This is a genomic window from Tsuneonella rigui (assembly GCF_003958625.1).
GTDB lineage: Bacteria > Pseudomonadota > Alphaproteobacteria > Sphingomonadales > Sphingomonadaceae > Tsuneonella > Tsuneonella rigui.
Genome location: NZ_RSEL01000028.1, coordinates 57,672 through 162,500, shown reverse-complemented (window position 1 = coordinate 162,500; position 104,829 = coordinate 57,672). Strand labels below are relative to the sequence as shown.

83 protein-coding genes, 3 tRNA genes, 2 rRNA genes and 1 riboswitch (2 of these 89 running past the window's edge) are annotated in these 104,829 nt (G+C 66.2%); of the genes, 46 read left to right on the top strand and 42 right to left on the bottom strand.

Annotated elements, in window-relative coordinates:
- The 3 genes from ELY12_RS12305 to ELY12_RS12295 all read left to right on the top strand — a co-directional run.
- Window positions 1-1,832, top strand: a 23S ribosomal RNA gene (locus ELY12_RS12305) (it extends 960 nt beyond the left edge of the window).
- A 110-nt stretch (window positions 1,833-1,942) separates the two neighbouring features.
- Window positions 1,943-2,057 (top strand): 5S ribosomal RNA (gene rrf, locus ELY12_RS12300).
- Between the two features lie 208 nt (window positions 2,058-2,265).
- Window positions 2,266-2,342 (top strand) — tRNA-Met (locus ELY12_RS12295).
- 304 nt (window positions 2,343-2,646) lie between these two features.
- Here the strand turns inward: ELY12_RS12295 and ELY12_RS12290 are convergent.
- On the bottom strand, window positions 2,647-2,832 hold the full coding sequence (locus ELY12_RS12290) for a DUF3606 domain-containing protein (RefSeq protein WP_126176999.1): 186 nt from the start codon (window positions 2,830-2,832) through the stop codon (window positions 2,647-2,649).
- Window positions 2,833-2,958: 126 nt separating this feature from the next.
- A complete protein-coding gene (locus ELY12_RS12285; RefSeq protein WP_164549501.1) occupies window positions 2,959-6,057 on the bottom strand; it encodes a TonB-dependent receptor domain-containing protein in 3,099 nt (1,032 codons plus the stop codon).
- 140 nt (window positions 6,058-6,197) lie between these two features.
- Between ELY12_RS12285 and ELY12_RS12280 the strand changes: the two genes are divergently transcribed.
- On the top strand, window positions 6,198-7,730 hold the full coding sequence (locus tag ELY12_RS12280; RefSeq protein WP_126176997.1) for an MFS transporter: 1,533 nt from the start codon (window positions 6,198-6,200) through the stop codon (window positions 7,728-7,730).
- Window positions 7,727-8,743 (top strand): serine hydrolase domain-containing protein, encoded by a 1,017-nt coding sequence (locus ELY12_RS12275; RefSeq protein ID WP_126176996.1) that lies wholly within the window; start codon window positions 7,727-7,729, stop codon window positions 8,741-8,743. Before ELY12_RS12280 ends, ELY12_RS12275 begins: the two co-directional genes overlap by 4 nt.
- On the opposite strand, the gene dacB is transcribed toward ELY12_RS12275, so the two are convergent.
- Complete coding sequence (dacB, locus tag ELY12_RS12270) at window positions 8,736-10,193, bottom strand: D-alanyl-D-alanine carboxypeptidase/D-alanyl-D-alanine endopeptidase (RefSeq protein WP_126176995.1); 1,458 nt, start codon at window positions 10,191-10,193, stop codon at window positions 8,736-8,738. The genes ELY12_RS12275 and dacB overlap by 8 nt on opposite strands.
- 135 nt (window positions 10,194-10,328) lie before the next feature.
- On the opposite strand from dacB, the gene ELY12_RS12265 reads away from it, so the two are divergent.
- Window positions 10,329-12,191 (top strand): amidohydrolase family protein, encoded by a 1,863-nt coding sequence (locus ELY12_RS12265; RefSeq protein ID WP_126176994.1) that lies wholly within the window; start codon window positions 10,329-10,331, stop codon window positions 12,189-12,191.
- Here ELY12_RS12265 and ELY12_RS12260 read toward each other — a convergent pair.
- The 4 genes from ELY12_RS12260 to ELY12_RS12245 all read right to left on the bottom strand — a co-directional run bounded on the left by ELY12_RS12260 (window position 12,185) and on the right by ELY12_RS12245 (window position 16,690).
- Window positions 12,185-13,690: an N-acyl-D-amino-acid deacylase family protein gene (locus ELY12_RS12260; protein WP_241229849.1), complete on the bottom strand. Its 1,506-nt coding sequence runs from the start codon at window positions 13,688-13,690 to the stop codon at window positions 12,185-12,187. The genes ELY12_RS12265 and ELY12_RS12260 overlap by 7 nt on opposite strands.
- 56 nt (window positions 13,691-13,746) lie before the next feature.
- On the bottom strand, window positions 13,747-14,730 hold the full coding sequence (dgcA, locus tag ELY12_RS12255; RefSeq protein ID WP_126176993.1) for an N-acetyl-D-Glu racemase DgcA: 984 nt from the start codon (window positions 14,728-14,730) through the stop codon (window positions 13,747-13,749).
- On the bottom strand, window positions 14,688-15,722 hold the full coding sequence (gene dgcN, locus ELY12_RS12250) for an N-acetyltransferase DgcN (protein WP_126176992.1): 1,035 nt from the start codon (window positions 15,720-15,722) through the stop codon (window positions 14,688-14,690). The genes dgcA and dgcN overlap by 43 nt, the downstream gene beginning before the upstream one ends.
- A 71-nt stretch (window positions 15,723-15,793) precedes the next feature.
- On the bottom strand, window positions 15,794-16,690 hold the full coding sequence (locus ELY12_RS12245) for a LysR family transcriptional regulator (protein WP_126176991.1): 897 nt from the start codon (window positions 16,688-16,690) through the stop codon (window positions 15,794-15,796).
- 59 nt (window positions 16,691-16,749) lie between these two features.
- Here ELY12_RS12245 and ELY12_RS12240 point away from each other — a divergent pair, with 59 nt between their 5' ends.
- Window positions 16,750-17,943 (top strand): serine hydrolase domain-containing protein, encoded by a 1,194-nt coding sequence (locus tag ELY12_RS12240; protein ID WP_241229848.1) that lies wholly within the window; start codon window positions 16,750-16,752, stop codon window positions 17,941-17,943.
- Here the strand turns inward: ELY12_RS12240 and ELY12_RS12235 are convergent.
- On the bottom strand, window positions 17,940-19,139 hold the full coding sequence (locus tag ELY12_RS12235) for a CaiB/BaiF CoA transferase family protein (RefSeq protein WP_126176990.1): 1,200 nt from the start codon (window positions 19,137-19,139) through the stop codon (window positions 17,940-17,942). The two genes, ELY12_RS12240 and ELY12_RS12235, sit on opposite strands and share 4 nt — an antisense overlap.
- On the bottom strand, window positions 19,136-19,936 hold the full coding sequence (locus tag ELY12_RS12230; RefSeq protein ID WP_126176989.1) for a crotonase/enoyl-CoA hydratase family protein: 801 nt from the start codon (window positions 19,934-19,936) through the stop codon (window positions 19,136-19,138). Before ELY12_RS12230 ends, ELY12_RS12235 begins: the two co-directional genes overlap by 4 nt.
- A gap of 91 nt (window positions 19,937-20,027) precedes the next feature.
- Between ELY12_RS12230 and ELY12_RS12225 the strand changes: the two genes are divergently transcribed.
- The 3 genes from ELY12_RS12225 to ELY12_RS12215 are packed head-to-tail and all read left to right on the top strand — an operon-like array spanning window position 20,028 to window position 22,751.
- Window positions 20,028-21,185 (top strand): acyl-CoA dehydrogenase family protein, encoded by a 1,158-nt coding sequence (locus tag ELY12_RS12225; RefSeq protein WP_241229847.1) that lies wholly within the window; start codon window positions 20,028-20,030, stop codon window positions 21,183-21,185.
- Window positions 21,182-21,913 (top strand): acyl-CoA dehydrogenase family protein, encoded by a 732-nt coding sequence (locus ELY12_RS12220; protein WP_126176988.1) that lies wholly within the window; start codon window positions 21,182-21,184, stop codon window positions 21,911-21,913. The genes ELY12_RS12225 and ELY12_RS12220 overlap by 4 nt, the downstream gene beginning before the upstream one ends.
- Window positions 21,914-21,947: 34 nt before the next feature.
- Window positions 21,948-22,751 (top strand): crotonase/enoyl-CoA hydratase family protein, encoded by an 804-nt coding sequence (locus ELY12_RS12215; protein ID WP_126176987.1) that lies wholly within the window; start codon window positions 21,948-21,950, stop codon window positions 22,749-22,751.
- 97 nt (window positions 22,752-22,848) lie between these two features.
- Here the strand turns inward: ELY12_RS12215 and ELY12_RS12210 are convergent, their stop codons facing one another.
- Window positions 22,849-23,625: an acyl-CoA thioesterase gene (locus tag ELY12_RS12210; RefSeq protein ID WP_126176986.1), complete on the bottom strand. Its 777-nt coding sequence runs from the start codon at window positions 23,623-23,625 to the stop codon at window positions 22,849-22,851.
- A gap of 114 nt (window positions 23,626-23,739) precedes the next feature.
- Between ELY12_RS12210 and ELY12_RS12205 the strand changes: the two genes are divergently transcribed.
- From ELY12_RS12205 to ELY12_RS12145, 13 genes are all read left to right on the top strand, one after another.
- A tRNA-Cys gene (locus ELY12_RS12205) sits at window positions 23,740-23,813 on the top strand.
- Between the two features lie 63 nt (window positions 23,814-23,876).
- Window positions 23,877-23,952, top strand: a tRNA-Thr gene (locus tag ELY12_RS12200).
- A 165-nt stretch (window positions 23,953-24,117) separates the two neighbouring features.
- The gene (locus ELY12_RS12195; protein WP_126176985.1) at window positions 24,118-25,374 is read left to right on the top strand and encodes a tyrosine-type recombinase/integrase; all 1,257 of its coding nucleotides are present in this window, start codon (window positions 24,118-24,120) and stop codon (window positions 25,372-25,374) included.
- Between the two features lie 194 nt (window positions 25,375-25,568).
- Window positions 25,569-26,804, top strand: a complete 1,236-nt coding sequence (locus tag ELY12_RS12190) for a hypothetical protein (RefSeq protein ID WP_126176984.1) — start codon at window positions 25,569-25,571, stop codon at window positions 26,802-26,804.
- 124 nt (window positions 26,805-26,928) lie between these two features.
- Entirely contained in the window at window positions 26,929-27,096 is a 168-nt protein-coding gene (locus ELY12_RS12185) for a helix-turn-helix domain-containing protein (protein WP_126176983.1), read from the top strand.
- A 5-nt stretch (window positions 27,097-27,101) separates the two neighbouring features.
- Window positions 27,102-27,581, top strand: coding sequence for a helix-turn-helix domain-containing protein (locus ELY12_RS12180; RefSeq protein WP_126176982.1), 480 nt, complete (start codon window positions 27,102-27,104; stop codon window positions 27,579-27,581).
- 2 nt (window positions 27,582-27,583) lie between these two features.
- Window positions 27,584-28,684: a tyrosine-type recombinase/integrase gene (locus ELY12_RS12175; RefSeq protein WP_126176981.1), complete on the top strand. Its 1,101-nt coding sequence runs from the start codon at window positions 27,584-27,586 to the stop codon at window positions 28,682-28,684.
- A 65-nt stretch (window positions 28,685-28,749) separates the two neighbouring features.
- Window positions 28,750-29,310, top strand: a complete 561-nt coding sequence (locus tag ELY12_RS12170) for a hypothetical protein (protein WP_126176980.1) — start codon at window positions 28,750-28,752, stop codon at window positions 29,308-29,310.
- A 48-nt stretch (window positions 29,311-29,358) separates the two neighbouring features.
- The gene (locus tag ELY12_RS12165) at window positions 29,359-30,258 is read left to right on the top strand and encodes a hypothetical protein (RefSeq protein ID WP_126176979.1); all 900 of its coding nucleotides are present in this window, start codon (window positions 29,359-29,361) and stop codon (window positions 30,256-30,258) included.
- A gap of 22 nt (window positions 30,259-30,280) precedes the next feature.
- The gene (locus ELY12_RS12160) at window positions 30,281-31,732 is read left to right on the top strand and encodes a class I SAM-dependent DNA methyltransferase (protein WP_126176978.1); all 1,452 of its coding nucleotides are present in this window, start codon (window positions 30,281-30,283) and stop codon (window positions 31,730-31,732) included.
- The gene (locus tag ELY12_RS12155) at window positions 31,729-32,883 is read left to right on the top strand and encodes a restriction endonuclease subunit S (protein WP_126176977.1); all 1,155 of its coding nucleotides are present in this window, start codon (window positions 31,729-31,731) and stop codon (window positions 32,881-32,883) included. The genes ELY12_RS12160 and ELY12_RS12155 overlap by 4 nt, the downstream gene beginning before the upstream one ends.
- Window positions 32,884-32,887: 4 nt before the next feature.
- On the top strand, window positions 32,888-35,221 hold the full coding sequence (gene hsdR / locus ELY12_RS12150) for an EcoAI/FtnUII family type I restriction enzme subunit R (RefSeq protein ID WP_126176976.1): 2,334 nt from the start codon (window positions 32,888-32,890) through the stop codon (window positions 35,219-35,221).
- Window positions 35,218-35,733: a hypothetical protein gene (locus tag ELY12_RS12145; protein ID WP_126176975.1), complete on the top strand. Its 516-nt coding sequence runs from the start codon at window positions 35,218-35,220 to the stop codon at window positions 35,731-35,733. The genes hsdR and ELY12_RS12145 overlap by 4 nt, the downstream gene beginning before the upstream one ends.
- A gap of 144 nt (window positions 35,734-35,877) precedes the next feature.
- On the opposite strand, the gene ELY12_RS12140 is transcribed toward ELY12_RS12145, so the two are convergent.
- The 10 genes from ELY12_RS12140 to ELY12_RS12095 form a co-directional block, all read right to left on the bottom strand.
- Window positions 35,878-36,276 (bottom strand): helix-turn-helix domain-containing protein, encoded by a 399-nt coding sequence (locus ELY12_RS12140; protein ID WP_126176974.1) that lies wholly within the window; start codon window positions 36,274-36,276, stop codon window positions 35,878-35,880.
- A 4-nt stretch (window positions 36,277-36,280) separates the two neighbouring features.
- A complete protein-coding gene (locus tag ELY12_RS12135; RefSeq protein WP_126176973.1) occupies window positions 36,281-36,973 on the bottom strand; it encodes a hypothetical protein in 693 nt (230 codons plus the stop codon).
- A 29-nt stretch (window positions 36,974-37,002) separates the two neighbouring features.
- Window positions 37,003-37,743, bottom strand: a complete 741-nt coding sequence (locus ELY12_RS12130) for a hypothetical protein (RefSeq protein WP_126176972.1) — start codon at window positions 37,741-37,743, stop codon at window positions 37,003-37,005.
- The gene (locus ELY12_RS12125) at window positions 37,740-38,168 is read right to left on the bottom strand and encodes a hypothetical protein (protein WP_126176971.1); all 429 of its coding nucleotides are present in this window, start codon (window positions 38,166-38,168) and stop codon (window positions 37,740-37,742) included. The genes ELY12_RS12130 and ELY12_RS12125 overlap by 4 nt, the downstream gene beginning before the upstream one ends.
- A gap of 117 nt (window positions 38,169-38,285) precedes the next feature.
- Window positions 38,286-39,440, bottom strand: coding sequence for a hypothetical protein (locus ELY12_RS12120; RefSeq protein WP_126176970.1), 1,155 nt, complete (start codon window positions 39,438-39,440; stop codon window positions 38,286-38,288).
- A gap of 67 nt (window positions 39,441-39,507) precedes the next feature.
- Complete coding sequence (locus ELY12_RS12115) at window positions 39,508-40,875, bottom strand: hypothetical protein (RefSeq protein ID WP_126176969.1); 1,368 nt, start codon at window positions 40,873-40,875, stop codon at window positions 39,508-39,510.
- 61 nt (window positions 40,876-40,936) lie between these two features.
- Window positions 40,937-43,345, bottom strand: a complete 2,409-nt coding sequence (locus tag ELY12_RS12110) for a beta strand repeat-containing protein (protein WP_126176968.1) — start codon at window positions 43,343-43,345, stop codon at window positions 40,937-40,939.
- A 460-nt stretch (window positions 43,346-43,805) separates the two neighbouring features.
- The gene (locus ELY12_RS12105) at window positions 43,806-44,771 is read right to left on the bottom strand and encodes a CsgG/HfaB family protein (RefSeq protein ID WP_241229846.1); all 966 of its coding nucleotides are present in this window, start codon (window positions 44,769-44,771) and stop codon (window positions 43,806-43,808) included.
- A gap of 46 nt (window positions 44,772-44,817) precedes the next feature.
- Window positions 44,818-45,255 (bottom strand): curli assembly protein CsgF, encoded by a 438-nt coding sequence (locus ELY12_RS12100; protein WP_126176966.1) that lies wholly within the window; start codon window positions 45,253-45,255, stop codon window positions 44,818-44,820.
- Between the two features lie 179 nt (window positions 45,256-45,434).
- The gene (locus tag ELY12_RS12095) at window positions 45,435-46,040 is read right to left on the bottom strand and encodes a helix-turn-helix transcriptional regulator (protein ID WP_126176965.1); all 606 of its coding nucleotides are present in this window, start codon (window positions 46,038-46,040) and stop codon (window positions 45,435-45,437) included.
- A gap of 307 nt (window positions 46,041-46,347) precedes the next feature.
- On the opposite strand from ELY12_RS12095, the gene ELY12_RS12090 reads away from it, so the two are divergent.
- The 10 genes from ELY12_RS12090 (at window position 46,348) to ELY12_RS12045 (ending at window position 58,080) form a co-directional block, all read left to right on the top strand.
- Window positions 46,348-47,340: an ArsR/SmtB family transcription factor gene (locus ELY12_RS12090; protein WP_126176964.1), complete on the top strand. Its 993-nt coding sequence runs from the start codon at window positions 46,348-46,350 to the stop codon at window positions 47,338-47,340.
- The gene (gene metF, locus ELY12_RS12085) at window positions 47,337-48,239 is read left to right on the top strand and encodes a methylenetetrahydrofolate reductase [NAD(P)H] (RefSeq protein ID WP_126176963.1); all 903 of its coding nucleotides are present in this window, start codon (window positions 47,337-47,339) and stop codon (window positions 48,237-48,239) included. The genes ELY12_RS12090 and metF overlap by 4 nt, the downstream gene beginning before the upstream one ends.
- On the top strand, window positions 48,236-49,282 hold the full coding sequence (locus tag ELY12_RS12080) for a homocysteine S-methyltransferase family protein (RefSeq protein WP_126176962.1): 1,047 nt from the start codon (window positions 48,236-48,238) through the stop codon (window positions 49,280-49,282). Before metF ends, ELY12_RS12080 begins: the two co-directional genes overlap by 4 nt.
- 85 nt (window positions 49,283-49,367) lie before the next feature.
- Window positions 49,368-51,989 carry a methionine synthase gene (gene metH / locus ELY12_RS12075; RefSeq protein ID WP_126176961.1) on the top strand — a complete coding sequence of 874 codons (2,622 nt, stop codon included), beginning with the start codon at window positions 49,368-49,370 and terminating at the stop codon, window positions 51,987-51,989.
- Between the two features lie 52 nt (window positions 51,990-52,041).
- A riboswitch (glycine riboswitch) is annotated at window positions 52,042-52,135 on the top strand.
- A gap of 156 nt (window positions 52,136-52,291) precedes the next feature.
- Window positions 52,292-53,440: a glycine cleavage system aminomethyltransferase GcvT gene (gcvT, locus tag ELY12_RS12070; protein WP_126176960.1), complete on the top strand. Its 1,149-nt coding sequence runs from the start codon at window positions 52,292-52,294 to the stop codon at window positions 53,438-53,440.
- The gene (gene gcvH, locus ELY12_RS12065) at window positions 53,437-53,808 is read left to right on the top strand and encodes a glycine cleavage system protein GcvH (protein WP_126176959.1); all 372 of its coding nucleotides are present in this window, start codon (window positions 53,437-53,439) and stop codon (window positions 53,806-53,808) included. Before gcvT ends, gcvH begins: the two co-directional genes overlap by 4 nt.
- Entirely contained in the window at window positions 53,805-54,626 is an 822-nt protein-coding gene (locus ELY12_RS12060) for a glycosyltransferase family 2 protein (RefSeq protein ID WP_126176958.1), read from the top strand. Before gcvH ends, ELY12_RS12060 begins: the two co-directional genes overlap by 4 nt.
- 4 nt (window positions 54,627-54,630) lie before the next feature.
- Window positions 54,631-55,992 carry an aminomethyl-transferring glycine dehydrogenase subunit GcvPA gene (gene gcvPA / locus ELY12_RS12055; protein ID WP_126176957.1) on the top strand — a complete coding sequence of 454 codons (1,362 nt, stop codon included), beginning with the start codon at window positions 54,631-54,633 and terminating at the stop codon, window positions 55,990-55,992.
- Entirely contained in the window at window positions 55,989-57,584 is a 1,596-nt protein-coding gene (gcvPB, locus tag ELY12_RS12050) for an aminomethyl-transferring glycine dehydrogenase subunit GcvPB (protein WP_126176956.1), read from the top strand. Before gcvPA ends, gcvPB begins: the two co-directional genes overlap by 4 nt.
- Window positions 57,585-57,594: 10 nt before the next feature.
- Window positions 57,595-58,080, top strand: coding sequence for an ABA4-like family protein (locus ELY12_RS12045; RefSeq protein WP_126176955.1), 486 nt, complete (start codon window positions 57,595-57,597; stop codon window positions 58,078-58,080).
- Window positions 58,081-58,176: 96 nt separating this feature from the next.
- Here the strand turns inward: ELY12_RS12045 and ELY12_RS12040 are convergent, their stop codons facing one another.
- On the bottom strand, window positions 58,177-59,085 hold the full coding sequence (locus ELY12_RS12040; RefSeq protein WP_241229844.1) for a DMT family transporter: 909 nt from the start codon (window positions 59,083-59,085) through the stop codon (window positions 58,177-58,179).
- 56 nt (window positions 59,086-59,141) lie between these two features.
- On the opposite strand from ELY12_RS12040, the gene ELY12_RS12035 reads away from it, so the two are divergent.
- Window positions 59,142-59,372 carry a hypothetical protein gene (locus ELY12_RS12035; RefSeq protein ID WP_126176954.1) on the top strand — a complete coding sequence of 77 codons (231 nt, stop codon included), beginning with the start codon at window positions 59,142-59,144 and terminating at the stop codon, window positions 59,370-59,372.
- On the opposite strand, the gene ELY12_RS14370 is transcribed toward ELY12_RS12035, so the two are convergent.
- Window positions 59,369-59,521, bottom strand: a complete 153-nt coding sequence (locus tag ELY12_RS14370) for a hypothetical protein (protein WP_164549500.1) — start codon at window positions 59,519-59,521, stop codon at window positions 59,369-59,371. The two genes, ELY12_RS12035 and ELY12_RS14370, sit on opposite strands and share 4 nt — an antisense overlap.
- Window positions 59,522-59,621: 100 nt before the next feature.
- Window positions 59,622-61,139, bottom strand: coding sequence for a TadA family conjugal transfer-associated ATPase (locus ELY12_RS12030; RefSeq protein WP_126176953.1), 1,518 nt, complete (start codon window positions 61,137-61,139; stop codon window positions 59,622-59,624).
- 217 nt (window positions 61,140-61,356) lie between these two features.
- Here ELY12_RS12030 and ELY12_RS12025 point away from each other — a divergent pair, with 217 nt between their 5' ends.
- A complete protein-coding gene (locus ELY12_RS12025) occupies window positions 61,357-62,358 on the top strand; it encodes a glycosyltransferase family 4 protein (protein ID WP_126176952.1) in 1,002 nt (333 codons plus the stop codon).
- Between the two features lie 10 nt (window positions 62,359-62,368).
- Here the strand turns inward: ELY12_RS12025 and ELY12_RS12020 are convergent, their stop codons facing one another.
- The 6 genes from ELY12_RS12020 to ELY12_RS11995 form a co-directional block, all read right to left on the bottom strand.
- Window positions 62,369-63,415 (bottom strand): hypothetical protein, encoded by a 1,047-nt coding sequence (locus ELY12_RS12020; protein ID WP_126176951.1) that lies wholly within the window; start codon window positions 63,413-63,415, stop codon window positions 62,369-62,371.
- Window positions 63,415-65,250, bottom strand: a complete 1,836-nt coding sequence (locus ELY12_RS12015; protein ID WP_126176950.1) for an ATP-binding cassette domain-containing protein — start codon at window positions 65,248-65,250, stop codon at window positions 63,415-63,417. Before ELY12_RS12015 ends, ELY12_RS12020 begins: the two co-directional genes overlap by 1 nt.
- 24 nt (window positions 65,251-65,274) lie before the next feature.
- Window positions 65,275-67,314, bottom strand: a complete 2,040-nt coding sequence (locus ELY12_RS12010; RefSeq protein WP_164549499.1) for an HAD family hydrolase — start codon at window positions 67,312-67,314, stop codon at window positions 65,275-65,277.
- Window positions 67,315-67,429: 115 nt separating this feature from the next.
- On the bottom strand, window positions 67,430-68,494 hold the full coding sequence (locus ELY12_RS12005) for a glycosyltransferase family 4 protein (RefSeq protein ID WP_126176948.1): 1,065 nt from the start codon (window positions 68,492-68,494) through the stop codon (window positions 67,430-67,432).
- 1 nt (window position 68,495) lies between these two features.
- The gene (locus ELY12_RS12000) at window positions 68,496-70,181 is read right to left on the bottom strand and encodes a hypothetical protein (protein WP_126176947.1); all 1,686 of its coding nucleotides are present in this window, start codon (window positions 70,179-70,181) and stop codon (window positions 68,496-68,498) included.
- A 2-nt stretch (window positions 70,182-70,183) separates the two neighbouring features.
- Entirely contained in the window at window positions 70,184-71,206 is a 1,023-nt protein-coding gene (locus ELY12_RS11995) for a glycosyltransferase family 2 protein (RefSeq protein WP_241229843.1), read from the bottom strand.
- A 168-nt stretch (window positions 71,207-71,374) separates the two neighbouring features.
- On the opposite strand from ELY12_RS11995, the gene ELY12_RS11990 reads away from it, so the two are divergent.
- The 4 genes from ELY12_RS11990 to ELY12_RS11975 all read left to right on the top strand — a co-directional run bounded on the left by ELY12_RS11990 (window position 71,375) and on the right by ELY12_RS11975 (window position 76,445).
- A complete protein-coding gene (locus tag ELY12_RS11990; RefSeq protein WP_126176945.1) occupies window positions 71,375-71,752 on the top strand; it encodes a ribbon-helix-helix protein, CopG family in 378 nt (125 codons plus the stop codon).
- Window positions 71,749-72,129 (top strand): PIN domain-containing protein, encoded by a 381-nt coding sequence (locus tag ELY12_RS11985; RefSeq protein ID WP_126176944.1) that lies wholly within the window; start codon window positions 71,749-71,751, stop codon window positions 72,127-72,129. Before ELY12_RS11990 ends, ELY12_RS11985 begins: the two co-directional genes overlap by 4 nt.
- A 17-nt stretch (window positions 72,130-72,146) precedes the next feature.
- Window positions 72,147-73,970, top strand: a complete 1,824-nt coding sequence (gene glmS, locus ELY12_RS11980; protein WP_126176943.1) for a glutamine--fructose-6-phosphate transaminase (isomerizing) — start codon at window positions 72,147-72,149, stop codon at window positions 73,968-73,970.
- Window positions 73,971-74,081: 111 nt separating this feature from the next.
- Window positions 74,082-76,445 (top strand): putative bifunctional diguanylate cyclase/phosphodiesterase, encoded by a 2,364-nt coding sequence (locus tag ELY12_RS11975; protein WP_241229842.1) that lies wholly within the window; start codon window positions 74,082-74,084, stop codon window positions 76,443-76,445.
- Here ELY12_RS11975 and purQ read toward each other — a convergent pair.
- Genes purQ through ELY12_RS11960 form a run of 3 tightly spaced genes read right to left on the bottom strand, consistent with a single transcriptional unit; the run spans window position 76,442 to window position 80,245 of the window.
- Entirely contained in the window at window positions 76,442-77,119 is a 678-nt protein-coding gene (purQ, locus tag ELY12_RS11970) for a phosphoribosylformylglycinamidine synthase subunit PurQ (RefSeq protein ID WP_126176942.1), read from the bottom strand. The two genes, ELY12_RS11975 and purQ, sit on opposite strands and share 4 nt — an antisense overlap.
- Window positions 77,119-77,358, bottom strand: a complete 240-nt coding sequence (gene purS / locus ELY12_RS11965; protein WP_126176941.1) for a phosphoribosylformylglycinamidine synthase subunit PurS — start codon at window positions 77,356-77,358, stop codon at window positions 77,119-77,121. The genes purQ and purS overlap by 1 nt, the downstream gene beginning before the upstream one ends.
- A gap of 55 nt (window positions 77,359-77,413) precedes the next feature.
- A complete protein-coding gene (locus ELY12_RS11960) occupies window positions 77,414-80,245 on the bottom strand; it encodes a M16 family metallopeptidase (protein ID WP_126176940.1) in 2,832 nt (943 codons plus the stop codon).
- 49 nt (window positions 80,246-80,294) lie between these two features.
- Here ELY12_RS11960 and ELY12_RS11955 point away from each other — a divergent pair, with 49 nt between their 5' ends.
- Window positions 80,295-81,173, top strand: a complete 879-nt coding sequence (locus ELY12_RS11955) for a diacylglycerol/lipid kinase family protein (protein ID WP_126176939.1) — start codon at window positions 80,295-80,297, stop codon at window positions 81,171-81,173.
- On the opposite strand, the gene ELY12_RS11950 is transcribed toward ELY12_RS11955, so the two are convergent.
- The 4 genes from ELY12_RS11950 to ELY12_RS11935 all read right to left on the bottom strand — a co-directional run bounded on the left by ELY12_RS11950 (window position 81,170) and on the right by ELY12_RS11935 (window position 86,729).
- Window positions 81,170-83,230, bottom strand: coding sequence for a DUF3857 domain-containing protein (locus ELY12_RS11950; RefSeq protein WP_126176938.1), 2,061 nt, complete (start codon window positions 83,228-83,230; stop codon window positions 81,170-81,172). The genes ELY12_RS11955 and ELY12_RS11950 overlap by 4 nt on opposite strands.
- Before the next feature lie 65 nt (window positions 83,231-83,295).
- Window positions 83,296-84,099, bottom strand: a complete 804-nt coding sequence (gene purC, locus ELY12_RS11945; RefSeq protein WP_126176937.1) for a phosphoribosylaminoimidazolesuccinocarboxamide synthase — start codon at window positions 84,097-84,099, stop codon at window positions 83,296-83,298.
- Window positions 84,100-84,216: 117 nt separating this feature from the next.
- A complete protein-coding gene (locus tag ELY12_RS11940; protein WP_126176936.1) occupies window positions 84,217-85,989 on the bottom strand; it encodes a DEAD/DEAH box helicase in 1,773 nt (590 codons plus the stop codon).
- Between the two features lie 62 nt (window positions 85,990-86,051).
- Window positions 86,052-86,729: a TetR/AcrR family transcriptional regulator gene (locus tag ELY12_RS11935; protein WP_241229841.1), complete on the bottom strand. Its 678-nt coding sequence runs from the start codon at window positions 86,727-86,729 to the stop codon at window positions 86,052-86,054.
- A gap of 169 nt (window positions 86,730-86,898) precedes the next feature.
- Here ELY12_RS11935 and ELY12_RS11930 point away from each other — a divergent pair, with 169 nt between their 5' ends.
- Both ELY12_RS11930 and ELY12_RS11925 read left to right on the top strand, forming a co-directional pair.
- Window positions 86,899-88,206, top strand: coding sequence for a spinster family MFS transporter (locus ELY12_RS11930; RefSeq protein WP_126176935.1), 1,308 nt, complete (start codon window positions 86,899-86,901; stop codon window positions 88,204-88,206).
- Window positions 88,203-89,831 carry a carboxylesterase/lipase family protein gene (locus ELY12_RS11925; RefSeq protein ID WP_338142065.1) on the top strand — a complete coding sequence of 543 codons (1,629 nt, stop codon included), beginning with the start codon at window positions 88,203-88,205 and terminating at the stop codon, window positions 89,829-89,831. The genes ELY12_RS11930 and ELY12_RS11925 overlap by 4 nt, the downstream gene beginning before the upstream one ends.
- A gap of 3 nt (window positions 89,832-89,834) precedes the next feature.
- Here the strand turns inward: ELY12_RS11925 and ELY12_RS11920 are convergent, their stop codons facing one another.
- From ELY12_RS11920 to ELY12_RS11900, 5 genes are all read right to left on the bottom strand, one after another.
- Window positions 89,835-91,400 carry an AMP-binding protein gene (locus tag ELY12_RS11920; protein WP_126176934.1) on the bottom strand — a complete coding sequence of 522 codons (1,566 nt, stop codon included), beginning with the start codon at window positions 91,398-91,400 and terminating at the stop codon, window positions 89,835-89,837.
- A gap of 79 nt (window positions 91,401-91,479) precedes the next feature.
- On the bottom strand, window positions 91,480-93,735 hold the full coding sequence (locus ELY12_RS11915; protein WP_126176933.1) for a TonB-dependent receptor: 2,256 nt from the start codon (window positions 93,733-93,735) through the stop codon (window positions 91,480-91,482).
- A 120-nt stretch (window positions 93,736-93,855) separates the two neighbouring features.
- Complete coding sequence (locus tag ELY12_RS11910) at window positions 93,856-94,425, bottom strand: FMN-binding negative transcriptional regulator (protein ID WP_126176932.1); 570 nt, start codon at window positions 94,423-94,425, stop codon at window positions 93,856-93,858.
- Complete coding sequence (locus tag ELY12_RS11905; protein WP_126176931.1) at window positions 94,422-95,384, bottom strand: alpha/beta hydrolase; 963 nt, start codon at window positions 95,382-95,384, stop codon at window positions 94,422-94,424. The genes ELY12_RS11910 and ELY12_RS11905 overlap by 4 nt, the downstream gene beginning before the upstream one ends.
- A complete protein-coding gene (locus tag ELY12_RS11900; RefSeq protein ID WP_164549498.1) occupies window positions 95,381-96,559 on the bottom strand; it encodes a PepSY-associated TM helix domain-containing protein in 1,179 nt (392 codons plus the stop codon). Before ELY12_RS11900 ends, ELY12_RS11905 begins: the two co-directional genes overlap by 4 nt.
- Before the next feature lie 272 nt (window positions 96,560-96,831).
- Here ELY12_RS11900 and ELY12_RS11895 point away from each other — a divergent pair, with 272 nt between their 5' ends.
- Both ELY12_RS11895 and ELY12_RS11890 read left to right on the top strand, forming a co-directional pair.
- Complete coding sequence (locus tag ELY12_RS11895) at window positions 96,832-99,021, top strand: TonB-dependent siderophore receptor (RefSeq protein ID WP_241229840.1); 2,190 nt, start codon at window positions 96,832-96,834, stop codon at window positions 99,019-99,021.
- 51 nt (window positions 99,022-99,072) lie between these two features.
- Window positions 99,073-102,306, top strand: a complete 3,234-nt coding sequence (locus ELY12_RS11890) for an amidohydrolase family protein (RefSeq protein WP_164549497.1) — start codon at window positions 99,073-99,075, stop codon at window positions 102,304-102,306.
- Here ELY12_RS11890 and ELY12_RS11885 read toward each other — a convergent pair.
- Entirely contained in the window at window positions 102,272-103,051 is a 780-nt protein-coding gene (locus tag ELY12_RS11885; RefSeq protein WP_126176928.1) for an AraC family transcriptional regulator, read from the bottom strand. The two genes, ELY12_RS11890 and ELY12_RS11885, sit on opposite strands and share 35 nt — an antisense overlap.
- A gap of 137 nt (window positions 103,052-103,188) precedes the next feature.
- Between ELY12_RS11885 and ELY12_RS11880 the strand changes: the two genes are divergently transcribed.
- Together ELY12_RS11880 and ELY12_RS11875 are read left to right on the top strand one after the other, a co-directional pair.
- A complete protein-coding gene (locus ELY12_RS11880; protein WP_126176927.1) occupies window positions 103,189-104,442 on the top strand; it encodes a D-arabinono-1,4-lactone oxidase in 1,254 nt (417 codons plus the stop codon).
- Window positions 104,442-104,829: the start of a DSD1 family PLP-dependent enzyme gene (locus ELY12_RS11875; protein ID WP_126176926.1), read on the top strand. The gene runs 755 nt beyond the window's last position; only the first 388 of its 1,143 coding nucleotides appear in the window; it begins with the start codon at window positions 104,442-104,444; its stop codon lies beyond the right edge, outside the window. The genes ELY12_RS11880 and ELY12_RS11875 overlap by 1 nt, the downstream gene beginning before the upstream one ends.

Genomic DNA, 104,829 nt, shown 5'->3' with positions numbered 1-104,829 from the left:
TATCCGGCAGACAGACGGCGGGTGCTAAGGTCCGTCGTCAAAAGGGAAACAGCCCTAACCTACAGCTAAGGTCCCCAAGTCATCACTAAGTGGGAAAGCATGTGGGATTTCCAAAACAACCAGGAGGTTGGCTTAGAAGCAGCCATCCTTTAAAGAAAGCGTAACAGCTCACTGGTCTAAATAAGAGATCCTGCGGCGAAGATGTATCGGGGCTAAAGTGATGCACCGAAGCTTAGGGTTCAGACTTCGGTCTGAGCGGTAGCGGAGCGTTCCGTAAGCGAGTGAAGCGGGAGGGTAACCGACCGTGGACGTATCGGAAGTGCGAATGCTGACATGAGTAGCGACAAAAAGGGTGAGATGCCCTTTCGCCGAAAGACCAAGGGTTCCTGCGCAACGCTAATCGGCGCAGGGTGAGCCGGCCCCTAAGACGAGCCCGAAGGGGGTAGTCGATGGGAACCACGTTAATATTCGTGGGCCTGGAGATGTGTGACGGATCATGGACGTTGTTCTTCCTTATTGGATTGGAAGGGCGGCCAAGTGGTTCCAGGAAATAGCCTCTCCGTATAGACCGTACCCGAAACCGACACAGGTGGTCAGGTAGAGTATACCAAGGCGCTTGAGAGAAGTATCCTGAAGGAACTCGGCAAATTGCCTCCGTACCTTCGGAAGAAGGAGGCCCTCTTTCTGCGCAAGCAGTTGGAGGGGGCACAGGCCAGGGGGTAGCGACTGTTTAGCAAAAACACAGGACTCTGCTAAGTCGGCTTCAAGACGACGTATAGGGTCTGACGCCTGCCCGGTGCTCGAAGGTTAAGAGGAGGAGTGCAAGCTCCGAATTGAAGCCCGAGTAAACGGCGGCCGTAACTATAACGGTCCTAAGGTAGCGAAATTCCTTGTCGGGTAAGTTCCGACCTGCACGAATGGCGTAACGACTTCCCCACTGTCTCCAGGATATGCTCAGCGAAATTGAATTCTCCGTGAAGATGCGGAGTACCCGCGGTTAGACGGAAAGACCCCGTGCACCTTTACTGCAGCTTCAGAGTGGCTGTGGGAAACAACTGTGTAGAATAGGTGGGAGGCTTTGAAGCTCCGGCGCCAGCTGGAGTGGAGCCAACCTGTGAAATACCACCCTGTTGTTTTCTACAGTCTAACCACGCACCGTTAGCCGGTGTTGGGACCCTCTGTGGCGGGTAGTTTGACTGGGGCGGTCGCCTCCTAAAGAGTAACGGAGGCGCGCGATGGTAGGCTCAGGACGGTTGGAAACCGTCTGCAAGAGTGCAATGGCATAAGCCTGCCTGACTGCGAGACTGACGAGTCGAGCAGAGACGAAAGTCGGTCATAGTGATCCGGTGGTCCCTCGTGGAAGGGCCATCGCTCAACGGATAAAAGGTACGCCGGGGATAACAGGCTGATGATTCCCAAGAGCTCATATCGACGGAATCGTTTGGCACCTCGATGTCGGCTCATCACATCCTGGGGCTGGAGCAGGTCCCAAGGGTTTGGCTGTTCGCCAATTAAAGTGGTACGTGAGCTGGGTTCAGAACGTCGCGAGACAGTTTGGTCCCTATCTGCCGTGGGCGTCGATTGTTGAGAGGAGTTGCCCCTAGTACGAGAGGACCGGGGTGAACATACCTCTGGTGTACCTGTCATTCCGCCAGGAGTGCAGCAGGGTAGCTATGTATGGACGGGATAACCGCTGAAAGCATCTAAGCGGGAAGCCTCCCTCAAGATAAGCAATCATCGAACCGTCGTAGACCACGACGTTGATAGGCCGGGTGTGGAAGTGCAGTAATGCATGGAGCTAACCGGTCCTAATAGTTCTGTTCGCGCTTGAGAATTCCACACCATCAACGACAGCCCTGCTGTCGATGATCGTGAGGATCTTCGAAGCCAGACGCTCATCAAACAACACGCATCGATTAAACCCCTTTCGCTGGCTCCATTGCTTGGTGGCCATAGCGTCCGTGACCCACCCGATCCCATCTCGAACTCGGCCGTGAAACCGGACAGCGCCGATGGTACTAACGCTCAAGCGTTGGAAGAGTAGGTCGTCGCCAGGCATTGCAGCCGGCGAGAGGCGGGAATAACCCATTCACAAGTCAAAGGGCTGACCCTCACGGGCAGCCCTTTTGGCGTCTCTAGCTTCGGCTGGTGATGCTCGCCGAACGAACCCGAAGGGTTCGCAAGGCCGAACGGCCGCCGCGCGGTAGCGCGAAAGCTTAGATCGCGGACGCGATCGCCGGCGCTTGAGGCAGAACAATTAGGTGCCGCGGGATGGAGCAGTCCGGTAGCTCGTCAGGCTCATAACCTGAAGGTCGTTGGTTCAAATCCAACTCCCGCAACCACCATGCAAAACGCCCGGTACTCGCAGAGTGCCGGGCGTTTGTGCGTTTGGGGCTCTGTTCTGGCGAATAGCTGAACTGTGCACGCCCCCGAGACGCCGCATGCGAGGCGACATTCGCCGCGATGCAGCTGCCTTTCGACGTACATCCTACGCCCGCCGCACCCCTGTCGCGAGGTTGCTCGGAGCAAAGCCTTCCAACCAGGCTCTGTTCGCCTTGCATGATCCGAGATGCGGGAGCTCTCGCAAGCTAGCCGTCAAGGGCGATGCGCGGCCGCAGTGCTCGCACGCGGTCGTAATCCCACTGATCAGGCGTTGAGGCGGCTGGCAGCCTCGTCCAGCTTCTCCCGGCTGTTGCCGTGCTCGTCGATCAGGCGTTGAGCCTGCTCGACGCTGATGCCGTGCTTGTCGGCGAAGTAGCGGACCTCGTACTCCTGATCGGCGGCCACCCGGCTGCGGTCCTGGCCGCCACGATTGTTAGTGTCGTCTGACATGGTTCGTCTCCTTCCTCCCGCATAACCATCGGGATTCGGAGAAGTTTCAGTGCATCGCGGGAAGCTGCCGACCGGGCAGCCGTCGCTGGCGGTGGAGGCCTCCGCAGAGACCTCCACCGCTCAGGATCAGAACTTCACTTCGGCCTGCACGGTGAACGAACGCCCGCGCGGATCGGCGATGCGCGGCTCCCACGAGCTGCCCGCACCGGTGTTGCCGTCGTAAGTGATGGCGAACGGCGGATCGGTGTCGAAGATGTTCTTCACGCCCAGGGTCAGCTTGTATGCCGGCGCGAGGCCCAGATAGCTGACCGAGAAGTTGAAGATGTTGTACGGCTTCACCCGCTCGTTGAAGTCCGGCCGCGTGACCGCGCCGCTCTTGATCCCCGGCAGCTTCTGGTTGGCGTAGCTGCCGCGGAAGATCTGCGTCAGCGTGGCCGACCACTCGTCGTTGGCGATCGAGATGAACGCGTTGTGCTTCCACTTCACGCCGAGGTCGCCGGCGAAGCTGAACACGCCGAGCTGATCGTCGAACGGCGCGTTGGGCACGACCTTCTCGCGCTTGCGCAGCAGCAGGGTCGCATCGGCGCCGAGGCTCAGGCTCGTCATACCGCCAAGGTCGAAGCCGCCGCGCGCGGAGAACTCGATGCCGCGGGTCTGGCGCGCGCCGGCGTTGGCCCAGCGATCGTCGAGCACCACGACTTCATCGGTGACCGGATCGCGGATGAAACGCTCGGGGAAGAACGACGCGTTGTCGATCAGCTGGCGCAGCGTCGGCGTGACGATCGTGTTGTCGACGTCGATGTTCCAGTAATCGGCCGAGAAGCTCCAGCGGGGAGCCGGCCGGAATACCACACCGATGTTGTACTGCTCGGCCGTTTCCGGGCCGAGTTGCAAGTTACCGCCGGTGGCGATGTCGGGCCGGATCTGCGCGCATGGCTGACCGGATCCAAACGCGCTGGTCGGCACACCGCCGGGGCACTTGACCGGATCGGCGAGGTCGCTGCCCGAATAGGGCGAAGTGGTGATGCCGTTGAAGATCTGGTTGAAGCTCGGCACGCGGAAGCTGGTGTTGTAGCTGGCGCGGAACATCAGCCAGTCGATCGGCTGGAACTTGACCGAAACCTTCGGATTGGTCGTGGTCCCGAAGCCCGTGTAATCGTCAATGCGGAAGGCACCGGTCACCTCGAGCGACGGCAGGATCGGCACCAGGACTTCGGCATAGGCTGCCTTGATGGTCCGCTTCTTGGGCGTCAGCGCGTTGACGTTATCGAACGCCGCATTGAAGATGTTCGGCGCGGTGGCCGCGGCCGCATCCGAGCCGTTGAACTCATAGGTCTCGCGGCGGTAATCGACGCCGAGCGCAACTTGCACATCGCCGCCGGGAACCGCGAACAGGGGGCCAGAGACCGAGCCGTCGAACTGGGTCACCTGATAGCGGCCGCCATACAGGGTCACGCCCTCCGCCGAAATCGCTTCGAGGCCGGCCAGCGCCGCATCGGTCTGGGTCAGGCTGAACGGATTGAGCAGGCCGCTGTTGATCAGGCCGACGAGGCCCGGGAACAGCACCGTGCTGCCGTTCTGCAACGTGACGTTGGCGCCCGGCGCGGCAGGTGCGGTCGGGTCGGGCGCGCCGTTCGCCAGCGTGCCGCGATAGAAGTAGCCGGTGCCGAGGACCGATGCGGTCTCGCTCTTCGCGTACGATGCGCCAACGCGGTAATCCCAGTTGTCGATCGGCAGCGGACCGTCGACCCCGCCCGCGACGCGGAACGTCTTCGAGTTGGTGACGTATTCGCGCCGCTCGCACGGGATACAGCGCCAGCGGAAACCGATCGGGGCGCCGTAGCGGGCGTCGAGCGCCGCGACTTGCGCCGGATTGCCGGCGAACGCGGCGCGGATCTGCTGGAACACCGAATTGTAGGTCGCGGCGGTCAGGCTGTTGAGCGGGTAGGCGATCGGCAGGTTGCTCGTGCCGGTCGACAGCTGGTTGTGCGAGAAGCTCTTCTTGGAATCCGCGTCGGACCCGGTAACCTCGACGAATGCCTCGCTCGCACCAAGGCGAACGACGCCGCGGCCATAATAGGTCAGCGTCTTGAGCGGCTGCTGCAGCGCGGCGGCGCGGCCGGTGTCCCAAGCGCACGCGTAGTAGTTGTTTGGCGAGCTCCACAACTCGTAGTCGTAGGCCATCCCGCCATCCATCGTTTCGCACCCGGCGCCGCCGGGCAGGTCGAGGATGTTGATGCCGCCCGCCGCCGCGTTGCCGCCGTTGGGGGCAGTGAGCGTGAGACCGTTGGTCAGCGTGCCGGTGATCGCCGGGTTGATCGTGTTGCGCGGCGTGCTGCCCGCGCCATTGGCGCCGATGTTGAACACGGTCGCGATCGGCGTGCCGCGGGTGTCGATCGAGAGCCCGCGGTTGGGCTGGTTGCCGTTGACGAAGTCGCGCGCCGAACCGGCCAGGCCTTCGTTCCACCGATAGGAGACCGCTCCCATGATGTTGAAGCCCTGGTCGTTCAGATCGCCGTACCCGACGATGCCCGACACATTGTAGATGTTGGCATCGCCGCGTTCGGTGAAGTCGGTGAAGCCCTGCAGGCCGATGCCCTGGTAATCCTTGCGGGTGATGAAGTTGATCACGCCGCCGACCGCATCGGTGCCGTAGATCGCGGAGGCGCCGTCCTTCAGCACTTCGATCCGGTCGATCGCCGCAAAGGGGATCTGGTTGACGTCGACCGACTGGCCCGAAAGCCCATGTGCGGCGACGCGGCGGCCGTTGAGCAGCACGAGGGTGGAGGCGCTGCCCTGGCCGCGCAGGTTGGCGGAGGAAAGGCCGTTGGTGCCGCGCTGGGCCCCGCTGGTAACGTCCGAATTGGCCGCCAGGTTGTCCGCGCCCGAGCCGTTGCTCGGCAGGTACATGATCAGCTGTTCGGGGCTCGAGATACCGTTGCGGGCGGTTTCTTCGTTGGTGATGATCGTCAGCGGCAGCGCGCTGCGGTTGGGATCCTGCTTGATGCGCGACCCAGTGACCAGGATCTCGCGGCCGGTGTTGCCGGCTTCCGCGTCGGTCACGTCGCTGGTGACGTCGGCGCCGGAATCGGGCGTCTGCGCGCCGGTCGGCGTTGCCGCGGGCTGGGTGGTGTCATCCTGCGCCGCCGCCGGAGCGGCGATGGCGAGCGCGGCGACCGCGCAGCCGGTGACGAGAATGGTCTTGCTGGAAACGATCGATCGCATTGGTGTCCCCCATGGAAGCGCCTGCTTCTTATGTGACTGTTTTACGAATGCGGGGGCTCCGCGAACATCATTATTTTCGTTGGGCGGCACATAACCGCTCGGCATTGGCAGCGATGCAACAGTGCGGTTAGGAATGCCTCATGAGCGATGCCCGCACCGCGCCCACGACGTCCGGACCCTGGCGGCTGCGCGCGCTCTACCTGATGCTCGGCTTTTCCGCCGGTCTGCCGTTCTACATGTTCAACGCGGTGCTGCTGCTGCGGCTGGCGAAGCACGGGGTGGACATCGTCACGGTCGGCTATTTCGCGTGGGTTGCGCTGCTGCCGACCTTCAAGTTCGCGTGGGCGCCGCTGCTCGACAAATACGATGTGCCGGGTTTCGGCGCCTTCTGGGGCAAGCGACGCGGGTGGATCATGCTGGCCCAGATCGGCATCTTCCTGGCGACGGTGGCGATGGCGCTCACCTCGTCGGACCGGAACCTCGAGATCACCGCGCTGTTCGCGGTGCTGCTGGCATTCTGGACAACCACGCTGGAGGTCGCGGCCGACGCATGGCGGATCGAGCTGGCCCCGACCGCCGAGGAGCAGGGCCCGCTCGTCGCCGCCAACCTGTGGGGCTATCGCAGCGCGATGGTCGCGGCCGGCAGCGGGGCGATCTACATCGCCGCCAAGAGCGACTGGACCACCGCCTACCTGGTGATCGCGGTCGCGGCGCTGATCCCGTTCCCATTGCTTGCCTGCATGGGGCGGGAGCAGGGCCACGACGGTTCGCGTGGTGCAGCGCTGGCGAAGGGACTGCTCGCGACTGCGGTCGTGCTGGCGGCGACCACGGCGATCACCGCGCTGGTCGGCTGGTTGCTGTTCGCGGCGATTGGTTCGGCTGGGCTCGATAACCCCGACATCGTCAAATACTGGGTGTTCGCGGTCGCCTTGCTGCCGTTCGTGGCGCTTGGCGCGGCGGTGCCGTGGATCAGGCGGCTGCCGCCGGACCATCGATTGCTCAATACGGCGGCGCTCGCACCGTACATCAATGTCGCGTGGCGGTTCGGGTTGGCGGTGATCCCGATCCTGCTGTTCGTCTCGATCTATCGGATGGGCGACGTGATGGCGCTCACGCTGTCGCATCCGCTGTTCAACGACCTCGGCTACAGCCTGGAAGCGATCGCGGTCGCGGACGGGGCGGTGGCCCTGATCTCCAGCATGGTCGGCGTCGCGCTGGGTGGCTGGCTCGCGGCAAAGGCGCCGATGGGCTGGGCGCTCGCGATCGGCGCGGTGATGTCGGCGTTCAGCAACTGGATTTTCGCCTGGCTCGCCTATCAGTCGCCGGGCGGTCCAGAGCTGTTCTCGCTGCTCGGGGTGTCGGTGACGTCGGGCGACTTCGACCTCTACCTGGCGATGGCGCTCGACCAGTTCGGGCACGGGTTCGAAGGCGCGGTGTTCGTGGTTTACCTCTCGCTACTGGTGAACCCTCGCTTCCCGGGCACGCAATATGCGCTGCTGTCAGGCCTGGCGTTCCTGATCCCGCGGCTGCTCGCCGGGCTTTCGGGCGTGTTCCAGCAGGCGATCGGCTACGACGGGTTCTTCATCATGGCAGGCACGATGAGCATCGCGGCGGTGGTGTTTCTGCCCTTCATCGTTGGCGCCAGACCTCGCCCGGACGGCGTGACGGCGTGATCGAGCGGGCCGCAGAAGAGGCCTTCGCGCCGGCGAAGGCGCTGGTGCAAGCGGGGCGCATTCCGGGTGCAACGCTCGGCCTGGTGACTGCGACGGGCGAGCGCGCGGTCGTGCTCGCCGGCGAGGCCGCGCTCGAGCCGGCGCGCGAGGCGCTCACCCGCGAGCACTGGTTCGACCTCGCCTCGCTGACCAAGGTGATCGCGACCACGCCGATGATCCTAGCGCTGGCGGATCAGCGGAGGCTCGATCTCGACCGCCCGCTGACCGACGCCATTCCCGATTTACGGCAGTATAACCCGCTCGGTGCCGCTGAGCGTAACCTCACCTTCCGCGATTGCCTGGCGCACCGCACCTTCCTGCCGGCGGTCGAGCCGATCTATACGTTTGGGGACGACCCGGCGCGGCTGCGCGCGTACGTCCTCCAGCGCGAGTGGCCGCAAGGGCCCGCGGTCTATTCGGACATCAACTTCATCCTCCTCGGCATCGCGATCGAGCGGCTGACCGGAGCGCCACTGAGCGATTGGCCGCTCGGCGCGGGACTCGCCTATTCGCCGCGTGGTCTCACGGTGGCGACCGAACGATGCATGTGGCGCGGGCGGATCATGCGGGGGGAGGTGCACGACGAGAACGCCTTCGCGCTCGGCGGCGCCGCGGGGCACGCAGGGCTGTTCGGTACAGTCGACGGCGTGCTCGATTTTGCCCGCGGGCTGCTCGACGGCACCGGCGCCTCGCCCGCTGCGCTGAGCGCCATGCGCGAACGGCAAGACGGCGACCGCACCTGCGGGTGGGAGCGGCGCTTTGCCGGCTGGCCGGGCGGTCAGGCGTGCTCGGACGAGACGATCGGCCACACCGGCTTCACCGGCACCGGGCTGTGGCTCGACTTCGAGCGCGGTCTCGCGTGGACCCTGCTGACCAATCGCGTGCATCCCACGCGGCACGGTGCGATGGACATCTACGACTTGCGCCCCTCGACCGGCGATGCCGTGATCGCCGCGTTCGACAGCCTCAGTTAGCGGCCGCCACCGCCAGCAAAGCGCGGTCCATGATCGCGGTCGCCTTCACATCCTCGGGCACGTCGTTGGCGTAGATCGCGAAGACCAGCGTCCTGCCGCTCGCCGCGGTCAGGTATCCGGCGAGTGCGTTGGTCGCATTGAGCGTGCCGGTCTTGGCGAAAATCTTGCCGGCGAGCGGCGTGCCCGCGAACCGCCGCCGAAGCGTGCCGTCGACGCCGCCGACCGGCAGCGTCTCGCGCCAGGCAGCGCCCCACGGCTGGCGCGCGATCCAGCGCAGCAGCGCGGTCATGCCGCGCGGGCTGACGCGATTGTAGCTCGACATGCCCGAACCGTCCGACAGGCTGACAGCGTGTGGCGGCACGCCCGCTTGGTCGAGCATCGCGCGCACCACCACTTGGCCGTCGGCGATAGACCCGGTGCCCGAGATCAATCCGAGCCGCCGCAGCAGCAGTTCCGCGTGGAGGTTCTGGCTGACCTTGTTGATCGTGTTCACGTCGGCCGCGAGGGCCTCGGGCTGCAGCGTCGCAAGCGCGGGCAGATCGGGCGGGTCCAGCCGCGCGTTGGGATCGCGCTTCTCCGGGTCGTCGATCGGGAGCAGCGGACGATGGCGTACCGATACCGTGCCGGTTACTTTCACCCCGCGCGCGCGCAGCATCTCGGCGAGGCGCCACGCGGCATAGTGCGCCGGATCGTCCACCGCTAGCGCCAGGACGCTCGGCTTGGCCGAGGCGCTGATCGTGCCGCTCAACACCAATGTCCGCCCATTGGGCGCGCGATCGAAGGCGAGGTCGTCCTTGTCGCCCTCAACGGTCAGCGCGTGGTTTTCGACCGAGTAGTAGGAGGGCAGGGCCACCGTTGGCGCCGCGCCGACCGCCGCTGGCGTGACCGTCGCGGCGATCTCGTTGTCATTCACCGTCAGCGCCGAGATGCCGGTGCCCGATGAAGTGGGGATGTTGTTCCAGCTCATCCCCGGGGTCCAGCGCTGGTCGGGGAACAGCGTGTCGTCGCCGATCACATCGTGGACGCTCCGCGTGCGCGCCGCGACGGCATCGGCCAGCGTGGCGAGGCAATCGGTCACGCAATCGGCCGCCGCCGACATCCGCGCGTCGCCGCGTCCTTCCAGGATTACATCGGGCGCCCTGCCGCGCTGGGCGGGGGCGAGCCGCACCCGCGCGCCGCCATTACCCGCCTCGGGAAAGGTCCCTTGCGCCGCCTGCCACATCGCTGCCGCCGTCGTGAACACCTTGGTGTTCGATGCGGGCATGAAGCGGCCGTCGGGATCGATCGCGACGATCTCGCGCCCCTCGGTGTCGCTCACCATCAGGCCCCAGCGCGTGCCGGGACCGGCCTCGGCAAGGATAGTTGCCGGATCGGACGAGGGCGTCTCCGCCCCAGCCGAAGGCCCGAACACAAGGGCGAAAGCGGCCGCGAGCGGCAGGAATAAGCGCATGCGTGTCAGCCTAATGCCGCGCTGGCCGCTGACAAGCATGACACATGCAAACGCTTGGTCCGGCCATAACCGCCAAGCATTTACGCCGGATCCTGGGGTTGCCCGCCGCCTCGCGCGCCGCCACAGTCGCGGGCGATGAGCTGGATTGTGCGTCGTCTCGCCGGGCTGCCGCTGGCCGCCGCGATGGCACTGCTCGCGGCGCCAGGGGCGGAGGCTCAAGAGATGGTCGTGATCGAAGGTGCGCGCGTGTTCGACGGCACCGGTTCGCCTGCCAAAGTCGCCGACGTGCTGGTCGACGGGGACCGGATAGTCGCGGTGGGCAAGCACCTGGATGCGCCGGCCGGTGCGGCGCGCGTCGATGGGCGCGGCAAGACGCTGATCCCCGGGCTGCACGATCTCCACACGCACACCAGATCTCCGGCGTACGACGCGCCCGAGGACCTCGGCAAGGCGTGGGCCGGCTACCTGCTGGCCGGCGTCACCACGATCAACGACTACTCGGTCTCGGGCGAGATGATCGCGCCGATCCGCGAGTTGGTCGCGAACCCCGGCGCCGGAGGGATGTGGGCGCCACACCTCAACCAGGCGATCCGCTTCGGGGTGCCGCGCGGTCACGGGACCGAGGCGGGGTGGGGCACCTTCTTCACCCTTCAGGCGCCGACCGCGCGCGCGGCGCACCAGCTGATGCCGGTGGCGCTGTCGTACGATCCCGACATGATCAAGGTGTTCGCCGACGGCTGGCGCTATGGCCGCGATCCCGATCTCATGAGCATGAACGAGCCGACGCTCGCCGCGATCGTCGCAGAGGCGCATGCCGCGGGCAAGCCGGTGGTGACTCATACGGTGACGCTCGAAGGCGCCAAAGTGGCGGCAGCCGCCGGGGTGGATTCGGTCGGCCACGGGGTCGGCGATGGACTGGTCGACGACGAGCTCATCGGCCTCATGCGCAAGAACCACACCGCGTACATCGCCACGCTGTCGGTGTTCGAGCCGCAGCAGGTGCGCGTGATGCCGCCCGCCGAAAAGGCCGCGCTCAACCCCGGCCAGCGCGCCGCGGAGGAGCGGATGGAGGCGGGGACGGACAAGACCGTCCTGCCGTACGACAGCCGCCGCTGGGGCATCATGCAGGACAATATCCGGCGGCTTAAGAAGGCGCGGATTCCGATCGGTATCGGCACCGATGCGGGGATCGAGGGCGTCTATCACGGCCCCGGCGCGATCCGCGAAATTTGGTGGCTGACCCAGCTCGGGTTCTCGCCCGCAGAGGCGCTGGTCGCAGCAACCCGCACCAGCGCCGAGATCATGCACCAACAGGCTGGCCACGGCACAATCGAAGCCGGCAAGCGCGCCGACCTCGTGCTGATCGACGGCCAGCCCGACAAGCGGATCGAAGACCTGTGGCAGGTCGAGCGCGTGTGGGTCGGCGGCAAGGAAGCGCCGCTCGCCGAGCTTCGCCAGCTGGTCGATTCCCCCGCGCCCAGCCCGATGCGCTCGGTCGCGATGGCGGGCCCGATCATGACCGGCGCGCGGACCGACGGGCGGACCGATCTCGATACCCTGCCGGTGTCCAGCACCGACCCAGGGATCGATCACTCGCATCTGATCGCGCTCGGCGGGCACGGGGGCGAGCCGACGTTTCTCGCGGCCCAGATGGGTGCCTCGCCCAAGCCTTTCGTTCAGTGGATCCTGCCGTTGACCAAGGGGCCGATCTTCGTCGCCGATGCCTCGAAGTTCACCGGCATCGAGCTCAAGGCGAAGGGGAAGGGCGCTTACCGCCTGGTCCTCGAGAGTTACGGGATCGACAACGGCGACTGGTTCGCCGCGCCGTTCGACGCCGGCGATGGCAGCCAGGCGATCCGTATACCTTTCGTGGCATTCCAGAGCCACAATGCGCACACCCAGCTCGATTTGACGCAACTGCGCGCACTACGCGTGCAACTGCTGGGCCAAACGGGCGGCACGGCGTCGCTCGAGTTGAGCGCGGTGCGCTTCTACTGACAGGAGCCGGCAGGCGGTGTGTGCGGCAGCTCGCGGCCGTTCGCGGTGCCCGTTAGTCGACCGTCCTCGACCGCGAGCCGGCCGTTGACCAGCACCCAGCGCACGCCCGTGGCGGTCAGGTCCGGCTGCTCATAGGTGGCGCGAGCGGCGTAGGTCGCGGGATCGAATACCACGACATCGGCGAATGCGCCGGGCCGCAGGTGCCCGCGATCCGTGAGGCCGAACCAATCCGCCGTCAGCGCCGAGCTGCGGTCGATGAATTCGCGCAACGTCAGCACCTTCCGCTCCTTCACATAGACTGCGTACTTGCGCGCGAAGCTGCCGTAGACCCGCGGGTGCGCGGTCGAGGCATCGCTGTCGGTCATCGTCCACGGCTGGCGCATGAAGGCGACGATATCGCTCTCCGCCATGTTGAAGCTGATGGTCGCCGCGTCGCCCTCACGGATCGCCGCGATCGCCGCCGCGACGGGATCGAGACCGAGTCCGCGCGCCACCGCATCGAGCCGCTGGTTCTTCCACCGCCCTTCGACGATCAGCAGGCTGCCCGCCCCGCCGCGCCGGCGCAGGTTTTCGCCGATTTCGCTCCGCAAACTCTCTGCGAGCGCCGGATCGTCGAACCGTCTCAGCATCGCCGCGCGCCCGCCGTCCTGCGCCCACAGAGGGATCAGCGAGGCGACGAGGCTCGTTCCGCTGGCCTCCCACGGGTACTGGCTGGCCGTCACATCGAGGCCCTCGCGGCGCGCCTGCTCAATCTTGGCGATGATCGCCGGAGCGAGCCCCTGCACATCCACGCCGAGCGCCTTGATGTGCGAGATGTGCGCCGGGATATGGCCGTCCCGCGCGATCGCGATCGCCTCGTCGACCGCCGCGGCGAGGCCGACCGTGTAGTTTGCCTCGTCGCGCAGATGCGTGTCGTAGCGCCCGCCCATCCCGCTTGCGACCTGCGCAAGGGCGACGACCTCATCGGTCTGCGAGAAGCTTTGGGGGGCGTAGAACAGGCCTGTCGACAGCCCGAGCGCGCCTTCGCACATCGCCTGGCGGACGAGCGCCTTCTCGCGTGCTAACTCCTCGGCAGTCGGCGTGCGCCGCGCGTTGCCGATCACTTCCGAACGGATGGTGCCGAAACCGGTGTAGCTGGCGAAATTGATCCCGACCGGCTTCGTGCGCGGGCTCGCCAGCAGTTCGCCGACCTTGATTCGGCCCCCGCCGTCGTTGCCGACGAAGGCAGTGGTCACACCCTGCATCAGGAACGGCTCGACCAGGCGGCGCTGCGCGTCGTCGTCGGTGAGCCAGTCCTCCATGTGCGAATGGGGATCGATGAAGCCCGGCGCGACGATCATCCCGCGCGCGTCGAGGATGCGCGCCGCGGCAACCTTCAGATGCGGCCCAACCGCGACGATGCGGTCGTCCTTGATCGCGACATCGCCCGTGATGGGCTCGGCCCCGCCCGGGTAGATCGTGCCGCCCTTGATGAGCAGATCGGCCTGCGGTGGGAGCAACGGCGTTGCGCACGAGGCCAGGAGCGTGGCAAGCAAGGGTGTCGCAAACCGCAGTCTCAACCCCAGAACCCTTTCGCCGGTGGATGCATGATCCCGCGCGCCTCTCTCACGCCGTCCGCGCGATCCTCCGCGAGCCAAAGCGGGCCGTCAAGGTCGGCCCAGTCCGCCATCCGCGCGATGTGCAGGGCAGGGGCGATCCCGAGCGAAGAGCAGACCATGCACCCGCTCATCAACCCGAGACCCCGCTCCCGTGCGGCCCGCGCCAGTTCGAGCGCCGCGGTCAGCCCGCCGGTCTTGTCGAGCTTGATATTGACCGCGCCATAGCGCGCCGCGACCGCACCCAACTCCGCCACGGTATGGAGCGACTCGTCGGCGCAGATCGGCACGGGGCTATCGTAGCAGGCGAGCCAGCCGTCATCCTCGGCCGGGCATGGTTGCTCCAGTACCACAACGCCACACTCCACCAGCACCGGCATCGCGCGGCGCACCAGCGCCTCGTCCCAGCTCTCGTTGGGATCGACAATCAGCGCTGCATCAGGCGCCGCGGCACGGACCGCGCGGATCGCCGCCTCGGGATCATTCGCGCCGACCTTGACCTTGATCAGCGGCGCATCGGCGATCGCGGCCGCTTCGCGCCCCATTGCTTCAGGCGTGTCGATGACCACGGTGAGGGCAGTCGCCACGGCACCGGGTTCGGGCGCGCCGATCAGCGTGGCCACCGAAGTGCCGGCGAGCTTCGCCTCCAAATCCCACAGCGCGCAATCGACCGCGTTGCGCGCCGCGCCGGGCTCCAGCAAAGTGAGCAGGTCGTGCCGCCCCGCACCGGCTTCGATCGCCGCGCGGATGCCTTCGATCTCTTTCAAGGTTCCTTCGACGCTTTCTCCGTAGCGCGGGTAGGGCACTCCCTCGCCGCGACCGGTCACGCCCTCGGCGGACACCTCGACCGTGACCACATCCGCCGAGGTCTTCACCCCGCGAGAGATGCGGAACGGGCGGCTTAGCGCGAAGCGATCGTGGCGGGCGCGGAGCGTTCGGGACACAGCAGGTTGTCGATGATCGCCTCGACCCCGAAGCGATGCGGGTCGGTGCACGGCAGGCCCAGCAGGTGCGCGGTCTTGGCGCACAGCGCGCGCGCCTCGTCCTCGGCGAAGCTCGAGGTGTTGAGGCAGGCCCCGGCCGCGCGCACACCGGGACTGGTCAGCCGCGCGACCTGGAGGTTGGCTGCGAGGCATTCGGCGAGGCCCGGCAGACGCCGCTCGGGCAGGCCGCGCATCTGCAAGCGAGCGGGATCGTGGCACAGCACCAGCGCCTCGGCCTGCGCGCCGTGGAGCAGGCCGGTCGAAACCCCGGCAAAGGAGGGATGGAACAGCGAGCCCTGACCCTCGATCACGTCCCAGCCTTCGTCCTCGCGGGCGGGCGTGAGGAGTTCGATCGCGCCGGAGATGAAATCGGCCACCACCGCATCGAGCGGCACGCCGCCCCCGGCGACGAGAATGCCCGTCTGCCCGGTCGCGCGGAAATCGGCCGCTTCACCGCGAGCGCGCAGGCCCTCGGTCAGCGCGAGCGCGGCGTACATCTTGCCGACCGAGCAGTCAGTGCCGACGGTGAGCACGCGCCGGCCTGCGCGCGGGCGGCCGGTGCCGACCGGAAGGTCGGCCGGCGGATCGCGCACGTCGATCAGCTGCAGGCCCAGCGCGGACGCCATCGCCACCAGCTCGGGCACGTCGCGCAATCGCTCGTGCAGGCCCGATACGACGTGCATGCCCGCCCGTAGCGCGTCGCTGGCGTCCTCGATCAGTTCGGGGTCCATCGTCCCGCCGGGATTGGCGATGCCGAGCACGAGCGTCTTTGCGCCCGCCGCCGCACCCTCGGTCATGCTCATCCGCGGCAGGTCCAGCGTCAGCGGGCAATCGTCGTGACGGAACTCGCCGACGCAATCCTGCCGCCGAAACTCGGCCAGCCCGCGCGAGGTCTTGATCCCCACGGGGTCGGTGGAGTGGCCGAGATAGAGCAGGAACGGGGCTTCGATCATTGCCCTTCGCTGGTAGCTCTGCGTCGCGACCGCACAGGCATACGGACCCGGCGGCGCGGCATAACCTGGCGCTATGCCGGGCGCGAGAGCGCGTCGATCGTGCGGGCGAGCGACTTCAGGAACGCAGTGCCGAGCGCGGTCGGGGGGCGGTCCTTGAGCGTCATCGCGTTGACGTCGAAAGTCAGGCGGGATTTCAGCGGCCGCATCGCCAGGCCGGGCCCGAGCGACGCGCGGGCGGTCAGGTTATCGACCACGGTCATGCCGACGCCCAGCCGCACCAGCGCGGTGGCGATGTGGAACGTTCGCGCCGAGACGACCTCGTTGAGCTCGACCCCCAGCCGCTGCACTTCGGCGCTGAACAACTGGCCGATGGGTCCGCTGCTTGCGAGGCTGATCAGCGGTCGTCCGCCGAGTTCCTCCAGCCCGATCCGCGGCGGGGCGCCCGGCATGTCCTCCTCGCGGTAGAGCACGACCAGTTCGCCCGCGCCGAGCCAATGCGCGTCGACCGGCGCGCCCTGTGGCACCACGTTGGCGACGGCGATGTCGGTCTCGCGCTCGTAGAGCTTGCGCAGCAGGTCGGCGTGGTGGACCGTTTGGAGGTCGAAGCGGGTGTCGGGGTGCTTGCGAAGGAATTGCGCCACTGTCGCCGGGATCGCGTCGAGGGCGATCGAGGGGAGGGCGGAGACCCGCAGCAGCGACCCCGCTCCGCGCTTCAGGTTGCGGGTCGCCTCGCGCAGGGCGAGGACGCGGTCCTGGATTTCGGAGACTTCGCCGAACAGGGTGTGCGCATCCTCCGTCGGGATCAGGCGGCCGGCGGTGCGGTGGAATAAGGGGAAACCTAGGAGAGATTCTGCGTGGCGCAGCACTTTCGACACCGAGGGCTGCGACACGTTGAGCATCCGCGCGGCGGCGCTGACCGAGCCGTTGACGTAGACCGCGTGGAAGACCTCGATGTGGCGCAGGTTCATGGCCGGCGACGATAGGCTCAAGCTTCATTGTTGCAAGGTTCGCCGCTAGGCTCGAGCGCATGACGATCAAGGCATGGCTGGCAGGGGCAATCCTGGCGATGAGCGCCGCACAACTCAGCGCACAAGAGGTTCAACCTCGCCAGGAGCCGGTTGGCTGGGCGCGGGTCGAGTTCGACAAGCACGGCGTCACCGATGCCAAGGCCGGAGGGGTCGCCGATCTCGCCACCGGCCGGCTGATGACGGTCGACGATCCGGCGCGGATCGCGTCGATCTCGAAACTGGTAGTGGCGATCGCGGTGATGCGTCTGGTGGAGCAGGGGAAGCTCGATCTGGATGCCGATGTCTCGCGGGTGCTGGGCCGGAAGCTGCGCAACCCGGCGTTTCCCGACACCCCGATCACGTTGCGGCTGCTGCTGTCGCACCGGTCGAGCCTGACCGACACCATCGACTACGTCCTGCCATTGGACGCCGACATGCTGGCGGTGCTCGACGATCCCAAGGCGTGGGATGCCGAGCATGCTCCGGGGACGTGGTTCCACTACACCAACTTCAATTTCCCGGTGGTCGCCTCGGTGATGGAGAAGGCGACCGGGGAGCGGTTCGACCTCCTGATGCAGCGGCTGGTGCTGAAGCCGCTGGCGATCGACGGGTGCTACAACTGGGCTTCGTGCTCGCCGGAGCGGGCGGCCCAGGCGGTGGTGCAGTATCGCGAGCGCAAGCCGACCAAGGATGAGCCGACGCAGATCGCGGCTTGTCCGGTGACCCCGGCCAGCGATGGGAGTTGCGATCTCGCCAAGCTCAAGCTCGGCACCAACGGGGCGGCGTTTTCGCCGCAGGGGGGCTTGCGGATTTCGGCGCGCGATCTGGCGAAGGTTGGGCAGCTGCTGCTCGGCAACGGCAAGCTCGGGAAGGCTCGGTTGCTCAAGGCCTCCTCGGTCAAGGCGATGCTGGCGCCGGAGTGGACCTTCGACGGATCAAACGGCGATCACCAGGCGGGTTTCATGTGCCGCTATGGCCTCGCCACGCATACGCTGGTGACCAGGCAGGACGGGTGCCGCGACGATCCGTTCGGCGACGGGATCGAGCGGGTCGGGCACTCGGGCGATGCCTATGGGCTCAAGGCCGGTCTATGGATCGACCGCAAGCACAAGACCGGGGTAGCCTACTTCGCGACCGACGTGCTCGATGCCGACAAGGGCAGCCACTCGGCCTTCACGCGGGTCGAGGAGAACCTCGCGAAGGGGCCGCTTTAGGCAACCGCGCCGCTGTCAATTAAGCGCTCGATCTCGTCGCCGAACAGCCCCAGAACACTGCTGAGCACGTCGCGGGTGTCTTCACCGGCGCGCGGAGGCGCGGTTCGGTAGGTCGCGGGGGTGGCTGAGAGCTTCCCAGGGAAGCCGACGAAGCGAACTTCGGTCCCGTCGCGGCGTTGCATCGTGCCGATTTGACCCCGCGATGCCACTTGCGGCGACGAAAGCGCCTCGGGAACGGTGTTGACCCGCCCGCTCGGTACACCTGCTTCGTTCAAAGCAGCTACCAGCTCGTCCGACTTCCACCGCGAGATCACTGGATCGAGCTCGGCGAGCAGGGCGACCTTGTTGGCGCTGCGCACGCTCATCGTCGCAAACCGCTCGTCCTGCGCCAAGGCATCCAGCCCCAGCACCTTCGCCAGCTTAACCCACTGGCGGTCGTTGGCGGTGGCGATCAGCATGTCGCCGTCGGCGCAGGCGAACACTTGGTAGGGGACGATGTTGGGGTGCTGGTTGCCGAGCCGGCGCGGCTCGTTGCCGCCGTTGAGCCAGTTGGCCGCCTGATTGCTCATCACCGCAAGCTGCGCGTCGAGCAGCGCTAGGTCGATCCGCTGGCCTTCACCGGTCGCATCGCGGTGGCGCAGCGCGGCGAGGATCGAGATCGCGGCGTAGAGCCCGGTTGTGAGATCGACCGTCGGCACGCCTACCTTCATCGGCGGCCCGTCCGCGGCGCCGGTCACGCTCATCAGCCCGCTCATGCCCTGGATCAGGAAATCATACCCGCCCCGGTCCTTGTCGGGGCCGGTCTGCCCGAACCCGGTGATCGAGCACCACACGAGGCTTGGCTTGGCGGCGCTCAGTGTCTCGTAGTTCAGTCCATACTTAGCCAACCCGCCGACGCGGAAGTTTTCGACCACCACGTCGGCGGTCATCGCCAGCTTGCGAATGATCTCGGCACCCTCGGGCGAGGCGATATCGACCGCGATCGAGCGCTTGTTGCGGTTGGCGCACGAGTAGTACGCCGAGTCCTGCGAATCCGGCAGGAACGGCGGGCCCCACGCGCGGGTGTCGTCGCCCGCGCCGGGCTGCTCGACCTTGATCACCTCCGCGCCGAGATCGCCCAGTACTTGCGTCGACCACGGCCCCGCGAGCACGCGCGACAGGTCGAGCACGCGGATGCCGTCCAAGGTTCCCTTCATCGGTCGCGGAACTCCGGCGCGCGCTTGTCGAGGAAGGCGTCGATCGCCTCCTTGTGATCCTCTGTGTGGTGCGACAGCGCCTGGTAGGCCGCCGCCATCTCGAGGTGCGTGGGGAGCTTCTGGTCCATCCCCTCGCGCATCATCCGCTTGGCGAGCCGCGTCGCGTGGCCCGGGCTGGACGCGATCGACCGCGCGATCTCCTGCGCGCGGGCCAAGAGCTCGTCGGCCGGCAGCACCTCGCTCACCAGGCCCCATTGCAGCGCGGTCTGCGCGTCGATCGCGTCGCCGGTCAGCGTCATCTGGCTCGCGCGGGGATAGCCGATCACCCGCGGCAGCAGCCACGCGCCGCCCCCGCCGGGAATGATGCCGAGCTTGACGTAGCTTTCCGCGACCACCGCGCTCTCCGCCATGATCCGCAGGTCGCACATCAGCGTGATGTCGAAGCCCAGACCGATCGCGTGGCCGTTGATCGCGGCGATCACCGGCACCTCCAGCTCCCACATCGCGCGGCCGATGCGCTGGACGGTGGTGCGGTAGTGGGTGCGCTGGTCGAACGGCGAGCCGGAGAACATCCCCGCGCTCTCCCGCATCGACTTGACGTTGCCGCCCGAGCAGAACGACTTGCCCGCGCCGGTCAGCACCATCGCGCGCACACTGCGATCGCGGGCAAGGCTTTCGGTCAGCTCGACGAACTCGGCGCTCTGCTCGGGATCGGTAATCGCGTTGCGGTCCTCGGGCCGGTCCATCGTCACGGTGATGACCGCGCCGTCGCGCTCGACTTTCAGGAAATCGCCCATGCCCGCTCCTTGGTTTGTGGGGCGGCTGTAAGGCGGGTGCAGCGGCGGGGCAATTCTTCCGTTGCCGTAAACGTCAGGCTCGCGCAGACAGGTGCGTGACGTGTTCGACAGCCTGACCCTGGCCGCCATCCCGCCGGAGGATGAAGCGCTTCGTCCGCAGGTGCGCGCGCTCGCGCAGGAGGCGGTCGCCTCGCTTCCGCTCGAACAGCGCGCCCGCACCTGGATGGGCCACGACGCCGCGTTCAGCCGCAAGCTGGGCGCGGCGGGACTGCTCGGTCTGACGCTCCCGACCGAGTACGGCGGCGGCGGGCGCGGACCGTTCGCGCGCTTCGTGGTGGTCGAGGAACTGCTCGCCGCCGGCGCCCCGGTCGGCGCGCACTGGATCGCCGACCGCCAGAGCGCGCCGCTGATCCTCAACTTCGGCACCGAGGCACAGCGGCAGTTCTACATTCCGCGCATCTGCCGGGGCGAGGCGTTGTTCTGCATCGGCATGAGCGAGCCCGGCGCCGGATCGGACCTCGCCGCGGTCCGCACCCGCGCCGAACGGTCGACAAGCGGCTGGCGGCTCAGCGGCCAGAAGATCTGGACCACCGGCGCGCAGCACGCCGACTACATGATCGCGCTGGTGCGCACCTCTGGCGGGCCGGAGGACCGGCACGCGGGGCTCAGCCAGGTGATTGTCGACCTCAAGCTGCCCGGCATCACCGTGCGCCCGATCGAGGACCTCGCGGGCGACGAGCACTTCAACGAAGTGTTCTTCGACGGCGTCGAACTGGCCGACGACGCGTTGATCGGTGCCGAGGGGCAGGGCTGGAGCCAGGTCACTGCCGAGCTCGCCTTCGAACGTAGCGGGCCTGAGCGGATCTATTCGAGCCTCGTGCTGCTCGACGGCTGGCTGGCGCACTTGCGCAAGGCGGGCCGCAACGACGATGCGACCGCGGCGCTGGTCGGCGGCTATGTCGCCCGGCTGGCGGCCCTGCGCGCGATGTCGCTCGCCTGCACCGCGCGGCTGGCGGCGGGCGAGAGCCCGGTGGTCGAGGCGAGCCTGGTCAAGGATCTCGGCACCAGCTTCGAACAGGAGCTTCCCATTGCGATCGCCGATGATCTCGCCAGCCACGACAATCCGGTCGATCCCGACCTCATGCGGGCTTTGACTTACATCACCCGCGTTACGCCGAGCTTCTCGCTGCGTGGCGGCACCCGCGAAATCCTGCGCGGGATCATCGCGCGGGGGCTGGGGCTGCGATGAGCGAGTTCCTCGAACCCTTCGAGCGGATGCTCACCGCGCTGTTCCCGCCGGATCGGGTGCGCGCGATCGACGGCGGCGGCGAATGGGAACACGAGCGCACCGAGATCGAGCAATCGGGCTTCCTCGATGCGATGGTGCCCGAAGCATCGGGCGGGGCGGGGCTGTCGCTCGCGGACACCTCTGACCTGTGGCGCGCCGTCGGCCGCAACGCCGCGCCGCTCGCCATCGGCGAGGCGATGATCGAGCGGGCCGACCTCGACGACACCGGCCGCGCCCTGCTGCTCGCCGCCGCTATCTCCGGCGCGGCCGACCGCGTGCTGGCCATGACCGTCGCCTACGCCGGCGAGCGCAGCCAGTTCGGCAAGCCGATCGGCCGCCAGCAGGCGCTCCAGCAGCAGCTCGCGGTGATGGCCGAGGATTGCGTCGCGATCCGGATGGCGGTCGAGCTCGCCGCGGCGAGCGACGTGCCCGATCCGCTGCGGGTGGGGGCAGCCAAGTCGGTCGCCTCGGCCGCCGCGCCGCGCGTCGCCAACACCGCCCACGCGGTCCACGGAGCGATCGGCATCAGCGCCGAGTACGACCTCCAGCTCTACACGCGGCGCCTGCACGAGTGGCGCGCTGCGCTTGGCTCGGAGACGCGCTGGAACCGCGATCTCGGGCACGCGCTGCTCGCCAGTCATGCGCCGGTGCTCGACTGGACGCGCTCGCGGCTGTTCGGGGAAGCTTGAGACGATTATTGATTGAACGGGTGAGGACAAGGCTATGAATTTGCGCACGAACGAGCGGGTGTCGATCGAGCTGGAGGACGACGGCGTCGCCCAGGTCCGCCTGATCCGCGCCGACAAGATGAACGCGCTCGACGCGGACATGTTCAACTACCTGATCGAGGCCGGCCAGGCGCTGCAGAACATGAAAGGCCTGCGCTGCGTGGTGCTGGCGGGCGAGGGGCGCGCGTTCTGCGCCGGGCTCGATCTCTCCAGCTTCGGCCGCAACCGGGGCGATGAGCCGCCGCTGACCGAGCGCACCTTCGGCAACGCCAATCGCGCGCAGCAGGTGGCGATGCAGTGGAGGAAGCTCCCCGTCCCGGTGATCGCCGCGGTCCACGGCGTGTGCTTCGGCGGCGGGCTGCAGATCGCCAGCGGGGCGGACGTTCGCGTGGTCGCGCCCGACACCCGCATGGCGGTGATGGAGATGCGCTGGGGCCTCGTCCCCGACATGGGCGGTATCGCGCTATGGCGCGGGCTGGTGCGCGACGACGTGCTGCGCGAGCTCACCTTCACCAACCGCGAGTTCACCGGGTTGGAGGCCCACGCGATCGGGCTTGCGACTTACGTGGAGGAAAACCCGCTCGACCGCGCGATCGCGATCGCCCGCACCATCGCCGATCGCAACCCCCACGCGATGCGCGGTGCCAAGCGGCTGATCAACGCGATGGCCGACAAGAACACCGCCGACCTGCTGATGGAGGAAAGCCTCGAGCAGCATCCGCTGCTGGGCTCCAAGAACCAGATGGAAGCGGTGATGGCCGGGATGCAGAAGCGCAAGGCGAACTACGAGGACGTGTAAGCCTCGTAGTCCCTACCAACATCCGTTCGTGTCGAGCGAAGTCGAGACACGTCCGCCAGGCCTCTCGACTACGCTCGAGGCGAACGGACGATGTGGTTCAGCCGAAAATAGCCGCCGCCTGCATCCCGGCCAGCACCTGCTCGCCATCGGCGTTCCACAGCCGCAGCCGCTCGCTCGAATAGCCGTGATCGGCGTGGTCGCTGGCCGCCTCGGCGAGGAACCAGCCGTCACGCGTCCGCGCCTCGGGGTCGAGCAGGTTGAAGCTCCAGTTGATGCTCGACAGCGGACCCTGCCGCTGCATCGCACGCATCGATCCGGGCGGCAGCGCGTCGCCCAGCACGATCGCCTGGATCACCGGATCGAGCCCCTCGCGGTCGGCGAGGCGGACCCAGCGGCGCACCAGCGGCGGGCCCTTGCCGCGCTCGTCCTGCGCGCGGCGGATTTCCATGTTCTGGGTGAAGAAGTTGGCCGGCCCCTTGCCGACGTCCTCGCACTCCTCCGGCGCGCCGGGCCAGGGGTGGGCCTTGCCGGCGGGGTGCAGCGCGTTGGGCTCGCGGCCCTCGCCGAACAGCATCAGTGCGGTCAATGCGAGCTTGCCATCGCTGGCGACATCGCTGCGCACCTGCGTGACATTGCGGCCCTGGCGGACCATCTCCACCTTGAATTCCAGGTTCGCGCCGACCGGAGCGACAAAGCCGACCTGCGCGGCGCGGAACGGCGGCAGGTCGGGCATCGCCTTCCGGATCGAGGCGAGCGCCAGCGCGGCCGAGGCGCCGCCGAACAGCGTGCGCCCCTGCATCCAGTTCTCCGCGCCCGGCAGGGTCACGGGGCGGGTGTCGGCAGGGACGGCGTCGATCAGGTTGGCAAAGCGCATGAGGCCGATTGCATAGCGAAACGAAACCGGTGCGCCAGTCCCGATTGCCTTGCGTTCCCCAAGCCGCTAGGGGCGCGCTTCCGCTGCGAGAGCAGAGGAACCGTTATGGGTTGGGGCCCGATGGCGGAGTGGTTACGCAGAGGACTGCAAATCCTTGCACGCCGGTTCGATTCCGGCTCGGGCCTCCACATTTTCGCGTGCTCTTCGCGCATTGCGGCCCGCCGCCGCCATCGCTAAGGGCCTGCGCGGGCGCCGCTTTAGCTCAGTTGGTAGAGCACATCATTCGTAATGATGGGGTCACAGGTTCGAGTCCTGTAAGCGGCACCACCACCTTGTTCGCCAAAGCCCGCGAACAGTTGCAAAAACCACGGAAATCTGCGAAAAATGTGACTGGCTTAGCTGCCAGCGACCGCGAATGTCCGTCTCTGACCGGGCGATTTTGGGGGCCATGGTGGGGGCCAGTCGGAATCACCGGAAAGGCGTGGCCCCCAAATGGCGCTCTCAAACACCGCACTGCGCAATGTGAAACCCAAGGAGAAGCCCTACAAGCTCGCCGACGAGAAGGGGTTGTTCCTGCTGGTGCAGCCATCCGGCGGCATGTTGTGGCGCTTGAAGTATCGGATCGACGGGCGCGACGAGACCGGTGCGCCCAAACGCGTCGAGAAGAAGCTAGCTCTCGGCACCTATCCCGAAGTCGGGCTGAAGGACGCTCGGGACCTGCGAGACGAGGCCCGCGCGCTGCTCGCGAAGGGGATTGACCCGGCGGATAAAAAGCGCCGCGACAAGCGGGCCGCCAAGATTGGCGCGGCGAACACCTTCAGCGCCGTTGCCAAAGCCTATATAGCCAAGAACCGGCGGGACGGCCTGGCCGACGCCACTGTTCGTAAGCGCGAGTGGTTTCTGAGCCTGGTCGAGAAAGCTTTAGGCAGACGGCCGGTGTCGGAAATCGAGCCGTTTTCAATCCTGGAGGCGGTGCGTCCCTATGAAGCCTCCAAAAACGACGAGAAAGCGCATCGGACGCTGCAATTCGTCGGACAGGTGTTCCGCTACGCCATCGCCAATCAGCTCGCCACGACCGATCCTACGCGCGATCTCCGCGGCGCCCTGGCCAGCCGCAAGCCGAAACACCTTGCAGCAATTCTGGAGCCAAAGCGGGTCGGCGAACTGCTGCGTGCCATCGACGGTTACGAGGGCCAGCCGATCACGCAGATTGCGATACAGCTTTCGCCTTATGTGTTCGTGCGCCCCGGCGAATTGCGGCGCGCTGAGTGGTGCGAAATCGATCTCGACGCGGCGGTGTGGCGCATCCCTGCGAGCAAGATGAAGGGGCGGCAGGAACACGCCGTGCCGCTCTCCCGGCAAGCAATCGAGCTATTGCGGCAGGCTGGCGAGTTGACCGGCGATGGCCGCTATGTGTTCCCGTCGATGCGGTCGCCTGCCAATCCCATGTCGGAAAACACGGTCAACGCAGGTTTGCGACGGCTGGGTTACAGCGGCGACGAAATGACCGCGCACGGATTCCGCGCGATGGCCAGCACACTGTTGAACGAATCCGGCAAATGGTCGCCCGACGCCATCGAGCGCGCGTTGGCGCACAAGGGAAAGGATCTTATCCGAGCCGCCTATCATCGCGGAGCGCATTGGGCGGAGCGGGTCGAAATGGGGCAATGGTGGGCCGATTATCTCGATCATTTGCGGGACGGTGCGAAAATCGTTCCCTTCCCCGCAAGGTTGGCTGCAGATCGATAAAGGTCATTCGCAAGCAGACGCGGGTGTTGTTGAGAGAACGAGCATTTTCCCCGGCGAATTTTGCTGAAAGTGCCTGGACCTCTTGCTGATCGTTCGTTCGCGTCCGAACTAAGGTGCGGGGATAGGCTGGCCAGCCGACAAACGCGCATCCCACGCGCTTCCCCGCTTATTTTGGGGGCCGCGAGGGAAGCGGGTTGGGCGAAGAAGCGAAACGACCAAATCCTATCGAGCAGGCAGCTCGCGCAGACCTGTTGGGTCGCGCGAAGGCGCAGCTTGAAAAGTTGTTCGAGCACTGGGTCCGAAATAGTGCAGTGGACCACCCGCCTCCGATAGTGCCACGAGACGAAAGCCTGCCCGGTCGAGATTGGCTTCCCGAACCCAATTGGATTAGCGGCTGGCTCGCGTTCGAGCTGCTGCGACTGCAATGCGAGCCATATGAGTGGGCACCGCCGCTCGCGAGAATTTGCCAAATCATCGCAGATCAGTGGGATCGCGACGAGACCGGACTGAACTATGCGATGGCCTCGTTGCCGCCTAGCCACGAACTTCTTGCGCGTCTTACGCCAGGTTCAACCCACTGGTTTCGCGCTGCGTATGACCTGCTGACGTTAAAGGGAGCGGACGGCATCGAAGGCTGGGAAACGTTTGTCAGCGACCTCTACGACTGGGTTGGTCCCTACGATTGCCTGCGCCTCCGGGCTGCTGATCTGGTCGACCACGCACTCGCCCATCATTGGAGCGTTCGCGAAATTTCCCTGCCAGAGGCCAAGCAAGAGCCGATCTGGTCGTTCCCTAAGGCTATGACGTGGATTGCCACTCGCGACTACATGGCCCTCGCCCGACTACCCCACTTCTGCCGCCCGGATGATGAGGATTCCGCTGCCGCAGCCGAAGGTGTCTGGCACTATGCCACGAGATTTCTCGGCTGGCTCCACGCGGAGATTTCATATCTCCATTGCAAATGCGGTGCCATCGATGAGTTTGGCTTTGAATCATACAAGCACTGCACTTGCACTTCCCTCGCGTGGGAAGAGCTCGTTTTACATCGTGGTGGCCTAGCTCCTGACATCCCGGAACTGGTGTTCAACCTGCAGGAAGGCTGGCTCTCTATGACCTGGCCCGATGGAGCGGACGAGATCAGGTTTATGCGGCGCGAGATTCTCGACAAATGGCCCGCTCCGATTGCCTCCCAAGCGAAGCAGGCGACCGTCGAGGTATCAACGGCGGCCGGTGAGCAAGCGTGCCGAGAATGGTTGATCAAAGAGTTTGCTGCCGATCCCGATAAGCGTCGGACCAAGAGAAGTTTCCGCGAGGCAGCGATAAAGGCATTTCCAGGCAGAGTTAGCGAGAGAGGCTTCAACCTTAGGGTGTGGCCAGAACTTGCCCGACAACATGCGCGGGATTCCGCCGGAGCTAAGCGAAAGTCGTAGGCGCGCGATAATCATAACGGCGTTTCGATTCGCCAGTTTTTCAGGTCCGCTATTCGGGCAATTCAGCATCCCTCATGCTCGCCCGTGTCCGCTGGCACCCGCCAGCCGAAACGGAGCGACGATCATGGAAAAGCTGGCTTACTCGATCAACGAAACCGCGCGGGCGCTGAGCCTGGGGCGCACGTCCGTCTATTCGATGATCGCAGACGGGCGGCTGGATGCGTTCAAGCTGGGGCGGCGCACGCTGATCCGCGCGGAGTCAATCAAGCGACTGGTGCGCGGCGAGGACTGAGGCCGGTGGCAGGCGGCCGGGCCAACCCCTACAAAGTCAAGCTGCACTTCAGCTACACTGCTGGCGAGCTGGCGACCTGTCTTGGCGTGCACAAAAACACCGTGCGCAATTGGCGACGAGAAGGCTTGGCCCCGGTCGATGAGGCGCGCCCTATCCTGTTTCAAGGCGCAATCGTGCGCGCATTCCTATTGAAGCGGAACGCCAGGCGTAAGCAGCCCTGCCCGCCCGGCACGCTTTATTGCCTGCGCTGCCGCCAGCCGAGCGAACCCGCGCGGGATATGGTCGAGTATTCTCCGATAAAGGCCGCCAGCGGCAATCTGCGGGCGACCTGTTCGCATTGCGGAGCCGTCATGCACCGTCGCATCCGCGAGGCCGACATCACCCGGTTGATGCCCGGCTGCACGGTCCAACACCGGCGTGGCCATTCAAGCCTAATAGAGAGGGCCGATCCGTCCCTGAAATGTGACTTGGAAAGGGCAAGCTGATCATGCCGAAACACAACGCCGCGAACGAGCGCATCAAGCGCGAGTATTTCGGCTTCCTGCGGGAAGCGAAGGGGCGCGACTCGGCGACCATCGACAGGGTGGCGATGGCGTTGGCGCGGTTCGAGGATTCGACTGTCCGCAAGGACTTCCGCAAGTTCCACCGTGAACAGGCCATCGCCTTCAAGCGGCGGCTGGGCGAGGCGCTGAACGCGGCAACGGGCGATCGGCTGAGCAAGGCCACCGTCGCCTCGATCCTGCGCGATCTGAAGGCCTTTTTCGAATGGTTGAGCCGCGAGCCAGGCTATCGCTCGAAACTCCATTTCTCCGATGCCGACTATTTCAGCCCCAGCGCGAAAGACGCCGCCATCGCCCGCGCGCCGCGCGAGAAGGCGGTGCCCACTGTCGAACAGGTCCAGCGCGTGCTTGAGACGATGCCAGCCGGAACCGTGCTGGAGCGCCGCGACCGGGCGCTGGTGGCCTTTGCGGCACTGACCGGGGCGCGGGTCAATGCGCTGGCCAGCTTCCGGCTGGGCCACGTCGATCCCGACGGCGGATTCGTCGAGCAGGATGCGCGCGTGGTCCGGACCAAGTTCGCCAAGACGTTCCGCACGTATTTCATGCCGGTGTGCGATGGCGCGGCGGAAATCGTGGCGGCGTGGTTCGAGGAGCTGCGCGACGGCCACTTGTGGGGCGATGCCGATCCGCTGTTTCCCGCGACCGCGATGGGACTGGGCGAGGATGGCGGTTTCGAGGCGCGAGGGCTGGCGCGCGAGGCGTGGAAATCGACCCAGCCGATCCGCGACATCTTCCAGCGCGGCTTCGCGGGGGCGGGCCTGCCCTATTTCAACCCGCACAGCTTGCGCGACATGCTGGTGCACCATGCCATGCGGCTCGACCTGACACCCGCGCAGATGAAAGCCTGGTCGCAGAACTTGGGCCATGAGGCGGTGCTGACTACCTTCACCAGTTACGGCAAGGTGCCGGTGCACCGGCAGGGCGAGCTGATCCGCGAGAGCAAGGCGGCGAAGGATGGTGGCAGGGCGCTTGACGACGCGGCGTTGATAGCGGCGCTCGCCGAGCGGCTGGACAAGACAGCTCGATAAGGCGACCATTCAGCACAGGCGGCGATCAAGGAGGCTTGGTCGCTGTCCGGTTCACAGGGGCCTGTTTGGACTACTACCTATCGCAAAACGGGTTGGAATGGCCGGGCGGCGCGCCGCTCCTCGGGCGCAAGTGGATTGCTTGGCGACGCAACCGGGCGATCGCGCGGTCGAGGCAGCGCCGCCGACTTCCGCCGTTTCCCGGCGAGCCGCGCGAGCGAGATTTCAGATTGCCCGCTGGTCGAATGCACTTTCACGAAGCGCATTGGCTTTGGTTTGAGGCGACATTCTCTCCTCGCGTAAAGCAAGTAGTCGAAGATGCGATCGAGAAGCTGCTGACCGATCTTCGCGCGGCGGGCAGGTTCGCGCCGGTGCCGTCTCGTTGGGACGAGTTCTACCGGCGAGTCGCGGCGGGCTATGACCGCGAGCAGGGTCCGCCGATGCCCCTGATCCTGTCGTCTCACTGGTCTTCGACCGCCGCTCAGAAGAACGACGTACTACGTGGCCAGTTATTATGGGCAAAGGCGCACGGTCGGCTGGGGGCGGCGTTATTTCACCTGCGCGGCCTAGTGAACGAGGATTGGCGTCCTTTGCCAATGGAGCGATGGCAGGAGTGCGGGGACCTTTAACCGTGGGCAGTATCGGATCAGGCCGAACGAGGATGGAGTAGCTTCCAATTGGCGCGCGAAATCTCAGAGTTTGACGGTGAGCATCTTTCGAGGCTCTTGCGCCGGAAAGAGGGCCAACGGATCGCCGACGCGCTCATTGGCTGCAGGTTCTATAGGATCGATCCCGAACGGACGTTTGCGATAGTCGCGTGTGACCCTGCTTCTGGGCTGCTTTCCATCGAGGAGGAGCATCGTCGAGAAGCGCGGGCCGCATTGTCTGCCGGATATGTCCTCTGCGAAGACGATCGGCTTCAGATTGCAGTTTCCAGTATCGAGACAGATCAAGATCGAGCAGAGCGGCAAGCCATCAATCGGGTAGTCGCAGCGGGCCTTCCGGCATCCGCCGAAGTTAAGGACCGGGAACTCGTTGATCGGGTCATCGGTCAAACCAATTCGGGCCAAATCCCAAACAGCCGTGACCGTAAGCTGGTGTCGGGGGTGTTCGAGAAATACGGGGCGCATCGACCGCTTCTGAAGCTGTTGCGGCAGTGGGGCGATCTTTGTGGTCCTGCGGATCTCCCCGGCGATCTCGTTATCCAGGTGACCAGCACCCTGCGGACGGTTGGCTACCTCAGGGAAGCGATCGCTCAAACCGATATTCTTCTGCGACGGGATCACGGCCTCAGCCCAGAGCAATCACAAATTCTGTTCAATCAGCGCGCGGCGCTTTGGCTCGACCTTTACGAACTGGGGAATGACTCGAAATTGCTGGCTAGAGCGCGTCGCGCGGCAGGACAGAGTTGGGCCATCGGCCCAAGCGACCATTGCAGCAACGTGTACGAGAAGATCAAAAGGCTGGAGACCGCCAGCGGCGACGAGGCCCGTCCCCTGCAGCAGGCCAAGAACAAGCAAATGATCGATAGAGAATGGGCCACTTGGAAACTTGGCCGCAACCCCTCGCGGCGCTAGGGGAGGGACTACAGGGGGAAGAATGTTCGAAAATGCTTTCAACAACATCGACCGGGCCATGCGCAACGACGAGGGCCTCGCGTCGGAACTGGATTATGCTGAGCAGACTAGTTGGCTGCTGTTCCTGAAATACCTCGACGACCTAGAGCAAGAGCGCCAGGACTCCGCCGAACTTGAGGGCAAAGACTACGCCCCTATCCTTGAGCCGGCCTACCGGTGGAGCATCTGGGCTGCACCCAAGGGCAAGGATGGGAAGATCGATCACGATAAGGCCGCGACCGGCCCGGACCTAATCGACTACGTCAACGGCACGCTTTTCCCCTATCTCAAGACCGTCAGCGCCAGCGCAACCGACGCCGATACGATGGAATACAAAGTCGGCGAAATCTTTTCGGAAATCGCAAACCGCTTCCGCTCCGGCTATTCGCTGCGCGATGTGATCGACATCATCGACACGCTCGATTTTGGCAGCACCAAAGCCAAGCACGAGCTGTCCGACCTTTACGAGACGCGCATCAAGCGGATGGGCAACGCCGGGCGTAACGGGGGCGAATACTACACGCCGCGCCCGCTGATCCGTGCGATGATCAAGGTCGTAAAGCCTGAGATCGGCGAAACCATCTATGACGGGGCGTGCGGATCGGCTGGCTTCTTGTGCGAGGCGTGGGAGTACCTTCGGCGCGACGATCTTTCATCCAGCCAGTGGGAGACACTGCAGCGCAAGACGTTCTACGGGCAGGAGAAGAAGTCGCTCGCCTACGTGCTGGGCGTGATGAACATGATCCTCCATGGGATCGAAGCTCCCAACATCCGGCACGCCAACACACTGTCCGAAAACGTGATGGACATCCAGCAGGCTGACCGTCACGACATCGTGCTGGCCAACCCGCCCTTCGGCGGGGGCGAGCGCAAGGAGGTGCAGCAAAACTTCCCGATCAAGTCGGGGGAGACCGCATACCTTTTCCTGCAGCACTTCATCCGCAAGCTGAAGGCGGGCGGGCGCGGGGCGGTGGTGATCAAGAACACCTTCCTCAGCAACACCGACAACGCCAGTGTGGAGCTGCGCAAGGAACTGCTGGCCAGCTGCAACCTCCACACCGTGCTCGATTGCCCCGGCGGCACGTTCCAGGGTGCAGGCGTGAAGACGGTGGTGCTGTTCTTCAAGAAAGGCGCGCCCACTCGGCAGGTCTGGTATTACCAACTCGATCCGGGCCGCTCGCTCGGCAAAACCAATGCGCTCAACGACGACGACCTCGCCGAGTTCGTCGCGCTCCAGTCGGACAAGGCGGACAGCGCCAAGAGCTGGACGGTGAGCGTCGACGAACTCGACAAGGCGACGTGGGATCTGTCCGTCCGCAATCCCACCGCGCCGGAGGAAGAACCCCTGCGCGCGCCCGAGCAGATCATGGCCGAAATGCTCGCACGGGACGAGGAGACGCGGCAGATCCTCGAAAAAATCCGGAGGATGCTGTGAGCGCAGCCGCGATCTTGGATGCACCCTCCGTGACGGCTTGGCCGCAGGCGAAGCTGGCCGACATTGCCGACATAGTGAACGGCGGCACGCCCAAGTCGAACGTGGCTGAGTTCTGGAATGGGGAGCATCAGTGGCTGACACCTGCTGACATGGGCAAAATGGTCAGCCGTGAGATCGCCCAGACCCCCCGGACCATCACCGCGATGGGCCTTGCCAAGTCATCCGCGCGGCTCGCGCCCCCAAGGTCCGTGATCCTGTCGACACGCGCTCCCATTGGCCACCTTGCCGTCAATGCCGTCCCGATGGCCTTCAACCAAGGGTGCCGCGCCCTCGTCCCCGGGCCGAAGCTAGATCACGTCTTCCTCTACTACTTCCTGCTGCATAGCCGAGAACTGCTCAATGAACTCGGCACAGGAACGACATTCAAGGAGCTCTCGGCCACAAGCCTCAAGACGGTTCAGATGCCGCTTCCCCCACTGGAGGAGCAGAAGCGGATTGTTTCGGTGCTGGATCAGGCCTTCGCCGCCCTCGACCGCGCTCGCGCCCTCGCTGAAGCCAATCTGGTGGATGCGGAAGAGTTGTTCGAATGTCAGCTAACACTGGAATTTGTTGATGCCGGTGATCCCAAAGAGAGATTCCCCTTCGGCCAGCTATGCACAGCGCTGACACCCAAGACGAAAATTCAGAGGAAGGAATATCTCGAAGCAGGCGCGTTTCCGATCGTATCACAGGAGGCGGATCTCGTTTCGGGCTACTGGAATGATCAATCAGCGTTGGTGAGGCTTACAAAGCCGGTCGTGGTCTTTGGCGATCATACTCGATGTCTGAAATACATCGATTTCGACTTCGTTGTCGGTGCCGATGGGACCAAGGTTCTGCTACCTAAGTCCGGGATTGATCCGCTGTATCTCTATTATGGGCTACGGAGCGTCCCTCTTGCCGAAAAGGGTTACGCTCGGCACTTCAAGTTTTTGAAAGAGGTGTCTTTGCCGAAGCTAGAACTTTCCGAGCAGGGACGAGTCTCTTTGGGCCTACGCTCCCTCGAAGAAGAAGTTACCAAGCTTACAGCAGCCTATTACGATAAGCTGGGCGAATTGACTGACCTCCGCCAATCCCTCCTCCAGAAGGCCTTTGCAGGGGAGCTGGCCTGATCCAATGCAGGAAACCGAAGCCGATACACGCGCCAATCGCATCGATCCGGTCCTCAGAAAGGCCGGATGGGGCGTCGTGGAAGGCTCGCAGGTTCATCGGGAGCATATCTGCCCGGGGCGGCTAGTTGGAGGAGGCGAGCGAAGCGGGGCGCTTTCCGCCGACTACGTGCTGACCTATCGCGGGCGCAAGCTCGCGGTCATCGAGGCCAAGCGAGCCGGATTGGGCCATACCGACGGCAGGGGACAGGCGTGGAATTATGCCACCATGCTGCGGACTCGCTTCGCCTACTCGACCAACGGGATCGGCTGGTACAGCATCGACATGAACACGGGGGACGAGGGCGATCTCGCTCTACCTTTCCCCTCACCTGACGACCTTTGGCAGCGCTGCTTCCCGACCGGCAATGTCTGGCGTGACCGCTTCGGCGCGGTTCCTTTTGAAACGGGCGGGGGCAAGTGGCAGCCGCGCTATTACCAGCACAACGCGATTACTGCGGTTCTGGAGGCCATTGCGCAGGACAGGCGACGCATTCTGCTGACTCTCGCCACCGGCACCGGGAAAACCTCGATCGCGTTCCAGATCGCATGGAAATTGTTTCAGTCCAGCTGGAATCTTACTCGCGAGCCGACACGCCGCCCGCGCATCCTGTTCCTGGCCGATCGCAACATCCTGGCCGACCAGGCTTACAATGCCTTCAGCGCCTTTCCGCCCGACGCGCTGTGTCGGATCAGCCCGGAGGAAATCCGAAAGCGCGGCAGGGTGCCAACCAACGCCAGCGTATTCTTCACAATCTTTCAGACGTTCATGACCGACGGAAAGAGCGCTGAAGGCGGATTCACCTTCGAGGGCTACGAGCCGAACTTCTTCGACTTCATCGTGATCGACGAGTGCCACCGGGGCGGGGCCAAAGATGAAAGCACCTGGCGAGGCATCCTCGAATATTTTGCGCCAGCGGTGCAACTGGGTCTTACCGCCACGCCGAAGCGCGACGTGAATGCGGACACCTACGGCTATTTCGGTGAGCCGGTTTACACCTACGCACTGAAAGAGGGGATCGGCGACGGTTTTCTCACGCCCTTCAAGGTGCGGCAGATGGCGAGCACGCTCGACAGCTACACATTCAGCGATGACGATGAGGTAATTAGCGGGGAGATCGATCCTGATCGGGAGTACACCGAGGCCGATTTCAACACCAAGCTGATCATTGACGAGCGCGAGAAGAGCCGGGTTCACGAGTTCATGGACCAGATCGACCAGCGCCAGAAAACGCTGGTCTTTTGCGCCACGCAGGACCACGCCGCGCGGGTCCGCAACTTCATCAACCAAGTGAGGGACAACCCCGATCCACACTACTGCGAACGGGTCACGGCCAACGACGGCAAGCTGGGCGAGCAGCATCTTCGGGAGTTCCAGGACAACGAGAAGACGTTGCCCACGATCCTGACGACCTCGCACAAGCTCTCGACTGGGGTCGACGCGCGGAACGTTCGCAACATTGTCCTGCTGCGCCCCATCAAGTCGATGATAGAGTTCAAGCAGATCATCGGGCGGGGGACGCGCACTTTCGAAGGGAAAGACTTCTTTACCGTCTACGATTTCGTGAAGGCCTACGAGCATTTCAACGATCCCGAGTGGGACGGGGAACCGTTGCCACCCGAGGAGCCGAAGCCACCCAAGCCACCCGGACCAGGGGGACCGCAACCGCCTGGTGGACCAGATGGGCCGGACGAACCCGAGGAGCCTGTCGCCAAGATTGTAGTCAAGCTCGCGGATGGGAAGGAGCGCCGGATTCGCTACGTTGCCGCAACGACCTATTGGTTCAACGGTCGGCAAATTACCGGGCAGGAGTTTATGGAACAACTGTTCGGCGACTTGGGCACACTGGTCCGCAGCGAGGATGAGCTGCGCGAGGTTTGGAGCGATCCCGGCACTCGCTCAGCCTTTTTCGCCAAGTTAAGTGAGCTGGGATATGATCGTCAGCGACTAGACGATATGGCCCGGCTCATCGACGCGCCTCAAAGCGATGTCTTCGACGTGCTCGCGTACATACGTTTTACTTTGGCACCGCTCACACGAACACAACGCGTCGAAGCAGCCGAAAGCGCAGGTTTGTCGGGCTACGAAGCCGAAATGCAAGACTTCCTCCGATACGTTCTGAGTGCGTACGAAGGTCAAGGGATCGAAGAGCTTGATCCTCGTCGTCTCAGCGACTTTCTTCGTATCCGCTTTGGTGGCACGAATGACGCCAAGCGCGCGCTAGGTTCTGTCGAGCAGATTCGCGATGCTTTCCTGGGCATTCAGCGCCATCTGTTTTTGGAAGCTCGAGTTGGCGAATGACAAAGCTCGATTACAGCAAGGTTCCGGAGTCTGATCCGGCTAGGATACAGCCTGAAAACATTCCGCCACAGATGTCCGACCGCGACATCGATTCATTCAAACGCCAACTGAAGCGGAAATACGGGCGTGCAAAAATCAAGCCCGGGCCGCGCCGGTCCTTTGCTGAGGTGGTATCTGGCGTCGGCCCGAAAAAGCTTGGCCAGATTGGCGAGCGTATCAAATTGATCCGCAAGTCCGGCAAAGCGGACGCGGACTCTTTCATCCAACAGACTGCCATTATGGCTATGCAGCACGCAGAAGCGACGGGTGACTGCGGCCATGCCGCGCGGCTGGTCGAAGCATTGCCTAACAGCATTCGGGCGAACCGTTTGGCAGAGTGGATTTCGCGCTTTTCGCCGATTGTCTTCGGTAAAGGCAAGAAGGGGGGTATCCGAGCCTCTATCCGCAAAGAGGGCTCGCCCGGGCCAACCAAGTTCAATTACGCTGGGGCGAGGGGTACAGTTTTCCGTTGATCGGAAGGTCAATCTCTTCAGGCATTTTCGATCTTTTCTCCTCGCGAGGGGGCCACTTTGGGGGCCATCGCAGATCGTCTCGCAAAAAACTCTTTGATAATCAAAATTATGGGGACTCATCGGGAGTCCTGTAAGCGCACCACTTCACACCCGGCCGAACGACACCCGAATCTCCACTTGGTCGGGCTGCACGCCGACGGCCGAGGCGATGCGGGTCTGGCAGTCGGCGATCAGGGCGGGGACGCCGCCGCTGGGGGTCGTTCCGCCGCTTACAAGGGTTTCTAGCGGCATGGCGAACAGCGCGCTGAGGCTCTCGAGCGATTCCAGGCGGGGGCGCGAGCGGTCCTTTTCCCAGCCCCATACCGATACCTTCGACACGCCGATCTTGCGGGCGACGAAATCGAGCGTCCACTGGTTCGAGGTGCGCGCGCGCGACAGCCGCTGGCCGAGCGTCTCTCCCGAAGAGACGGCGAACGACTCCATCATGTTCATGGGCTGCGATCCTGGTGTTTCGTCGGAATGGGTCAAAGGAATGCTCAGCATCGCCTCAATCCCCGGTGGATGGCGGCGGCAGGCCCAGGCCCTGGAGCAATTCGGCGTAGGCGCTCGGCTCGGGTTCGGGCGCCTGCTCGACGACCGGGTTTTCCGGCTCCTTGAGGTACACCGACGCCAGCTCCTGATTGCTCGCCAGTTCGGCGTCGGGCTGGGCTACGGTCGCCAGGCGCAGCCGTAGTGCGCTGGATGCCGTCATGGTCTCATCGCCTTGCCGCTGTTCGGCGAGCAGGCGCTGTTCGGCGCTGAGCTTCGGGGCTTCGGGCGCGCTGAACTCGGCCGACCGCAGCTCGAGGATGCGCAGGCACTCGGCATAGACCGCCTGCACCGACTGCGGGTCGCAGCGGTCGTGCCCGCCGATCCGGGTGACCGCGCCCGGCGGCCGGTCCTTGGGGTCGGCGATCGAGCCGGTCAGCGCGGTGCGCGACTGGCCGGTGCCGGCGAGCTGCGTGATCGTGCCGCCCGCTCCGGGCGCGGACAACTGTGCCGGCATCGCGCCGGTCGGCTCGGACAGCGGCGGGGCAGCGAGCGTGCGGTCGGCGTCCTGCTGCGGAGCCGGAAGGTTATCACCCTTGGTCAGTTGCTCGACCGGCAAGGGCTTCGCAGCGGCGGGCAGCGCGAAATCGTCGAGGCGCACCGGATCGGCCTGGTCCTGCCCCAACGCCGGCCCGGCGGCTGACACCGCCATGATCCCGCACCAGAGGAGCCGCCACCGCATCACTTGGTCTGCGTCACCAGCAGGGCCTGGCCCGCGGGCTGGGTGATCTGCAAATCCGACAGGCCGACGCCGGTCTGGGTCCAGGTCAACTGGTTGTTCCCGTTCTGCACGGCGGTCATGGTGCTGTCCGAGCCGTTCTGGGTCAACCGCGCCATGTTGTTCTCGCCGTTCTGGGTAAGCGACATGGTGTTGCGGTCGCCCATCTGCAGCGCCTCGACACCGGAGGTGGTCATGCCGCCGTTTTGCGTGACCGTCATCTGGTTGGCGACACCGTCCTGCGTGAGGTAGGCGACCTGCGCGCCGGCACCCGATTGCGTGAGGGCGGCGGTGTTGTCGCTACCCTCCTGCACGATCGTGCCGTAATGCGCGCCGGTTCCGCTCTGCGCCGCGCTCGCGACATTGCGGTCTCCGGTCTGCGCGATGCGCGCGTACTGCGTGTTGCGGGTCTGCGTGATAGTCGCCGCGTTGACGTTGCCGATCTGGTCGATGAACGCGCCGCGGCCGCTACCGCGCACGATGGTGAAGCGCGGCGGGTCGTAGTCGCGGACCACCTTTTCCTTGGCGTTGCCTTCGGGGCTGGGGTTGCCGTTGTTGCCGTTGCACGGGTTGCCGGTTCCCTGACCGCCGCCGGGCTCGCAAGGCTTGCCCGGGGTTTCCTTGTCGGTCTTGGCGTGCGCGGCGGGCGCCAGCATCAGCGCCGAGAGCGCGGCGACGCCGGCGGCTAGAATCGAACGCTTCATTGCCCGTCTCCCTTGGCGGGTCCTTGCCGGACGACCGCCCGGTTGCTTCCGCCCGACTGGACGATGGTGGCGCGGTTGCCGCTGCCTGACTGCTTGAGGCTGGCCGCGTTGCACGCGCCGTCCTGAATAACGTCGGCGCTGGCCGAGGCGCCGCTCTGGTCGATCGCCAGGCTGCCGCCGCTGCCGGACTGCACCGCGAGCGCGGAATGGTCCTTGCCGTGCTGGTCGAGGCGGACGGTGCCGTCGGGATCGGTCTGGACGATCAGGCGATCGTGCCCCGATCCGCTGGTGCTGACGGTAACCCCTGGATGCGCGTTCGCCATGGCCTTGTCTCCCGGGCAGGACGGCGATCCATTCGAACCAGCAGCGGGCACGGCGGCGAGGCCTGCCAGCAGTGCCGAGTACCTGAAGAACTGCCGATGCATCGTCGTTCCTGTCCTATATCATCGCGTTGAGCCAACCATCCCCCGGCTCGCGAGCGGTTCGCGAGCCGAGGCGATGGTCCGGCGGAGCGCGCTTGTCAGACGCTCCGCCGGCGTCGCTCAGGGGGTGCCCTGAGTGACGGTGGCGGTGTTGCCCGTGCCGCTCTGGGTGACGGTCGAGAGGTTGTCGTCGGAGTACTGGCTCACCGTCGCGGTGTTGCCGGTGCCCGACTGGTCGATGTCCGAAGTCGACCCCGTACCCTGCTGGATCACCGTCGCGGTCAGCCCGATGCCGACCTGATCGATCGTCGAAGTGACGTCGGTGCCCCCTTGAGTGACCGTGGCGTTGTTGTTGTGGTAGCTCCACCCGCCGCTCTGGTTGACCGTCGAGCTGGCGTGGTCGCTGGTCGCGGTCTGGGTGACGGTCGCCTTGTCGCCGAACTTCTGGTTGACGCCCGATGTGCCATACGCGCCGTTCTGGGTAACGTTGGCGTAGCTTTGCTCACCCTGCGCGACGCCCGAGGTGTTGAACGTGCCGCCCTGACTGACGATCGCGGTGCCGTTCGAGGTGCCGTTCTGGGCAACGCTCGAGATGTTATCCGAGCCGAGCTGTTCGACGTAGACCCCGTCGTTGTTGCCGAAGATGAACACGCCCGAACGGTTGCGGTCACCCGACTGGACCACGGTGGCCGAGGTGTTCGAACCGCCCTGGTCGATCGACGAGACGTTCAGCGCGCCGCTCTGCTGATTCAGAGCGGTGTGATTGCCCTGGTACTGCTTGATCGTCGAATCGTTGGTCGCGCCGGTCTGCTCGATCGTGGCCGAGGCCGCGCCGGTGATCCGCTGGCGGATCGCCGCGGTCGAGCCGGCCGCGCCGCTGCCCTGGCTGATCGTCGCCTTGACCGCACGGGTCGGCCCGCCGGCAACCGCGATCTGGTCGATGTTGGCCGTCGCTGCCGACCCTTGCGTCACGGTCGCTTCCGCGCCGCTGCTTGCATAGGGAGTGTTGGCGAGGCTGAAGCGGGTCTGCTCTTCGGCGTTCGGCGTGCCGCCCTGGTTGACGGTCGCCTTGGCGCCGCTGCCCGACTGGGTGACGGTGGCGAGGTTGTTGTCGCCGAGCTGGCTGACGGCCGACTTGGCCGACGAGCCCGTCTGGCTGACAGTCGCGCCGTTGACGTTACCGTTCTGATCGACGGTGGAGGTGTTCGACTGGGCCATTGCGGCGCTGGCGCTGAGCGCCAGGACCGAGGCCGAAAGGATTGCGAGTGTCTTCATGAGTTGATCCTTTGAAGCAGAGAACTGGGGGAGGCGGGCACTTCGCGTCCCGCCTCCTCACGTCGGCTTAGCTGCCCTGAGTGACGGTGGCCGTGTTGCCCGTGCCGCTCTGGTTGACCGTCGAGATCTGGCCGAGGCCGGTTTGGGTCACGCTGGCGGTATTGTCGGCACCCGATTGCACGATGTCCGACGTCAGATCGGTGCCGTTCTGGCTGACCAGCGCGGTGTTGTTCTGGCCGTCCTGCAAGATGTCGGACTGGGCGTTGCTGCTCAGAACATCCTGCGTAACGCGCGCGAAGTTGTTGACGGTGTCGCCCGCCAGGGCAGCGCCCGTCTGGGTCGTCGTCGCGCGCGAGTTGTTACCGTACTGGAAAATACCGGCCGTGTTTTCTGCACCAGGCTGATTGATCGTGGCCACGTTCCCGCCGCCGGTGCCGCTGATTTGCTCGATGTTCGCGGCGTAGGATGCCGGCAGCTGCTGCGGCGGCAGCGACTGTCCGTCCTGAGTGATCGTGGCGGTCTGGTTGGTGCCAATCTGGAAGGCTCGTGCCGAGCTGTTCGCATTCTGGGTGATCGTCACAGTATTCAGCGCGCCCCCATTGGGGCTCGAGTCTTGATACACGAGGGCGTTGGCGCCAGCGGCACCGCCATTTTGGGTCACGGTGGACTTGTTGGGACCATCCAGCTGGGTCACGTCAGCGCGGCTGCCCGCGTGCTGCGTAACGTCGGATTCGCTGTTTACGCCGGTCTGCCGCACGTTGGCATATGCAGCAGTGCCGTCCTGGATAATCGAGGAGTCAAGGTTGGTGCCCGACTGATCAACGATCGCCTGATTGTTAGCACCCGATTGCAACACGCTCGACTTGTTGTCGCTACCCTGTTGTGTGACGAATGCGTCGTGGTTCAGCCCGCTCTGCGAAATGTCGCTGTTGTTGTTGGAACCGGTCTGGAAAGCGTTAGCAAGCTGGCTGCTGCCACTCTGCCCGATCGACGAGGTGTTGTTCGAACCGATTTGGATCACGCCCGCGTTGGGCACAGGTCCAGGAGAAACGGAAACTTCATTGTTGTCTCCGGTCTGCGCGACGGTCGACGAGTTGCCCGCGCCGCCCTTTTGATCCACGCTCGCGCCGTTGTTGAAAACGCCGGTCTGGGTGATCTTCGAGTAACTGTCGCCATCCTGGTTGACGACGGCATGGTTGCTGTTGCCCGTCTGGGTGATTTCGGACTCGGCGCCATCGCCCTTCTGGTTGACGATCGAATTAGCGACGTAGGCATTCGACTGGTCGACGGTCGACTTCCCGTTGCTGCCGGTCTGACCGATCGTCGCGTGGTTGCCTTCGCCGCCTTGGGTGACGGTGGAAGTGTTGTCTTGGGCCATCGCCGGCGCGGCCAGAAACGCCAGTGCCGAGGCGGTGGTGAGAAGAAGCTTTTTCATGATTGAATACCTTTGAATGGGAAAGAAAGGCCGGCGCCCAGGGGAGCGCCGGCCGGCCGGATCAGTTCTGAGTAACCGTGGCGGTGTTGTTGCTGCCGCCCTGGTTGATCGTCGAGACGTTGTCGGTCGCGGTCTGCGTCACCAGTGCGGTATTGCTGTTGCCCGACTGGTTGATGGTCGACTCGTTATCCACGCCGCCCTGGATGAGCGTTGCGGAGTGCAGGTCGCCCGACTGGTTGATCGTCGAGCTGCCGTCGGTCCCGGTCTGGGTGACGCGCGCCAGGTTGTTCTCCGACAGCGGACCGGCGGGGCCGGCGGCGGGATCGGGGTTGCCCTGGTTGACGAACGACTCGTTGCTGGCGCCGATCTGGTCGATGAACGCCGCGTTGGTGGTGCCATAGGTCGGATCGACGTTGCCGCCGGTGTTGCCGTAGTCGCCACCCGCAGCAGTCAGGTTCTGGCGCACTTCCGACGAGTTGTCGGTCCCACCCTGCTGGACGTCGACGCTGTTGACCCGGCCGCCCTGGATGATGAGCGACGCGGCCCTCATGCTGCCGTCGAGCTGGCGGACACCGGCCGAGTTGTCGCTCGCGCCGACCGAGTTGTTCTCACCGATCTGCTGAACGATCGACTTGCCGAAGTCACCATCCTGGTCGACGTGCGCGGCGCCGCCGCGACGGGTCTGCAGGATGTCCGACTCGTTGTTGTTGCCGCGCTGGTCGAGCGTGGCGACCAAGGCGTCGCCGGACTGACGGACATACGAATCGTTGTTGTTGCCCTGCTGGTTCACGTCGGCAGTCGCCGAATACGCAAGACCACCGCCAGACTGGTCGACATCGGAGATGTTGTCGACACCGTTCTGGACCACCGTTGCAAACCGGTTCGTGCCTTGGGTGACCGTCGACAGGTTGCCGTCGCCCGTCTGGGTCACGCCCGCGCTCGAGCCGGCACCGCTCTGAGTGATGTTCGAAACCTGATCGTTGCCGTCTTGGTTGACGTTGGCGATGTCGCTCGCGCCCGACTGGGTGATGTTCGAGTCGTTCGAAGCGTAGCCGCCTACGGGGCCCGCAACCGCGTTGACCTGGCGAACTATCGCGCTCGCGCCGGCGGCACCGGCGTTCTGCGTGATGGCCGAACGGTTGTCACCGTCGCGCCCGAACACCTCGCCCTGCGTGACAAGGACGTTCGCGCCCGCCGCGTTCTGCGTTACGAAGCTGTGGTTGTAACCGCCGGTCTGGTTGACGATTGCATTGGCTGCGGCGTTCTGGTCGATTGCCGAGTAGTTCAGCAACCCGTTCTGGTCGACGGTTGCCGAAGCGAGCGCCGCGTTCTGGTTGATCACCGAATCGTTGTTGGGCGGGGACAGCGGATCGAGCGTGCCCGTCGGAGCAGCACCGGCCTGAGTGACCTTGGCGGTCGCACCGGCGTTCTGGTTGATGTCCGAACGATGCTCGCCGCCCGTCTGCGTGACAGTCGCCTTCGCGCCGCTGGCGAGCTGGTCGACGGTCGAAACCAGGTTCGAACCGTTCTGGCTCACGCCGACGGTGTTGTTCGTCGTGGCGGTGTACGAGCTGGTCCCGTTGGTCACGTCACCGGCGCTATTGCCGTTGCCGACCTGGTTGATGCCGGAGGTGTTGCCGTTGCCGGTCTGATTGACGCTAGCGTCGTTGCCGTTGCCGTTCTGGCTGATGGTCGAGCTGCTGGCGCCGTTCTGCACGACATACAGGGCGTTGCCGTCACCACCGAACTGATCGCTGGTCGATGAAGCGCCCGTGCCCTGCTGGCGGACGTAGGCGTCCTGATTGTTGCCAACCTGGCCGACGTCGATGGTGGCGCCATTCGCGCCGCTTTGGTCGGCGACCGCGCGGTTTTGGCTGCCGCTCTGGTTGATCAATACGGTCGAGTCATTCGTCAGCAGCTGCGAAACATTGGCGACGTTCTCGCTGCCCCCGTTTTGGTTGACCGTGGCTTCGATATTGCTGCCGCGCTGCGAAACGAACGCACCGTTCTCGGCGCCTGCCGCCGGAGTGGTCGACTGAGTAATGTAAGCACGCTGGCCGATGCCCGGGGCATAGGCCTGGTTTACCGACGCCCGGTTGTTGCCGGTCTGGTCGATCTTGACGTCGCCGTTGGCACCGTTTTGGCTCACCAGCGCATAGTTGCTCACCGCGCCTTCGTAGCTCGGCGGCGGCGCGTCGGTGGTCGGGACGCCAGCCATGTTGGCGCCGTTCTGCTTAACGGACGACTTATTGTTGGTCGCGGCGGCGTTACCTGTGCCCTGCTGGACGTCGGCCCAGTTGTCGGCTCCGGTCTGCTCGACGGTCGAAGTGCTGCTCGAGCTGTTCTGCGTCACATAGGCCTGCGAGTCCGTGGCATTCTGCGTCACCGTCGAGGTGTTGTCTTGCGCAAGCGCCGGGCCGGCGACGAACAGCGCAGCTGCCGATACCGACGTGAGGAAGATATTCTTCATGTCAAAGCTCCTGATGGATGGATTGGTCCGTGAACTGCGGCCCGGCACCCGGCGAAAAGGGTTCGCTGAATGCTGAAGCGTGGACCCTTTGCCGGGCCTCGATTTGTCGTTCGGGCGCGCGCAAGGCGGCCCGGTTCCGGACAGGAGCTTGAAAGTAACGGAAAACTAATTCCTGCCGTGGCAGGAACCCAAAGTCTGAAATGGGCTTGTTCCCGTAACATGGTTGTCAAACTCCAACCGGAGATTCATAACCATGCCTGTCATGCGCCTCGGCGCAGGGCTGACATGGTTGTACACGCAACTTCGTCAAACGGGGCGCGTCGGAGCTGCAACTCCGGCGCGCCTTTCTTCATCGACCCCTACGAAGCGGCTGCAACCACCCGTCGAGACCACCGGATCTTGGCGCTATCGGGCAGGTCCGGCCGCCTGCCCACGCCATCGCGCACCGCCTAAGCGGCGCTCAATTGCTCGCGCGACCTTCCGTCCGCCGACCGAGCGCCGTATCCTCGGCGTCGTTGGCGGCGGTGCGCTTGATCTTCTGCGGGGCCATCGGCGGCGCGTTGCGCAGCGCCTCGGCCATCTTGGCGGCGTCGATCCTGCCGTCGCGTTCCTCGCGGTAGGCGGACAGCAAGGGCGCGCCGGCCTCGGGATTGCTGAATTTCCACAAGTTGAGTTCGGCGCCTTCGAGGACCATCGAATAGACAGCCTTCTCGATCGCCTGTTGCAGCGCGACCTGGTCGGGCTCGTTGGTAGTGTAGCCGAGCTCTGCCTGGAGCAGGTCCTTGAACCCGACGAAGCGGAATGCGTTGGCGCCGATCGCCTGGCTGGCGATGGTCTTGGAGGCGGTGACCGTGGTCAGCACCTCGCCGGTGCGGACCGAGACCGCGCGCAAGTACACGGTGACCGTGTCCTGGCGGTATTCGGTATGGCCGCCGATGCCGAGGAACGCCGCGCCGGCGCCGCCGGTGACGGTGTTGGTGTCATAACCGACGATGCCGCCCTCAAGGATCACGCCGGCGAACAGCAGCGCGGGCAGGGCCTGCGGGTTGACGCCCTGCTCCCCGAGATAACGCTCGCGCATCTCGCGGATGATCTGGCGTTCGTTGAGCAGGTTCTTGAGGCTCTCGCGCTCGACGATGGTGAACCACTGGCGGTTGCCCGCGTCCTGCAGCGCCTTGACCAGGATGGAGGCGCCGCCCTGGCTGACCGCGCGCGACAGGGTCTGACCCGTCTCGCTCGGCTTGAACTGCCCGGTCTGGTCGGCGAAGCCATAGACCGCCACCGCCACCGGCCGGTCGGGCGCGGGGAGGGCGGCGAGCAATGTCTGCGTCTGCGTGCGATCGGGGATGAAGGCCTTCGAGCGGGTTTCCGGCCAGGCGGTGCGCCCGTCCTTGGTGACCGTCGCGCAGCCCGACAAGGCGGTCACGGCGAGTCCCGCGACAAGCAACTTGGACGTCGTCCGGCGAACCATCTCAGGGCGCCACGTCGATGAAGGTCGGGATGACGATGGTGGTCACTTCGCCGGTGTCGTCATCGGTGATCGTCAGGGTCACTTCGGTCAGGCTGCGGACGAAGTTAATCGTCTGGCCGCCGAAGCTGATCGTGCCGCTGTCCTGCGGGTTGTCGCCGAAGATCGCGTCGACGATTTGCGAGGACAGCGCCGACAGCAGCCGCGACTGGAGCTGGCGGGCGAAGATATCCGCCTGCGAGCTATTGGCGGTCGCCTTTGGGTCCTTGTAATCGTTCTGCGCGTTGGCGATGCCGAGCAGGTGCGCCGAGTTGAACGGATTGCCGCCGAAGCTCGGATCAATCGGCTGATAGGTGATATCCTGCGCCATCGCGGACGACGGCACGACAAAGCTGCAAACAAGCGCGCAGGCCGCGACGGCCCGCAAATTCCTACCGATCATGAAGACCCCCTCGGGACGAGCTCGGGCTCGCCATTACCGATCCCTTCAAAGGGCCGCGCCCTCCAAAAGTTAACGAACAGCTAACCATTCCAGTAGCGATTCGCATCCCCAACTTTGGGGAGGAAGTGCAATTAACTTAGGGGCTTAGGAAGGGTGTCTCGTATTGAGACGGACCGAGGCTAACGCGTGCAATAACCGCTGACGAGCCGGGCGAGGTGAACCGCCGAGCTGACGCCTGCCTTTGAATGTACTTGTTTTAAGTGGCTGCGAACGGTGCTGAGCGAAATGCTCAACGCGTCGGCGATCTCCTTCGGAGCGCGCAATCGGGCGAACTCGTCGAGCACGCGCGATTCGGTCGCGGTGAGCCCCAAGATTTTCGCCAGGCCGCTTTCCTGCACGGTGCGGCAGGGGATGGACAGGTTGACCACCGCGCAGACAAGATCCTCGCGGTCGCGCGGGCTCCAGGCCTGGATCATCGCCCAGTGCCGCCGGTCCGCGCTGCGCAGCAACAGCCGGTCGCACTCCGGCCCGACTCGTTCGATGAAGTGCGCGAGCGCTTCGTTGCCAGCGCTGCTCTCGGCCAGTAGCCGGCCTTTCGCGAGGCGAAGCGGGATCAGGTCGCCGAGCAATCTGGCGGCGTCGGGCCCGTGCCAGAGGACGGCGCAGTGCCGGTCGAGGACGAGCCGGGGCCGGGCATCGGCCGCGCCGTGAAATGAATGGACGTATTGGTCGTACGTCAATTGCTCCCCTTTATCGACGCCGGCGCTAACTGCTTCCTCGACCACAACGACCCCCCGTTCGCCTGTGTGGTTAACGGACGCTTGGCGATTCGCATTGGAAAAAAACGACTTCGCAGTGGGTGCCCTTGCGGTGACTCAATGATCACGATCTGCGGCGATAAATAAATAAAAATTAGTTTTGTTGAATGCTGCACATCGAGTGCCGTTGTTTAAAGAGTGAGTTCCGCGCTGGCTGAATACTCTCTGCCATAGGCGCGTGAGCCGCGCGGGCGGGAGGTTGCGCGACCGGCAACCGAGGCGGCCCAAGTCTGCGAGCTTGACTTTCGCATATAACAATATCTTTATATGCGGTATGGGCATCGAAACCACCATGCGAGCCTTGGGCGACATGACGCGGCTGCGCATCATGCGGCTGATCGCGACGATGGAGCTGGCGGTCGGCGAACTCGCCCATGCGCTCGGGCAGAGCCAGCCGCGGGTATCGCGGCACGTCGCGATCCTGTGCGACGCGGGCCTCGCCGAGCGGCGGCGCGAGGGGAGCTGGGTGTTCCTGCGCCAGGCGACCTCGGGCGGCGCCGAGGGCACGGCCCGCGCGGTGGTGCGGCTGCTCGCCGCGGCGGAGGACGAGGACGCGGGCTTCTCGCGCATTTGCGCCGAGGACTTGCGCCACCTCGCCGCCATCCGCGACGCGCGGGAAAAAAGCGCGGCCGATTACTTCGCGCGCCATGCCGGCGAATGGGACCGCTTGCGGGCGCTGCTCGCGCCGGCCGACGCGGTCGAGCGCGCACTGGTCACGGCGCTGGGAGAAGAACCGCTGGGCGAAGTGCTCGACATCGGTACCGGTACGGGCCGTATCGCGGAGTTGCTGGAACCGGCGGCGGAAAGGGTGGTGGGGCTCGACAAAAGTCCCGAGATGCTACGGTTGGCGCGCGCGCGGCTGCAAGGTCTCGCGGCCGGCCGGGTCGAATTGGTGCAGGGGGATTTCTCCGCGCTGCCGTTCGCGCCGGACAGTTTTGACACGGTCGTATTTCACCAGGTGCTGCACTACGCGACCGAGCCCGACTATGCGGTAGGAGAGGCGGCGCGTGTGTGCCGTGCGGGCGGCAGGATCGCGATTGTCGATCTCGCCGCGCACGCCCGTGAGGAACTGCGCCGGACGCATGCCCACGCGCGATTGGGCTTCGGAGATGAGCAGATGTCCGCGATGCTGACCCGGTTTGGGTTCGCCCCCGAGACGGGCGAAACGATCGAAGGCGGCGAGTTGGCGGTCAAAGTATGGACCGCACGCCGCTTGCCCGAGGTCGCGCGAATCGGCGGAAGCCCGCGCCGGGCGACAGCGCGATGAACGCCGCGATCGCGCATTCGGAGCCGTTGTACGCCTCGCTTCCGGGCGACATCGGTATTTCGTTCGAATTCTTCCCGCCCAAGACCGAGAAGATGGCCGAGACGCTGTGGGAGAGCGTCCGCACGCTGGAGCCGCTGCAGCCCGATTTCGTCTCGGTGACCTACGGCGCGGGCGGCTCGACCCGCGAGCGGACCCACGCGGCGGTCCAGCGGATCGTGGAGGAGACCAGCATCCCCGCCGCCGCGCACCTCACCTGCGTCGACGCGACCCGCGAGGAAGTCGACGCGGTCGCGCGCCAATATTGGGACAGCGGCATCCGCCACATCGTCGCGCTCCGTGGAGACTCGTCCGATCCGAGCGGCAAGTACCGCCCGCATCCCGGCGGGTACGAGAACGCGGCCGCGCTGATCGAGGGCCTGCTCAAGATCGCCCCTTTCGAGATCTCGACCGCCGCCTATCCTGAGAAGCACCCGGATTCGCACGATGAGGCGGCCGACCTCGACAACCTCAAGCGCAAGATCGACGCCGGCGCGACCCGCGCGATCACCCAGTTCTTCTTCGAGCCCGAGTGCTTCTTCCGCTTCCGCGACAAGGCCGCGGCGCACGGCATCGGCGCTGAGATCGTGCCGGGGATCATGCCGATCATGAGCTTCGCCAGCGTCCAGCGCATGAGCGGGCTGTGCGGCACCGCGATCCCAGCCTGGCTGGAGACTCTGTTCGAAGGCCTCGACGAGCGCCCCGCCGCGCGCCAGCTGGTCGCCGCGACCGTGGCCGCCGAGTTGTGCCGCCGGCTCTATGCCGGCGACGTGCGCAAGTTCCATTTTTACACCCTCAACCGCGCCGAGCTGTCCTACGCGATCTGCCACCTGCTCGGCCGCCGACCCGGAGACACCGCATGACCAAGCGCGAGGAGCTGCTCGCCGAAGCCGCGCGGCGCATCCTGATAAAGGACGGGCCCTACGGCACCGCGATCCAGGCGGCGAAGCTGTCGGAGGAAGACTATCGCCGGTCCACCGGGCTCGAGCGCGACCAGAAGGGCAACAACGACCTCGTCAACCTGACCCGGCCCGACGTCATCCGCTCGATCTGCGACCAATATATCGATGCCGGCGCGAGCCTGCTGGCGACCAACACCTTCAACGCCAACCGCATCAGCCAGGGCGACTACGCGGCGGAAGCCTTGGTGGCGGAGATGAACATCGCCGCCGCGCGGGTGATCCGCGAGGCGGTCGATGCCGCGACCGCGCGCGACGGGGTGAAGCGCTTCGTCGCCGGCGCGATGGGGCCGACCAACAAGACCCTGTCATTGAGCCCGCGGGTCGAGGACCCCGGCTACCGCGAGGTGACCTTCGACGAGGTCAAGGACGTCTACCGCGAACAAGCCGCCGCGCTGGTCGAGGGCGGCGTGGACTTCATCCTCGTTGAAACCGTGTTCGATACTTTGAACTGCAAAGCGGCGATCTCTGGCGTGCGCGAGTTGGCGCAGGACCTGGGCCGTGACATCCCATTGATGCTGTCGCTGACGCTGACCGACCTCAGTGGCCGCAACCTCTCCGGCCACACGGTCGAGGCGTTCTGGCACGCGGTGCGCCACGCCAAGCCGATCGCGGTGGGCCTCAATTGCAGCTTCGGCGCCGAGCAGCTCCGTCCGCACGTCCAGGTGCTGAGCGCGATCGCCGATACGCTGCTGATGGCCTATCCCAATGCGGGCCTGCCCAACGAACTCGGTGCCTACGACGAGGCACCGGAAACCACTGCGAGCCTCGTCAAGCGCTGGGCCGACAACGGGCAGGTGAATATTCTCGGCGGCTGTTGCGGCAACACGCCCGAGCACATCGCCGCGATGACGCGCGCGGTCGCGGGGATTGCGCCGCGTCAGGTGCCGCATCCGGCGGTCGCGACGCGTCTTGCCGGACTTGAGCCGTTCACGATGGCTGCCTGATCAACCTTTCCGTCGTCCCAGCGAAGGCTGGGACCTCGTTCGGCTGGGCGCCGCCATGCGGCACGCGATCCCAGCTTTCGCTGGGATGACCACTTTGAATAGCCTTACCTCCTCCCGTTTCGTCAATATCGGCGAGCGCACCAACGTCACCGGGTCGGCGGCGTTCAAGAAGCTGATCATGGCGGGCGACTACACCGCCGCGGTCGAGGTCGCGCGCCAGCAGGTCGAGAACGGCGCGCAGGTGATCGACGTCAACATGGACGAAGGCCTGCTCGACGCGGTCGAGGCGATGACCAACTTCCTCAAGCTGATCGCGGCGGAGCCCGACATCGCGCGGGTGCCGGTGATGATCGACAGCTCCAAATGGGAAGTGATCGAGGCCGGCCTCAAATGCGTGTCGGGCAAGCCGATCGTCAATTCGATCAGCATGAAGGAAGGCGAGGCGGCGTTCCTCGAGCACGCCCGCAAATGCATGGATTATGGCGCGGCGGCCGTGGTCATGGCGTTCGACGAGACCGGTCAGGCCGACACCAGAGAGCGTAAGGTCGCGATCTGCCAGCGCGCCTACGACGTTCTCACCGGCATCGGTTTTCCGCCCGAGGACATTATCTTCGACCCCAACGTGTTCGCGGTGGCGACCGGGATCGAGGAGCACGACCGCTACGCGCTCGACTTCATCGAGGCGGTGGCGGAGCTCAAGCAGCTATGCCCGCACGCGCATTACTCGGGCGGCCTGTCGAACCTTAGCTTCAGCTTTCGCGGCAACGAGACCGTGCGCCGGGCGATGCACTCGGTGTTTCTCTACCATGCGATCCCCGCCGGGCTGGACATGGCGATCGTCAACGCCGGCCAGCTCGATATCTACGACCAGATCGATCCGGTGCTGCGCGAAGCATGTGAGGACGTGATCCTCATGCGCCGGCCGGACGCGACCGAGCGGCTGATCGAGCTCGCAGAAAGCTACAAGGGCAAGTCCGCCGCCGACGAGAAGGCCGCGGAGGAATGGCGCGGCTGGCCGGTCGAGCGGCGGATCGAGCACGCGCTAGTCAAGGGCATCGACGCCTACGTGGTCGAGGACACCGAGGAGGCGCGGCAGAACTTCGAGCGCCCGATCGAGGTGATCGAAGGTCCGCTGATGGACGGCATGAACGTCGTCGGCGACCTGTTCGGCAGCGGCAAGATGTTCCTCCCGCAGGTGGTGAAGTCCGCCCGCGTGATGAAGAAGGCGGTCGCCCACCTCATCCCCTTCATCGAGGCGGAGAAAGAAGCCTCAGGCCTCGCCGACCAGTCGAAGGGCCGGATTGTGATGGCGACCGTCAAGGGCGACGTTCACGACATCGGCAAGAACATCGTCGGGGTGGTCCTGCAGTGCAACGGCTACGAGGTGATCGACCTCGGCGTGATGGTGCCGTGGGCGAAGATCCTCGAAACCGCCAACGACAATCAGGCCGACATGATCGGGTTGTCGGGACTCATCACCCCCTCGCTCGACGAGATGGTCACCGTGGCCGAGGAAATGGGCCGTGCGGGGATGACCATGCCGCTGCTGATCGGCGGCGCGACTACCAGCAAGGTCCATACTGCATTGCGGATAGATCCGGCCTACAACGGCCCCGTAATCCACGTGCTCGACGCCAGCCGCGCGGTGGGCGTGGCCAGCCGGCTGTTGTCGGACACCCAGCGCGACGGCTTCGTCGAAGACACCGCGGGCGAATACGCCAAGGTGCGCGAGGCCCGCGAGGGCAAGGCGCAGAGCGTGCTGCTCAGCCTCGAGGAGGCGCGGGCGAACTTCTACGACCCCAACTACAACGAGAAGCCCGCGCCGCCGCTGCAGCCGGGGGTGCACACTTTTGCCGACTGGCCGCTCGAAGACCTACGCGAGGTGATCGACTGGACGCCGTTCTTCCGCGCGTGGGAGCTGCACGGCACTTATCCCTCGATCCTCGACGACGAGGTGGTCGGCGACACTGCGCGTAGCCTCAAGGCCGATGCCGACGCGATGCTCGACAAGATCATCAGCGAAAAGTGGCTGACCGCGAAGGGCGTCGCGGGGCTGTGGCCCTGTGCGCGCCATGGCGACGACGTCATCGTCCACCTGGTCGAGGAGGAACGGCACGTGACCTTCCCCTTCCTGCGCCAGCAGGTGAAGAAGAGCCGCGACCGGGCCAACATGTGCCTCGCCGACTTCATCGATCCCTCGGGCGACTGGCTCGGCGGGTTCGCGGTCGGCATCCACGGGATCGAGCCGCACTCCGAGCGCTTCCGCGCCGACAAGGACGATTACTCCGACATCCTCTTGAAGGCGCTCGCCGACCGGCTGGCGGAGGCGTTCGCCGAAAGCCTGCACCGCCACGTCCGTACCGACCTCTGGGGCTATGCGCCGGGCGAGCAGCTCACCAACATCGCGCTGATCCGCGAGGAATACCGCGGCATCCGCCCCGCGCCGGGCTATCCTGCGTGCCCCGACCATAGCCTGAAGCCGGTGCTGTTCGACCTGCTCGATGCGGGAGAAACCGCCGGGCTGACGCTGACCGAGAGCTACGCGATGTACCCCACCGCGGCGGTCAGCGGGTTTTACTTCGGCCACCCCGAGAGCGAATACTTCGGCGTTGCCCGCATCGGCCGCGACCAGTTGGAGGACTACGCGCGGCGCCGAGGCGTGGATATCGCCACCGCCGAACGCTGGCTGCGGCCCAATCTCGATTGACCGGGGCGGCGGACTCGCGCAGGGCATAGCCGTCGTTCGGGTGCGAATCCCGGCGTCCGCCATGGGAGAGCGTCCTGCCGCAAGGCCGGGCCGCCGAAGGAGCAACCGCCCCGGAAACTCTCAGGCCAACGGACCGTGGCGGGCCATGCGACGCTCTGGAAAGCGCCTCGTCCCGTGGACGGGGCCACCGACGGTGTAAGCCCGGCGCTCGCCTGGCCAAACTCTCAGGTTTCCCGACAGAGGGGGTAGCGGTTTTCAAGATGGCCCACCGGCCATCGGCCGCGCTGTCGGGGTGAGTGCGCGTGAGCGAAGCCGAAGAGCCTATCGAGACCGAAACCCTCCCGCTCGATGCGTGGCACCGCGCGAAGGGCGCGCGAATGGTGCCCTTCGCCGGCTACGAGATGCCGATCCAGTATGAGGGCATCCTCGCCGAGCACGAATGGACCCGCACCCATGCTGGCCTGTTCGACGTCAGCCACATGGGCCAGCTCGAGATCTCGGGCGACAACGCGGTCGCGGCGATCGAGGCGGTCCTGCCGATCGATCTCTCGACCCTGAAGCCCGGTCGCCAGCGCTATTCGCTGCTGCTCGACGACAACGGCGGCGTGCTCGACGACCTGATGGTCACCAATGCGGCGCATCACTTCTACCTCGTGGTCAACGGCGCGACCAAGTGGGACGACATCGCCCACTTGCGCGAGCACCTGCCCGATGATGTCACGCTGACCCACCTCGCCGACGATGCGCTGCTCGCGCTGCAGGGCCCGGAGGCGGCGCAGGCGCTCGCGCGGCTCGACCTGCAGCCAATGAACGATGGCTGGCCGCGCACCGACGAGATGACCTTCATGGACGCCGCCCCGTTCGCCTGGAACGGCGTGCCACTCCGCGTCAGTCGGTCGGGTTACACCGGTGAGGACGGCTATGAGATCTCGGTCCCCGCCGATCACGCCGCCGCGCTCGCCGATGCGCTGTGCGCGCAGCCGGAGGTCAAGCCGATCGGCCTCGGCGCGCGGGATTCGTTGCGGCTCGAAGCAGGGTTGCCGCTCTATGGCCACGACATGTCGCCCGAAACCTCGCCGGTCGAGGCCGGGCTTACCTTCGGAATCAACAAGCGCCGCAGGGCCGAAGGCGGCTTTCCCGGTGCCGAACGCATCCAGCGCGAGCTGGCCGAGGGAACGTCCCGCAAATGGGTCGGCCTCGCGCTTGATGGCCGCATGGCCGCGCGAGAGGGTGCCGATCTCTTCGCCGGCAGCACCAAGGTCGGCACCGTCACCAGCGGCGGATTCTCACCGACCCTCGGTCACCCGATCGCGATGGCTTACGTCGACACCGCGCACGCCGCGCACGGCACCGAGCTGGAAATCGAAGTCCGCGGCAAGCGCCTGCCCGCGCGCGTCGTGCCGACCCCGTTCGTCCCCCACCGCTATCACCGCAAGGGAGCAAGCCAATGACCCGCTACTTCACCGAAGACCATGAATGGATCGAAGTCGACGGCTCGACCGCGACCGTCGGCATCACCGACTACGCGCAGAGCCAGTTGGGCGACATCGTGTTCGTCGAAGTGCCGGGCGAGGGCGCCTCGGTCACCAAGGGCGGCGAGGCCGCGGTAGTCGAAAGCGTCAAGGCGGCGAGCGACGTCTATTCGCCCGTCAGCGGCATCGTCACCGAGGGCAACCCCGCGCTCGAGGACGATCCCGCGCTGGTCAACTCCGCCCCCGAGGGCGACGGCTGGTTCTTCAAGCTGACCATCGCCGACACCGGCGAGCTCGACGGCCTGATGGACGAGAGCGCCTACAAGGACTTCGTCGCCGGGCTGTGACCCAGCCGAGCGCGCCTTCTCCCGCGGCGGGCGCGCTGGCGGGCAAGCGGCTGATGGTCGCGACCCCGATGTATGAGGGGATGTGCCACGCGCTGTACACGCGCGGGCTGGTAGAACTGGCGCTGAAGTGCCGCGAGGCGGGCGTCGCACTGTCGCTCAACCTGATCACCAACCAGGCGAGCATCGCGCACGCGCGGGCGTATATCGCGGGCGCGTTCCTGCAGTCGGACTGCGATCACCTGATGATGATCGACGCCGACATGGGCTTCGCCGCGGCCGACGTCATGACGCTGCTTTCGCTGCAGACCACCGGCAAGCACGAGGTCATTGGCGCGGCCGGCGCGCACAAGCGGATCGACTGGGAGCGGGTCGGCAACACCGCCCGCGCTGACGCAGCGCTGCCACTTGCCCGCGTGGCGAGCCCGGTGGCAGTGAACCTCGCGCCGGGCGAGGGTGAGCTTAGGCTCGATGCGCCCCAAGTGGTCGATGACCTCGGTAGCGCTTTCATGATGGTGTCGCGGGCGGCGCTGGAACAGTTGGGCGCGGCCCATCCCGAGCTCGCCTTCACCCCGTCGCCCGAGGCGCGCCGTGCGTTCGGCCTCGGCGAGCGCGTGGTTGCGCTGTTCGATACCGCGATCGACCAGACGGGCGCGTACCTGTCCGAAGACTACGCCTTTTGCCGCCGGGTGCGAGCCGCCGGCCTGCAAGTGTGGCTCGTCCCGTGGATCGAGCTCGCCCACGTCGGCAACATGGCCTTCACCGGCTCGATCCCTGAAATCGCGCGGCTCGCCGCCACCCTTTCCAACGCAGAGACCTGACCAGATGCGCTACCTGCCCCTGACCGACGCCGACCGCGGCGAGATGCTGAGCGTGATCGGCGCGTCCGATGTTGACGCCCTGTTCGCCGATGTCGCTGACGAGCACTACCTGAAGGCGCCGATCGGGGTGCTGCCGCTCCATGCCAGCGAGATGGCGGTCGAGCAGCATATGCGGCGGCTCTCCAAGAAGAACCTCGCGGCCGCCGACGCCGCGTTCTTTTGTGGTGCGGGGGCCTATCGCCATCACGTGCCGGCGACGGTCGATCACCTGATCCAGCGCGGCGAGTTCCTGACCGCCTACACGCCCTACCAGCCGGAAATCGCGCAGGGCACGCTGCAAATGCTGTTCGAGTTCCAGAGCCAGGTCGCGCGGCTCTATGGCTGCGCGGTGGCGAATGCCTCGATGTACGACGGCTCGACCGCGTGCTGGGAAGCGATCGCGATGGCGGGGCGGGTGACCAAGCGGCGTCGCGCGGTGGTCTCGGGCGGGCTGCACCCGCACTACGTGCAAACCGCTAAGACGATGGCCAAGTTCACCGGCGACGAGATTGCCGACGCGCTGCCGACCCTGCAGGCTGCGCCCGACAACGACGCGCTGATCGCGCGGATAGACGATCAAACGAGCTGCGTGGTGGTGCAGTATCCCGACATCCTCGGCCGCCTCCCCGATCTCGCGGCGATCGCCGAGGCGGCGCACGCCAAGGGCGCGCTGCTGATCGCGGTCAACACCGAACCGGTGGCGCTGGGGGCGATCAAATCGCCGGGCGAGCTCGGCGCGGACATCGTGGTGGGCGAGGGGCAGTCGCTCGGCGTCGGGCTGCAGTTTGGCGGGCCCTATCTCGGGCTGTTCGCGGTGCGCGATCCCAAGCACGTGCGGCAGATGCCGGGCCGGCTGTGCGGCGAGACCGTCGATGCCGAGGGCAAGCGCGGGTTCGTTCTTACCCTCTCGACCCGCGAGCAGCACATCCGCCGAGAGAAGGCGACCAGCAACATCTGCACCAACTCCGGGTTATGCGCGCTGGCGTTCACGATTCACCTGACGCTCTTGGGCGAGGCTGGCTTGCGAAAGCTGGCGGCGGAGAATCACCGCCTCGCCTGTCTCGCTGCGGACCGGCTGTCGAAGATACCGGGAGTGGAGGTGCTCAACGACAGCTTCTTCAACGAGGTCACCGTGATGCTGCCGACCGACGCGCGCCCGATCGTCCGCGAACTCGCGGACAAAAAGGTGCTGGCCGGCGTTTCGCTAGGCCGACTCTACCCCGGCGCTGATGCGCTCGCCCGAGGGTTGGTTGTCGCGGTGACCGAAACCGCCAGCGAGGAGGACATCGAAACCCTTGCCTCAGCTCTTGAGGAGGCCGTGCAATGAACGCCCCCAACCAGAGCGGCTGGCGGCCGACCATGACCCTCGACCGGCGCGATGGCGGCGGCACCGCCACCGGCAATCGCGCGCTGATGCTGGAAGAGCCGCTGATCTTCGAGATCGGCAACACGCACACCTGCGGCGTCGACCTGCCCGAACCGAGCACTCGCGCGAACCGCCTCGGCGGCATGGCGCGTGAGAGCGAGATCGGCCTGCCGGGACTGTCGGAGCCCGAGACGATCCGCCACTACACCCGCCTCAGCCGGCAGAACTACGCGATCGACCTCGGGCTCTTCCCGCTCGGCAGTTGCACGATGAAGCACAACCCGCGCCTCAACGAGAAGGTCGCGCGGATGCCGGGCTTCCTCGATGTGCACCCGCTGCAGCCGGTCGACACCGTCCGCGGCGCGCTCGAGGTAATCAACGAGCTGGCGGTCTGGCTGATCGAGCTTACCGGCATGCACGGCGTGGCGATGACGCCGAAAGCCGGCGCCCATGGCGAGTTGTGCGGCATCCTCTGCATCCGCGCCGCGCTCGAAGCCCGCGGCGATCCGCGCGAGGTGATCCTGGTGCCCGAAAGCGCGCACGGCACCAACCCGGCGACCGCCGCCTTCGCGGGCTACCGAGTGGAGAACATCCCCGCGACCGCCGAGGGGCGGGTTGATCTTGAAGCATTGAAGGCGCGGCTCGGGCCGGACGTGGCGGGGGTGATGATCACCAACCCCAACACCTGCGGCTTGTTCGAGCGCGACATGAAGGCGATCTCGGACGCGGTCCACGCCGCGGGCGGGCTGGTCTATTGCGACGGGGCGAACTTCAACGCGATCGTCGGGCGCGTGCGGCCGGGTGATCTCGGCATCGATGCGATGCACATCAACCTGCACAAAACCTTTTCCACGCCGCACGGCGGCGGAGGGCCGGGCTCGGGACCGGTGGTGCTGTCCGAGGCGCTCGCGCCTTATGCCCCACTGCCGTTCGTCACTCGGCGTGCCGACGGCACGGTGGAACTGATCGAAGAGGAAAACGCGGGCGCGGAGCATCCGCACACCTTCGGCCGCATGTGCGCGTTCCACGGGCAGATGGGGATGTTCACCCGCGCGCTCGCCTATATCCTCAGCCACGGGGCGGACGGGCTGCGGCAGGCGTCGGGCGACGCGGTGCTCAACGCCAATTACATCCTGCGGTCGTGCGAGGACCTGCTCGACGCGCCGTTCGGTGCGAGCGGCCCGTGCATGCACGAAGCGCTATTTTCGGACAAAGACTTCGCCGAAGGGCTCTCCACGCTCGATCTCGCCAAGGGGATGATCGACGAGGGCTTCCACCCGATGACGATGTATTTCCCGCTGGTGGTCCACGGCGCGATGCTGGTCGAACCGACCGAGACCGAGAGCAAGGCGGGCCTCGACCAATTGATCCTCGCGCTGCGCAGCCTGGCCGAACGGGCGCGCAGCGGAGACGAGAGCTTGAAGACCGCGCCGCACTTCGCACCTCGCCGCCGCCTCGACGAGACGCTCGCGGCGAGGAAGCCGGTGCTGGCGTGGGATGGTCCGCTCGCTCCCGCCGGCACGCCGACGCTGAGCGAGCAAGGCGGGAGCTGAAGCCGCGCCCATGTGGCAAGCGCTGTTCTCGTTCACCAATGGCGTGGCGCTGGTCGCGTGGGCGCTGCTGATCCTGGCCCCACGCCGGCCCGCGCCGCTCGCGATCGTGCTGTACCTCGGCGTCGGGCTGCTGTGCTTGGTTTATGCCGCGAGCTTCGTCGCGCTGTTCGCCGGCTGGGTCGACCCGGTTCGCGAAGCAGGGGTGCCGCCGCCGAACCTAGCCAATTATTCGGTAGCGGGGCTCAAGCCGTTCTTCCGCTCGGACGGCGGGCTCGTGGTCGGGTGGACGCACTACCTTGCATTGGACCTGTTCACCGGCCTGTGGATCGCGCGCGATGCCGACCACAAGGGCTTCGCGCGGCTGACGCAGGCGCCAATCCTGCTGCTGACCTTCCTTGCCGGGCCGGTCGGCCTGCTGCTCTACCTCATCGTGCGCGAGCGGCGCGCGCGAGGGCCGGGCGGGTGGACGCGCAAACGCAAAACGCCCGCCGGCTGAACCGACGGGCGCTGCGTGCGACCGCGAAGGGCTCTCGAGCGGCCCGTTGGCGAAAAACTGAACAGGATCATCAACGTAGCAGGCGTGATCGGGTTCCTACTCGCCCACCATCGCCCTCGCCTTCTGCAAGCTCAGGCGATGTTCGCGCCAAGCGATCAGCAGTCCCGCGCCCACGATCAGCGGCGCGCCTAGCCAGGTGGTGGCCGGCGGCAAGCGGTCGAACACCCACCACCCGAACAGCGTCGCCCAGATAAGCGAGGAATAATCCATCACGATCACGCTCGCGACTGCGCCGAAGCGCAGCGCCGCCGTCAGCAGGAACTGCCCAAGCAAGCCGAACATTGCGAGCCCGCCGAGGAGCGTCCACTGGTAGGCCGTGTGCCCGCTCATTACGAACGGCATCGCAGCCGCCAGCGGCACCACGCTGAAGGCGGCGAACCAGAACACGATCGTCAGCGGATGCTCGGTCTGCGCGAGGTCGCGGATCTGAATCGAGATCAGCGCGATCATGAATGCCGCGCCGAGTGCCACCGCGGCGCCGAACGGCGGGACGTGTCCGCCGGCGGGCTGCGCCATTACCAGCACTCCGGCGAACCCCAGCAGGACCGCGCCCCATCGCCACGGGCCGATCTTCTCCTTGAGCAGCAAGGCCGACAGCACCACCGCCCAGATCGCCGAGGTGAAGTTGAAGGTGGTCGCCACCGCCAGCGGCAGCAGCGTCACCGCGCCGAAGTTGAGGAACATCCCGGCGAGACCGGTCATCGCGCGCCCGGCGTGCGCCTTGAGGCGGGTGCTGCCGAGCGTCGCGAGCTCCCCGCGCGTGCCGAACCATAGCAACAGGATCGGCACCGTCGGCAGCTGCCGCCAGAACAGTGTCTCGGTCAGCGAGACGCCCGATTGGGTGACCAGCTTCACGAAAACCAGCATGATCGAGAGCACGAACGCCGCGCCCAATCGGATCAGCAACGCCATCTGCGGGCGATGGTATCGAATGGGCTCAGCCACGAGTGTGCTCCATACGAGGGCTGGCGAGCGGCGCAACGCATCCCATATTGCCGCGCGTGAAGCTGTCCGACGCCCTGCTGTTCGCGAACAACGCCCAGCTCGCGGCGGCGGCGGGTGTGCTGTGCCTCGTGCTAGCGGGCGTGGCGCGGATCGCCGAAGGACGCCGGATCAAACGCGCGCGCATCGACCGGGTGGGCTGGGTGCCGTGGACCGGGGTATTCCTGGTCCTGTCGGTGATCGGGCTTACGTTGCTCGGGCTCGGCGTGCCCGGCTTGCTGAAAGGCTAGGCGGCGCGACTGCGCGCGCGCATGCCATCGAACGAACGCAGCAAAAGCGCCTCGAAGTGGCGCCGGCGCGCGCTGCGGTAGCGGGCAGCCGCTTCCTCTCGCGCGCGGTCCGGGGCGTTGAAGGCAGTGAAGTTCGTCGGGGCGTTCATGGCCCGGCGCAGATACGCGCAACCGCGCCCGGCGCGTTGTAGAAAGCCGACGCCTAACGATTAAAAATGGCGTGCCGCCGTTGCCCGGAGGCTATGGCTGCTAGAGGCAGGCCTCAAGATACGCCTGGTCGAACCCGAACATGCGCGCCTTTTCAAGCGTGTAGGGACGCAACCCCGAAGAGCGGAACTCGCCGAGGATCTTGCCGTCCTCGCTCTCGTCGAGATACTCGAATTTGAACAGTTCCTGGGTGACGATCACGTCGCCTTCCATGCCGATCACCTCGGTCACGCCGGTGGTGCGGCGCGAACCGTCGCGCAGGCGCTTCACCTGCACGATCAGGTCGACCGATTCCGCGATCTGGCGGCTGATGGCTTCCTTGGGGATCTTGATGTCGCCCATCAGGATCATGTTCTCCATACGGCCGAGGCACTCGCGCGCGCTGTTGGCGTGGAGGGTGCACATCGAACCGTCGTGACCGGTGTTCATCGCCGCGAGAAGGTCGAACGCCTCCGCGCCGCGAATTTCGCCCAGGATGATCCGGTCCGGGCGCATACGCAGGGCGTTCTTGACGAGGTCGCCGATGGTGATCGCGCCCTGGCCTTCGAGGTTCGGCGGACGCGTTTCGAGCGGCAGCCAGTGCGGCTGCTGCAGGCGAAGCTCGGCCGCGTCCTCGATCGTCAGCACGCGTTCGCCCGGGTCGATCATCTTCGACAGGGCGTTGAGCATCGTCGTCTTGCCCGAGCCGGTACCGCCCGAGATGACGATGTTCATCCGGCACGCGCCGGCGATCTTCAGCGCGGTCGCCATCTTGTCGGACATCGACCCGAAGTCGCGCAGCATGTCGATGGTGATCGGCTTTTCGGAGAACTTACGAATCGAGATCGCGGTGCCGCGCAGCGACAGCGGCGGGACGATCACGTTGACGCGGCTGCCGTCCTTCAAGCGGGCGTCGGCGAGCGGCGTGGTCTGGTCGACGCGGCGGCCGACCTGATTTACGATCCGCTGGGCGATCTGGAACAGGTGTTGTTCGTCGCGGAAGCGGATCGGGGCAAGCTGCAGTTTGCCCTTCTTTTCGATGTAGGTCTGGTCGGGCCCGTTGACCATGATGTCGGACACGTCCGGGTCGTTGAGCAGCTCTTCGAGTGGACCGAAGCCGAGCAGCTCGTCGATCAGCACCTTCTCGAGCGCGAACTGCTCGCGGCGGTTGAGGGTGACCTTAAGCTCGGCGAGCACCTCGAGGATGATCGGGCGGAATTCTTCCGACAGCTCGTCCTTGGTCAGCGTCGCCGCCGCTTCGGGATCGACGCGCTCGAGCAGGCGCGGGAGCACCTGCTCCTTGATCTTGTGGACGCTCGCCTCGAACCCGCCGACCTGGCTGTTGGCGTCGTGGACCTGGTTCGCGCGATCCGCCAGGCGGGTCATCGCGTCGCCCTTGTTGGGGGCGGGTACGTCGAACGGATCGGCTTCGCCCGGCAGCGGCGGGAATTGTTCGCCGCCCGGAACCGGGGCGGCCGGCGCGCCCCCGGCGCCGCCCTTCATCGGGCGCGCGACACCGAACGACGGGCGCGCCCCCGGAGCCATCCCTCCGGGTCCGTTCCTACGTCCGAATGCACTCATCAGAGGTCCCCGCGCCTGCCGAATTCCAATTTCATCGCGTCTCCCGGCACGCGGCCAGATGCGATTTGCGGAAATGGTGAATATCGTCGAAAGCTTGAATAATCCTAAAGAGCGGTAACGCTGATCGGGCGGGGACGGAGACATCCGGTGAGGGTCGAACGGGTGACGAGCAGCAGCATCTGCACGGTGAACGCGCGCCGACCGGCGGAGGACGCGGGTGGCTGATCTTCATGTCTGGATGCCACTGGTTGAGACCGGCACAGGCGCGGAGGTTTATACCCGTGTGCTAGCGGACCGGCTGCGGGAGCGCGGGCACACCGTGACGCTCGATTCCGTACCGCAATTTTACCAGTATTGCCCGTGGCTGGCGCCTGTTGCGCCGCCCGAGGGCGGCAACGTCGTTCTCGCGAACAGCTGGAACGCCGCGGCATTCGCGGCCTCCGGCCTGCCGACCGTTTCGGTGTGCCATCTGGTAGTCCATGACGAGCGGTTGAGGCCGTTCAAAAGCTGGCCGCAGCGCATCTTCCACCGGCTGTTCGTGCTGCCGATGGAACGCGCGGCGGTTCGGCGTGCGGCCGCGAACGTGGCGGTCAGCCCGCTGGTGGCGCGTCAGATGCAGCGGATTCTCGGCGCCGACAACGTGGTGACGGTCAACAACGGGGTTGATACTGCGTACTTTTCGCCGGGTGAGCCGCCCGAGCGGCAGGCGGGTGATCCACTCAAGCTGCTGTTCGTCGGCAAGCCCAGCCTGCGCAAAGGCTACGACATCGTCGCCGCGATCATCGGGGCGTTGGGCGACAAGGTGGAATTCATTTCCGCCGGGCCGGAACCGCCACCCGGCTTGCCACGGCCGGAGGGGAATTATCCCGGCAAGCTAGACAAGGCGGCGTTGCGCGAGGCCTACCGCGCTGCCGACCTGCTGCTGTTCCCCTCGCGCATGGAGGGTCTTAGCCTCGCGGTCGCGGAGGCGATGGCGTGCGGCCTCCCGGTGCTGACCTGCGAGGGTTCTTCGATGGACGAGTTCATCCCCGCTGGCGGCGGGATCGTGAGACCGGCCGACGACATCGCGGGCTTCGTGTATGAGATCGAGTGCGTGATGCGCGATCCTGCGGCGCACTCCACGATGCGCGACCTGACCCGCGCCTTCGCGGTCGACCACCTGTCGGAACAGCGGTGGGTCGATGGCATGGAAGAAGTACTGATGAGCGCGCGGGCTTGATGAGCCTTCGTTACTGAGCGCCGGAGCGGAACAGTCGCGAGCGGCGAAACTTCTGCCACACGAACCCACGTAAGGTCGCCCAGGAGAAATTCGCGGTGAGCAAATCTCCAGCGGTGGCTTTCCAACCATGGGCCTCGCTAATCCAGCCCCCGATCGCCGACGACATCGCCGCGATCCCGGCCAAGTCGGGATGGCGGACGAACGCGCGCTTTGAATGGCGCGCCGCGAGCGCGTCGAGAAAGTCACCAAACCGCGGCTGCGGCGGCGGGGTCCAATAGGCGTGGTTACGGACGATCTCGTCCGCGATCTCGGTGCCGGTCAGTTTCCGGAGTGCGGGCCTGCCCGAGAAGTTATGCGCTTCGTTGAGCGCGTAGTTGTCGGCGGTAAGATAGCCATCGCCGCCGAAGCGGTCGTAGAGGAAGACCGGCAAGCGCGAGGCGAGCGCATAACGCACGGTTTTGCCGATCGTGACGACACAATCAGCCCATTCGAGGTCAGACGGCTCCAGCCGCTTGCACTCGCGGCCCTTGCCGATGAAACGCGTCTTCAATCCCCGAGCCCGCAGCAGTTGCTCGGCTTCCAGCAGTTCGGCCGGCTGCCGATTGCTGACGAACAGGACGTTCCGCAAGCTGCGCTCGGCTCGCTCGAAGTGGAACGGATTGGGCGCCGCGTTGGCGAATACCGTGTCGGCCCCGCGCGCCTCGGCGGTTTCGCGGCTGTTGCAGACGACCTCGTCGGCATAAGCGCCGAGGATCGAAGGCGGCACATTGTCCATCGGCTCGTAGGGCGAGAGCGAGGCCCAGGCGATTGCGGGGCGGCTGCTTCCTGGTGTCAGCTTGTCGAGCAGCGGAAAGACGGCGTGCTGCTGGGCCCAGACGAAATCGAACTCGGTGAGGTCGATCTCCGCCAGGGGCCGCCAGTCTGCCAGGCTCGACTTCGCCGGCTCGGCACACCAGAACGAGCTGGTGGTCGCCCCGAAATGCTCCGCGACCTCGAGCGCGACGACTTCCGAGCCGGTCCAATCCGCGAGAAAATCGTTGAGCACGAGCACCCGCATCAAGCCGCTCCCCGCACCTCATGGTCCCCTGCGGCGGCGAGCTTGGCGAACGCAGGGACGTTGCGCGTCAGCTCGGTGAAGCGGCCCGAGGCGACCAGCGAGCCCGCCTCGAAATAGTGGATCACGTCGCAGTCCTTGATCGTGCTCAGGCGGTGGGCGATGCTGATGATCGTGCGGTCGTCGCGCATCGCGTGGATCGCCTCGGTAATCGCGCGTTCGGTCAACGGATCGAGCGCGGAGGTCGCCTCGTCGAAGAAAATCACGCTCGGCCGATTGTAGAGTGCCCGCGCAATGCACAACCGCTGCCGCTGGCCGCCCGACAACCGGCCGCCCTCATCGAGCATTCGGCTATCGAGCTGTTCGGGCATCTTGCGCACCACGTCTGCGAGCGACGCCAGCTCGAGCGCGTGCCACACCCGCTCGTCATCGACATCTTGCGGTGCGTGCCCGAAAGCGACGTTCTCGCGCAGCGAACGCGAAGAAAGATAAGGCGATTGGCCGACGTAGCCGATGCTGCGGAACCAGCGGTCGCGTACTTGCGCCATCGGCAGGCCATCGACACTGACCAGCCCGCTGGTGGGTTCGAGCAAGCCCATCGCAATCAGCGCCAAAGTGGTCTTGCCGCTTCCCGAGGGGCCGCAGAAACCGACGAACGATCGGGCATCGACCGTGAGGCTCACCCCTTCGATCGCAGCGACTTCGGTCCCCGGATAACGATACGAGACCGCGTCCAAGGCAAGACTGCTCTCGAGGACCGGGCTGTCGTCGGACTGCGCAATGGCCGCCGCCGGCGCCAATGTCCGCGCATCCTGCTCGGCGAGATCGTACTCGCGCTCGAACAGTTGGCGGACGTGCTGGCCGTCGCGCACACGTTGCAGGTTTTCCGTCATGCGCGACAGGATCGAAGTGATGCGCAGCCCTACGAAGCCGAGCAGTGCCAGCGCGGGGAAGGCCGATTGAATGTTCTGCCCGCCGCTCGCGAAATAGGTCGCGGTCAGCACGATCGCCCCCGCGATCACCATCTCGTTCACGGCGCGCGGGAGCATCTCCATGCCGCGTACCCGCCGTTCGGAGAGCGAGAACACGCTGTTGGCCTTCGCATAGCGGTCGACCACCGTCCCGACGTTGTTCGTCAGACGCAGGTCGATCGCACCGCGGAAACCGTCGGTCTTGATGAAGTTGAGGCTGCGCAGCGCCTCCTCGCGGAGCACGGCGAGCGTCTGGGCCAGGTTCTTGGTTCCCTTGAGCAGGACCGCCTGGGTCACACCCAGCACGCCCACGATCAGCAGCAACAGCACCGGATCGACGAACGCCACCAGCAGCACCAGCATGACCACGACGAGCGCAAGATCGACCAGCACCATGACCGCCGAGGTCAGCACCGTCCGGAACAGGATCAGCGCGATATCAAGCGAGTGCTGGTAGTCCTGGATCGATCGGGTGAGGAAGCGCTCGAGCGGGCGATTGAGCAGCTGGCCGAAGAAGCGGGTCGCGACCCGCTCGTAAGTCTTGAGCACGAAGCGCAGGAGCAGGAACCGGGTCAGCACGTCGAGCGCGTTCTTGATGGCGAACACCGCCAGCAGAACCGCGCCGCCGTATACGGACTTGTCCCACAGGGTCGCGCTCTCGAGAGCCGGGACGAAGCGCACGAGCGCTCCCGAAATCTGGCTGTCGTGGCCGACTACCATGGTGATGTAGCTGAACAGAGCCAGGGCCGAGACGGCCTCGGCCAGGCTGCTGACGATCAGGAATGCCAGCAGCAGCACCAGGTGCGCGCGCCCGCGGGCCGATAGCTGGCGCCAGAGCAGCCGGAGAGAAGGAACGAAGTTGTCCATGAACCGAAAGGGCGCCCGTGGGCGCTAGATGACCTTGCGCAGAGTATCTTCCGCCAGGCGCACGAAACGCCAGCCCCACGGCGGAAGATGCCATTTGAGGTACCGGCGCAGATAGCTCAGGCGATAGGCGCGGGCGGTGGGGAATGCCTTGCGGTAGGGCGTGCCGTAGCTCCAGCTCGGCATCCACATCTCACCGATCGTGCGCCACACCCGGGTGCCCGCCAATGCATCGTGGGGGATCGGCGAGAGCGACTGGTATAGCGCCGCCGGCGGCTTCGCGCACAATTGCTGCCAGATTCGCCGGTTGTAGGCGCGCAGCTCGTCCGCCCGCAGCAGGGCGAACGATGAGCGGATGTCTTCGGCGAACCGGCGCACCCCTTGGCGCACGGTCTTGATATGCGCGTCGCGCACCCTCTCCGCCGCCGACTTATGGTAATGGACCGGCTCGATGCCGTCGGAGGTCTTGCTGAGGTAGGCCGCGCTCGGCGCCCAATCGGCGAACACCAGCTCGATGATCTCGACCGAGCGCATCGCGACCCTGGTCAAATCGTGCGGGCGTCCGCGGTTAAACAGGTACCCCTCGAAGTTCGGTGACGGATTGGCGTCGCCCCGCGAGCCGACGAAGAAACCGGGCATGTCGTGGCCCAGCAACTGGTTCAGGCGCGCGGGCGACGACAGCGCCCAGCCGACATCGACCCAGGCAAACTTGCGTCCGGCCTCGAGCATCGCGAGCTCGGGTGCAAGATATTCGATCAGCGCGGCGCGTTCGGTCTGCGCCTGCTCGGTGAGCTGCGGCTTCAGGTCGTCGAGGGCCTGCCGCAAGTCCATCACGGTATCGAGGTCGGTCATGCCCTCCGCGAGATGCTCTAGCCGCAGAACTGCGAGGATCTGGCGCTTGCTGAGCCGCTTTTGGCCCGCGAACAGGCTCCTGATCTTGTCCGCATCGCCGTCCGCGAAGGACGGGAACACCGCAAGCCGGCGCGATGCCGGGATTAAGCGGTACGTGATGCCTTCCGGCGCGAGGACATCGAGCACGTCGCCCACCACGCAGCCGTCGCGCGCGAGCAGCACGAGATGGTCGATGCCGAGCTCCTTGCAGCGCTGGAGGATGAACGCCGCGAAGCCGGCCACCAACGGACCGCCGAAGTCGTAGCCGAACGTCTCGATCGAGGAGGGCAGGCGCGACTGGTCCGCCAGCTTGCTCTGCGCAATCGTGCCCGCGACCAGGCTGGTCGAGAGGTTGTCGTGCCCGCCCATGACGGCCGCGAAGTGCTCGCTGTTGGCCATCAGGTAGGGCGTCGGATGGTTCGATTGCACCGCGACCGCACCCGCGGCCAGGGCGTTGGCGACATCCGAACCCGCGTGATCGCCGACGTGGAGCAGGTCCGAAGGTTCGATGCCTTCCGCGCGGCACACCACCGGGAAGAGATCGCCATTGTACTTGCCGCAGTTGGTCTCGCGGTGGTCGCACGAGGCGTAGACCCCGTCGACCTCGAAGCCCTTCGCGGCGAGCAAGGCCTCGACCTGGCTGGCGTTCAGATAAATGTCGGTGATCGCGATCACCCGGTGGCCGGCGGCGCGCAGCTTCGGGACCAGCGCGAGCATCGCCTCATTGGCGAAGATGAATTCGCTTTCGAGCTCCAGTTCCAGGCTCTTGGCGGCTTCCGGGTCCGGACACGCATCCGGCGCAAACGCGGCATAGATCTCGTCGAGGCTGACCTCCACCGAGTGCGCGCGGGTCGACCGCCGCGCGGCGGCTTCGGCAGCGAAGCGCGCGGCGGCGAAATCGGCCAGGCCCATCCGCTCGCCGATCAGGGCAAAGATATCGCGCGGGAGGACGACCTTGCGGTGCAGCAGCGTGTCGAACACGTCGAAGCTGATGACCTTCGCGGACCGCGCGAGCGCCAGGTATTCGTCTTCCGGGATGGTCAGGAGCGAAGTGGGCGTGACCCGCGCGACTGCCCCGCCCGCGCGGTGGTCGAGCAACTGCGCGGCACCTCCGCCGTGGGCGTTCAGCGTGACCGGGCTGACGGCCTCGGCGGCCAGCCGTGACATCTTTTGCATGGCGCTTGGCATCCCCGTCCCCCGCGACTCTACCGGCGCGCCGCGCGGGCGTCGATGACCAATTGGCGCCGGACAGCGCGTAAGATCGGGATAAGTCTCGCTGCCCGCCTCATCGTCACGCCGCCGCCGCGTAGTGTTCGGCAGTGTCGCGCGCGACGCGCGGCCAAGCGTAAAGCGCACTCGCCAGCCGCGCGGCACGGTGCACGAACGCAGCGCGGCGCTCGGCCGGCCACGCAAAGACCGTTTCGATAGCTTCGGCCCAAGCCTCGGCGTCGCCGGGCGGGAGGAGAATGCCGGTCTCGCCGTCCTTTACCGCGTCGACCAAGCCTCCGGTACGCGCGGCGAGCACCACCCCTCCGGCCGACGCTGCTTCGCAGGCGACGAGGCCGAACCCTTCGAATTCGCCGTTCGGCAGTTCGATGTTGGGGACGATCACGCAGGTCGCGCGGGCATAGGCTTGCTCCAGCCGATCCCGATCCAGCGGCCCGAGAAACTCGACCCGCGGGTGTTCGCTGACCCACGCTTCGCGTCCGTCCGGGGTGGTCCCTGCGATCTGCAACGTGAAATTATGGGGCAGGCGGGGCAGCACTTCGCGCACGAACCAGCCGCAGCCTTTCTGCTCGATCAGCCGGCCGGCGAACAGGATCGTGCCGCCGGGTGCTTCCGGCGCAGCGTCGCCGGCGCGCAGGTCCGTGCCGAGCGGAATGACCCCGGCGACTTGCCAGCCCGTTTCCGCCGCGGCCTCGGCGGTTGCCGCCGAGTTGGCGAGCACGCGAGCGCGGGGAAGCAGGCGGGCGCCCAGCCGCAGGTAGCCGCGATAAAGAGTCCCGCGCATGCCGCCGCGCCGATGATAGGACACGTCGGTTCCGTGCGCCGAGAGGATCAGGCGCCGACCGCGGCTGGCAAGAACACCGAGCGGCCACAGCGCCATGTCACCGAGATGGATGACGTCGGGCTTGGGCATGGCGGACGCGAAGCGTTGGATGACGGTAAGCGGAAAGGCGAGCAGCTTGGCTATCGCGGGGGGGCGTCCATCGGCTCGGCCAGGCAGCGCGACGACCTCGACCGGGCCGATCCGCGCAAGCTCCTCGGCCAGCCGCACCGACCAGGTTTCCATCCCGCCCACGGCCGGCGGCCACTTGCGGGTGATGAACATGACGCGGATCGATTGCGCGCTCATGTCAGTAGTCGGAATACAGCGGCTGCGCCGGGAACGCGGCCGCTGGGCGGGGAAGGTGGTTGCCCCAGCGCAGGGTGGAGGCTTGCACGCGCGGTCCCCCAATCCGGTGCGCGCCGCGCTCGAGGTCAAGGGTGTCGCCGACGCGATACGCCCGGCCGTCGATGGTCAGCGGAGCATCCTCAGCGGTGTAGGTCCCGGGGACGTGGACTTCGATTGTCGTGCCGTCGGGGCCGGCGGGAATGCGCTTTCCGGCCACCATGAGATAACCCCAATGCGGGATGTAGCTTTCGCGCAGCCGCTGTTCGTCGGCGGGGAGCAGCCGCTCGCTATCGGTCTTGCCGGAGAATGCGGCATTGAGCGCGTGGCCGTTGGCGAGGACCATCGGCACCGTTTCGCTGTCCATGATCGCGGAAAACTGCGGGGACCCTGCGTTGCGGTAAGCCTCTAGGCCCCATCCCGAGACGAGGTAGCGCGTTCCGCGGGGGAAGGCGCCCGGGAAGTTGTCCTCGCTGAAATGCCAGACGGGTTGCGGGAAGACCGTCGCGATGCCCTGCTCGACCGTGCGCTGGCGCGCGAGGACCGCACGGTCTTCGACGATCGAGAGCAGCACGGCGCTGAGCACGAATAGCCCCGCAAGCGCGGCCGCTCCGTAGCGGCGCACGGCGCGCTCCATCGCCGGTGCCGCCGCGATCAGCACCGGCGGCAGGATGAAAGCGTAGAAATAGGGAAAGGCATTGCGGTAGATGACCACCGATACCAGCGGCAGCAGCAAGCAGCCAAGGGCGAGCCTCGTGAAGCGGGGGTAGCTCGATCGCATAATCGCGATCGGCGCGAACGCCAGGATAGCGGCGAGCACTGGGGCCAGCGCGATCTGCTTGAGCAGATAGAACCCGCGCGGAAACAAGCCGGCGGCGAACATCCGGTCCGCCGAGGCTTGCGCGGTCGTCGTCACGACTGAACGCGCTGCGGGTGCGGTTACGCCGGCAGAATCTGGCTGCGACCAGGAAATGGCGGCGAAGAACAGCGCGGGCGTTACCGCCGCGATCGTGATCGCCGCGCGCACCAGCGCCGGGCGGTCATCCGCGTCTTGCCAGCGAATTAGCAAGGCCGCGCCCATGACCGGCGCGTAGAACACGACCTTGATGGTGGCGATCGTCGCCACCGCGAGGAGGCTGGCGATCGCCAGCGCCCAAGGAATGGCGATCCGGCGGGTCAGCGCGATCCACACCGCCGCCATCATCAGCGACGCGGCAAGGGTGTCTGCCCGAAGCGAGAGCGACTGGGTGAAGGCGTAACCACCGGAGATGAGCGCCAGCCCGCACAACCAGGCGGCCTCTCGTGACGCGAAGCGGCGCGCTAGGTCGATCACAATCGCCAGCGTCGCCAGCTCGAACGGCAGCATCAGCACGCGAATGGCGAGAATGTGATCAATGACCGTCCCAGGCAGATCGGCGATCCACCAGAACAGCCACACATGGGGCGATTGCGTAGGGTTAGTCGGGAGGCCGCGCCGGTATTCGTGGATCTGGCTGAAGTGGAAGAATTCGTCCCAATTGACGCTCTTGGTTAGAGCGAGCTGGACTTGCAGCAGCACCGTCAGCGCGAGCGCCCCGAGAATCAGCGTGCGCGCGGGAATGGCGAGTTTCGGTCCTGCACGCAGAACGGAGGCGTCCGCCAGGCTGGCCACGGTCAGCCGCGCTTCGCCAGCCGGGCGACGGGAGCGGTCGGGGCCTGATCGGTCGCGGTTGCGGTCGGAAGGTGCGGCTGTTGCAGCCCTTCTTCTATCTGACGCAGCCGCTTCAGCGCCGTCTCGAGCAGCTTGCGGTTGGCGGCGATGGACTCTGCGAGAATGCCCATCATGGCCGCGATCGCCCCCAGGATCAGCAAGGCGCCGCCCAGGATCAGCGACTGGACGTGGCCCTGGCCGCCGCCGTTGAGCCAGAACCAGGTGAACCGCAGGAACGGGATCATGCCGAGCAGTGCCAGCACCATGCCGGCGGCTCCGAACACTCGCAGCGGATTGTAGGTGGCATAGACGCGCGCAATGGTCACCAGGGTGCGGCTGATGAACTGCGGAATCGACTTGAACAGGCGGCTGGACCGAACCGCGCCGTTGGTGCGGACAGGGACGCTGGCGATCTTCATCCGCTTCCGGCCCGCCTGGATCAGCATGTCGGTGGTGTAGGAAAATTCGGTGGTGATGGTCAGCGACTGCGCGGCCTCGCGGCTGATTGCGCGGAACCCGCTGACCGCGTCGGTGATGTCAGTGCGCGAGAGCGTGCGCACGACATAACTGCCTAGGCGCTGGAGCCGCCGTTTCACCGGCCCGAAGTGCGCATTCTTGGCGACCCCGCGATCGCCGATGACGATATCCGCGCGCCCTTCGACGACGGGGCGGACGAGCTCCGCGATATCCGCGCCGACGTATTGCCCGTCGGCGTCGGTGTTGACGATGATGTCGGCGCCCTCGCGCAAGGCGCGGTCGATACCGTTCTGGAAGGCGGCGGCGAGGCCGCGGTTGCCGCGATGGCTGACGATGTGATGGACGCCCCACAGCCGGGCGACTTCGGCGGTGCCGTCGCGCGAGCCGTCGTCGATCACGAGGATTTCGATCGTGTCGATGCCGTCGATCTTGCGCGGCAGCGCGAGCAGCGTCTCCGGCAGAAATTCCGCTTCGTTGAAACACGGAATTTGAATGATCAGCTTGGTCACGAAACCCCCCGGTCGCTCGACGCGTGTCGATCGCGGCGGGTATCGCGGGGAAGCGCTTAAGAAAGCGTAAACCACGTTTGGTTGGAAACCGGTCATGGGGCTGAGCGGAGTGGAAGACGAGCACTATGCGGGTTGACATGATATCATGATATGATATCGCGATATCAAATGACGCGCATTCTCGCTGATCTGCCTGATGAGGACATCAAATGGCTCGATGCTCGCGCGGCTGAGCAAGGAAAATCGCGCGCGTCGGTGCTGCGTGAGGCGGTCAGAGCCTACAAAGCCGAAGCGGCGTCCGATAGTGGGCTCGACTGGCTGGACGAGGGCTTCGGCCTGTGGGCGCGCGCCGGTCTGGTGATCGATCCTCACGACTACGAACGCCGGCGTAGAGCCGAATGGACGCGGCCGTGGGACGATGATTACGAGGAGGTTCGCGCGGAATCGCCCGACTTGTTCGATGAGGAAGATGACCGGCAGCGGCAGATCTACCTCGATATGCTCAAGGGCAAGTACCCGCAGCCCAAGGCCCCGCCACGATCATGAGCGGATTTGCATTCGACGCCAATATCGTGATCGACGCTCTCTCGGGGTTCCTGCCAGCGCGAGCGGAAATTCAACGCGCCGTTTCAGGGGGTGGGCGTGCCTGGATCAGTCGGATGGCGTGGCTGGAAGTTCTCTCCAAAGGTGACGCCGTCATCGTAAAGGGCGCGCTCGCCTTCATGAGCCATTTCGGCATCGACGAGATGGACGAGGAGATCGCCCTGCGCGCTGCCGCGCTCCGCCGGGAGAGGCCCCGCTTGAAGTCGCCGGACGCGGTCATCCTCGCCTCTGCGCAGACCCGCGGCCGGGTGCTCGTGACCCGCAATACCAAGGATTTCCCCGCCGAGATGCCCGGCGTTCGCGTTCCCTATATCCTCTAGAGAAAGTCTAAAAGTTCATGTGCGGAATCATCGGCATCGCCGGCAAGGAAGCAGTCGCGGACCGGCTGGTCGATGGCCTCAAGCGGATGGAATACCGCGGCTACGACAGCGCGGGCGTGTGCACCGTGCATGATGGCCAGCTCGTCCGTCGGCGTGCCGAGGGCAAGCTTGCCAACCTGGTGAAGGAACTGGCCGCGCACCCTGCGCCTGGCGAGATCGGCATCGCGCACACCCGCTGGGCGACCCACGGCGCGCCGACCGCCAACAACGCGCATCCGCACGCGACCGAACACGTAGCGCTAGTCCACAACGGCATTATCGAGAACTTCAAGCCGCTGCGCGACGAGCTGATCGCCGACGGCCGCCGGCTGGAGAGCGAGACCGACAGCGAGGTTGTCGCCCACCTTGTCAGCCGCGAAGTCGAGCGCGGCGCTTCCCCCGAGGAGGCGGTCAAGGCGGTCCTTCCGAGGCTGCGCGGCGCGTTTGCGCTGGCGATCGCCTTCAAGGCCTATCCCGACCTGCTGATCGGCGCGCGGCTCGGCTCGCCGCTGGTGCTCGGATACGGCGAGGGCGAGACGTACCTCGGTTCCGACGCGCTCGCACTGGCGCCGCTGACCCAGCGCATCGCCTACCTCGAGGAAGGCGACTGGACCGTGATCACCCGCGACGGCGCGCAGGTCTACGACGCCGACAACAACCCCGTCACGCGCGAGATCACCACCTCCGGCGCCTCAGCCGCGGCGGTCGAGAAGGGCAACTACCGCCACTTCATGCAGAAGGAGATCTACGAGCAACCGATCGTCGTCGCGCAGACGCTGCGCAGCTACATCCGCCAGGTCGATAGCACCGTGGCGCTGCCGCAGATCGACTTCGACCTGTCGACCATCCGCCGCGTGACCATCGTCGCCTGCGGCACCTCGTTCTACGCCGGGATGGTCGCCAAGTACTGGTTCGAGACCTTTGCCCGCGTGCCGGTGGACATCGATTACGCGAGCGAGTTCCGCTACCGCGAGCCGGTGCTCGAGGACGGCGGCCTGTCGCTGTTCATATCGCAGAGCGGCGAGACCGCCGATACCCTCGCCGCGCTGCGCTATTGCAAGCAGGCCGGCCAGACGATCGCGGTGGTGGTCAACGTGCCGACCAGTTCGATGGCGCGTGAGGCGGACCTGCTGCTGCCGACTCACGCCGGGCCGGAGATCGGGGTCGCCAGCACCAAGGCGTTCACCTGCCAGCTGGCGGTGCTTGCCGCGCTCGCCGCGCACCTCGCGGTCAAGAAGGGCCGGATGGACCGAAGCGAGGAGCAGGAGGTCGTGCGGCACCTGCTGGAAGCGCCGGCCGCGCTCAACGCCGCGCTCGATCACGACGACGACATTGCCGCGATGGCCCACCTGATCGCGCCGGCGCGCGACGTGCTCTACCTCGGCCGCGGACCGGATTATCCGCTGGCGCTCGAAGGCGCGCTGAAGCTCAAGGAGATCAGCTACATCCACGCCGAGGGCTACGCCTCGGGCGAGATGAAGCACGGGCCGATCGCGCTGATCGACGAGGCGGTGCCGGTGATCGTCCTCGCGCCGAGCGGGCCGCTGTTCGAGAAGACCGTCTCCAACATGCAGGAAGTGCGCGCGCGCGGCGGGAAGATTGTGCTGATCTCCGACGAGGTGGGGCTGGCGGAGGCGGGCGAGGGGTGCCTCGCGACCATCGCCATGCCCAAGGTCCACCCGCTGATCGCGCCGCTGGTCTATGCCGTCCCAGTGCAGCTTCTCGCCTATCACGTCGCCTGCGTGAAGGGGACCGATGTCGATCAGCCGCGCAATCTCGCGAAATCGGTCACGGTCGAATAGATCACCGCAAGAGGATTCGTGGTTAACGCGAGCTTGCGCCGAGGGTTGGTAACTTCCCTTTCATTCCCGCGATTTACCGGCCCCTAACCTTTGCCCCCGTAAAGGCGACGGGTGAGCGATCGCAAGACTCCCGCACCCGATGTCCAGGCGGACATCCCGCTGCTTGCCATCCTGGGTCTGAAGGACCCGGAGGGTGCGGATTGGAGCCGCTTGCGTGGGCTGCAATATGCGCAGTTGCTCAGCACTGTGCGGCAGCGGATGGCGGTCCATGCAGTCTGCGCGTTGCTGGCCCTGGTTGTCTACGCCGGCAAGGCGCCGCTCTGGCTGATGGTCGCGTTCGCGGCCGCGTTGGTTAGTTCGGTCGTGCTGAACACCCGGTCCAATCAGGGAGTGGCGCTGGGCGATCGGCCGCGGATCTCGCGCGAGGAAATCCTGCGCAAGGCCCGCGCGACGGCTGCGGTTGCGGCGGCCTGGTGCGTCGGCATTCTCGGCTTTGCCGGGTTCGGCGGAGATGCGGAGCGGGCCGGCATGGGTCTCCTGGTCGCGGTGCTGCTGGTGGGATCATCGATGGCGCTCGGCGCCGCGCCGCTCGCGACCCTCATCATGGGCGGGCTCACCGGGCTGGCGGCGATCGGCAGCTTCCTGTGGTTCGGCCAATATGCGCTCGCGGTCGCGATCATGATGATGCTGGCCGGAGTCGCCAAGGGGGCGTTTTCGGTCGCCCGGATGCAGCTGACCGCCTGCCTCGCCGAAGCGGGGGTGGCCGAGCAGAGCGAGGTCGTCTCGCTGCTCTTGCGTGAGTTCGAGGAAAACCAGGCCGATTGGCTGTGGCAGATCGATACCAATCGGATGATCCGCGGGGCGTCCCCGCGGTTCGCGTTCGCGCTTGGCCGGCCGGTGGAGGAAGTCGAGGGCAAGCCCTTCGTCGAGTTGATCTCGGGCGAGGCGTGGGAGACGGGTCAGTTTCCGGCGTCGCTGCATGACCTTGCTGAGCGCCTGAAGCGCCGTGAGAGCTTTTCCAACCTGCTGGTCAAGGTGGCGATCGGCCGCGAGCATCGCTGGTGGGAGCTCTCGGGGACCCCGATGCTGGACGATAACGGAGCCTACCTCGGCATCCGCGGGGTCGGCTCGGACGTCACCGAGCAGCGCGAATCGAGCGAGAAGATCGCCTACCTCGCGCGCTACGACACGCTCACCGGGCTGCCCAACCGCCTGATGCTGACGGAAGCGCTGGGAGACGCGCTGCGGTATGCCGAACAATGGCGCACCCGCTGTGCGTTCCTGATGATCGACCTCGACCGCTTCAAGGCGGTCAACGATTCATTGGGACACCTCGTCGGCGACAAGCTGCTCGCACAGGTCTCGGCGCGCCTCAAGGCGCTGATGGGCGAGAACGAGCTGTGCGGCCGTTTGGGCGGCGACGAGTTTGCGATCGTCATTCGCGACGCGTCCGAACGCGGCTGCATCGAACGCGTTGCCAAAAACGTCATCAACCGGCTGTCGCAGCCTTACGAGGTCGATCACCACACGCTCTACGTCGGCGCCTCGGTCGGGTCGGCGATCGGTCCGCGCGACGGCAAGACGGTCGAGGAGCTGATGCGCAACGCCGACCTCGCGCTCTACCGCGCGAAGGACGATGGCGGCAACGAGCACCGCAACTACGAGCCGTTGCTCCACGCCAATGCCGAGGAGCGCCGTCAGCTCGAATTCGCGCTGCGCCAGGCGCTGGAAAAGCGCGAGCTCGAGCTCAATTTCCAGCCGGTGGTCGACGCCAATACGGAAAGCGTGGTCAGCTTCGAGGCGCTGGTGCGGTGGAACAGCGCCGACCACGGCCCGGTGAGCCCGGGCAAGTTCGTGCCGATCGCCGAGGACACGCGACTGATCGTGCCGATCGGCACCTGGGTGATGGAGCAGGCCTGCCGCGAGGCGACCCGCTGGCCGGAGCACGTCCGCATCGCGGTCAACGTCAGCCCCGAACAGCTGTTCGAACCGGACTTCGCGACCACCGTCGTCCGGGCGCTGACCGCCAGCGGTCTCGAAGCGCGCCGGCTCGAGCTGGAAGTGACCGAGAGCATCTTCCTGCGCGACGCCAGCATCGCGCGCGCCAGCCTCGAACAGGTCATGGCGCTGGGTTGCACGGTGGCGCTGGACGATTTCGGCACCGGCTATTCCTCGCTCGGCTACCTCAGGAAAATCCGCTTCTCGACCATTAAGGTCGATCGCAGCTTCGTCACCGGCGCGGGGCAGGGCAGCAAGGAAAGCCTCGCGATCATTCGCGCCGTGGTGGCGATGGCCGACAGCCTCGAGATGTCGACCACCGCCGAGGGTGTCGAAAGCGCCGAGGAAGCGGAAATGATCCGCAAATTGGGCTGCACCAAGATCCAGGGGTATTACTTCGGCCGCCCGATGCGCGCCGAGGATGCGCTCCAGCTGTTCCGGCGCCGGCTCGACGTGCCCGAGCGGCTGCGCGCCTAAGCGGCGACCAGTCCCCGCACCGCGCTTTCGAACAGCGCGCGCCCGTCGCTGCCGCCCAGCTCCGGCTCGATCGCCCGCTCCGGGTGCGGCATCATGCCGAGCACCGTGCCGGCCGCGTTGAGGATGCCCGCGATCCGCCGCTGCGAACCATTGCATTCGTCGGCATAGCGGAACGCCACCCGGCCCTCGCCTTCCAGCCGGTCCAGCGTGGCATCGTCGGCGAAGTAGTTGCCGTCGTGATGCGCGACCGGCAGCGTGATCGTTTCGCCCGCCTCGTAGCCGCCGGTGAACAGCGACTGGCTGTTCTCTACCGTCAGCGGCGCGGCGCGGCAGGTAAAGGTGAGCTGTGCATTGCGCATCAGCGCGCCGGGCAGCAGCTCAGCCTCGGTCAGCACCTGGAAGCCGTTGCACACGCCCAGCACTGGCACGCCCCGGCCGGCCGCGGCGACGACCGCGCGCATCACCGGGCTGCGGCTGGCGATCGCGCCGCAGCGCAAGTAATCGCCGTACGAGAACCCGCCCGGCACCGCGATGAAATCGAGCCGGTCGGGCAATTCGCTGTCACCGTGCCACACCCGTAGCGCGGGCGTGCCCGATACCTTCTCCAGCGCCATCGCCATGTCGCGGTCGCAGTTCGATCCGGGGAAGGTGATGACCGCCGCGCGAAAGGCCATCACGCGTGCTCCGGCTTCTCGATGCGGTAGTTTTCGATCACCATGTTGGCGAGCAGCGTGCGGCACATCTGGTCGAGCGCCTCGTCGCTGGTGCCGTCGGCGACGTCGAGCTCGACGGTGCGGCCGATGCGGACATCCTCGATCCCATCGAAGCCAAGTCCTTCGAGCGCGTGGTGTACCGCACGCCCCTGAGGATCGAGCACCCCGGGCTTCAGGCTGACGTGGACGCGGACTTTCATGGATACGGCCCTTTGGCTGGCGGGGACGCGCGCAGCCTATGGCGGAGGGGCGGCGTCACGACAAGGGTTGGCTAGCGCTTTCCCCCGCTGGCCGTACGAACACCTCGACCGCAGCGTCAGGGGCTAGGTAACGCGCGGCGGTGGCCTGCAGGTCGGCGGGGGTGATGCCTTCGATAGTTGTCTTCGCGGTCAGGAAGCGGTCGATCCGGTACGACTTGGTCTGCGCGCGCGCGGCCAGCTGCAGCCAACCGCCGTTGTTCTTCAGAGCGTTATCGTACGATTCCAGCAGCGGCCGCCGGGCTCTCGCCAGCGTGTCCGGATCGACCGGCTCGTTCGCCAGCCGCTGCATGACCGCCCGGATAGCGGTGCGAGTCGCGGCGACATCGGCGGTATCGACCGAAGCGCTAAGCGAGAATGTGCCGTAGCCGCGCCACACGGTCGAGGGCGCACTGCGGGCGCCGGGCGAATACGCCTTGCCGAGCTTCTCGCGGATCTCCTCAGTCAGCTCGATCTGGATTACGCGCTCAAGCAGCTCGAGCCGCTGCACGGTTGCGGCATCGGTATCGTCGGTGGTCGGCCACGTGTACTGCAGCAGCGCCTGATCGGCTTCCCCGGTATGCACCACCGTGCGCGGACTGCGGTCGGCGGTGAACGGACGATCGCGCCGGTCCTCGCGCGGGAGAAAGTCGGGCTCGCGAGCGGGCAGGGCGCCGAGCGTCTTCGCCACCAGCGCGATGGCCGCGTTCTCATCGAAGTCGCCGACCAGTGCCAACTCGATTGCGCCGTGCGCCAGCCGGTCGGAGATCGTCTCGCGCAGCTTGGCGAACGATAGCTTCTGGTAGTCGGCCGGTCTCTGGACGGTGAAGCGCGGATCGTTGTCCGACAGGATACCCCCAATCGCCGCGTTCAGCGCGCCGCCGGGGGTGGCGTCCTTGCGCAAAAACCAGTTGGCGATCTCGCGCCGGTAGGTGACTTCGCCTTCGCGCCGGTAGCCCGGGTCGGTGAGCGCAGCAGCGAGCAGATCGAGTTGGAGCTCCAGGTCGGCGGTAGTCGTCGAACCTGCGCTGGCAAAGGTATCTCCGCCCGAGGCGAGGTTGATGGAGGCGGTCCGCCCGGCCAGCAGGGTGACAAGCTCGTCTTGCGAATGCTTGCCCAGGCCCCCCGCCGGCAGGCTTCCCGTCATCGCGGTCGCGAGCGGTTTCTTGCGCGTGGCAAGCAGATCGCCGCCGTCGAGATTGAGCACGAACCGCACGCGGTCCGCTTCGAGCGCGGTACGCTTGAGGTTGAGGCGCACGCCGTTGGCGAAGCGGACTTCGCGGATGCCGGTGCGCGGCTCGACCGTATCTGCGACCACCGTGCCTGGCGTGCCGAAATCGGTGTAGGCGAAGGATCCGGCGGCCACCGTATAGGGCGCGGCGATCGTTTCAGCCATATCGGCGTCCCAGGCCGCGCGCAGCGCTGCATCGCCGCCGGCGGGCGCCACCCGGCCCTGGAACCGGATCAGCGGATCGTTGAGCGGCGCGGCGTCGTCCTTCATCGCCGCCAGCACCGCCTCGGGTGTGATGGAGGGTGCGAACTCCTCGAACCGCGCCAAGGCGCTTTCCGGGGTGGCCGGGACCAGGTCGTTGTTCAGCAGCTGCTCGATCGCGCCGACCAGCGCGGCATTGCTGCGGGTCGAAGCGGCACGTGCGGCGTTCTCCTGCGATTGGCGCGTCCGCGCGACCTGCTCTGCGATCTCTGCATCGGAGAAGCCGTATTCGAGTGCTCGCCGCCATTCGCGCACCGCCGCGTCGAGTCCCTGGCGCCATTTGCCATCGAGCGCATCAACGATGAAGTTGGTCGTCCGGCCGACCTTGAACACGTCGCCGGTGCCGAATCCCGCACCGCGATAGGGCGCATCGGCCTGCCGCGCGAGCGTGGCCAGCCGCCGGTTGACCGCGGCATAGCCGATCGATCGCAGCAGGTTGGTGCGGCGCTGCGCGATCGTGTCGGGCTCCTCGGTCCACGGCGACAGCGCGGTGACGGTCACTCGCTCGGACAAGGCCGGGTCGAGATAGATGTCGGTTTGGCCGCGCCGAGCGAGGTCCACTGGCCCGGCATTCGGCTCTGGCGGGGCGGGCGGGCCTGACCAATCGCCGAAACGCGCGGCGATCGCCTTTTGGGTCGCGGCCACATCGATATCTCCGACCACGATCAGCACCGCGTTAGCGGGCACATAGGCACGGCGGTACAAACCGCCGATGCGGTTCGCACCGGCCGCCTTCAGCGTGGCATCGGTTCCTATCGGCAACCGCTCGGGATAGCGGGCGCCGGGCGCGATGAACGCCCACTCATCCTCGGTTTCCTTGAGGGCGTAGGTGGTCCGGTCGCGCTTTTCTGCCAACACTACCCCGCGCTCGCGATCGATCGCCTCGGGGGAGAGCGTAAGCTCGCTGGCGGTCTCGCGCATCAGCATCAGCGCGGTCTCGACCAGCTTCGGGTCGGCGCGCGGCAGGTCGAGCTTGTAGGTGGTCGCCTCGAACCCGGTCGAGGCGTTGGTATCGGCGCCGAATGCGAGCCCCTCGCGCTCGAGCAGCTTGATCATCTCGCCTTCGGGCACGTGGGTCGAGCCATTGAACGCCATGTGCTCGAGGAAATGCGCGAGGCCGCGCTCGTCGTCGGTCTCCTCCAGCGACCCCGAACCGATCCGCAGCCGCACCAGCACGGTGCCTTCGGGCGTGTGGTTCTCGCGCAAGACGTAGCGCATGCCGTTGGGCAGCCGGCCGAAGGTGAACGCGGGATCGACCGGGACGTCGCTCTGTTCGAATGCCCACGCGGGCGGGGCGTCTTCGGCATATGCGGGAACGGCGAGAAGGACGGCGAAACCCGCCAGCAGCGAACGCTTCATGTGCACCTCCTTGCCGGTCCCGGCTGAACCGGGCAACAACCGGACCCGCATGAAGCTCGATCTGGTCTACAATCCGGCGGCGGGCAGCTTCCGCCCGGCGCGGCTGGCGGCGCTGGTGCGCGCGTTCGACGCCCATGGGGCAGAGGTCACCGCGCTGCCGACCACCCGCGACGGCGTGCAGCTGTCTGGCACGGCAGACCTCGTCTGCGTCCACGGCGGCGACGGCACCTTGCGCGACACGGTGCAGGCGCTGGGTGAGCGCGCAGGCGAAGTGCCGCTGTGCATCGCGCCTGCCGGAACCATCAACCTGGTCGCGCGCGAACTCGGCTACGCACGCGATCCGGCGAAGCTCGCGGCGCAGGTCTGCGCGGCGTGGGAACGGGGAAAAGAGAGCTGGGTGCGCGCGCCGCTCTATCGGCTGGGCGAGATGCCGGTGGTCGCCTGCTTGTCGATCGGTCCTGACAGCCACGCGGTGGCGCGGGTGTCGGGCGCGCTCAAGCGGCGGATCGGCCGGTTCGCCTACGTCGTGGCGATGCTGCAGGTGCTGCGCGAATGGCCGCGTGAGACGATGACGGTTTCCGGCGAGCTCAGCGACGGCAACGCGTTCGAATGCGAAGCGGCGGCGGTGATCGTAAGTCATTCGGCGCTGTTCGGCGGGCCGTTCCAGCTCGCACCAAGCGCTTCATTGACAGCCGATGCGGTCGAATTGATCGTCCTCGAACGCCCCTCGCGCCTCCGCGTCGCCGCGTTCACCGCCGCCGCGATCGCCCGCCGGCCGCTCGACCGCCTCGGTCTCGCGACCTTCCGCAGCGTCCGCCGCGTCACCTTCGACCGCTGCGTCAGCCCGGTCCAGGTCGACGGCGACCACCTGCCCGATTGCGCCTACGCCATTGGGCCAAGCGGGATGAGCCTGACCTACGTGGTCTAGCGCAAGTCCTTCGGCAGGCAGGCTTCGGACGAATGGAGCCAGTCGCCTTCATAGGTCGCAGCAACCTTGGGCAGGCCGGGGGGAAGCGTCATCGTCTGGTCCGGGTCATACATGGCCCAGGCCATCGAGTTGTCGAACCGCGCCAGCCGTGCGTTGTCGCGCTCGGCGAGCGCCGGATCGATCTCGGGCCGCTCGGTGCGAGAGCCGCGCACCAGCCGCAAGCTCCCGTCGCGCCGGTCGAACGCGCGGTAATAGACGTGCCCGTACATCGACGTGTCGAACATGCTGTTGAAGCGCCAATTCTCCGGGTTCGTGTTCTTCGGCAGGCGCAGCGTGGTGACATAGCAGGTGAACGAAGGAGAGTCATAGAACGGCGCCGTCTGATCCTGGTCGGCGGCGCGCTGGTGCCGCCCGGGGGGACTGAACCCGCCGCCCGGCAAGGCGAGCGAGCGTTCGGCACCGTCTACGTCCCAGTCGACCGGCCCGATGCCGGCGATTTCCAGTACGCTGGCCCGCTCGTCGCGGTCGAAGCGGTAAGTGACCGAGTCGATCGAATCCCAGCTACTATCGCCGGTCAGGTTGTTGCGAAACGCCTGCAGCAACTGGTCGGCGGTGAGCGCGGAGAACTGGGCATATTGCACCAGCGCATCCGGACCGCGCTTGATCGAGGTGGTCACGATGCGGGCCGGCGCGTCGATCCCGTCGCGCGCGTCGATCTCGTAGAGATTGAGCTCTTCGGGCTTTTTTGCCGGGACCCATGCGATCTTTTCGAGCGCGCTGCCTCTCGCCGTCAGCGGCAGTACCCAGCGATAGGGGAAATCGGGCGCGAGGCTCGCGGTGGCGACGACCGGCAGGGTGCCATCGAGCCAATATTTCTTGCCGCCAATGGTCGCGCGGACGAGCACGTGATTGAATAGCCCCGGATTGGGCAGGCGGGCATCGAACCCGTCGTCCGCGCCGCTGTTTTGGACCAGCACGGGTTCGGCCGCGATGCCCAGCTCGCCCAGCAATGCGAGTAGGAGCGCGGTCTTGGCCTTGCAGTCGCCGTAGCGCCGCTGCCAGGTCTGGTCCGCGCTCGCGGGAAGGAAGTTGCCCCCGTCGAGCCCGATGTAGATATAGCGCACCTGCTGCTGGACCAACGCCAGCGCCTCCTGCGCCCGCGCGAGCGGATCGGTCTGCTGGGCGGCGATCCTCGCGGCTTCCTGCTTCAACGGGGAATCAGGCGCGAGCTTGGCGGCATCGGTGAACAGTCCCACGAACCGCTGCGAGACGGCATTCCAGCCGACGAAGTCGCTGTACTCGATGAGCCGCTGCCAATTGTAACGTGGCGGGGCATCCTTCGGCGGGACCAACGCGGCCGGGTTGTCGGCGCTGATCTCTATGGCGTGCGCGCTGCGGACGACCTCCGCACCGAAATCGTTCGTCGCGTTGATACGCGGTTCTTCGCCTTCCTCCCAACTCACCCCGAGGTGGTAGCGGCCGGGCAGCGTGGTGCCGGGCAGCAGCAGTATGCCTGCGTTCTGGTTCTTCAGCGTCGGATCGCTCGAGGGCAGCGTGTAAGCCACCTCGAGCTCGTCGCCCACGCGCAAGTCGGGCACCTTTAGCACCGCGGTCAGCGTGCCGCTGAGCATCGCCTGCTCGAGCTGGTCTTCGCGCCGCAATACCTCGAACGCGGTCTTGGCGAGCACATCGATCGTCTCCGATCCGCGGTGGACCTTGACCGCGTGGATCGTCGGCGTCCCGCTCGCCGGATTCCACGCGATGGCGAGGTTGCCGAGCTGCAAGGCCTGCGTGTGCAGCAGCTTCACGCGCTGCCCCACGTACGTGGACTGTCCATGCGCATCGAGATGGAGGACAGTGTCCTGCAGGCGGACGAACGCCAGGCCGCTCGCGTCGGGCGGCACCGGCAGCGGCTCGGACGGGGTCACCCACGCGGGCGGCGGACCCTTAGCCACTTGCTGCTGGGTCTGCGCGGAGCTCGGGTTATCCTGCGCGGCCGCCGGTAGAGCGACCGCGGCACCCGCTGCGGCGAGCAGTATCGTCTTGAAATGTCTCATTGCGCCCCCTTGCGGACCATCATGCCGCGAAGGTTCCGAAGCGCAAGGGTTTTGCGGGCCGGGCCCTACTTCTTCGGCTTACCCGACCGCAGGCGCCCCCGGTGGGCGGACATGTCGAACACCTCGCCGGGCGTGCCGTTGTCTTCCTGCAGCAGACCGAGGCGGCGGGCGACTTCCTGGTAGGCCTGTTCTTCCCCGCCGAGATCGCGGCGGAAGCGGTCCTTGTCGAGCTTTTCGCCGGTGGCGATGTCCCACAGGCGGCAGCCGTCGGGGCTGATCTCGTCGGCCAGGATGGTGCGCGCGAAGTCGCCGTCCCAGATGCGGCCGAACTCCAGCTTGAAGTCGATCAGGCGGATGCCGATCGCGGCGAACATGCCGCACATGAAGTCGTTGATGCGGATCGCCATCGACGAGATGTCCTGCATCTCCTCGTGGCTCGCCCAGTTGAAGCAGGCGATCTCTTCTTCGGAAATGAACGGGTCGCCGAGTGCATCGTCCTTGTAGCAGTATTCGATCAAGGTGTGCGGCAGCGGCTCGCCTTCCTCGATGCCGAGGCGCTTGGTCAGCGAGCCGGCGGCGACGTTGCGAACGATCACCTCGATCGGGATGATCTCGACCTGGCGCACCAGCTGTTCGCGCATGTTGAGGCGGCGGATGAAGTGGGTCGGGATGCCGATGTGCGCGAGCCGCGTGAACACGTGCTCGCTGATGCGGTTGTTGATCACGCCCTTGCCGTTGATCGTGCCCTTCTTCTGGGCGTTGAAGGCGGTCGCATCGTCCTTGAAGTACTGGATCAGCGTGCCCGGCTCGGGGCCTTCATAAAGGATCTTGGCCTTGCCTTCGTAAACCTGGCGGCGGCGGGATGACATGGGTGCGCTTCCTTCTCGGGCAGCGTGGAAAATGCGGCGCCCCGGCGCGCGGGTCGGCTGTGACGCGCTGGCCGGGGCTAGTGCGCGCGCCATAGGCAAAACGGCGCGCGAAAGCAATCAGCGCGCCTTGGGGCCCTTGCGGTGCGGCTTCTTCGGCCAGGGCATTTTAGGACCGGCTTCATTGCGCGGGCCACGCGGCTTGCTGTCATTGGGCGCGCCCTTGCCTTTGGGACCGCGCTCTGGGCGAGCAGTGGTCGGTCGCCGGTTCCGGGCAGCCTCGCGCGGCGTGTCGGGAGCTGGCTCGATCGTCACGTCGCCGCCGTCCTCGCTGCTCGCCGTCCGGGTGAGCGCGGAGGCGAACTTGTCGGCGATCGTGCGGGGAACCTGGAAATAGGTCTCATTGGGACCGATGCGGATCGCGCCGATCTCATTGCGCGTGATGTGGCCGCGGCGGCAGAGCAGCGGCAGGATCCAGCGCGGGTCCGCATTTTGCCGGCGGCCGACGTCCATCCGGAACCAGACGATATCCTCGAATCCGGGCCGGTGGCGGTCCTGCTTTTGCGCTGCGCGAGCTTCGGGCGTGTTGGCGGTCAGCTCCTCGGGCTGAGGCATTGCGGCGCGGTGCGCGCGGACGAGTGCGGCGGCGACGTCCTCGGGGCTGCGCTCTTGCAGCAGCTTGGCGGCGATCGCCTGATCCTCCTCGTCGGTTTCGACCGGTGCGAGCAAGGCTTCGAGCAGGCGCGCACGGTCGTTGCGGCGGATATCGTCGGCGGTCGGCGGATCGATCCATTGCGCCTCGATCCGCGCACCGCGGAGCATCGATTCCACCCGGCGGCGGCGCGGGTAGGGGACGATCAGGACCGCGGTGCCCTTCTTGCCCGCGCGTCCGGTGCGACCGGAACGGTGCTGCAACGTCTCTGCATCGCGGGGGATTTCGACATGCACCACCAGGCTGAGCGTCGGCAGGTCGATTCCGCGCGCAGCCACATCGGTCGCGACGCACACCCGCGCACGACGGTCGCGCAGCGCCTGGAGCGCTTGGTTTCGCTCGGACTGCGAGTGTTCGCCCGATAGCGCGACGACGGCGAACCCACGCTCCTGCAAAGTTGCGTGGAGCCGGCGGACGTTTTCGCGCGTGGCGCAGAACAGCATCGCGGTCTCTGCTTCGTGGAAGCGAAGCAGGTTGACCACCGCATGCTCGATCTCGGCGGGGCTGACGGTCATCGCCCGGTAGGCGATGTCGCCGTGTCCGCGATCGTCCCCGATCGTCGAGATGCGCAGCGCGTCGCGCTGATACTGACGCGCGAGGAGGGCGATCGCCGGGGGCATCGTGGCCGAAAACAGCAGCGTCCGACGCTCCTGCGGCGTCGCATCGAGGATTTCCTCGAGGTCCTCGCGGAAGCCCATGTCGAGCATCTCGTCCGCCTCGTCGAGCACCACGGTGCGCAAGCCTGTGAGATCGAGCGCGCCGCGCTCGAGATGGTCGCGCAGCCGGCCCGGCGTGCCCACGACGATCTGCGGCCCTTCGCGCAGGCCGCGGCGCTCCTTCGACGGATCCATCCCGCCGACACAGGTGGCGACGCGGGCACCGGCCTGGCCATAGAGCCAGACGAGTTCGCGGCTGACTTGCAGCGCCAACTCACGGGTCGGCGCCACGATCAGGGCGAGCGGTTGGCCGGCAATCTCAAGCGAGCCATCCTGGCGCAGCAGCTCGGTCGCCATCGCCATCCCGAAGGCGACGGTCTTGCCCGAGCCGGTCTGCGCCGAGACGATGAGATCGCGGCCATTCGCTTCCGGCGCGAGCACCGCCGCCTGAACGGGGGTGGGCTCCGCGTAGCCGCGCGCGGCGAGGGCTTGGGCGAGAATCGGCGGGAGGTTGGGAAACGGCATCGGCGCTAGATAGGCGTTATCGGCGTCAGCGCACCGTGCGCGTTGAAATATATCTCAGGCGGTCACGCTTCGCCGCAGATCGAGTGGAACCCGGCGGCCATGAACTTTGCGAGCCGCTGCTTGACCGCGCCGAAATCGTCCGACCGACAGATTCCGCCCGAGAGCTTGTCGATGCGGCCGGTGCGCGCGAGGCTCAGCATCAGCGCGCCGGTGACGAAGTGATAGCCCCAGAAGATGTCTTCTTCGGCGCAGTGCGGCAGCGCTTTTTTGAGCAGCCCGATCAGGCGTAGCACGACGGGATCGAAATGCTGGTCCATCAGGTCCGCACCCCACGCCGGAGTGTTGGACACCTGCGCGCCGAGCTTGGCGTAGTTGCGCCAGCCTTCGCCGCCGTGGGTATAGGTATCGAGGTCGGTGTCGAGGAACGCGTGCAATGCGCCCTCGACGGTCGGCTTGCCGCCGCAGGACGCTTCGTATTCGTCGAGCGCCTTCATCCGCCGCTCGCTGGTCACCACCGCGCGGCGCGCGAACACCGCGTCGAACAGCGCCTTCTTGTCGTCGAAGTAGTAGTTGAGCAGCGTGTGATGGACGCCAACCTGCTTGGCGACGTCTTTCAGCGTTACTCCGTGAAGCCCGTGCTGCGAGAACAGCTCTTCGGCTGCATCGTAGATTTGCTCCATCGTTTCGGCGCGCTGTTCGGCCTTGCGCGACTTGCGGACGGGTTTCTTGGCTTCGCTCACGCGCCTTGCATCACCGGTGCAGAGCAGAGCGTCAACCCGTCACAGGCCAGTGAGCAAATTTAATTCACACGCGAGTGAGCGTTGCGTTGACAGCGCGAAGACCGCTCGGCAGGATGCGCGCGCCCTGGGAGAGGGTGGGCTCGCGGCCCTCATGCGCGAGGGAGAGAGCATGGAACTTCAGTCCACCGCCGGGCCGATCGACGCCGCTGCACCTGCACACAAGGGCGTCCGCGGGCGGCCGGGCGTGGTCCTGGCGATGCTGACGTTCGTGTACGTCATCAACTTCCTCGACCGGCAGCTCTTGAGCATCCTCGCCAAGCCGATCCAGGACACGCTGCACGTCACCGACGGCCAGCTTGGCAAGATCGGCGGGCTCTACTTCGCGATGTTCTACTGCTTCATCGCCATCCCGGTGGCGTGGCTGGCGGACCGGACTAATCGCGTCGCGGTGCTGAGCGTCGCCTGCGGCATCTGGAGCGCGGCGACGATGGCGTGCGGGATGGCGCAGACTTATCCGCAACTCGTCATCGCCCGCATGACGGTGGGCTTCGGCGAAGCGGGCGGGGTGCCGCCCTCCTATGCGCTGATCACCGATACTTTCGCGCCCGGCCGGCGCGGGTTCGCGTTCGGCATCTACAATCTCGGCCCGCCGATCGGCGCTGCGCTGGGCATCGCGCTCGGCGCCTCGATCGCCGCGGCGTTCGACTGGCGGCACGCCTTCATCGCGATCGGCGCGATCGGCGTCGTGGCGGCGGTCGCCTTGCCGCTGCTGATCGCGGAGCCGGCGCGCGGCGGAACCGACGGGCACGCGCACCCGGTGTCGGAGAAAGCCCCGTTCTGGGCTACCGTGCGCGCCTTCTTCGGCAATCCGACGCTGACCCTGACGGCCTTCGGCACCGGTGCTACCCAGTTCGTCACCTATGGCCTCGGCAACTTCGCGGTGCTGTTCCTCATGCGCGAGAAGGGCATGACGCTCGAGGAAGTGGCCCTCTGGTACGCCCTCGTCGTCATCGTCGGGATGGGCGGCGGCATGCTGGTGTCGGGCCGGATCATCGACAAGATGACAGCCGAGTCGCGCCGCTACTTCGCCTCGCTTCCGGCAGGCTCGCTGGCGATCTCGATGCCGTTCTACATCGCGTTCCTGTGGGCGCCCGAATGGCCGCTGGCGCTGGTGCTGCTGACGATCGTCAACTTCTTCAACTACTTCTACCTCTCGTGCGCGGTCACGCTGACGCAGGAGGAATCGGCGCCGAACCAGCGGGTGCTTGCCGGGGCGCTGCTGCTGCTGGTGGCGAACTTCATCGGCCTCGGCCTCGGGCCTACCTGGGTCGGCGCGGCGAGCGACTGGCTCGCGGCGCGGGGGCATGCCAATTCGCTGCAACTGGCGCTGTATACGCTGACTCCGTTTTACCTCATCGCGATCGCGCACTTCCTCGTGCTGGCGCGGCGCCTGCGCCACCTGGAGGCAAACTCGTGAAATCCGCAATTATTGCCGCTCTCGCGCTGACCGTCGCGATGCCTGCGTTTGCCAAGGGGCCGGCGGTCGACGCCCCCGCGGGCGCCGTGCGCGGGTACAAGGACGGTCCGGTAAGCGTGTTCAAGGGCATTCCCTACGCGCAGCCGCCCATCGGCGATCTGCGCTGGAAGCCGCCGCTCGCCCTCCCGCGCTGGGCCGGCACCAAGCTCGCCACCGACTTCGGACCGGCGTGCGTCCAGAACCAGCGCGGCCCCGCCAACATCTATTCGGGCGCCGAGAAGCTTCCCGTGAGCGAGGACTGCCTGACCCTCAATGTTTGGCGGCCGGCCAAGGCGAAGAAGGCGCCGGTTCTCGTTTGGATCCACGGCGGCGCGCTGACCGCGGGTTCGAGCCGCGAGCCGCTTTATGATGGTCGCCCCCTGGCCGAGCGCGGCGTCGTGGTGGTGTCGATTAACTACCGCCTCGGCGTGCTCGGCTGGATGGCGCATCCGGAGCTGAGCGCGGAAAGCGCTGTGGGCGTCTCGGGCAATTACGGCCTGCTCGATCAGGTCGCAGCGCTGCAGTGGATCAAGGCCAACATCGGTGCGTTCGGCGGCGATCCGGATAATGTGACGATCGCGGGCGAGTCCGCCGGTGGGCTGAGCGTGATGTACCTGATGGCCTCGCCCGCCGCGCGCGGCCTGTTCGACAAGGCGATCGCGCAAAGCGCGTACATGATCTCGACCCCTGAGTTGACCAAAGGCGCGTTCGGAGCACCGTCTGCGGAGGCGGTTGGACAGTTCGTCGCCAAGGGTGTGGAAGCGCCGGACCTCGCGGCGTTGCGCAAGCTCGACGCGCAGGAGCTGACCGAGAAAGCCGCCAAGCTTGGCTTCGCGCCCTTCGGCACGGTCGATGGCAAGATCCTGCCGCGCCAATTGGTCGATACGTTCGACAAGGGCGAGCAGGCGCCGGTGCCGATCCTCGCCGGGTTCAACCAGGGCGAAATCCGCACCTTGACGATCCTCGCGCCCAAGGCGCCGGAATCGGCAGAGGAATACGAAAAGCAGATCCGCGAGAAGTACGGCGATCTCGCCGATGCCTTCCTCAAGCTCTATCCGGCTGCGGATTATCGCGAGAGCATCCTCGCGGCGACGCGCGACGCGCTCTACGGCTGGACCGCCGAGCGGCTGGTGCGGTCGCAAACTGCGGCCGGGCAGGCAGCATACCTCTATCTGTTCGATCACGGCTATCCGGCGATGGACGACGCCGGCCTGCACGCCTTCCATGCGAGCGAGCTGCCATACGTCTTCGGCACGCCGGAACGCGTCGGCCCGCTGTGGCCCCGCGTCCCCGACACGGTTCAAGAGCGCGGCATGTCCGACGCGATGCTCGGCTACTGGACCAGCTTCGCCAAGAGCGGCGCGCCGGTAGCCGCGAAGGCGCCCGAGTGGCACCCCTATGCGCACGGCGGATCGTTCATGTGGTTCGGCGACGTCCCGACGCTCAGCGCAGGGCTGATGCCGGGCATGTTCGCGCTCAACGAGGACGTGATGTGCCGCAAGCGCGCCACGGGGCAGGTGGGCTGGAACTGGAATGTCGGCCTTGCCTCGCCGGTACTACCGCGCCCGACCTCGGCCTGTAACTGACCGTCAGGCGGGCTCGGCCACCAGCGTCCCATCCGCGTAGTCCGCGCGCAGGCGGACCTTGTCGATCTTGCCGGTCGCCGCGAGCGGCATGGCGGCGACTTCGGCCACTTCGCGCGGAATCCACCAGTCGGCGACCTTGCCGCGCAGAAGGTCGAGCAGCGCGCTGCGGTCGCCGGCTTCGTCGCGCTCGATCACCAGCAGCGGACGTTCGCCCCACTTGGGATCGGGGCGGGCGATCACCGCGACGTGGCGGACCGAAGGATGCGCGCCGACAATGGTCTCGATCTCGGCCGGGTTGATCCACTCGCCGCCCGACTTGATCAAGTCCTTGGCGCGGCCGCGGATGGTGAGGTTGCCAGCGCCATCGATCGTCGCGAGATCGCCGGTGTCGAAGTAGCCCTCGGCGTCAAGCACGTCCTCGTCCGAATTGAAGTAGCGCGCGACGACGCTCGCACCCTTGACCTTGAGATGACCGAGACTGTCGCGCTGGTCGGGCAGCGTGACCCCCGCAGCATCGGTCAGCTTGAGATCGACGCCAAGGGGTGCGCGGCCGGCCGCACCAGGGACCGCCGGTTCGCCCGCGGGCGAGATGGTCCCGATCGGCGACAGCTCGGTCATGCCCCAACTGGTCTGCACCCGCGCTCCCAGCCGCGTCTCGAGGCGCTCGATCAGCGCCTCGGGACAGCTTGAGCCGCCGATCAGCACGCGTTCGAGCGAGGGCAGGTCGCCCCCTTCCTGGTCGAGGTGGTCGGCGAGCCCGAGCCAGACGGTCTGTACGCCGACCGCGACCGTCACGCCTTCGTCGCGGATCAGCTTGGCGAGGCTCGCGCCGTCAAGAGTGCGCCCGGGCAGCACCAGCTTGGTGCCAGCCGCGGGCGCGGCGAACGGAAGCCCCCAACCGTTCGCGTGAAACATCGGCACCGCCAGCAGCAGACAGTCGCGTGCGGTCAGCGCGGCGGAGTCCGCCTGCAGCGCGCGCAGCGTGTGCAGGTAATTGGAGCGGTGGGTGTAGAGCACGCCCTTGGGCGACCCGGTGGTGCCGGAGGTGTAGCACAGGCCCGCCGGCGTGTTCTCGTCGAACCGGCCCCAGTCGACCGGAGTGCCATGCTCTGCAAGCAGCGCTTCGACATCGAGGGTGTCACCGCCGCCCGGTCCGTCGAGCGCGATGACGTGTTCGACACCAGGGCACTGTTCGAGCACCTGCCGAGCCAGCGGCAACAGGTCAGCAGAAACCGCCAGGATGCGATCGTCCGCTTCGTTGATCATGACCGCCAGCTGCGCGGCGGTCAGGCGCGGGTTGAGCGTGTGGCAGACGCCGCCCATGCCCATCACGCCGTAGTAGGTCTCCAGGTGGTGGCGGGTGTTCCACGCTAGCGTGCCGAGCCGGTCGCCTTCCTTGAACCCGAGCGCCACCAGCGCACCCGACAGGCGGTTGGCCCGCGCGTAAAGCTCGGCGTAGGTGAAACGAGCTTGGGCCGCGCCATCCTCCGCCCACACCACCTCGCGCGCGCCGAACCACTTGCCGGCGTGGGCGAGGAACTTGTCGACCGTGAGGGCGAAGGTCTGCATCGGTTGCCGCCTGGATCGAGGGCGTCGTCCACCGCCCGTCCCCGCGAAGGGACGGCCGGTGTTCGACAGGATGGGCAGATCAGAAGGCCTTGGTGACCTTGACGCCGTACTGGCGCGGGGCGCCCGCGAAGTAGAGCCCGCTGTTGAGCGCCGCCGGGTAGTGGCGGTTGGTCAGGTTGGTCGCGTAGCCGGTCACCGTCAGCCCATCGCCCGTGTTGAATTCGAGCTGGGCGTTGAGGATGTTGCGTTCCGGAATACGGTCGCCGCGCTGGACGTTCTCGAACAGGGTCGCCCACTGCTTGCCGATGTGGCCGTAGTTGAGGCGCGGGGTCAGCGTCGCCTTGTCGCTCAGCGGAATGGCGTAGGCGATGCCCGCGTTGAAGGTTACCCGCGGGGCATAGGTTTGGTCGCGGCCCTCGAGGTTGATGCACAGCGGGGTGGCGGGGCCGGTGTTGATATCGCACGGCGACAGCGAGAGGGTTCCGCGCGCATCGAGAGCGTAGAACTTGCCGATGCTGCTGTGCGTCAGGTTGAGGCCGAGATCGATGCTGAGGCCGCCGAAGCGCGCTTCGGCCTCGGCTTCCATGCCATAGATCTTGGTCGTGCCGGGCACGTTAACCTCGGTGCCGAACACCGGGAAGCCCGGGTTGGCGATGATCACCTGGAAGTCGTGATACTGGTTGTAGAACCCGGTCAGTGTGGTGCGCAGGTGTCGGTCGGCGAACTCGCCCTTCCAGCCCAGCTCGTACGAAGTAACTGTTTCAGGGCCGAACGAAATAGGTGCCGGAAGACCGACCGGCACGTTCAGGCCGCCCGGTTTGAAGCCGGTTGCAACGAAGGCGTACAGGTACTGCGTCGGGCTTGCTTCGAACCCCAGCGAGACCTTGTACGAGAAGTTGTCCGACTTGGTCGTGCTCTCGGCATCGATCGGCACGCCGAACTGCAAGATATCGACGTGGTTGGTGCTGCGGCTGGCGGTGTAGCGGCCGCCGGCTTCGAGCTTCAGCTGCGGAGTAATCGCGAAGCCGAGCTGACCGAACACCGCGAGCGAACGGTTGGGGTTGGTGCCCTGCAGACGGTACTCGCTGACCGGACCGGGCGCCGACGAGTTGTCGCTGACGAACTGGAACGGCGGCAGGAAGTTGTACTTGTTCCACAGGCCGAACGCGCCGAGCAGGTAGGTTACCCGCGCGGTGTCGGGCGAGATCAGCGACAGTTCCTGGCTGATCTGGCGTTCGCTGACGTTGTCGAAGAACGTGCGGTCGGCGGTCGCGGGGGTGGTCGCCGCGGTGCCGTCGAGGTCGGCGCGGTACTTGGTATTGCCACGCGAGTAGCTGCTGACCGAACGGATCTGCATCCCGTTGTCGAACTCATAGTTGATGCGCAGGATCTCGCGCCACAGCTTGTCGCGCGCTTCCTGCGGGGAGTTCATCTGGATGTCGAACAGGTCGTGGTAGGTCGGATTGGGAGTGCTGCTCCCGATCGGGAAGTTCTTGTAGAAGTCGCGGAACGGCGTCGCCGGATAGGCGCCGAAGTCGAGATAAACGAGGTCGGTCTTGGACAGGACCGACAGCTGCGGCGTGGGCTTCCACAGCAGGCTCAGGCGCCCGGCGATGTGGCGCTGGTCGCCGTTGTTGCCGGTATAGGGCGCGCCGCCGGGGCCGGTGATGTCGAAGAAGCCGTCGCGGCGCATGCCGTAGAGAGCTACGCGCGCGGCGAAGGTGCCGCCGGCCGGAATGTTGACGGCACCCTGAGCGCCGAATTCGCTGAAGTTGCCGACGTTGCCGCTGATGTAGCCGGTCACGCCGCCACCGATGATCGGATCGTTGCTGTTGACGAACACCGCGCCGCCGGTCGCGTTCTGGCCGACGATCGTGCCCTGCGGACCGCGTAGGACCTGGATGTTGGCGACGTCGTAGTACGGTTCCGCGGTGAAGTAACCGGGGAAGGTCGGCGCGCCGTCACGATAGGTGATGACGCCGGTCGCGGTCTGGGTGTTGTGTTCACCCTTGCCGATGCCGCGGACGTTGAAGTCGATACCCTGTCCGAAGTTGTTGACCACCACGCTGGGGGTGGCGAACTGCAGCGTGTCGACGTTGGTCACGCCCTTTTCAGCGAGCTGCGTGCCGCTGATGACCGAGCCCGACAGCGGGGTGGTCTGCAGGTTTTCGGTGCGACGGCGGGCGGTGACGATGATGTCGCCTTCGGCGGCGACCGGGTCTTCCGCCTGGGCCGTCGAGGCGCCCGGGTCCGCCGGCGGAGCCTGCGCGATGGCGACATCGCTCCACATGAAAGCCAGTGCCGAAATGCCGATCAGGCCAATGCGCGATTTCATCGAGAATCCCTCCATCCCTGTCGCGCCTCTGGTCAGGCGCCTGACGCAAACATGCCTCAAATCGGAGTGGGGAACAACACTTATTCACTACCGAGTGAGCGAAAGTGTGCGAAGAGTGAATTAGCCTATTCCGCCCATCCACTTACCGACCTCGGTGTCGGCGAGCGCATCGGCAATGCGGGAGCGAACCTCGGGCCATTCATCCTGCCCGAGCTTGAAGCGCGGCGACACGTGTTCGATCGTCGCGCGGAAGCCGACTATGCGAGCGGCGAGCGTGTCGTAACGATGCTCGATCGCGCCGATGTTCCAGCCATTGGGACCTTCCATCAGAGCGACGACGGCCTCGACGGCGTCGCGGGTCAGGCCGGGGTCGAGCGAGACGGCGCCGGTCAACTTGGCCGAGACGAAATTCCAAGTGGGCGCCCAGTCGTCGATTCCGGCGTGGGCCGGCGAGACATAACCGTTCGCACCCAGGAACAGGAAGCTGGCTCGCGGATCGCCGCGCAGCGCCTCGGTGGCGGGTGCGCGGAGGGGCAGGTGCCCGAGGAGGGACTTGTGGCCGGGCTCGAGCACGACCGGCATCAGGATGGCTGCCGCTGGATCGCCGTGCGGCACGATCCAGCACAGCGGCATTTGCGCAATCAGCCGGGCGACATTGTCCTGACCGACCGCGGTAAAGTCCGCGCTCACGCGGTGAGGGTCCGCCGCAACCAAGCGGACGCGTCGTTCAGTGCGCGGTCGGCGAGCGAAGATATGCTGACCGCCTCCAGGAAGCTGTGCGTCGCACCGCGATAGACCTCCGATGTCACCTCGACGCCTGCGTCCTGGAGTAAGCGCGCCATTTCGCGGTTCTCGTCCGCCAGGATGTCGCATTCGGCGATGCACAGGAACGCAGGCGGCAATCCCTCAAGCTTGGCGTGAAGCGGGCGGGCGAGCGGGTCGATCGAGCGGTCCTCACCGCGGTAGTTGCGCCAGAACCAGTCCATCTCGTCGGGCGTGAGCATGTACTCCTCGCCGCCGTAGCGGGCGTGGCTCTCGCGTGGAGTTTCATCGAATGCGCCGTAGTTGAGCAGCATACCCTGGACGAGCGGCTCATCGCTATCGCGCGCGCGGACCATGCTCGCGAGCGAAAGGTTGGCGCCCGCGCTGTCGCCGCCGATCGCGACGCTGGCGGTATCGAGCCCGCAACTCGCACCGTCCGCGCGCAACCAGGCGAGCACCTCGGCGATTTCCTCCAGCGCGCGGGGAAAGCGCGCTTCGGGCGAGAGGCTGTAGTCGATGCCCACCACCGCGCAGCAAGCACGGTGAGCGTATTCGCGCATCAGCCGGTCGTGGGTGTCGAGGCTGAAGGTCGTCCACCCGCCGCCGTGAATGTAGATCAGCACCGGCAGCGGTGTGTCGAGCGTCGGACGGTGGATGCGCACGCGCACGCCGCTTGGGCCGACGCGCCGTTCCTCGGTCGCGGCCATCGCCGGGCCGCCCGCGCGCCACGGCGATCGCACCTCTTCGGCGACCGCGCGACGTTGAGGCAGGTCGAGCTCCGCTCCCGCGAAGTGCCGCGCATAATCTGCCTGCAGCCGCTCGGCGAAGCGGCGGATTTCGGGATCGATGTCGTCGGCCGGCATGACCGCGCCGCCGGAAATGGTCATGTCGAAACCTTTCGTTGCTTGCTGCGTCGCGCCGCGACCCGCGAGGCGCGCTTCTTCCACCAGACGTAGAGCCCGGTGATCGACTGGCCGAAGGTCACCACGCCCAGCACGAACACCAGCAAGACGGTGACCCAGCCGAAGATCTCACCGCTGTGCAGCGGGTAGACCACCCGGATCGCCCTCAATCCGGCGCTGTCTGTGTAGGGATCGACTTCGTGACGATAGGCACCCGTGTTGCCGTCAAAGTAGTAATCGACTGGGCCGAGATTCCGGTAATCGAGCACCCCATCTGCCGAGAACTTCACCCCGTAGAAGTTCCAGTCGGGCAAGTAGAGCATTGTTGCCGGCCGCCAGTCGAGGCCGACCGATTGGGCATGCCGCTCCGCAACTCCGAGCGCATCGGCGAACGAAAGCTTCGCGGTCGCGCCATCAGGATACGGCGCGTCCTGCTCGAACAGGTCATGCTCGAGCGGCGAGAGCGCGGTCACCGCGGGCGAGTAGGCTTCTCCGAAGAAGTTGAGCGCCGCCGATGTGAGCGCCAGCAGCAGCAGGAAGGGCAACAGCCACAAACCGCTTGCCCGATGCAGGTCGAGCAGCAGGCGCGGCAGTGCGCTCGACCGGCGGAACTGCCAGATGCGCCACCACTTGCTCCAGAACGGCCCGCGCTCCGGGAAGGTGAGGTAGAGCCCGGCAAGGCTGGACACAAACCACAGGAGGGCGACCACACCCAGGAACCAACGCCCCCAAGTGCCCGCCAGCAGGTCGAAGTGCAGCTCGGCGACCTTGGCGACAAATGTGCGGCGGCCGAGGCCTGCATCAGGACTGCGCTCGCCGATGACCGAGCCGTCCGCCGGATCGATGAACACCTCGCTCGCAGGCGGCGCGCTTGCGCCCGGCTTGGCCGCGACCGAAAGCTGGATCGAGCGGTTCGGGCCTGGGTTAAGCGGGAAACTGACGACCTGAACCTGCGGATGCGCCCGCGAGTATGCTTCAACCGCGGCGATCGTCTGGGAAGGCGACGCCGAACTGACGCTAGCCGCGAACAAATCCTGATTCAGCGCGCGGTCGATCGGGCCCCTGAACACGAGCGTGCAGCCGGTGAGCGCCGCGACCGCCAGGAAAACGAGCGTCACCAGTCCGCTGTAGCGATGGATCAGCAGCAGTAATGCACGCATCGGCCTCGCCATCCTTCCCCTAAAGGCATGTCACCTTACCCTCGCGGACAGTTCGCGCCACCGCCGCCCGGGCCGGAGGATATCGCGAAAGGGACATCGATCTCACTTGCAATCAATTCGCAATAGCACCTATGACCGGTGCAGCCCATTTTGACCACCGAAACCGCATCGATGGCCATTTAGGAATAGTAGTCGGCCCGTCTTCGCCGATGCGGGGCGACGATGTGATGTAGCTTGTTCGCGGTTGCGAGCAGCAGAAGAGGGGGCGCTCCATGCGCAAGATTTCCAGGTTCACCGCCACCACCGCCGTCACGGCGATCTCGGCCGTCATGTTCGTCGCGGCCATGCCCGCGCAGGCACAGGACGAACCGGCACCCGCCGACACCAGCGGCGATCAGCTCGAGACGGTCGCCACGACTGACGAAAGCGGCGAGCGCGTGATCGTGGTCACCGCTAAGGCCTACGTGCCGCAAGGGGCGTCGACCGCGACCAAGAGCGACATCCCGCTGGTCGAGACGCCGCAATCGGTCAGCGTGGTCAGCCGCGACCAGATCGACCTGCTCAACTTCGTCGATGCCCAGCAGGCGGTCCGCTACGTCGCGGGCGCGACGGGCGAAAACTACGGCCCCGACCTGCGCTTCGATTTCATCCAGGTGCGGGGCTTTCCGCCCAAGCAGTTCATCGACGGGTTGGCGACGCCGGTGACGACGACGATCTTCTCTAACGGCGTCGATCTCTATGCGTTCGAGAGCCTCGACATCCTCAAGGGGCCGGCGTCTGTGCTCTACGGCAGCGCCCCTCCGGGAGGCATCTACAACCAGACCAGCCGCCGACCTTCGACCGAGTTCGGCGGCGAGGTTTCGCTCAAGTACGGCGAGGACGATTTCAAGCAACTCGGCATGACCGCGACCGGCGCGGCGACCGATTGGCTAGACCTGCGCGCGACTGTGATGGTCCGCGACCGCGATGCGGAGCGGGACTTTGTCCACGCCCAGCGCATCTATGCGGCGCCCGCCGCGACCGTCCACATCGGTCCCGACACGCGCCTGACCGCGCTCGCCTACTACCAGTATGACGACGTGAAGGGCGACACCAACGGCTTCCTGCCGGTGCAGGGCACTCTGCTGCCCAACCCCAACGGGCCGATCCGCCGGGACGTTAATCTGGGTGAGCCCGACTACAATCGCTACGTTCGCGACCAATGGGGTGCGGGCTTCGAGCTGGAGCACGATTTCGGCCGCGATTGGAAGGCCACGATCAACGCCCGCTGGTCCGATTATTCGGAGCGGCAGGACGTGCTCTACAACGCATTCCTCAACGCCGATAACCGGACGATCACCCGCTCGATCTTCCCTTATGCGGAAGACGTGAAGTCGTTCGGGATCGACGGCCGGATGGCGGGCAAGGTCGCCACCGGGGCGATCGAGCACACCATCCTCGCCGGGATCGATCATCGGACGGTCCAAAACGAAGCGTTCTTCGGCTTCCTGTTCGCGGCCGGCGGCACGATCGATATCTACAACCCGGTTTACAACGTCGGCGCGCCCTATCCGCGTCCGGCCGCCGACATCCCCTACGCTGATCAGCACCTGAACCAGACGGGCGCCTACCTGCAGGACCAGTTGGCGATTGGCGGTCTTCGGCTGCTGTTTTCCGGCCGCTACGACTGGGTCGATCTGGAATCCTTCGGCACCGCGAAGGACCAGCACAAGTTCACCTGGCGCGCGGGCGCGAGCTACGTGACGCCGTCGGGCTTCGTGCCCTACATCTCCTTTGGGACATCGTTCGAGCCGACGCTGGGCATCAACGCGTCGGGCGAGGCGTTCCGGCCGACCACTGGTGAACAGTGGGAAGCCGGTATCAAGTACGATGGGCGGGACCTGGGGTCGGACGTCGACCTGCTCGCGACCGCGGCGCTGTTCCAGATCAAGCAGCAGAACGTCGCCAGCGCGTCCTACGGACCGGTTACGGCGCCGCCGCTTGGCGCGACCCAGAGCGGCGAGGTCGAGGTAAAGGGGGCCGAGCTCGAGTTCGTCGCCCGCATCCGCAACCAGCTCGCGATCAACGGGTCCTACGCCTACACCGACAGCGAAGTGACCAAGAGCGAAGTCGCGGTCGAAATCGGTGAGCCGCTGCCGGTAACGCCCAAGCACAAGGCGTCGCTGTTCGCCGACTACACCTTCCAGCGCGGCGGTCTCGGCGGCTTCGGCTTCGGCGCCGGCGTACGCTACGTTAGCAAGAGCGCGGGCAGCTTGCCCGGACCGTTCAACGCGGTGGTCTATACCAGCGACAGCTCGACCCTGTTCGACGCGATCGTCCACTACGACCTGCCGGACTGGCGTTTCGCGATCAACGGCTCCAATGTGTTCGACAAGCGCTACGTCGCGCGCTGCGCCGGGCCCAACAACTGCACCTTCGGGGCGGGTCGCCAGGTGATCGGGACGGCGACCTATAAGTTCTGATCGCGGATACGTCTGACGGAAAGGATACCAATGCGAGGCCGGCGGATTGCGATGGCAATTGCCGGCCTTGCGCTGGCTTTTGCACCCGTTGCAGCGGCGCAGGAGCTGTCGCTGGAGACGCCGCCGCCGGCGCAAGTGTCCGATCAACCCGAGGCGGTGCCGGGCGTGTCCGGGCTGCCGCCGACTCCGCTCGCGAAGCCGGGACAGGTATTGCCGCTCCAGCCAACACGAAGGATTGCCTTCACGGTCGACGAGGCGACCGGGCTGCAACCCGATCTCTCGTCTGACGGCAAGACCCTCGTGTTCGCGATCCTCGGCGATATTTACCTGCTACCGACGAGCGGCGGCGAGGCGCGCCGGATCACGCACGGCCTGCCACTGGACAGCCAGCCGACCTTCTCGCCCGACGGTAGCCGGATCGCCTTCCTGTCCGACCGGTCGGGTGCGGAGAACTTGTGGGTCATGCGCGCCGATGGCTCGGACCCGCGGCAGCTGTCGCTCTACGACGACGATCCGATCTTCGCTTCCCCGGCGTGGAGTGCGGACGGCAAGTCGATCACTGTCTCGCGCTACTGGCCCGACCGCAACGCATATGAGCTGTGGCGGTTCGACGCGGCCGGCGATGCGCGGGGGACCGTGGTGCTGCCGAACCGGCCCGGCGGGCCCGATGATGCGCTCCATCAGGCACTCGGCGCGGTGGCGTCGCGTGACGGGCATTGGCTCTACTACGCCGCGCGCACCGGCGATCTCGATCTCGAAGAGCCGGTCGTGTGGAACGTGGTTCGCGCCCGCCCCGATGGGTCAGAGGCGGAAACGCTGGTCAAGGCGATCGGCGACATCCGCCTCGGCAAGGTTCAGGCGAGCGCCTTCCGACCGTCGATCTCGCACGACGGCAAGCTGCTCGCCTATGCCGAGCGGCGCACCGGCGAGACCTGGCTGCGGCTGCGCGATCTCGCGACCGGCAGCGACCGCGATCTGACCGAACTCGATCCGGACTCGCTGCAGGCCTCGTACTGGAGCGATATCTCCCCGGATTTCGCGTTCACGCCGGACGACAAGGCGCTGGTGTTCTCGAGAGGCGGACATCTGCACCGCCTGACGCTGGCCGATGGAGCCGTTGCGCCCATCGCGTTCACCGCCGCGGTCGAGGCCGAACTCGGTCCGCTCACGCGCGCGCCGGTGCGGGTCGAGACGGGGCCGGTGCAAGCGCGTATCATTCAGGCGCCCGCGCTGTCGCCCGATGGGCAGACCGTGGCCTTCTCCGCCGTCGGCCGAATATACACGATGCCGGTCGCGGGTGGCACGCCGAAGCCGATCGCGCGCACCGAAGCGCCGCAGTTCCACCCGAGCTGGTCGGCGGACGGCAAACGGCTGCTGTTCGTCACCTGGACGGGCCCCGCGGGAGGTCAGGTGTGGGAATCCGATCTGAAAAGGGGCCGCGCGACGCAGTTGAGCCAAGCGGACGCTTTCTACACCCATCCTGTCTATGCGCCCGACGGCAGTGTACTGGTGGTCCGCTCACCCAGCGCGGACCGCCGCGCGAGCTATGTCGAATTCGGTCAGTTCCGCGATGCGCAGCTCGTGCGCTTGGCCGATGGCAAGGTGCTGGCGAGCGGGCGGATGGGCGGAACGCCGCACTTCCTCGCCGACGGCACGGTGCTGCTCAATCGTCCCGACGGCGTCTACGCACTGCCGGGAGAAACCAAGCGGATCGGCGTCTCCGGTCCCAACTGGTACTTCGCCGAAGGACCCGCACAGGCGGACGACCTGCGGGTCAGCCCGGACGGGCGCCACGCGCTCGCGCAGATCGCGCAGCAACTGTATTTCGTCACGGTTCCGGCGGGCGGGGGCGAGATTTATCTCTCAAGTCCGGGCGCCTCCGAGAAGCTGAGCGATTCCGGCGCGGACTTCTTTGGCTGGAGCACTGACGGCAAGACTGTCTTCTGGTCGCTAGGCTCGACCATCTTCCGCCGTGCGGTCGATGGCGGAGGCGTCGCGCGGTCCGAAGCCGTTGTCACCATGCCGCGTGCACAGTCACAAGGGCGCGTCCTGCTGAGCGGTGCCACCGTACTGACGATGGGGCCGCAGGGCACGCTGGCCGATGCCGACGTGCTCATCGACGGCAATCGGATCGTCGTCGTGGGCCAGCGCGGCACGCTCACCGTTCCTACCGGCACCGAGCGGCGCGATGTAAGCGGCAAGTTCATCATCCCCGGCCTGATCGACGTGCATGATCATGTCGCCGATATCCGCCGCGACGTGCTCGATTTTGCGGCGTGGGGACCCGCGGCCAACCTCGCCTACGGGGTCACCACCGTGTTCGACCCGTCGACGCTGACGATCGACATGCTCGCCTACCAGGACGCGATCGACGCAGGCCTCACCACCGGATCGCGCATCTTTTCGACCGCCACCGCTCTGTTTGCGTTCAACGATTTCCGCTCACCCGCCGAGGTCGAGGCGGTGCTGCGGCGCTACCGCGAATATTACGGCCTCTCGAACATCAAGATGTACCGCAGCGGCAACCGGCGGGTGCGTGAATGGATTGCGCAGCAGGCGCTCGCGATCGGCCTGCAGCCGACCACCGAGGGCGCGCTGTCGGCCAAGCTCGACCTGACCCACATCCTCGACGGCTTCTCGGGCAACGAGCACGCGATCCCGCCGCCGGTACTCTACGACGACGTGGTGCAGCTGCTCGCGCGGAGCGGGACGAGCTACGACGTCACGCTCCAGATCACGCACGGCGGTTACCCGGCGCAGGATTACTTCATCGCTCGCGACACGCCGCACGACGATGCGAAATACGCCCGTTTCGTGCCGCCCTGGTTCCGCGACCAGAAGTTCTGGCAGCGCGAGTGGCGCGATCCTTCGGGCTATGTCTTCCCGCAGGTCGCCGCGAGCGCGCTTAAGGTGAAGCGCGCCGGGGGGCTGGTCTCGGTCGGCGCGCACGGCGAGGTGCCGGGGATGGGCACGCATTGGGAGATGGAAGCCTACGCGATGGGCGGCTGGACCCCGTCGGAAATCCTCGAAGCCGCGACGATCAACGGGGCGCAAACTATTGGGCGCGAAGCAGACCTAGGCTCGATCGAGCCGGGCAAGCTTGCCGACCTCGTTATCCTGTCCGCCGATCCGCGCGAGGATATCCGCAATGCTCGCGCGATCGACGCGGTTATGCAGGGCGGTAAGCTCTATGCGGGCGACACGCTGGCGCCGCTGTGGCCCAAGGCCGGCCCGCCGCCGCAATTCTGGTTCACGACGCCGAACTCTCCCTCGGCCGGGCGATAAACGCGCTCGGCGCGAGGCCGAACACGCTGTGGAACGTGGCCGCGAAAGCGCTCGGGCTGTCGTAGCCGACGTCGAACGCCACCGTGGTCACCGGTTGTCCGGCTTCCAGCTTGGGGATCGCCGCCATCAATCGCACCTGCTGCCGCCAGGTCGCGAGGCCCGCGCCGGTCTCCCGGCGGAATGCGCGGGTGAAGGTCCGCCGGCCCATCGCGGCGACCGAGGCCCACGCGTCGAGATCGCGCGGATCGGCCGGGTTATCGATCAGCATGTGGCACACGCGCAGCAGGCGCGGGTCCTGCGGCATCGGCAGGTCGGTCGGGGTGACCGGCATGCGCCGCACCTCCGCGAGCAGCAGGCGCGCGATCTCCCCCTCGCGGCCGGCGAGATCGTAGTCGGGGCTGAAGCGCCCGACCTCGAACACCAGCGCGCGGACCAGTTCCGATACTTCGATCACCCGCGCGGTCTGCGGATCGGGGTCGAGCGCGGGATCGATGTACAGCGTGTAGGAATCGACCGGGCCGCGGCAGCGCACCTCGTGGTCGGTCCCCGCCGGGATCCAGATCGCCCGGCGCGGCGGCAGCATGAACACGCAGTCGGACGCCTCGATCACCATCACGCCCGAGGTGCAGTAAGTCAGCTGTGAGCGCGGATGGCTGTGCGCCGGGTCGATCAGGCCCGCCGGGTACTGGTCCGCGAAGCCCATGATCGGGCGCTGTGCCAGCGGATAGTCAGCGGAATGCTTCATCGGTGCTCGTCACCTGTGACACCGCGAATATCACGCGCATTGCCCGCGCCCGTCAATTGGCACCTGTGGACGAGTGCAATTCCGTTCATGTCGGCTATCACTCCGAATCTGATGGGTCGCCAGGGCGGAGGGCGTCGATGAGCTGGTCGAACTGGTCGGGAAGCGTTCGCGCTCCAGCAGCCGTGCAGCGGCCCAGGACCGAAGACGAACTGGCGGCGATCGTCCAACGCGCCCGCACCGTCCGCCCGACCGGCGCGGGGCACTCGTTCATGCCGCTCTGCGCCAGCGACGACGCGATTGTCAGCTTGGAAGAGCTCGAAGGCGAGCTCACGGTCAGCGCCGACCGCACCACCGCGCGGATTCCCGCTGGATGGAGCATCAAGCGGCTGACCGCAGCGCTGTGGGAGCATGGGCTCGCGCTCGCCAACCAGGGCGACGTGAACCCGCAGTCGCTCGCGGGCGCGATGGCGACGGGCACACACGGGACGGGCGCGGGGCTGGGCAATTTGGCGACCTTCGCACGCGGCTTTCGCCTGATCGGCGCCGATGGCGGCGCGAAGTGGTGCGATGCCACGACCGAACCCGACCTGTTCCAGGCGCAACGCCTGTCACTCGGCATGTTCGGCATCGCGACCGAGATCGAGTGCGAGGTGGTCCCGGCCTTCCACCTCGCCGAACGGATCGAGAAGCGGCCGTGGGGCGAGGTCCGCGAACGCTACTTCGATCTGGTGCGAGACACGCGCCATGTCGAGTTCTGGTTCTTTCCGCACGCAGACAGCGTGATCCTCAAGACGCTCGAGCTGTGCGATCCGTGCGATCCGCCGCCGTCGACCACGGACATGGAGGAAACCGCCTTCCGGCGCCTGCTCAACGTCGGCGCCTTCATCCCGCAGCTGGTGCCGACTTTGCAGCGCTTGATGATGCGGACCGACATGAACGGGCGCCGACGCGGCCCGGCTCACGCGATTTTCCCCTCCGACCGGACCATTCCGTTCGAAGAGATGGAATACGAGATGCCGCAGGCTGCGGGCCTCGAGACACTCGACGAGGTGGTCGGTCGGATCCGCAAGAAGCGCCTTCCCGTCTCGTTTCCGTTCGAATTTCGGGTCGTCGCGCCCGACGATATCTGGATGAGCCCGATGAACGCCGGCCCGGTCGCGGCGATCTCCATGCACCAATACGCGAAGATGCCGTGGCGCGCGCTATTTGCCGATGCCGAGGCGATCTTCCGCGCGCATGGCGGGCGGCCGCACTGGGCGAAGCGGCACACGCTGACCCGCGATGATGTAGATGCGCTCTACCCGATGGCCGAGCGCTATCGCGAAGTGCGCCGCGCGGCGGACCCGGCGGGCAAGTTCCTCAACCCCCATCTTTCGGAGCTGTTCAGCTGATGGACGACCGCGAACTTCACGCTCACCTGATCGGCCAGCAAGGCTCGCGCACGGCACTTAACACGCCGGTTCTGGTGCTCGAGCTCGACCGGCTCGATCGCAACATCGCGGCGATGCAGGGCAAGGTGACCGCGCGCGGCATCGCGCTGCGCCCGCACGCCAAGACGCACAAGAGCGTGGACATCGCCCGGCGCCAGCTTGTCGCCGGCGCGGTCGGCGTATGCTGCGCGAAGATCGGCGAGGCTGAGGTGATGGTCGACGGCGGCATTCGCGGCGTGCTGATCACCTCACCGGTCGCCGCGCCAGCAGCGGTGGTCCGGCTGGCGGTCCTGGCCGGCCGAGCGGACGGGCTGATGGCGACGGTCGATCATCCCGACGTGGCGCGCC

Bases quoted from the DNA above. Each gene is read 5' to 3' on its own strand.
- ELY12_RS12145 (WP_126176975.1), top strand. From the start codon at position 35,218: ATGACAAAGCTCGATTACAGCAAGGTTCCGGAGTCTGATCCGGCTAGG.
- ELY12_RS12290 (WP_126176999.1), bottom strand. From the start codon at position 2,832: ATGTCAGACGACACTAACAATCGTGGCGGCCAGGACCGCAGCCGGGTG.
- ELY12_RS14370 (WP_164549500.1), bottom strand. From the start codon at position 59,521: ATGAACGCCCCGACGAACTTCACTGCCTTCAACGCCCCGGACCGCGCG.
- ELY12_RS12120 (WP_126176970.1), bottom strand. From the start codon at position 39,440: ATGAAGACACTCGCAATCCTTTCGGCCTCGGTCCTGGCGCTCAGCGCC.
- ELY12_RS12235 (WP_126176990.1), bottom strand. From the start codon at position 19,139: ATGAAGGGAACCTTGGACGGCATCCGCGTGCTCGACCTGTCGCGCGTG.
- ELY12_RS11905 (WP_126176931.1), bottom strand. From the start codon at position 95,384: ATGACCATTTCCGGCGGCGCGGTCATGCCGGCCGACGACATCGATCCC.
- ELY12_RS12110 (WP_126176968.1), bottom strand. From the start codon at position 43,345: ATGAAGAATATCTTCCTCACGTCGGTATCGGCAGCTGCGCTGTTCGTC.
- ELY12_RS12175 (WP_126176981.1), top strand. From the start codon at position 27,584: ATGCCGAAACACAACGCCGCGAACGAGCGCATCAAGCGCGAGTATTTC.
- ELY12_RS11930 (WP_126176935.1), top strand. From the start codon at position 86,899: ATGGAACTTCAGTCCACCGCCGGGCCGATCGACGCCGCTGCACCTGCA.
- dgcN (WP_126176992.1), bottom strand. From the start codon at position 15,722: ATGATCGAAGCCCCGTTCCTGCTCTATCTCGGCCACTCCACCGACCCC.
- dacB (WP_126176995.1), bottom strand. From the start codon at position 10,193: ATGCGCTTATTCCTGCCGCTCGCGGCCGCTTTCGCCCTTGTGTTCGGG.
- ELY12_RS12005 (WP_126176948.1), bottom strand. From the start codon at position 68,494: ATGAGCGCGCAATCGATCCGCGTCATGTTCATCACCCGCAAGTGGCCG.
- ELY12_RS12015 (WP_126176950.1), bottom strand. From the start codon at position 65,250: ATGGACAACTTCGTTCCTTCTCTCCGGCTGCTCTGGCGCCAGCTATCG.
- ELY12_RS12195 (WP_126176985.1), top strand. From the start codon at position 24,118: ATGGCGCTCTCAAACACCGCACTGCGCAATGTGAAACCCAAGGAGAAG.
- ELY12_RS11895 (WP_241229840.1), top strand. From the start codon at position 96,832: ATGCGCAAGATTTCCAGGTTCACCGCCACCACCGCCGTCACGGCGATC.
- ELY12_RS12210 (WP_126176986.1), bottom strand. From the start codon at position 23,625: ATGCGCTTTGCCAACCTGATCGACGCCGTCCCTGCCGACACCCGCCCC.
- ELY12_RS11985 (WP_126176944.1), top strand. From the start codon at position 71,749: ATGAGCGGATTTGCATTCGACGCCAATATCGTGATCGACGCTCTCTCG.
- ELY12_RS11940 (WP_126176936.1), bottom strand. From the start codon at position 85,989: ATGCCGTTTCCCAACCTCCCGCCGATTCTCGCCCAAGCCCTCGCCGCG.
- ELY12_RS12240 (WP_241229848.1), top strand. From the start codon at position 16,750: ATGACGATCAAGGCATGGCTGGCAGGGGCAATCCTGGCGATGAGCGCC.
- ELY12_RS12135 (WP_126176973.1), bottom strand. From the start codon at position 36,973: ATGGCGGTGTCAGCCGCCGGGCCGGCGTTGGGGCAGGACCAGGCCGAT.
- ELY12_RS11955 (WP_126176939.1), top strand. From the start codon at position 80,295: ATGAAGCTCGATCTGGTCTACAATCCGGCGGCGGGCAGCTTCCGCCCG.
- metF (WP_126176963.1), top strand. From the start codon at position 47,337: ATGAACGCCGCGATCGCGCATTCGGAGCCGTTGTACGCCTCGCTTCCG.
- ELY12_RS12030 (WP_126176953.1), bottom strand. From the start codon at position 61,139: ATGAGTGCATTCGGACGTAGGAACGGACCCGGAGGGATGGCTCCGGGG.
- ELY12_RS11950 (WP_126176938.1), bottom strand. From the start codon at position 83,230: ATGAGACATTTCAAGACGATACTGCTCGCCGCAGCGGGTGCCGCGGTC.
- ELY12_RS12115 (WP_126176969.1), bottom strand. From the start codon at position 40,875: ATGAAAAAGCTTCTTCTCACCACCGCCTCGGCACTGGCGTTTCTGGCC.
- ELY12_RS11900 (WP_164549498.1), bottom strand. From the start codon at position 96,559: ATGCGTGCATTACTGCTGCTGATCCATCGCTACAGCGGACTGGTGACG.
- ELY12_RS12100 (WP_126176966.1), bottom strand. From the start codon at position 45,255: ATGATCGGTAGGAATTTGCGGGCCGTCGCGGCCTGCGCGCTTGTTTGC.
- ELY12_RS12020 (WP_126176951.1), bottom strand. From the start codon at position 63,415: ATGCGGGTGCTCGTGCTCAACGATTTTCTCGCGGATTGGACCGGCTCG.
- gcvH (WP_126176959.1), top strand. From the start codon at position 53,437: ATGACCCGCTACTTCACCGAAGACCATGAATGGATCGAAGTCGACGGC.
- ELY12_RS11885 (WP_126176928.1), bottom strand. From the start codon at position 103,051: ATGAAGCATTCCGCTGACTATCCGCTGGCACAGCGCCCGATCATGGGC.
- ELY12_RS12230 (WP_126176989.1), bottom strand. From the start codon at position 19,936: ATGGGCGATTTCCTGAAAGTCGAGCGCGACGGCGCGGTCATCACCGTG.
- ELY12_RS12125 (WP_126176971.1), bottom strand. From the start codon at position 38,168: ATGCATCGGCAGTTCTTCAGGTACTCGGCACTGCTGGCAGGCCTCGCC.
- ELY12_RS11915 (WP_126176933.1), bottom strand. From the start codon at position 93,735: ATGAAATCGCGCATTGGCCTGATCGGCATTTCGGCACTGGCTTTCATG.
- ELY12_RS11960 (WP_126176940.1), bottom strand. From the start codon at position 80,245: ATGAAGCGTTCGCTGCTGGCGGGTTTCGCCGTCCTTCTCGCCGTTCCC.
- ELY12_RS12280 (WP_126176997.1), top strand. From the start codon at position 6,198: ATGAGCGATGCCCGCACCGCGCCCACGACGTCCGGACCCTGGCGGCTG.
- ELY12_RS11990 (WP_126176945.1), top strand. From the start codon at position 71,375: ATGACGCGCATTCTCGCTGATCTGCCTGATGAGGACATCAAATGGCTC.
- ELY12_RS12090 (WP_126176964.1), top strand. From the start codon at position 46,348: ATGGGCATCGAAACCACCATGCGAGCCTTGGGCGACATGACGCGGCTG.
- metH (WP_126176961.1), top strand. From the start codon at position 49,368: ATGACCACTTTGAATAGCCTTACCTCCTCCCGTTTCGTCAATATCGGC.
- ELY12_RS12220 (WP_126176988.1), top strand. From the start codon at position 21,182: ATGAGCGAGTTCCTCGAACCCTTCGAGCGGATGCTCACCGCGCTGTTC.
- ELY12_RS11880 (WP_126176927.1), top strand. From the start codon at position 103,189: ATGAGCTGGTCGAACTGGTCGGGAAGCGTTCGCGCTCCAGCAGCCGTG.
- ELY12_RS12045 (WP_126176955.1), top strand. From the start codon at position 57,595: ATGTGGCAAGCGCTGTTCTCGTTCACCAATGGCGTGGCGCTGGTCGCG.
- ELY12_RS12080 (WP_126176962.1), top strand. From the start codon at position 48,236: ATGACCAAGCGCGAGGAGCTGCTCGCCGAAGCCGCGCGGCGCATCCTG.
- ELY12_RS12010 (WP_164549499.1), bottom strand. From the start codon at position 67,314: ATGCAAAAGATGTCACGGCTGGCCGCCGAGGCCGTCAGCCCGGTCACG.
- ELY12_RS12160 (WP_126176978.1), top strand. From the start codon at position 30,281: ATGTTCGAAAATGCTTTCAACAACATCGACCGGGCCATGCGCAACGAC.
- ELY12_RS12245 (WP_126176991.1), bottom strand. From the start codon at position 16,690: ATGAACCTGCGCCACATCGAGGTCTTCCACGCGGTCTACGTCAACGGC.
- ELY12_RS12265 (WP_126176994.1), top strand. From the start codon at position 10,329: ATGAGCTGGATTGTGCGTCGTCTCGCCGGGCTGCCGCTGGCCGCCGCG.
- ELY12_RS12285 (WP_164549501.1), bottom strand. From the start codon at position 6,057: ATGCGATCGATCGTTTCCAGCAAGACCATTCTCGTCACCGGCTGCGCG.
- purC (WP_126176937.1), bottom strand. From the start codon at position 84,099: ATGTCATCCCGCCGCCGCCAGGTTTACGAAGGCAAGGCCAAGATCCTT.
- ELY12_RS12130 (WP_126176972.1), bottom strand. From the start codon at position 37,743: ATGAAGCGTTCGATTCTAGCCGCCGGCGTCGCCGCGCTCTCGGCGCTG.
- ELY12_RS12215 (WP_126176987.1), top strand. From the start codon at position 21,948: ATGAATTTGCGCACGAACGAGCGGGTGTCGATCGAGCTGGAGGACGAC.
- ELY12_RS12185 (WP_126176983.1), top strand. From the start codon at position 26,929: ATGGAAAAGCTGGCTTACTCGATCAACGAAACCGCGCGGGCGCTGAGC.
- gcvPA (WP_126176957.1), top strand. From the start codon at position 54,631: ATGCGCTACCTGCCCCTGACCGACGCCGACCGCGGCGAGATGCTGAGC.
- gcvPB (WP_126176956.1), top strand. From the start codon at position 55,989: ATGAACGCCCCCAACCAGAGCGGCTGGCGGCCGACCATGACCCTCGAC.
- ELY12_RS12140 (WP_126176974.1), bottom strand. From the start codon at position 36,276: ATGCTGAGCATTCCTTTGACCCATTCCGACGAAACACCAGGATCGCAG.
- purQ (WP_126176942.1), bottom strand. From the start codon at position 77,119: ATGGCCTTTCGCGCGGCGGTCATCACCTTCCCCGGATCGAACTGCGAC.
- purS (WP_126176941.1), bottom strand. From the start codon at position 77,358: ATGAAAGTCCGCGTCCACGTCAGCCTGAAGCCCGGGGTGCTCGATCCT.
- hsdR (WP_126176976.1), top strand. From the start codon at position 32,888: ATGCAGGAAACCGAAGCCGATACACGCGCCAATCGCATCGATCCGGTC.
- ELY12_RS11920 (WP_126176934.1), bottom strand. From the start codon at position 91,400: ATGCAGACCTTCGCCCTCACGGTCGACAAGTTCCTCGCCCACGCCGGC.
- ELY12_RS11890 (WP_164549497.1), top strand. From the start codon at position 99,073: ATGGCAATTGCCGGCCTTGCGCTGGCTTTTGCACCCGTTGCAGCGGCG.
- glmS (WP_126176943.1), top strand. From the start codon at position 72,147: ATGTGCGGAATCATCGGCATCGCCGGCAAGGAAGCAGTCGCGGACCGG.